106 protein-coding genes, 7 tRNA genes and 3 pseudogenes (2 of these 116 cut by a window edge) are annotated in these 112714 nt (G+C 74.1%); 78 read left to right on the top strand and 38 right to left on the bottom strand.

Features of this window, described 5'->3' with window-relative positions; all coding sequences use genetic code 11:
• The 3 genes in view from tatC to V1L54_RS06940 are tightly spaced (at most 45 nt apart) and all read left to right on the top strand, a layout consistent with a single transcriptional unit that may run on beyond the window.
• Positions 1–44: the final stretch of a twin-arginine translocase subunit TatC gene (gene tatC, locus V1L54_RS06950; RefSeq protein ID WP_330116977.1), read on the top strand. It extends 865 nt beyond the left edge of the window; only the last 44 of its 909 coding nucleotides appear in the window; its start codon lies off the left edge, out of view; the stop codon is at positions 42–44.
• A gap of 17 nt (positions 45–61) precedes the next feature.
• Complete coding sequence (locus tag V1L54_RS06945; protein ID WP_330116976.1) at positions 62–964, top strand: diacylglycerol kinase; 903 nt, start codon at positions 62–64, stop codon at positions 962–964.
• A 45-nt stretch (positions 965–1009) separates the two neighbouring features.
• Positions 1010–3835: a DEAD/DEAH box helicase gene (locus V1L54_RS06940; RefSeq protein WP_330116975.1), complete on the top strand. Its 2826-nt coding sequence runs from the start codon at positions 1010–1012 to the stop codon at positions 3833–3835.
• Between the two features lie 643 nt (positions 3836–4478).
• Here V1L54_RS06940 and V1L54_RS06935 read toward each other — a convergent pair.
• Positions 4479–5408, bottom strand: a complete 930-nt coding sequence (locus tag V1L54_RS06935) for a 5'-3' exonuclease (protein WP_330116974.1) — start codon at positions 5406–5408, stop codon at positions 4479–4481.
• A gap of 158 nt (positions 5409–5566) precedes the next feature.
• On the opposite strand from V1L54_RS06935, the gene V1L54_RS06930 reads away from it, so the two are divergent.
• Positions 5567–6370: a helical backbone metal receptor gene (locus V1L54_RS06930; RefSeq protein ID WP_443076519.1), complete on the top strand. Its 804-nt coding sequence runs from the start codon at positions 5567–5569 to the stop codon at positions 6368–6370.
• Here V1L54_RS06930 and V1L54_RS06925 read toward each other — a convergent pair.
• On the bottom strand, positions 6324–7094 hold the full coding sequence (locus V1L54_RS06925) for a gamma-glutamyl-gamma-aminobutyrate hydrolase family protein (protein ID WP_330116972.1): 771 nt from the start codon (positions 7092–7094) through the stop codon (positions 6324–6326). The two genes, V1L54_RS06930 and V1L54_RS06925, sit on opposite strands and share 47 nt — an antisense overlap.
• A gap of 233 nt (positions 7095–7327) precedes the next feature.
• On the opposite strand from V1L54_RS06925, the gene V1L54_RS06920 reads away from it, so the two are divergent.
• The 5 genes from V1L54_RS06920 (at position 7328) to V1L54_RS06900 (ending at position 12744) form a co-directional block, all read left to right on the top strand.
• The gene (locus V1L54_RS06920; protein WP_330116971.1) at positions 7328–8695 is read left to right on the top strand and encodes a glutamine synthetase family protein; all 1368 of its coding nucleotides are present in this window, start codon (positions 7328–7330) and stop codon (positions 8693–8695) included.
• A gap of 13 nt (positions 8696–8708) precedes the next feature.
• Entirely contained in the window at positions 8709–10103 is a 1395-nt protein-coding gene (locus V1L54_RS06915) for an aldehyde dehydrogenase family protein (protein ID WP_330116970.1), read from the top strand.
• 75 nt (positions 10104–10178) lie between these two features.
• Positions 10179–10985 (top strand): 3-oxoacyl-ACP reductase, encoded by an 807-nt coding sequence (locus V1L54_RS06910; RefSeq protein WP_330117013.1) that lies wholly within the window; start codon positions 10179–10181, stop codon positions 10983–10985.
• Between the two features lie 50 nt (positions 10986–11035).
• A complete protein-coding gene (locus V1L54_RS06905; RefSeq protein ID WP_330117012.1) occupies positions 11036–11929 on the top strand; it encodes a DUF2510 domain-containing protein in 894 nt (297 codons plus the stop codon).
• Between the two features lie 134 nt (positions 11930–12063).
• A complete protein-coding gene (locus tag V1L54_RS06900) occupies positions 12064–12744 on the top strand; it encodes a DUF4142 domain-containing protein (RefSeq protein ID WP_330116969.1) in 681 nt (226 codons plus the stop codon).
• A gap of 67 nt (positions 12745–12811) precedes the next feature.
• Here V1L54_RS06900 and V1L54_RS06895 read toward each other — a convergent pair whose 3' ends face one another.
• Entirely contained in the window at positions 12812–14026 is a 1215-nt protein-coding gene (locus V1L54_RS06895; RefSeq protein WP_443076515.1) for an amino acid deaminase/aldolase, read from the bottom strand.
• 437 nt (positions 14027–14463) lie between these two features.
• Here V1L54_RS06895 and V1L54_RS06890 point away from each other — a divergent pair, with 437 nt between their 5' ends.
• Positions 14464–15243: a hypothetical protein gene (locus V1L54_RS06890; protein ID WP_330116968.1), complete on the top strand. Its 780-nt coding sequence runs from the start codon at positions 14464–14466 to the stop codon at positions 15241–15243.
• A complete protein-coding gene (mycP, locus tag V1L54_RS06885; protein WP_330116967.1) occupies positions 15240–16511 on the top strand; it encodes a type VII secretion-associated serine protease mycosin in 1272 nt (423 codons plus the stop codon). Before V1L54_RS06890 ends, mycP begins: the two co-directional genes overlap by 4 nt.
• A gap of 21 nt (positions 16512–16532) precedes the next feature.
• On the opposite strand, the gene V1L54_RS06880 is transcribed toward mycP, so the two are convergent.
• The 3 genes from V1L54_RS06880 to V1L54_RS06870 form a co-directional block, all read right to left on the bottom strand.
• Positions 16533–17285: an SseB family protein gene (locus tag V1L54_RS06880; RefSeq protein WP_330116966.1), complete on the bottom strand. Its 753-nt coding sequence runs from the start codon at positions 17283–17285 to the stop codon at positions 16533–16535.
• Between the two features lie 20 nt (positions 17286–17305).
• Positions 17306–17587 carry a hypothetical protein gene (locus V1L54_RS06875; RefSeq protein WP_330116965.1) on the bottom strand — a complete coding sequence of 94 codons (282 nt, stop codon included), beginning with the start codon at positions 17585–17587 and terminating at the stop codon, positions 17306–17308.
• A gap of 149 nt (positions 17588–17736) precedes the next feature.
• On the bottom strand, positions 17737–18126 hold the full coding sequence (locus V1L54_RS06870) for a DUF1844 domain-containing protein (protein WP_330116964.1): 390 nt from the start codon (positions 18124–18126) through the stop codon (positions 17737–17739).
• Between the two features lie 407 nt (positions 18127–18533).
• On the opposite strand from V1L54_RS06870, the gene infC reads away from it, so the two are divergent.
• The 7 genes from infC to pheT all read left to right on the top strand — a co-directional run bounded on the left by infC (position 18534) and on the right by pheT (position 26096).
• A complete protein-coding gene (infC, locus tag V1L54_RS06865) occupies positions 18534–19166 on the top strand; it encodes a translation initiation factor IF-3 (protein ID WP_330117010.1) in 633 nt (210 codons plus the stop codon).
• Between the two features lie 156 nt (positions 19167–19322).
• Positions 19323–19517, top strand: a complete 195-nt coding sequence (gene rpmI, locus V1L54_RS06860; RefSeq protein ID WP_031507617.1) for a 50S ribosomal protein L35 — start codon at positions 19323–19325, stop codon at positions 19515–19517.
• Between the two features lie 146 nt (positions 19518–19663).
• Positions 19664–20047, top strand: a complete 384-nt coding sequence (rplT, locus tag V1L54_RS06855; RefSeq protein ID WP_093662401.1) for a 50S ribosomal protein L20 — start codon at positions 19664–19666, stop codon at positions 20045–20047.
• Between the two features lie 53 nt (positions 20048–20100).
• Positions 20101–20958: a TrmH family RNA methyltransferase gene (locus V1L54_RS06850; RefSeq protein WP_330116963.1), complete on the top strand. Its 858-nt coding sequence runs from the start codon at positions 20101–20103 to the stop codon at positions 20956–20958.
• A 246-nt stretch (positions 20959–21204) separates the two neighbouring features.
• A complete protein-coding gene (locus V1L54_RS06845) occupies positions 21205–22248 on the top strand; it encodes a sensor histidine kinase (RefSeq protein WP_330117009.1) in 1044 nt (347 codons plus the stop codon).
• A 198-nt stretch (positions 22249–22446) separates the two neighbouring features.
• Positions 22447–23577 carry a phenylalanine--tRNA ligase subunit alpha gene (gene pheS, locus V1L54_RS06840; protein WP_330116962.1) on the top strand — a complete coding sequence of 377 codons (1131 nt, stop codon included), beginning with the start codon at positions 22447–22449 and terminating at the stop codon, positions 23575–23577.
• Positions 23577–26096: a phenylalanine--tRNA ligase subunit beta gene (gene pheT, locus V1L54_RS06835; RefSeq protein ID WP_330116961.1), complete on the top strand. Its 2520-nt coding sequence runs from the start codon at positions 23577–23579 to the stop codon at positions 26094–26096. The genes pheS and pheT overlap by 1 nt, the downstream gene beginning before the upstream one ends.
• A 571-nt stretch (positions 26097–26667) precedes the next feature.
• Here the strand turns inward: pheT and V1L54_RS06830 are convergent.
• The gene (locus V1L54_RS06830) at positions 26668–27528 is read right to left on the bottom strand and encodes a 3-hydroxybutyryl-CoA dehydrogenase (RefSeq protein WP_330116960.1); all 861 of its coding nucleotides are present in this window, start codon (positions 27526–27528) and stop codon (positions 26668–26670) included.
• Positions 27529–28107: 579 nt separating this feature from the next.
• Here V1L54_RS06830 and V1L54_RS06825 point away from each other — a divergent pair.
• Positions 28108–29361, top strand: coding sequence for a glycoside hydrolase family 10-like protein (locus V1L54_RS06825; protein ID WP_330116959.1), 1254 nt, complete (start codon positions 28108–28110; stop codon positions 29359–29361).
• A gap of 16 nt (positions 29362–29377) precedes the next feature.
• On the opposite strand, the gene V1L54_RS06820 is transcribed toward V1L54_RS06825, so the two are convergent.
• On the bottom strand, positions 29378–29578 hold the full coding sequence (locus tag V1L54_RS06820; protein ID WP_330117008.1) for a DUF1918 domain-containing protein: 201 nt from the start codon (positions 29576–29578) through the stop codon (positions 29378–29380).
• Between the two features lie 141 nt (positions 29579–29719).
• A pseudogene (locus V1L54_RS06815) lies at positions 29720–30679 on the bottom strand (DMT family transporter); the annotation flags it as partial.
• Between V1L54_RS06815 and V1L54_RS06810 the strand changes: the two are divergent.
• The 3 genes from V1L54_RS06810 to V1L54_RS06800 all read left to right on the top strand — a co-directional run bounded on the left by V1L54_RS06810 (position 30678) and on the right by V1L54_RS06800 (position 33342).
• Positions 30678–32126 (top strand): aminotransferase-like domain-containing protein, encoded by a 1449-nt coding sequence (locus V1L54_RS06810; protein WP_330116958.1) that lies wholly within the window; start codon positions 30678–30680, stop codon positions 32124–32126. The pseudogene V1L54_RS06815 and the gene V1L54_RS06810 sit on opposite strands and share 2 nt — an antisense overlap.
• Before the next feature lie 96 nt (positions 32127–32222).
• Complete coding sequence (locus V1L54_RS06805; protein WP_330116957.1) at positions 32223–32642, top strand: GNAT family N-acetyltransferase; 420 nt, start codon at positions 32223–32225, stop codon at positions 32640–32642.
• 118 nt (positions 32643–32760) lie between these two features.
• Positions 32761–33342, top strand: coding sequence for a histidine phosphatase family protein (locus V1L54_RS06800; RefSeq protein WP_330116956.1), 582 nt, complete (start codon positions 32761–32763; stop codon positions 33340–33342).
• A gap of 51 nt (positions 33343–33393) precedes the next feature.
• Here V1L54_RS06800 and V1L54_RS06795 read toward each other — a convergent pair whose 3' ends face one another.
• The gene (locus V1L54_RS06795; RefSeq protein WP_330116955.1) at positions 33394–34149 is read right to left on the bottom strand and encodes a MerR family transcriptional regulator; all 756 of its coding nucleotides are present in this window, start codon (positions 34147–34149) and stop codon (positions 33394–33396) included.
• A gap of 287 nt (positions 34150–34436) precedes the next feature.
• Here V1L54_RS06795 and V1L54_RS06790 point away from each other — a divergent pair, with 287 nt between their 5' ends.
• From V1L54_RS06790 to V1L54_RS06765, 6 genes are all read left to right on the top strand, one after another.
• On the top strand, positions 34437–34697 hold the full coding sequence (locus tag V1L54_RS06790; RefSeq protein ID WP_330116954.1) for a hypothetical protein: 261 nt from the start codon (positions 34437–34439) through the stop codon (positions 34695–34697).
• Positions 34698–34980: 283 nt separating this feature from the next.
• Positions 34981–36009 carry an N-acetyl-gamma-glutamyl-phosphate reductase gene (gene argC / locus V1L54_RS06785; protein WP_330116953.1) on the top strand — a complete coding sequence of 343 codons (1029 nt, stop codon included), beginning with the start codon at positions 34981–34983 and terminating at the stop codon, positions 36007–36009.
• Between the two features lie 70 nt (positions 36010–36079).
• Positions 36080–37231, top strand: a complete 1152-nt coding sequence (gene argJ, locus V1L54_RS06780; RefSeq protein WP_330116952.1) for a bifunctional glutamate N-acetyltransferase/amino-acid acetyltransferase ArgJ — start codon at positions 36080–36082, stop codon at positions 37229–37231.
• Complete coding sequence (gene argB, locus V1L54_RS06775; RefSeq protein ID WP_330116951.1) at positions 37228–38160, top strand: acetylglutamate kinase; 933 nt, start codon at positions 37228–37230, stop codon at positions 38158–38160. Before argJ ends, argB begins: the two co-directional genes overlap by 4 nt.
• The gene (locus V1L54_RS06770; RefSeq protein ID WP_330116950.1) at positions 38157–39383 is read left to right on the top strand and encodes an acetylornithine transaminase; all 1227 of its coding nucleotides are present in this window, start codon (positions 38157–38159) and stop codon (positions 39381–39383) included. Before argB ends, V1L54_RS06770 begins: the two co-directional genes overlap by 4 nt.
• Before the next feature lie 8 nt (positions 39384–39391).
• Positions 39392–39949, top strand: a complete 558-nt coding sequence (locus tag V1L54_RS06765) for an arginine repressor (protein ID WP_330116949.1) — start codon at positions 39392–39394, stop codon at positions 39947–39949.
• Positions 39950–39989: 40 nt separating this feature from the next.
• On the opposite strand, the gene V1L54_RS06760 is transcribed toward V1L54_RS06765, so the two are convergent.
• The 3 genes from V1L54_RS06760 to V1L54_RS06750 form a co-directional block, all read right to left on the bottom strand.
• Positions 39990–40565: a GNAT family N-acetyltransferase gene (locus tag V1L54_RS06760; RefSeq protein WP_330116948.1), complete on the bottom strand. Its 576-nt coding sequence runs from the start codon at positions 40563–40565 to the stop codon at positions 39990–39992.
• Positions 40566–40679: 114 nt separating this feature from the next.
• Positions 40680–41195, bottom strand: coding sequence for a GNAT family N-acetyltransferase (locus tag V1L54_RS06755; protein ID WP_443076517.1), 516 nt, complete (start codon positions 41193–41195; stop codon positions 40680–40682).
• A gap of 87 nt (positions 41196–41282) precedes the next feature.
• The gene (locus V1L54_RS06750) at positions 41283–41882 is read right to left on the bottom strand and encodes a pyridoxamine 5'-phosphate oxidase family protein (protein ID WP_330116947.1); all 600 of its coding nucleotides are present in this window, start codon (positions 41880–41882) and stop codon (positions 41283–41285) included.
• A 466-nt stretch (positions 41883–42348) separates the two neighbouring features.
• Between V1L54_RS06750 and argH the strand changes: the two genes are divergently transcribed.
• The gene (gene argH / locus V1L54_RS06745; protein ID WP_330117006.1) at positions 42349–43842 is read left to right on the top strand and encodes an argininosuccinate lyase; all 1494 of its coding nucleotides are present in this window, start codon (positions 42349–42351) and stop codon (positions 43840–43842) included.
• Between the two features lie 188 nt (positions 43843–44030).
• Here argH and V1L54_RS06740 read toward each other — a convergent pair.
• Positions 44031–44198 (bottom strand): annotated as a pseudogene (locus V1L54_RS06740) (SDR family oxidoreductase); the annotation flags it as partial.
• 7 nt (positions 44199–44205) lie between these two features.
• Positions 44206–44817 (bottom strand): annotated as a pseudogene (locus tag V1L54_RS06735) (SDR family NAD(P)-dependent oxidoreductase); the annotation flags it as partial.
• Between the two features lie 177 nt (positions 44818–44994).
• On the opposite strand from V1L54_RS06735, the gene V1L54_RS06730 reads away from it, so the two are divergent.
• Entirely contained in the window at positions 44995–45159 is a 165-nt protein-coding gene (locus tag V1L54_RS06730; RefSeq protein ID WP_330116946.1) for a SapB/AmfS family lanthipeptide, read from the top strand.
• Positions 45160–45248: 89 nt separating this feature from the next.
• Here the strand turns inward: V1L54_RS06730 and V1L54_RS06725 are convergent, their stop codons facing one another.
• The 3 genes from V1L54_RS06725 to V1L54_RS06715 all read right to left on the bottom strand — a co-directional run bounded on the left by V1L54_RS06725 (position 45249) and on the right by V1L54_RS06715 (position 47700).
• Positions 45249–46001 carry a bleomycin resistance protein gene (locus tag V1L54_RS06725; protein ID WP_330116945.1) on the bottom strand — a complete coding sequence of 251 codons (753 nt, stop codon included), beginning with the start codon at positions 45999–46001 and terminating at the stop codon, positions 45249–45251.
• 78 nt (positions 46002–46079) lie between these two features.
• Positions 46080–46760 (bottom strand): lysophospholipid acyltransferase family protein, encoded by a 681-nt coding sequence (locus V1L54_RS06720; RefSeq protein WP_100204238.1) that lies wholly within the window; start codon positions 46758–46760, stop codon positions 46080–46082.
• Between the two features lie 238 nt (positions 46761–46998).
• Positions 46999–47700: an HAD family hydrolase gene (locus V1L54_RS06715; RefSeq protein WP_330116944.1), complete on the bottom strand. Its 702-nt coding sequence runs from the start codon at positions 47698–47700 to the stop codon at positions 46999–47001.
• A gap of 173 nt (positions 47701–47873) precedes the next feature.
• Between V1L54_RS06715 and V1L54_RS06710 the strand changes: the two genes are divergently transcribed.
• Positions 47874–48044, top strand: coding sequence for a hypothetical protein (locus tag V1L54_RS06710; protein WP_330116943.1), 171 nt, complete (start codon positions 47874–47876; stop codon positions 48042–48044).
• 422 nt (positions 48045–48466) lie between these two features.
• Here the strand turns inward: V1L54_RS06710 and V1L54_RS06705 are convergent, their stop codons facing one another.
• Positions 48467–48982: a nitroreductase family deazaflavin-dependent oxidoreductase gene (locus V1L54_RS06705; protein WP_330116942.1), complete on the bottom strand. Its 516-nt coding sequence runs from the start codon at positions 48980–48982 to the stop codon at positions 48467–48469.
• A 42-nt stretch (positions 48983–49024) separates the two neighbouring features.
• On the bottom strand, positions 49025–50608 hold the full coding sequence (locus V1L54_RS06700; RefSeq protein ID WP_330116941.1) for a GMC family oxidoreductase: 1584 nt from the start codon (positions 50606–50608) through the stop codon (positions 49025–49027).
• A gap of 480 nt (positions 50609–51088) precedes the next feature.
• Here V1L54_RS06700 and V1L54_RS06695 point away from each other — a divergent pair, with 480 nt between their 5' ends.
• The 4 genes from V1L54_RS06695 (at position 51089) to V1L54_RS06680 (ending at position 55287) form a co-directional block, all read left to right on the top strand.
• Complete coding sequence (locus V1L54_RS06695) at positions 51089–52354, top strand: acyl-CoA dehydrogenase family protein (protein WP_330116940.1); 1266 nt, start codon at positions 51089–51091, stop codon at positions 52352–52354.
• 451 nt (positions 52355–52805) lie between these two features.
• Positions 52806–53945 carry a glycerophosphodiester phosphodiesterase gene (locus tag V1L54_RS06690; protein WP_330116939.1) on the top strand — a complete coding sequence of 380 codons (1140 nt, stop codon included), beginning with the start codon at positions 52806–52808 and terminating at the stop codon, positions 53943–53945.
• A 298-nt stretch (positions 53946–54243) separates the two neighbouring features.
• Entirely contained in the window at positions 54244–54690 is a 447-nt protein-coding gene (locus V1L54_RS06685; protein WP_330116938.1) for a sigma-70 family RNA polymerase sigma factor, read from the top strand.
• A gap of 93 nt (positions 54691–54783) precedes the next feature.
• Positions 54784–55287 (top strand): GNAT family N-acetyltransferase, encoded by a 504-nt coding sequence (locus V1L54_RS06680; protein WP_330116937.1) that lies wholly within the window; start codon positions 54784–54786, stop codon positions 55285–55287.
• 87 nt (positions 55288–55374) lie between these two features.
• On the opposite strand, the gene V1L54_RS06675 is transcribed toward V1L54_RS06680, so the two are convergent.
• From V1L54_RS06675 to V1L54_RS06665, 3 genes are all read right to left on the bottom strand, one after another.
• Entirely contained in the window at positions 55375–56871 is a 1497-nt protein-coding gene (locus V1L54_RS06675; RefSeq protein ID WP_330116936.1) for a vanadium-dependent haloperoxidase, read from the bottom strand.
• A gap of 133 nt (positions 56872–57004) precedes the next feature.
• Positions 57005–57466, bottom strand: a complete 462-nt coding sequence (locus V1L54_RS06670) for a hypothetical protein (protein ID WP_443076514.1) — start codon at positions 57464–57466, stop codon at positions 57005–57007.
• Entirely contained in the window at positions 57459–57827 is a 369-nt protein-coding gene (locus V1L54_RS06665; protein ID WP_330116935.1) for a hypothetical protein, read from the bottom strand. The genes V1L54_RS06670 and V1L54_RS06665 overlap by 8 nt, the downstream gene beginning before the upstream one ends.
• An 82-nt stretch (positions 57828–57909) precedes the next feature.
• Between V1L54_RS06665 and V1L54_RS06660 the strand changes: the two genes are divergently transcribed.
• From V1L54_RS06660 to V1L54_RS06630, 7 genes are all read left to right on the top strand, one after another.
• Entirely contained in the window at positions 57910–58569 is a 660-nt protein-coding gene (locus tag V1L54_RS06660) for an HAD-IA family hydrolase (protein WP_330116934.1), read from the top strand.
• A gap of 137 nt (positions 58570–58706) precedes the next feature.
• The gene (locus tag V1L54_RS06655) at positions 58707–59342 is read left to right on the top strand and encodes a GNAT family N-acetyltransferase (protein ID WP_330116933.1); all 636 of its coding nucleotides are present in this window, start codon (positions 58707–58709) and stop codon (positions 59340–59342) included.
• A 193-nt stretch (positions 59343–59535) separates the two neighbouring features.
• A complete protein-coding gene (cbiE, locus tag V1L54_RS06650) occupies positions 59536–60777 on the top strand; it encodes a precorrin-6y C5,15-methyltransferase (decarboxylating) subunit CbiE (RefSeq protein ID WP_330116932.1) in 1242 nt (413 codons plus the stop codon).
• 257 nt (positions 60778–61034) lie between these two features.
• On the top strand, positions 61035–64307 hold the full coding sequence (gene cobT, locus V1L54_RS06645) for a nicotinate-nucleotide--dimethylbenzimidazole phosphoribosyltransferase (RefSeq protein WP_330116931.1): 3273 nt from the start codon (positions 61035–61037) through the stop codon (positions 64305–64307).
• A 252-nt stretch (positions 64308–64559) separates the two neighbouring features.
• Positions 64560–65795, top strand: a complete 1236-nt coding sequence (gene cobA, locus V1L54_RS06640) for a uroporphyrinogen-III C-methyltransferase (protein WP_330116930.1) — start codon at positions 64560–64562, stop codon at positions 65793–65795.
• Between the two features lie 16 nt (positions 65796–65811).
• Complete coding sequence (locus V1L54_RS06635; protein ID WP_330116929.1) at positions 65812–66666, top strand: TrmH family RNA methyltransferase; 855 nt, start codon at positions 65812–65814, stop codon at positions 66664–66666.
• A 218-nt stretch (positions 66667–66884) separates the two neighbouring features.
• A complete protein-coding gene (locus V1L54_RS06630) occupies positions 66885–67097 on the top strand; it encodes a hypothetical protein (RefSeq protein WP_330116928.1) in 213 nt (70 codons plus the stop codon).
• Between the two features lie 21 nt (positions 67098–67118).
• Here the strand turns inward: V1L54_RS06630 and V1L54_RS06625 are convergent, their stop codons facing one another.
• Positions 67119–68495 carry a serine/threonine-protein kinase gene (locus V1L54_RS06625; protein WP_330116927.1) on the bottom strand — a complete coding sequence of 459 codons (1377 nt, stop codon included), beginning with the start codon at positions 68493–68495 and terminating at the stop codon, positions 67119–67121.
• 264 nt (positions 68496–68759) lie between these two features.
• On the opposite strand from V1L54_RS06625, the gene V1L54_RS06620 reads away from it, so the two are divergent.
• The 4 genes from V1L54_RS06620 (at position 68760) to V1L54_RS06605 (ending at position 71144) form a co-directional block, all read left to right on the top strand.
• Positions 68760–69002, top strand: a complete 243-nt coding sequence (locus tag V1L54_RS06620; protein WP_100204249.1) for a DUF8836 family protein — start codon at positions 68760–68762, stop codon at positions 69000–69002.
• 233 nt (positions 69003–69235) lie between these two features.
• Complete coding sequence (locus tag V1L54_RS06615; protein ID WP_330116926.1) at positions 69236–69454, top strand: hypothetical protein; 219 nt, start codon at positions 69236–69238, stop codon at positions 69452–69454.
• A gap of 225 nt (positions 69455–69679) precedes the next feature.
• Positions 69680–70744, top strand: a complete 1065-nt coding sequence (locus V1L54_RS06610; protein WP_330116925.1) for a phosphotransferase family protein — start codon at positions 69680–69682, stop codon at positions 70742–70744.
• Positions 70745–70868: 124 nt separating this feature from the next.
• A complete protein-coding gene (locus tag V1L54_RS06605) occupies positions 70869–71144 on the top strand; it encodes a TFIIB-type zinc ribbon-containing protein (protein ID WP_330116924.1) in 276 nt (91 codons plus the stop codon).
• Between the two features lie 79 nt (positions 71145–71223).
• Here the strand turns inward: V1L54_RS06605 and V1L54_RS06600 are convergent.
• The 5 genes from V1L54_RS06600 to V1L54_RS06580 form a co-directional block, all read right to left on the bottom strand.
• A tRNA-Val gene (locus V1L54_RS06600) sits at positions 71224–71295 on the bottom strand.
• A gap of 18 nt (positions 71296–71313) precedes the next feature.
• Positions 71314–71385, bottom strand: a tRNA-Val gene (locus tag V1L54_RS06595).
• 28 nt (positions 71386–71413) lie between these two features.
• Positions 71414–71485: transfer RNA gene (locus V1L54_RS06590), tRNA-Val, on the bottom strand.
• Between the two features lies 1 nt (position 71486).
• Positions 71487–71557 (bottom strand) — tRNA-Cys (locus V1L54_RS06585).
• 27 nt (positions 71558–71584) lie between these two features.
• Positions 71585–71657 (bottom strand) — tRNA-Gly (locus V1L54_RS06580).
• Positions 71658–71846: 189 nt separating this feature from the next.
• Between V1L54_RS06580 and V1L54_RS06575 the strand changes: the two genes are divergently transcribed.
• The 3 genes from V1L54_RS06575 (at position 71847) to V1L54_RS06565 (ending at position 74669) form a co-directional block, all read left to right on the top strand.
• Positions 71847–72938, top strand: coding sequence for a chorismate-binding protein (locus tag V1L54_RS06575; RefSeq protein ID WP_330116923.1), 1092 nt, complete (start codon positions 71847–71849; stop codon positions 72936–72938).
• 14 nt (positions 72939–72952) lie between these two features.
• Positions 72953–73777 carry an aminotransferase class IV gene (locus V1L54_RS06570; RefSeq protein ID WP_330116922.1) on the top strand — a complete coding sequence of 275 codons (825 nt, stop codon included), beginning with the start codon at positions 72953–72955 and terminating at the stop codon, positions 73775–73777.
• A gap of 64 nt (positions 73778–73841) precedes the next feature.
• Positions 73842–74669 carry a GNAT family N-acetyltransferase gene (locus tag V1L54_RS06565; RefSeq protein ID WP_330116921.1) on the top strand — a complete coding sequence of 276 codons (828 nt, stop codon included), beginning with the start codon at positions 73842–73844 and terminating at the stop codon, positions 74667–74669.
• 71 nt (positions 74670–74740) lie between these two features.
• Here the strand turns inward: V1L54_RS06565 and V1L54_RS06560 are convergent, their stop codons facing one another.
• Positions 74741–75268: a DsbA family protein gene (locus tag V1L54_RS06560; RefSeq protein ID WP_330116920.1), complete on the bottom strand. Its 528-nt coding sequence runs from the start codon at positions 75266–75268 to the stop codon at positions 74741–74743.
• A 171-nt stretch (positions 75269–75439) separates the two neighbouring features.
• On the opposite strand from V1L54_RS06560, the gene V1L54_RS06555 reads away from it, so the two are divergent.
• Positions 75440–75901, top strand: a complete 462-nt coding sequence (locus V1L54_RS06555; RefSeq protein ID WP_330116919.1) for a hypothetical protein — start codon at positions 75440–75442, stop codon at positions 75899–75901.
• A gap of 74 nt (positions 75902–75975) precedes the next feature.
• Positions 75976–76176 (top strand): hypothetical protein, encoded by a 201-nt coding sequence (locus V1L54_RS06550; protein WP_330116918.1) that lies wholly within the window; start codon positions 75976–75978, stop codon positions 76174–76176.
• Positions 76177–76235: 59 nt separating this feature from the next.
• Here V1L54_RS06550 and V1L54_RS06545 read toward each other — a convergent pair whose 3' ends face one another.
• Positions 76236–76817 (bottom strand): CGNR zinc finger domain-containing protein, encoded by a 582-nt coding sequence (locus V1L54_RS06545; RefSeq protein WP_330116917.1) that lies wholly within the window; start codon positions 76815–76817, stop codon positions 76236–76238.
• 192 nt (positions 76818–77009) lie between these two features.
• On the bottom strand, positions 77010–77423 hold the full coding sequence (locus V1L54_RS06540) for an SsgA family sporulation/cell division regulator (protein WP_003959770.1): 414 nt from the start codon (positions 77421–77423) through the stop codon (positions 77010–77012).
• A gap of 121 nt (positions 77424–77544) precedes the next feature.
• On the opposite strand from V1L54_RS06540, the gene V1L54_RS06535 reads away from it, so the two are divergent.
• From V1L54_RS06535 to V1L54_RS06515, 5 genes are all read left to right on the top strand, one after another.
• Positions 77545–78009: a TIGR02611 family protein gene (locus V1L54_RS06535; RefSeq protein WP_443076511.1), complete on the top strand. Its 465-nt coding sequence runs from the start codon at positions 77545–77547 to the stop codon at positions 78007–78009.
• A gap of 103 nt (positions 78010–78112) precedes the next feature.
• Positions 78113–78184: transfer RNA gene (locus V1L54_RS06530), tRNA-Val, on the top strand.
• Between the two features lie 424 nt (positions 78185–78608).
• Positions 78609–78680 (top strand) — tRNA-Val (locus V1L54_RS06525).
• A 309-nt stretch (positions 78681–78989) separates the two neighbouring features.
• Positions 78990–80969 (top strand): threonine--tRNA ligase, encoded by a 1980-nt coding sequence (gene thrS / locus V1L54_RS06520; protein WP_330116915.1) that lies wholly within the window; start codon positions 78990–78992, stop codon positions 80967–80969.
• Positions 80970–81057: 88 nt separating this feature from the next.
• Positions 81058–81618: an HIT family protein gene (locus V1L54_RS06515; protein WP_330116914.1), complete on the top strand. Its 561-nt coding sequence runs from the start codon at positions 81058–81060 to the stop codon at positions 81616–81618.
• 113 nt (positions 81619–81731) lie between these two features.
• Here the strand turns inward: V1L54_RS06515 and V1L54_RS06510 are convergent, their stop codons facing one another.
• On the bottom strand, positions 81732–83393 hold the full coding sequence (locus V1L54_RS06510) for an AbeC-like domain-containing protein (RefSeq protein ID WP_330116913.1): 1662 nt from the start codon (positions 83391–83393) through the stop codon (positions 81732–81734).
• Positions 83394–83524: 131 nt separating this feature from the next.
• Positions 83525–85726, bottom strand: coding sequence for an elongation factor G-like protein EF-G2 (locus V1L54_RS06505; RefSeq protein WP_330116912.1), 2202 nt, complete (start codon positions 85724–85726; stop codon positions 83525–83527).
• 285 nt (positions 85727–86011) lie between these two features.
• Between V1L54_RS06505 and pgsA the strand changes: the two genes are divergently transcribed.
• The 15 genes from pgsA (at position 86012) to V1L54_RS06430 (ending at position 101949) form a co-directional block, all read left to right on the top strand.
• A complete protein-coding gene (gene pgsA / locus V1L54_RS06500; protein WP_330116911.1) occupies positions 86012–86761 on the top strand; it encodes a phosphatidylinositol phosphate synthase in 750 nt (249 codons plus the stop codon).
• Positions 86758–87702: a phosphatidylinositol mannoside acyltransferase gene (locus V1L54_RS06495; protein ID WP_330116910.1), complete on the top strand. Its 945-nt coding sequence runs from the start codon at positions 86758–86760 to the stop codon at positions 87700–87702. The genes pgsA and V1L54_RS06495 overlap by 4 nt, the downstream gene beginning before the upstream one ends.
• Positions 87699–88871 carry a glycosyltransferase family 4 protein gene (locus tag V1L54_RS06490; RefSeq protein WP_330116909.1) on the top strand — a complete coding sequence of 391 codons (1173 nt, stop codon included), beginning with the start codon at positions 87699–87701 and terminating at the stop codon, positions 88869–88871. The genes V1L54_RS06495 and V1L54_RS06490 overlap by 4 nt, the downstream gene beginning before the upstream one ends.
• A 30-nt stretch (positions 88872–88901) precedes the next feature.
• Complete coding sequence (locus V1L54_RS06485; RefSeq protein WP_330116908.1) at positions 88902–89462, top strand: LemA family protein; 561 nt, start codon at positions 88902–88904, stop codon at positions 89460–89462.
• 235 nt (positions 89463–89697) lie between these two features.
• Positions 89698–90615: a pyridoxal 5'-phosphate synthase lyase subunit PdxS gene (gene pdxS / locus V1L54_RS06480; RefSeq protein WP_330116907.1), complete on the top strand. Its 918-nt coding sequence runs from the start codon at positions 89698–89700 to the stop codon at positions 90613–90615.
• Positions 90616–90712: 97 nt separating this feature from the next.
• Entirely contained in the window at positions 90713–91345 is a 633-nt protein-coding gene (gene pdxT / locus V1L54_RS06475) for a pyridoxal 5'-phosphate synthase glutaminase subunit PdxT (RefSeq protein WP_330116906.1), read from the top strand.
• Between the two features lie 57 nt (positions 91346–91402).
• On the top strand, positions 91403–92155 hold the full coding sequence (locus V1L54_RS06470) for a YebC/PmpR family DNA-binding transcriptional regulator (protein ID WP_330116905.1): 753 nt from the start codon (positions 91403–91405) through the stop codon (positions 92153–92155).
• Between the two features lie 154 nt (positions 92156–92309).
• Positions 92310–92861 carry a crossover junction endodeoxyribonuclease RuvC gene (gene ruvC / locus V1L54_RS06465; protein WP_330116904.1) on the top strand — a complete coding sequence of 184 codons (552 nt, stop codon included), beginning with the start codon at positions 92310–92312 and terminating at the stop codon, positions 92859–92861.
• Positions 92858–93490, top strand: coding sequence for a Holliday junction branch migration protein RuvA (gene ruvA / locus V1L54_RS06460; RefSeq protein WP_330116903.1), 633 nt, complete (start codon positions 92858–92860; stop codon positions 93488–93490). The genes ruvC and ruvA overlap by 4 nt, the downstream gene beginning before the upstream one ends.
• 166 nt (positions 93491–93656) lie before the next feature.
• A complete protein-coding gene (gene ruvB, locus V1L54_RS06455) occupies positions 93657–94772 on the top strand; it encodes a Holliday junction branch migration DNA helicase RuvB (RefSeq protein ID WP_443076510.1) in 1116 nt (371 codons plus the stop codon).
• A 164-nt stretch (positions 94773–94936) separates the two neighbouring features.
• A complete protein-coding gene (gene yajC, locus V1L54_RS06450; protein ID WP_330116902.1) occupies positions 94937–95416 on the top strand; it encodes a preprotein translocase subunit YajC in 480 nt (159 codons plus the stop codon).
• 114 nt (positions 95417–95530) lie between these two features.
• Entirely contained in the window at positions 95531–97342 is a 1812-nt protein-coding gene (gene secD / locus V1L54_RS06445; protein ID WP_330116901.1) for a protein translocase subunit SecD, read from the top strand.
• Position 97343: 1 nt separating this feature from the next.
• Entirely contained in the window at positions 97344–98534 is a 1191-nt protein-coding gene (gene secF / locus V1L54_RS06440; RefSeq protein WP_330116900.1) for a protein translocase subunit SecF, read from the top strand.
• Positions 98535–98539: 5 nt separating this feature from the next.
• Positions 98540–99100 (top strand): adenine phosphoribosyltransferase, encoded by a 561-nt coding sequence (locus V1L54_RS06435; RefSeq protein WP_330116899.1) that lies wholly within the window; start codon positions 98540–98542, stop codon positions 99098–99100.
• A gap of 257 nt (positions 99101–99357) precedes the next feature.
• A complete protein-coding gene (locus tag V1L54_RS06430) occupies positions 99358–101949 on the top strand; it encodes a RelA/SpoT family protein (protein ID WP_330116898.1) in 2592 nt (863 codons plus the stop codon).
• Between the two features lie 153 nt (positions 101950–102102).
• Here V1L54_RS06430 and V1L54_RS06425 read toward each other — a convergent pair whose 3' ends face one another.
• Positions 102103–102720 (bottom strand): TetR/AcrR family transcriptional regulator, encoded by a 618-nt coding sequence (locus tag V1L54_RS06425; RefSeq protein WP_330116897.1) that lies wholly within the window; start codon positions 102718–102720, stop codon positions 102103–102105.
• 93 nt (positions 102721–102813) lie between these two features.
• Here V1L54_RS06425 and V1L54_RS06420 point away from each other — a divergent pair, with 93 nt between their 5' ends.
• A complete protein-coding gene (locus V1L54_RS06420; RefSeq protein WP_330116896.1) occupies positions 102814–103563 on the top strand; it encodes an SDR family oxidoreductase in 750 nt (249 codons plus the stop codon).
• Between the two features lie 114 nt (positions 103564–103677).
• On the opposite strand, the gene V1L54_RS06415 is transcribed toward V1L54_RS06420, so the two are convergent.
• Both V1L54_RS06415 and V1L54_RS06410 read right to left on the bottom strand, forming a co-directional pair.
• Positions 103678–104907, bottom strand: coding sequence for a DUF349 domain-containing protein (locus V1L54_RS06415; protein WP_330116895.1), 1230 nt, complete (start codon positions 104905–104907; stop codon positions 103678–103680).
• Positions 104908–105167: 260 nt separating this feature from the next.
• Positions 105168–106004, bottom strand: coding sequence for a peptidylprolyl isomerase (locus tag V1L54_RS06410; RefSeq protein ID WP_330116894.1), 837 nt, complete (start codon positions 106002–106004; stop codon positions 105168–105170).
• A 190-nt stretch (positions 106005–106194) separates the two neighbouring features.
• Between V1L54_RS06410 and V1L54_RS06405 the strand changes: the two genes are divergently transcribed.
• The 4 genes from V1L54_RS06405 (at position 106195) to V1L54_RS06390 (ending at position 110431) form a co-directional block, all read left to right on the top strand.
• On the top strand, positions 106195–106926 hold the full coding sequence (locus V1L54_RS06405) for an MBL fold metallo-hydrolase (protein ID WP_330116893.1): 732 nt from the start codon (positions 106195–106197) through the stop codon (positions 106924–106926).
• Positions 106927–106936: 10 nt separating this feature from the next.
• Positions 106937–108196, top strand: a complete 1260-nt coding sequence (hisS, locus tag V1L54_RS06400) for a histidine--tRNA ligase (RefSeq protein ID WP_330116892.1) — start codon at positions 106937–106939, stop codon at positions 108194–108196.
• A 59-nt stretch (positions 108197–108255) separates the two neighbouring features.
• Positions 108256–108915 (top strand): vitamin K epoxide reductase family protein, encoded by a 660-nt coding sequence (locus V1L54_RS06395; protein ID WP_330116891.1) that lies wholly within the window; start codon positions 108256–108258, stop codon positions 108913–108915.
• 112 nt (positions 108916–109027) lie between these two features.
• Positions 109028–110431 carry a replication-associated recombination protein A gene (locus tag V1L54_RS06390; RefSeq protein WP_330116890.1) on the top strand — a complete coding sequence of 468 codons (1404 nt, stop codon included), beginning with the start codon at positions 109028–109030 and terminating at the stop codon, positions 110429–110431.
• A gap of 344 nt (positions 110432–110775) precedes the next feature.
• On the opposite strand, the gene V1L54_RS06385 is transcribed toward V1L54_RS06390, so the two are convergent.
• Positions 110776–111705 carry a DUF2470 domain-containing protein gene (locus V1L54_RS06385; protein ID WP_443076508.1) on the bottom strand — a complete coding sequence of 310 codons (930 nt, stop codon included), beginning with the start codon at positions 111703–111705 and terminating at the stop codon, positions 110776–110778.
• Positions 111706–111760: 55 nt separating this feature from the next.
• Here V1L54_RS06385 and rpsD point away from each other — a divergent pair, with 55 nt between their 5' ends.
• Positions 111761–112372, top strand: coding sequence for a 30S ribosomal protein S4 (gene rpsD, locus V1L54_RS06380; RefSeq protein ID WP_330116889.1), 612 nt, complete (start codon positions 111761–111763; stop codon positions 112370–112372).
• A 251-nt stretch (positions 112373–112623) separates the two neighbouring features.
• Positions 112624–112714: the beginning of a DUF948 domain-containing protein gene (locus V1L54_RS06375; RefSeq protein WP_100204288.1), read on the top strand. 353 nt of this gene lie beyond the right edge of the window; the window shows 91 of its 444 coding nt (coding positions 1–91); its start codon is at positions 112624–112626; the stop codon falls past the right edge of the window.

Below are 112714 nucleotides of genomic sequence, written 5' to 3'. Positions count from 1 at the left end.
ATTCCGGCCCGGCCCGGCGGAACGGTTACGACGACGCCACCTGAGCGGCTATCGTCCGCGCGTGACCAGCGAGATCACCCTGTTCGTCAATCCCGCCGCGGGCCGCGGCCGGGGCGGGAACGCCGCCCGGCCCGCCGCCCGCGTACTGCGGGAGGCGGGCTTCGCCGTCCGCACGGTCGTCGGCACCGACGCCGCCGACGCGCTGGACCGGGCCCGCGCGGCGGTCCGCGACGGCACCGGCGCGCTGATCGCCGTCGGCGGGGACGGCATGGTCTCGCTGGCCCTCCAGGCGGTGGCGGGCACGGACACCCCGCTGGGCGTCGTCGCGGTGGGCACCGGCAACGACATCGCCCGCGCCCTGGACCTGCCGGTCCGCGACCCGGCCGGGGCGGGACGGGTGATCGCCGGGGCGCTCAAGGCGGGGGAGAGCCGGGCCGTCGACCTCGGACGCGTCGGCGGACGCTGGTTCGGCAGCGTGCTGGCCTCGGGCTTCGACTCCCGCGTCAACGACCGGGGCAACCGCATGCGGTGGCCCGCCGGCCGGCTCCGCTACGACCTGGCGATGCTGGCCGAGCTGGCCGCGCTGCGCACCGTCCCGTACCGCATCACCTTCGGGGACGGGCCCGGGAGCGAGACCCGCGAGCTGGAGGCCGTCCTGGTCGCGGTCGGCAACGGGCCCTCCTACGGCGGCGGCATGCGGATCTGCTCCGGCGCCCGGCTGGACGACGGGCTGCTGGACGTCACCGTGGTGGGTCCGTGCAGCCGCACCACGCTGCTGCGGGTCTTCCCCCGCGTCTACGCGGGAACCCATCTCGGCCACCCCGCGGTGACCGTGCGCCGCGTGGCGAAGGTCACCCTGAGGGCCGCCGGGGTGACCGGCTACGCCGACGGAGAGCCGCTGGGGCCCCTGCCGCTGACGGCGCGGGCGGTGCCGGGTGCGGTGCGGGTGCTCACCCCGCGCTGAAAGACCGATCTTCTGTCGGCGGCGGCCGGTAGGCTCGTAGGCACGATGACCGAGGACATGTCCCCTGCCGAGCGTTACGCCGCCGCCCGGAGGCGGTCCGCCGAGCAGGCCACCGCGCTGGCCCCCTTCCGCGAGCTGTACGACTTCGAGCTGGACCCGTTCCAGCTGGAGGCGTGCCGGGCCCTGGAGGCCGGCAAGGGCGTGCTGGTGGCGGCGCCCACCGGCTCCGGCAAGACGATCGTGGGCGAGTTCGCCGTCCACCTGGCTCTGAGCCGGGGCCGCAAGTGCTTCTACACCACCCCCATCAAGGCGCTGTCCAACCAGAAGTACAACGACCTGGTCAGGCGCTACGGAACCGACCGGGTCGGCCTGCTGACGGGGGACAACAGCATCAACTCCGACGCCCCGGTGATCGTGATGACCACCGAGGTCCTGCGGAACATGCTCTACGCCGGCTCCCAGGCGCTGACCGGTCTGGGATACGTGGTGATGGACGAGGTCCACTACCTCTCCGACCGCTTCCGCGGCGCGGTCTGGGAGGAGGTCATCATCCACCTCCCCGACTCGGTGACGCTGGTGTCGCTGTCGGCGACCGTCTCCAACGCCGAGGAGTTCGGCGACTGGCTGGACACCGTCCGCGGCGACACCGAGGTGATCGTCTCCGAGCACCGGCCGGTACCGCTGTGGCAGCACGTGCTGGCCGGGCGGCGGATGTACGACCTGTTCGAGGAGAAGGGCGGCCGCCGCGAGGTCAACCCCGACCTGGTGCGCATGGCCCAGCTGGAGAACAGCCGGCTGCCCGCCTTCCGCGACCGGCGGCGCGGGAAACCGGTGCGTGAGGCCGACCGGGAGCGGGAGCGGCGCCAGCGCAGCCGGATCTTCACGCCGAGCCGCCCGGAGGTGATCGAGCGGCTGGACGCGGCGGGGCTGCTGCCCGCCATCACCTTCATCTTCAGCCGGGCGGGCTGCGAGGCGGCCGTACAGCAGTGCCTGGTCGCCGGGCTGCGGCTGAACGACGCGGGGCAGCGGGCCCGGGTGCGCGAGATCGTCGAGGAGCGCACCGCCGCCATCCCCGACGAGGACCTGCACGTGCTGGGCTACTTCGAGTGGCTGGAGGGTCTGGAGCGGGGCATCGCCGCGCACCACGCGGGCATGCTGCCCACCTTCAAGGAGGTCGTCGAGGAGCTGTTCGTCCGCGGTCTGGTCAAGGCCGTCTTCGCCACCGAGACGCTGGCGCTGGGCATCAACATGCCGGCCCGGTCGGTGGTGCTGGAGAAGCTGGTCAAGTGGAACGGCGAACAGCACGTCGACATCACCCCCGGGGAGTACACCCAGCTCACCGGACGCGCCGGACGGCGCGGCATCGACGTCGAGGGCCACGCGGTGGTGCTCTGGCAGCGCGGCATGGACCCGGGCGCGCTGGCCGGGCTGGCCGGCACCCGCACCTATCCGCTGCGCTCCTCCTTCCGTCCCTCGTACAACATGGCGGTCAACCTGGTGTCGCAGTTCGGGCGGCACCGCTCACGCGAACTGCTGGAGACCTCCTTCGCGCAGTTCCAGGCCGACCGCGCGGTCGTCGGGATCTCCCGGAAGGTGCAGCGCAACGAGGAGGGCCTGGCGGGCTACCGCGAGGCGATGACCTGCCACCTGGGCGACTTCGAGGAGTACGCGCGGCTGCGGCGGGAGCTGAAGGACCGCGAGACCGAGCTGGCCCGGCAGGGCGCCCTCCAGCGGCGCGCGGCGGCGGTCGACTCGCTGGAGAGGCTCCGGCCGGGCGATGTGATCCAGGTGCCCACCGGCAAGTTCGCCGGGCTGGCGCTCGTGCTGGACCCGGGCGTCCCGGCCGGGCGGAGCACCGGCGGCCACCGCGGCTGGGACCACCACGAGGGCCCGCGTCCGCTGGTGCTCACCGCCGAACGGCAGGTGAAGCGGCTGGCCCCGGTCGACTTCCCGGTCCCCGTGGAGCCGCTGGAGCGGATGCGGATCCCCAGGTCCTTCAACCCGCGCAGCCCGCAGTCCCGCCGCGACCTGGCCTCCGCGCTGCGGACGAAGGCGGGGAACGCCCGGGGGGCGGACCCGGCGCCGGGGCGCGGCCGCCGCAGGCAGCGCTCGGAGGCGGCCGACGACACCGAGCTCGCCCGGCTGCGCAAGGCCATCCGGGCCCACCCCTGCCACGGCTGCGACCAGCGCGAGGACCACGCCCGCTGGGCCGAGCGCTATCTGCGCCTCAAGCGCGACACCCGGCAGCTGGAGCGCCGCATCGAGGGCCGGACGAACACCATCGCCCGCACCTTCGACCGGGTCTACGCCCTCCTGAGCGACCTGGGCTATCTGCGCGGTGACGAGGTGACCGAGGACGGCAGGCGGCTGGCCCGGCTCTACGGCGAGCTGGACCTGCTGGCGAGCGAGTGTCTGCGGGAGGGCGTCTGGGAGGGGCTGTCCCCGGCCGAGCTGGCGGCCTGCGCCTCCGCCCTGGTCTACGAGGCCCGCTCCGCCGACGACGCCCTGCCGCCCACCCTGCCCGGCGGGAAGGCCAGGGACGCGCTCGGCGAGATGGTCCGCATCTGGGGCCGGCTGGACGCCCTGGAGGAGCAGCACCGGATCAACCAGTCCGAGGGCGTCGGCCAGCGCGAACCCGACCTGGGCTTCGCCTGGGCCGCCTACCGCTGGGCGGAGGGCGACGGCCTGGACGCGGTGCTGCGGCAGGCCGAGATGCCCGCCGGTGACTTCGTCCGCTGGTGCAAGCAGCTCGTCGACGTCCTCGGGCAGATCGCCGCGGCGGCCCCGGAGGGCGGCACGGTCGCCCGCAGCGCCCGTCGGGCCGCCGAGAAGCTGCTGCGCGGGGTGGTGGCGTACAGCTCGGTCGGCTGACACCTCGCCGCGCACCGGGCCGGGAGGCCCGGTACGCGGCGTCCGTGGTGCGCCGGCCGGGAGGCCGCTGTCCACGACGGCCGCCGCGAGGTCCCCTTCGCCCGGCGGACCACGCGGACGGCTTCGCCGGACGGCTCCGGTGCGCGGACCGCGGCCCGCGCGGTGCGGTGGTCCGCCGTGGCCTGCCCGGACCGTCTCCGCCGCTCGACCGGACCACGGGGCGGATCCGTGGTGGGCCTGAAGCGGCGGAGGTCCCGGCTCCGGTGGCCGGCCACGCGGCACGCCCGGTGCCGTGCCGGTCTGCTCCTCCCGCACTGCGAGCCCGTCCTGCTGCCGTGTTCCTCTCCGGGCAGGGGCGGGATCTCCCCGCCGGTGGGCAGGGGTGGGGTCTTCCTGCCGGTGGGCAGGGGTGGGGTCTTCCTGCCGGTGGGCAGGGGTGGGGTCTTCCTGCTGGTGGGCAGGGGTGGGGTCTCCCCGTCGGAGGCAGGGGACATGACCGCAGCACCCGGAAGCCGTATGCGGTGGCCCCGGCCGGGGCTCTCGCCCGGCGCGGCGAGTACGGGGCCCTGCCGGGAAGGCGGAGCGGGACGAGCCCAGGCCGGCGCGGCACCGCCCGGCCGGATGCCGCGCCGCCCCGGCGGGTTCACCCCGCCAGGGCGTCCAGCAGCCGCCGCAGCGAGCCGCCCAGCCCCCACCGTTCGGCCAGCTCCTGGAGTTCCTGGGCGTGCAGGGGCTCCGCCGGGAGCGCCGGGTCGATGTCCGGCAGCGGCACGTCGTCCGCCACCCGCACCACCTTGGGCGCCACGGCCAGGTACTCCCGAGCCGCGTCCAGCTTCCGGCGCTGGGCGGGGGTCAGCCCGGAGGTGGGATCGCCGGCGGCGGCCAGGATGCCGTCCAGGTCCCCGTACGCCTCCAGCAGCCGGGCCGCGGTCTTCTCGCCGACCCCGGGGACGCCCGGCAGGCCGTCGCTGGGATCACCGCGGAGCAGCGCCAGGTCCGCGTACGCCGACCCGCCGGCCACGCCGTACTTCTCGCGCAGGACCGCCTCGTCGACGACCAGGGGGTCGCCCATGCCCTTGACGGGGTAGAGGACCCGCACCCCCCGCGCGTCGTCCACCAGCTGGAACAGGTCGCGGTCACCGGTGACGACGTCCACCGGCCCGCCGGCCCGGCGCACCAGGGTGCCGATGACGTCGTCGGCCTCGTAGCCGTCCGCGCCGACCCGGGCGATGCCGACCGCGTCCAGCACCGCCTCGATCACCGGGATCTGCGGCGCCAGGGTGTCCGGCGTCTGCTCGGCGTCCGGGCCGTCGGCGGACTCCTCCGCCACCCGGTGCGTCTTGTAGGAGGGCACCAGCGCCACTCGCCACGCGGGCCGCCAGTCGTTGTCCAAGCAGGCGACCAGCTCGTCCGGGCGGTGGTCGCGCACCAGGCGGGCGACGAAGTCCAGCAGCCCGCGCACCGCGTTGACCGGGGTGCCGTCGGGGGCCCGCACCGACTCCGGGACCCCGAAGTAGGCGCGGTAGTACAGGGATGCGGTGTCGAGCAGCAGACACTTTCGCGGCGTGGTCATGAGGGCCATCATGGCCGACACCACCGACACCACCGACACCACCGACACCACCGACACCGCCGGGCACGGCCCGGCCGGGGCGAACGCTCGCTCCCCGGGGCAGCGTGACCGAGAGGTCGTAGAGGGAGCCCACCGGCCAGGACGTCGTGTCGAGGCCGATGAAGCTGGAGGTCGTCTCCGTGCCCGGGGTGCGGAGTCCCCGGTACGGTGGCGCGGTGGGAACCGTCCGCCGGGTCGTCTCGCTCGTCCCCTCGCTTACCGAGGCCGTCGCCGCCACCGCGCCGGAACTGCTGGCCGGCGTCACCGACTGGTGCGTCCATCCGCCCAGTCTGGACGCCGTACGGGTGCGGGGCACCAAGAACCCGGACGTGGCCGGGATCGCCGCCCTCGCCCCCGATCTCGTCCTCGCCAACGAGGAGGAGAACCGCCCGGCCGACCTCGCCGCCCTGCGGGCGGCCGGGCTGGCGGTACTGGTCACCGAGGTCCGCACAGTCCCACAGGCGTTCACCGAGCTGGACCGGGTGCTGACCGCCGGCTGCGGACTGCCCCGGCCCGCCTGGCTGGACGAGGCCGAGGACGTCTGGCGGTCCGTCCGGCCGGCCTTCGGCACCACCGCCGTCGTGCCCGTCTGGCGGCGGCCGTGGATGGTGCTCGGCCGGGACACCTTCGCCGGTGACGTACTGGCCCGCCTCGGGGTGCGCAACGCGTACGCGGACCACGCCGAGCGCTATCCGCGCGTGTCCCTGGCGGAGCTGAACGAGCCGGGGAGAGCCGGGCTGGCAGTCCTGCCCGACGAGCCGTACCGCTTCACCGCCGCCGACGGCCCCGAGGCATTCCCCCGGCTGCCCGCCGCGCTCGTCAGCGGACGGCATCTGACCTGGTACGGGCCCACGCTGGCCGAGGCGCCCGCGGTGCTCAGCGCGGCGCTGGCCGCCGCCGTGCCCGCCGCTCCGCCGCGCTGACCAGCGCGCGCATCACCCGCACGTCCGCACCGGTGTCCGCCTCCGGATGCCACTGGACCCCCAGTGTCCAGCCCGCCGCCCCCGGCAGTTCGACCGCCTCGACGGTGCCGTCCGCGGCGCGGGCGCAGACCGCCAGTCCGTCCCCGAGCCGGTCCACGGCCTGGTGGTGGTAGGTGGGCACCGTCACGTCCCGGGCGCCCCCCGCGGCGCCGTCCCCGCCACCCTCCCCGCAATGCTCTCCGCCCAGCACCCGGGCCAGCTCCGTGCCCGGCACCGGGGTGACGGTGTGGGTGCCGAAGACGCCGTCCGGCCCCCGGTGGCCCGTCAGATGCTGGACGAGGGTGCCGCCCAGGGCGACGTTGAGCAGCTGCATCCCGCGGCAGATCCCCAGCAGCGGCAGTCCGGCCTCCAGCGCGGCCCCGATCAGGGCGAGCTCCCAGGCGTCCCGCTCCCGCGCGGGCGGCCCGGTCTCCGGGCGCGGCGCGGCCCCGTAGCGGGCGGGCTCCACGTCCGGACCGCCCGCGATCACCAGACCGTCCAGCCGCGCCACCACGTCGGCAGCGGCGCCGGGCGCGGCGTCCGGCGGCAGCAGCGCGGCCAGGGCGCCCGCCCGCTGGACCAGCCGGTGGTACCCGGCGGGCAGCAGCGCGGCGGGCTGGTCCCACACCCCCCACCGCGCCGAGGACTCCAGATAGGTGCTGACACCGATGAGCGGGGCGGGCACGCGAACCTCCGGTCGGCCGTCCGTGTCCCGGCGCGGCGGGGCGCCGCGGCGGGCTGCCCCGATCCTGTTCCGGGGCGGGGGCCGGGGCAAGCCGGGCGGTCCGGGGGCGTCCCGCCGTCCCCTCCCTCGGACGCGCGACCCCGCCGGGAGGCGTGAGAAGGGCACCCAGGGGGCAGGGGTGGGCTTGTCCGGCGGTGCCGCCGGGGCACCCGCCCACCCGACAGGAGATTCCGTTGGCAGACCCCAGATCCCCGCTCACCGCCGAGGAACTGAGGCGGCGGGTGGCGGCCGGGGACATCGACACCGTCGTCCTGGCCTTCACCGACATGCAGGGCAGGCTCCAGGGCAAGCGGTTCGCCGCCCCCTTCTTCCTCGACGAGGTGCTCGAGCACGGCACCGAGGGCTGCAACTACCTGCTCGCCGTGGACGCCGACATGAACACCGTCGACGGCTACGCCATGTCCTCCTGGGAGCAGGGCTACGGGGACTTCGCCCTGCACGGCGACCCGGCCACCCTGCGCCTCACCCCCTGGAACCCGGGCACCGCCCTGATCACCGCCGACCTCGCCTGGCACGACGGGACGCCCGTGGCCGCCTCGCCACGCCAGGTGCTGCGCCGCCAGCTCGACCGGCTGGCCGGGCACGGCTGGAGCGCGTACGCGGGCACCGAGCTGGAGTTCCTCGTCTTCCGCGACACCTACGAGTCGGCCTGGGAGCGCGGCTACCGCGGACTCACCCCGGCCAACCAGTACAACGTGGACTACTCCGTGCTGGGCACCGGCCGGATCGAACCCCTGCTGCGCCGCATCCGCAACGAGATGGCCGCCGCCGGAATGGCGGTGGAGTCCGCCAAGGGCGAGTGCAACCTCGGCCAGCACGAGATCGTCTTCCGCTACGCCGACGCGCTGACCACCTGCGACCAGCACTCCGTCTACAAGACCGGCGCCAAGGAGATCGCCGCCCAGGAGGGCGTGGCACTCACCTTCATGGCCAAGTACGACGAGCGCGAGGGCAACTCCTGCCACATCCACCTCTCGCTGCGCGACACCGACGGCCGGCCCGTCCTCGCCGACGACGGCGCCCCGTACGGCATGTCCGGGCCGATGCGGCACTTCCTGGCCGGACAGCTCGCCGCGCTGCGCGAGTTCACCCTGCTGTACGCGCCCAACGTCAATTCCTACAAGCGCTTCCGGCCCGGCTCCTTCGCCCCCACCGCCGTCGCCTGGGGACCGGACAACCGCACCTGCGCCCTGCGGGTCGTCGGCCACGGCGCCTCGCTGCGGCTGGAGAACCGCCTCCCCGGCGGCGACGTCAACCCGTACCTGGCCGTCGCGGGCATGATCGCGGCCGGGCTGTACGGCGTCGAGCGCGGGCTCGAACTCCCCGAGCCGTGCACCGGCAACGCCTACACCGGCGGTGCCGAGCGGGTCCCGGCCACCCTGCGCGAGGCCGCCGCACTGTGGCGGGACAGCCGGCTCGCCCGGGAGGCCTTCGGCGCGGAGGTGGTCGAGCACTACGCGAACATGGCCCGCGTCGAGCAGGAGGCGTACGACACGGCCGTCACGGACTGGGAGCGCTACCGCTCCTTCGAACGGATGTGAGAGGAGGGCAGCCGTGTCCGAGACGGTTCCCGGAGCCGGTACCGAACACGAGCACCGGGTGCGCAACCCGGCCACCGGGGAGGTGATCGCGACCGTCCCCGCCACCTCGCCCGCCGGGGTCGGCGCCGCCGTCCGGCGGGCCGCCGCCGCGCAGGAGCGCTGGGCGGCCCTCGCCCCCGGCGACCGGGCCCGGCTGCTGCGCCGCTTCGCCGCCGCCGTCGACGACCACCTGGACGAACTGGCCGCCCTGGAGGTGCGCGAGGCCGGACACCCGGTCGGCAACGCGCGCTGGGAGGCGGGCAACGTCCGCGACCTGCTGGAGTACGCGGCCGGGGGAGTGGAGCGGCTGACCGGCCGCCAGATCCCCGTCGCGGGCGGCGTCGACCTCACCTTCGCCGAGCCGCTCGGCGTCGTCGCCGTCATCGCCCCCTGGAACTTCCCCATGCCCGTCGCCGCCTGGGGCACCGCCCCCGCGCTGGCCGCGGGCAACGCCGTCCTCCTCAAGCCCGCCGAGACCACCCCGCTCACCGCGCTGCGGCTGGCCGAACTCGCCCTGGTGGCGGGCCTTCCCGAGCACCTGTTCCAGGTGCTGCCCGGCGCCGGACCGGTCACGGGCACCGCACTGGTGGAGCACCCGGGGGTCGCCAAGGTCGTCTTCACCGGCTCCACGGCCGTCGGGAAGGAGATCATGGCCCGCTGCGCGGCCCGGGTGAAACGCGTGACGCTGGAACTGGGCGGCAAGAGCCCCAACATCGTCTTCGCCGACGCCGACCTCGAGCGCGCCGCGGCCACCGCTCCCGCCTCCTTCCTGGACAACTCCGGACAGGACTGCTGCGCCCGCAGCCGCGTCCTCGTCCAGCGGTCCGTGTACGACCGCTTCCTGGCCCTGCTGGAACCGGCCGTCCACGCGTTCACCGCCGGCGACCCGGCCGACCCCGCCACCGACATGGGCCCGCTGATCTCCGCCGCCCACCGCGAGCGGGTCCGCTCCCACGTCCCCGAGGACGCCCCAGCCGCCATCCGCGGCGCGGTGCCCTCCGGACCCGGTTACTGGTATCCGGCGACCGTCCTCACCGACGCCCGGCCGGACGACCCCGTCGCGGTGGAGGAGGTGTTCGGTCCCGTCGCCGTCGTCCTCCCCTTCGACGACGAGGCCGAGGCCGTCCGGCTGGCCAACGCCGGCGACTACGGCCTGTCCGGCTCGGTGTGGACCCGTGACCTCTCCCGGGCCCTGCGCATGGCGCGCGCCGTCGCCGCGGGCAACCTCTCCGTCAACTCCCACAGCAGCGTGCGCTACTGGACCCCCTTCGGCGGCTACAAGCAGTCCGGCCTCGGCCGTGAACTCGGCCCGGACGCGCTGGCCGCCTTCACCGAGACCAAGAACGTCTTCATCGGCACGGAGGAGTGAGCATTGACCGCAGCGGCAGGGGAACCGGCGGACGGGGCGGCCCGCGGGGCGGCGGACGGCCCGGTGGGGGAGGCGGTGGGCGCCGAGACGGCCGTGGCCGGTACGGCGGCCACCGTGTGCCGCCGGCTGGTGGGCCGTACCGCCGTCGTCACCGGGGCGGGCAGCGGCATCGGACTGGCCAGTGCCCGCCGGCTGGCCGCCGAGGGCGCCCACGTGGTCTGCGCCGACATCGACCCCGAGCGGGGCCGGGCGGCGGCCGAGGAGACCGGCGGGCTGTACGTTCCCGCCGACGTCACCGACCCCGGGCAGGTCGAGGCGCTCTTCGAGACCGCGTACGGCACCTACGGCTCCGTCGACGTCGCCTTCAACAACGCGGGCATCTCCCCGCCCGACGACGACTCCATCCTCACCACCGGCCTGGACGCCTGGCGGCGGGTGCAGGAGACCAACCTCACCTCGGTCTACCTGTGCTGCAAGCACGTCCTGCCGTACATGCGCCGCCAGGGCCGCGGCTCGATCATCAACACCGCCTCCTTCGTCGCCGTCCTGGGCGCCGCCACCTCGCAGATCTCCTACACCGCCTCCAAGGGCGGGGTGCTGGCGATGTCCCGGGAGCTGGGCGTGCAGTTCGCCCGGGAGGGCATCCGGGTCAACGCCCTGTGCCCCGGCCCGGTCGACACCCCCCTGCTGCGGGAGCTGTTCGCGAAGGACCCCGAGCGGGCACAGCGGCGGCTGGTCCACGTCCCCATGGGCCGCTTCGCCCGGCCCGAGGAGATCGCGGCCGCCGTCGCCTTCCTCGCCAGCGACGACTCCTCGTTCGTCAACGCCGCCGAGTTCCTGGTGGACGGCGGGATCTCGGGCGCCTACGTGACTCCGCTCTAGCCCGGCCCGTGCTGCGGAGCGCGCCCAGCCACTACTGTTCACGCGTGAGCATGACGACGCCGCCCGGCTGGCATCCGGACCCCGGGCACACCGGCCCCGGACCGGCACCGGAACGCTGGTGGGACGGTTCCGCCTGGACCGCCCACACCCGCTTCCCGGCCGGTCTCCCCCCGCAGGTCACCCCGCCGCCGGAGCGGCCGTCGCGCGGCCCGCTGGTGGCCGCCGTCATCGCCGCCGCGGTCGTGGTGACCGCGCTCGTCGCCGGGACGCTGCTCCTGCTGGGCGAGCCCGGTGGCGCCGGCGACCGGGCGCGTCCCGGCAGCGGCACCGGCGCCGACAAGAACCCCGGCGGCGACCCGACGGACGACGGCACTCCGGACGGGACCCCGGAGGACTCCGAGGACGCGCCGCCGGACGGCGGCGGCCCCGGCACCGCGGTCGACCGGGCCAACGGCATCAGCGTGCCCGTGCCCGAGGGCTGGAGCCAGGCGCGGACCGACACGGGGATCTGGCTGTCGAGCGGCTCCTACCCGTGCCCGGGGGACCCGTCCCTCGGCTGCGTCCGCGGCGGGGTCTCCGTACGGCCCGCCGACCCCGGGGCGGGGACCGACCCCGGGGCGGTGGCCGAGGCGGACATCGCCCGCAACGCCGAGGAGTCCTACGACGCCAAGGCGTACGGCGGGGTCACCGGCCACGAGGTCGTCTCCTCCGGCGAGGTCACCGTCGCCGGGCAGCGGGGCCACCGGATCCGCTGGCGGATTGACAACCGGCTCGAACCCGACGCGTACGTGGAGTCGGTCGTCTTCCCCGCGCCGGACGGCGGTGGCCGGCTGCTGGTGATGCGGCTGGGCTTCGACATCCACGCCGACGCCCCCGTCCCCGCCGAGATGGACCGCGTCGTGGCGGGCGTCCGGGCCGCAGACGGTCCCGGCATGGAGGTCTGAGCACCGGCTCAGCGGCTCAGCGGCTCGGTGGACCGCGTTTTGCTCATCCTCGTGCGTGTTTTCGGACAGCGGTGAACGCCCCGTCCGCCTCCCGCGTACCGCCGGGGAACGAGGCAGTGCAACGAGGAGGATCCATGCGCCCGAACCGTTCCAGCCGCAGAGTCAGCAAGCGAGGTCTGCCGCCGCGCGTGGTCGCCACCGCCGTGGCGGCGCTGCTCGTGCTCGCGGCGATCCCCGTGCTGATCTCCCTGCAGTCCGGCAGCAGCCAGGCCGACGAGGGCGGCTCCGCCACGGTCAACTCGCGGGACAGCGGGAGCGGAACCGGGAATGTGGGCCCGGTCGCCGAGGTGGACGAGGAGTTCCTCGTCAAGGTCCGGCAGGCCGGACTGTGGGAGATACCGGCCGGCAGACTCGCCCAGACCAACGCCTCCAGCGAGGCCGTCAAGCGCGCGGGGCTGCACCTGCTCGAGGGCCACGTCAAGCTCGACCAGCTCGTGCGCGAGGACGCCAAGATCCTCGGGGTCAAGATCCCCAACGAGGCCACCGAGGAGCAGCAGGAGTGGGTCAGGCAGCTGGAGCAGGCCCACGGCAAGGAGTTCGACCGCCTCTTCGCCAACCTGCTGCGCTCCTCGCACGGCAAGATCTTCGCCACCATCGGCGAGGTGCGCGCCGCCACCCAGAACGACCTGATCCGCCGGCACGCCCGGCAGGCCAACCAGACGGTCCTGGACCACATGGAGGTGCTGGAGGACACCGGGCTGGTGGAGCCCGAGACCTTCGAGGAGGTGGAGGAGGCCGTCGCCCCGTCCGAGTGAGACGGGCTCCGGTGGTGAGATCCCCCGGCCCGTCCCCGCGGCAGGCGGGGCGGGCCGGGGACCCGGCTCACAGGAAGGTGCGGCCCTCACCGCGGTACGTCGGCACCGTCGCCACCACCCGGTCGCCCTCGACCAGGTGCAGCGCGGCGAAGCGCTCGCACAACTCGCCGGCCTTGGCGTGCCGGAACCACACCCTGTCCCCGAGCAGCAGGTCGTCCGCGGCCGGCCCGAGCAGCGGGGTCTGCACCTCGCCCGGCCCCTCGGCCGGGTCGTAGCGCAGCCCGGCGGGCAGGTACGGCACCGGCAGCCGGTCCCGGCCCGCCGGGCCCGAGGCCGGGTAGCCGCCGCCGAGCACCGTCACCACGCCCACCCCGGGACGCCGCACCACCGGCTGCGCGAACAGTGCCGCCGGACGGCCGGAGAACGCGGTGTAGTTGTCGAACAGCCGCGGCAGCAGCAGCCCCGAGCCCGCGGCGACCTCGGTGACCGCCTCCTCGGCGGCGGTGTGCTGCACGCTCCCGGTGCCGCCGCCGTTGACGAACTCCAGGTCCGGCGCGACCGCCCGTACCGCCCGCACCGCGGCGGCCCGCCGCCCGGCCAGCTCGCGGCGCGCGGCGGACTGCATCAGCCGCACCGCCCGCGACCGCAGCGGACGGCCGGGCACCGCGTCGCCCACTCCCGCGACGTGCCCCTCGTAGGCCATCAGCCCCACCAGCCGGAAGCCGGGGCGGCGCACCACCGAGCGGGCCAGCGCGGCCAGTTCGGCGGAGGAGTGCAGCGGCGAGCGCCGGGCGCCGATCCGCACCCGGCCGCCCAGCAGCCGCAGGGAGGTGTCCAGTTCCAGACAGACCCGGATCTCCTCCCGCCCGCCGTCGCGCGCGGCGTCGATCAGCGCCAGCTGGGCCGGGTCGTCGACCAGCACCGTCACGGCCGCGGCCAGTTCGGGGTCGCCGGCCAGCTCGGCGTACCCGGCCCGGTCCGCCGACGGGTAGGCGAGCAGTACGTCGCCGTGTCCCGAGCGGGCCAGCCACAGCGACTCGGCGAGGGTGAAGCTCATGACACCGGCGAACCCGCCCCGTGCCAGCACCCGCTCCAGCAGGGCCCGGCAGCGCACGGACTTGCTCGCCACCCGGACCGGCTTGCCGCCGGCCCGGCGCACCAGATCGGCGGCGTTGGCGTCGAACGCGGCCAGGTCGACGACCGCGAGCGGCGCCTCCAGATGGGCGGTGGCCCGGTCGTAGCGGGCCCGGTCGGCGGCGGGATCAGCGGTCATCTCGAACATTCCGGCAGCTTGCCAGAGGCGGCCGGGCCCGGGACAGCCCCGGACGGGCGGCTCCCCGCCCCGGGACCCCGGGGCGGGGAGCGGGTTGCCCCGACCGCGGCCGTTCCCCGTAGAGTGACGCGAACACCACGCCCGGACTCCGGCCAGAGGTGTGATGTCCGAATACCAACCGGCCTGCCCCGAAGGGGAGTCGACGGGGCGGCACAGAGCGCGAGGGGGTGCCGGTGAGCACTGAGGCCGACCCGGTCCGGGCCCCGGAACCGATGAGGTCCCGGCCCGTCGTGCCACCGCGACCCGCCGCCGAGCCGCGCCCGCCGCGGGCCGCGGGCACCGTACCGCCCATACCCACCGGACCGCCGCCACCGCCCTCCCCGGGGTCGTGGGCCCTCCCGGACGGGCCGCCGCCGGTGCCGCCGTCCGTCCCACCGGCCGTCCCGGTGCCGGAGCGCGCCGCGCGGCGGCCGGTCCGTACGGCGGCCGCGGCCCTGTGCCTCGTCCTCGGCTTCGGACTGCTGGGCGGGGCCGCCGCCGGGACCTGGCTCACCGGGGACTCCGGCGGGAGCGCCGCGGTCGGCTACGCCGAGGCGCGCTCGCTGTGGCGGGAGACTCCCGTCGACACCCTCTTCCCCCCGGTCCTGGACGGCTCCGGCGCCGGGCCCGGGCAGGCCGACCGGCGCTGGGTCAGGATCGGGGTCGCCCCGGACGGCGGCTGCGCCGGAGCCTTCGACCCGCTGCTGGCCCGGGTGCTCTCCCCGGCCGGCTGCGAGCGGTTGCTGCGCGCCACCTACGTCGACGAGACCGGCAGCGGTGTCACCACCGTCGGGCTGCTGTTCACCGATGCGGACCGCGCGGAGATGCGCGCCCTGCGGGAGCGGTTCGACCGGGAGGGGCTGGCCCGCCGCGCAGACCTGATGCCCCGCCCCCACGCCGTGCCCGGCACCGCCGCGGTCGGCTTCGGCGACGCCCAGCGCGCGAGCTGGACGGTCCGGCCGCTCGCCGACGTACCGGTGGTGGTCTACGCCGTCTCCGGCTTCGCCGACGGCCGGGCCGTCGAGGACCCGCGGCCCGCCGACGGGGCCGGCGGGACCGACCGGACCAGCGCCCCCGCCGAGTCGGGCCTCGGGCACGACGCACGGGGCATCGCCGACCGGATCGAGCGCGGGGTGCGCCGTGCCGCCGCCCCGGGGACCACCGAGGGGACCGGAAAGGACCGATGAACGCCACGGACTTCCCCGCCGTCCCCGCCGTCCCCGCCGCGCCGGCCCCCCGGCCCGTACGCCCCCGCCGTGCCACGGCGTTCGGCGCCGCGCTGCTGGCGGTGCTCACAGTGCTCACGGGGGTGTGCGCGCTCGGCGTGGCCGCCGCGCCCGCCGCCCGCGCCGACGTCGTGCGCGACCGGCAGTGGGGCCTGGACGCGGTGCGCGCCCGGGAGGCCTGGCGGACCACCCGGGGAGAGGGCGTCACCGTCGCCGTGCTCGACACCGGCGTCGACGCCGGCCACCCCGATCTGCGGGACCGGGTGCTGCCGGGCCGGGACCTCGTCGGCTTCGGGGCCCGCGAGGGGGACGAGCACTGGGCCCGGCACGGCACCGCGATGGCCGGCATCATCGCCGGACGCGGCCACGGCCCCGGCGACACCGAGGGCGTCCTCGGTGTCGCGCCCGAGGCGCGGATCCTGCCGGTGCGGGTGCTGCTGGAGGACGGCGACCCGCAGCGGAAGAGGGCCCGCGAGGAGCGGGGCGAGGCCCTGGCCGAGGGCATCCGCTGGGCCGTCGACCACGGCGCCGACGTCATCAACCTCTCCCTCGGCGACGACAGCGCCGCCGCCAACCCCGACCCGGCCGAGGACGCCGCCGTGCGCTACGCCCTGGCCCGGGGCGCGGTGGTGGTCGCCTCCGCGGGCAACGGCGGGGAGGACGGCGACCGGGCCTCCTATCCGGCGGCCTACCCCGGCGTGATCGCGGTGACCGCCGTGGACCGCACCGGGGCCCGGGCCCCCTTCTCCACCCGCCGCTGGTACGCCACCGTCGCCGCCCCCGGCGAGGACGTCGTCATCACCTACCCCGACGGCGAGTACTACGAGGGCTGGGGGACCAGCGCCGCCGCCGCCTTCGTCTCCGGCTGCGCGGCCCTGGTCCGGGCCGCCCATCCGGAACTCAGCCCGGCCCAGATCAGGGAACTGCTCACCGCCACCGCCCGGGGTACGCCGCCCGGCGGGCGCAGTGACGCGCTGGGCGCGGGCATCGTCGACCCGGCCGCCGCCATCGAGCGGGGCGCCCGGGTCGAGCCGCGCCCGCAGGTGCCCGCGGCGGTGGCCCACCCGAAGCGGTACTTCGGTCCCGGTCCCGCCCCCGAGCGGGAGGACGATGCCTGGCCGGCGCCCGCCGCCGCGGCGGCGGGCATCGCGCTGGTGGTGTGCGCCGTGCTGCTGTACCGGGGGGCCCGGCCGCCCGAGCGGGCCGGGGGGCGGCCCACCACCGGATGACGACGGGACCAGGCGCGGTCGTCAGGCGCGGTCGTACAGTGCCCGGCCCGGCAACGGGCCGTCCGGCGGCAGCAGGGCGAGGTCCAGACCGCGCACCAGGCGGGTGCGGAGCACCTCGTCCGCCGCGAGACGGGCCGCCACCCGTCCGGCCACCTCGCGGGCCTCGGCACCGGGGTCCAGCCGCAGCGCCAGCACCCCGTCGGTGCCGCCTCCCTCCCGGGCCACGGCCAGCCGGGCGGCGCGGACGGCCGGCTCGGCGGCCAGCGCCGCCCGCAGCGCGCCGGTGACGGCCGGGTCCTCCAGCGGCGCTCCGGCGGTCTCGGTGCGGCCCTCGGCCAGGGCGCGCAGCGCCGGTCCGGTGAGCTGGTAGGCCACCGGTCCGGCGAGGTCCAGCACGAGCGTGTCGGCGCCCTCCTGGGCCGCGGCCCGCAGGGCCTGGTGCAGGGGGACGGCCACCGGACGGGCGTCCGGACGCCAGCGGGCCAGACTGCCGGTGGAGGTGAAGGCGGGCAGGGCCCGCCGGCCACCGGGGGCGTCGAGGACGGGCACCGCCATGTCGCTGGTCTTCTCGCGGCGCAGACCGTCCTCCCCCGTCTCCGCCTCGCCGAGTACGGCGACCACCGGCACCAGCAGCCTGGCCGCGGCGAGCGCGGCCAGCACCTCCGGTTCGGCCGAGCGGTCCCGCTCCCAGGCCGCCAGCGCCCGGGCGAGGGCGGGATCGGCGGAGCCGTCGTCGCCGGCGAAGCCCGGGTCGGGGATGTTCTTGAGCGCCACGCGACGAGGGTAGCCCGTCGTCATCCGGTGGTGGGCCGCCCCCCGGCCCGCTCGGGCGGCCGGGCCCCCCGGTACAGCAGCACGGCGCACACCACCAGCGCGATGCCCGCCGCCGCGGCGGCGGGCGCCGGCCAGGCATCGTCCTCCCGCTCGGGGGCGGGACCGGGACCGAAGTACCGCTTCGGGTGGGCCACCGCCGCGGGCACCTGCGGGCGCGGCTCGACCCGGGCGCCCCGCTCGATGGCGGCGGCCGGGTCGACGATGCCCGCGCCCAGCGCGTCACTGCGCCCGCCGGGCGGCATGCCCCCGGTGACCCGGCCGCGGTCCGGACCCCCGCCTGTCCCGCCCGCGGCGGAACGCGCCGGGCCTGACCGGCGGTGGCTGCTTCCGTACGTGCCGCCCCCCGGGTCCGCGCTCGCGGCCCGGCCGGGCCGGGCCACTCCGGCGGGGATCAGCCCAGGACCGGTCCGGTGAACTTCTCGCCCGGGCCCTGGCCGGGCTCGTCCGGCACCAGCGAGGCCTCGCGGAAGGCGAGCTGGAGGGACTTCAGCCCGTCGCGCAGCGGTGCGGCGTGGTGGCTGCCGAGGTCGGGGGCGGCGGCGGTGACCAGCCCGGCCAGCGCGTTGATCAGCTTGCGCGCCTCGTCCAGGTCCTTGTGCGTCTCGCCGCCCTCCGCCAGACCGAGGTTGACCGCGGCCGAGCTCAGCAGGTGCACCGCGACCGTGGTGATCACCTCGACCGCGGGAACGTCCGCGATGTCCCGGGTCATCGCCTCGAAGTCGACCGGTCCGTCGTTCCCGGCGGGGCCGGGGGAGGACGGGGTGCCGCTGGTGTCGCTCATGGTTCTTCGCTCCCTGCTGGACGGTGCGGTCCAGCCTAGAGCCCGTTCCCGCGCACATCCGCGCGGTATCGGCGGGGGGAACCGCCCTCCGGCCCTGGTATGCTGGGACATCGACCGGTCGGACCGTACGCCCCGCCGAGCCCCTCCCGCGAGCGGGCGGCGAGCGGACGTGTGATCCGGCCCGCAAGTGGAGGCTCCACAGCTCCCACCCGACCGACCTCCGGGTCGGCGGGTCAACGGTCAGGCTGCGCCCCGCGGTGTACCGCGGCGGTGCTCCCGGTCAATGAGGAGCCCCGCCTGCGTCCCGTCCGGGGCGTTTTCCGCGTCCTGGTGCCGGTGGTCACCGAAACACACGTCCGTACGCGGCTGTCCGCCAGACAACCGCGTGGCGCAACCTAGGAGGCCCCATCAGCGCCGAGCCCCGCATCAACGACCGGATTCGCGTCCCCGAGGTGCGACTCGTCGGTCCCAGTGGCGAGCAGGTCGGCATCGTGCCGCTTGCCAAGGCCCTGGAGCTTGCCCAGGAGTACGACCTCGACCTGGTCGAGGTCGCGGCGAACGCCCGTCCGCCGGTGTGCAAGCTCATGGACTACGGAAAGTTCAAGTACGAGTCGGCCATGAAGGCCCGTGAGGCGCGCAAGAACCAGGCGCACACGGTCATCAAGGAGATGAAGCTCCGGCCGAAGATCGACCCGCACGACTACGACACCAAGAAGGGTCATGTCGTCCGGTTCCTCAAGCAGGGGGACAAGGTCAAGATCACGATCATGTTCCGCGGTCGTGAGCAGTCCCGTCCCGAGCTGGGCTTCCGGCTGCTCCAGCGGCTCGCCGAGGACGTCCAGGACCTGGGCTACGTGGAGTCCAACCCCAAGCAGGACGGCCGGAACATGATCATGGTTCTCGGTCCGCACAAGAAGAAGACCGAGGCGATGGCCGAGGCCCGTGAGGCACAGGCGGCCCGCAAGGCCGCCGGCCAGCAGGGCGGCCATGGGCACCGGGCCCAGGCCGAGGCCCCCGCGGAGGAGCGCGCCGAGGCATGACCCGGCGGCCCGCCGGCCGCCGGGGACCGGGACCCGCGGGTCCCCGACCGCAACCGAACAGCTGACGCTTCCGCACGCCGGCCCACGGCCGGCCGTGTCCGGGAGCACCCCGGGCCGACAGGTCCGGGGAGGCACCGACGAGGAGAGAACGGCGACATGCCGAAGAACAAGACGCACAGTGGTGCACGCAAGCGCTTCAAGATCACCGGCTCCGGCAAGGTGATGCGCCAGCGCGCCGGCCGCCGCCACCTTCTCGAGCACAAGCCGTCCACGCTGACGCGCCGTCTCGCCGGCAAGGTGGAGATGGCTCCGGCCGACGCCAAGAAGGTCAAGAAGCTTCTCGGCAAGTGAGCCTGCCGCCCGCCGGACCGCACCGGCCGGGCGCGGAACCTCGAAGACCGGAACCTCATCGAATTCCCGGGCCGGTGACGGCGCCGTGACCACCATGGCCACGGCGACCGGCACGCCACACCGGCCCCGCGACAAGGAGTAATCACGTGGCACGCGTCAAGCGGGCGGTCAACGCCCACAAGAAGCGCCGGGCGATCCTGGAGCAGGCCAGCGGCTACCGCGGCCAGCGGTCCCGTCTGTACCGCAAGGCGAAGGAGCAGGTCACCCACTCCCTCGTCTACAACTACAACGACCGCAAGCGCCGCAAGGGCGACTTCCGGCAGCTGTGGATCCAGCGGATCAACGCCGGCGCCCGGGCCAACGGCATGACCTACAACCGCTTCATCCAGGGTCTGAAGGCCGCCGAGGTCGAGGTGGACCGCAAGATCCTGGCCGACCTGGCGGTCAACGACCCGAACGCGTTCGCCGCGCTGGTCGAGGTGGCCCAGAAGGCGCTGCCGAGCGACGTCAACGCCCCCAAGGCGGCCTGACGACGTACCGGCTCCGGCCCGGGGACGCCCCCCGGGAACGGAGCCCGGGTGCCGTGGACGCCGCCCCGGAACTGACCTCCCCGCGCTCTCCGCGTGTCACCGCCGCCCGGCGGCTGACCCGCCGCGCCACCCGGGCCAAGGAGCGCCGCTTCCTCGCCGAGGGGCCCCAGGCCGTACGCGAGGCGGCCGGCCACCGCGGCGGCGGTGAGCCCACCCTCGTCGAACTGTTCACCACCCCGGAGGCCGCCGAGCGGCACGCCGACGTCGTCGCGGCCGCCCGGGCCGCCGGGGCCCGGATCCGCACCACCACCGACGAGGTGGTCGCGGAACTCTCCCAGACCGTCACCCCCCAGGGACTGGTCGGCGTGTGCCGCTTCCTCGACCGGCCCTTCGAGGCGGTGCTGGCCGCCCGCCCGGAACTGGTCGCCGTCCTCGCCCGGGTCCGGGACCCGGGGAACGCCGGGACGGTGCTGCGCTGCGCGGACGCCGCCGGCGCCGACGCGGTGGTGTTCACCGACGCCTCGGTGGACCCGTACAACCCCAAGGCCGTACGGGCCTCCGCCGGCAGTCTCTTCCATCTGCCCGTCGCCGTCGGAGTCACCGCCGAGCAGGCCGTGGCCGGGCTGCGGGCGGCCGGGGCACGGGTGCTGGCGGCAGACGGCGCCGGTGAGCGCGACCTGGACACCGAGCTGGACACCGGGCGCATGGGCGGCCCCACCGCCTGGGTCTTCGGCAACGAGGCCTGGGGGCTGCCGGAGGAGACCCGCGCACTCGCCGACGAGGTGGTGCGCGTGCCCATCCACGGCCGCGCCGAGAGCCTGAACCTCGCGACCGCCGCGGCCGTATGTCTCTACGCGTCCGCCCGTGCGCAGCGTGCTGCGGGAGGGTGCCGCTCGGTCACTCCGAGCTAGTAGGGTGGCGTGCCCGGAAGCCCGGAAGCCCGGAAGAGGGGGTGAGCGGGAGTGGACGTGAGGATTTCCGGCGGGCGGGACAGCGATGTGTCCGAAGCCGTTCCCGGCGGTGCCGGAGCGGGCGGCACGGCCTTCGAAGCCCGCCCGTCCCGCGAGCCGGAGCCGCCGCCCGTCCCGCCCCGCGGCGGCCGGGAGACGCGCCCCGGCGACCCCCGCTCCGACGCCGGGGCAGGTGCCGGGCCCGGCATCCACCCCGACGACCTCCCCGACGGGCTGGTCGTCGCGGACGCCGCCGGCCGGGTCGTCTGCTTCAACGCCGCCGCCGCCCGCGTCACCGGGCGGCCCGCGGCCGAGGCGCTGGGCCGTCCCGTCGAGCAGGTCCTGCCGCTGGAGGACCTCAAGGGGCGCCGCTGGTGGCAGGTCACCGACCCGTACGGCGGCCTCGCCATCCGCACCGGCCAGCCCGAGCGCCACCTCTTACTGCCGGGCGGCCGGGAGGTGCTGGTCTCCGCGCGGTACGTCCGGCCCCACCGCACCGGCCCGGTCGACCGGCTGGTGATCACCCTGCGCGGCACCGAGGCCCGGCGGCGCAGCGAGCGGAGCAACGCCGAGCTGATCGCCACCGTCGCGCACGAACTGCGCTCGCCGCTCACCTCCGTCAAGGGCTTCACCGCGACCCTGCTCGCCAAGTGGGAGCGGTTCACCGACGACCAGAAGCGGCTGATGCTGGAGACGGTGGACGCCGACGCCGACCGCGTCGCCCGGCTCATCACCGAGCTGCTGGACATCTCGCGCATCGACTCCGGCCGGCTGGAGATACGCCGCCAGCCCGTCGACCTGCCCGCCGCCGTCGACCGCCATCTGCGGGCGTACGTCGCCGCCGGCCAGGACCCGGCCCGGTTCGTCCGCCGGATCGGCGGCCCGCTGCCCGCCCTGTGGGCGGACCCGGACAAGATCGACCAGGTCCTCGGCAACCTGCTGGAAAACGCGGTGCGCCACGGCTCGGGAACCATCACCATAGAGGTGGCAGCGGCACGGACGAAGAGCGGCGGCGACGGAACGGCGGTCACGGTGAGCGACGAGGGCCCCGGCATCCCCGAGGAGTCGATGAGCCGCGTCTTCACCCGCTTCTGGCGCGGCAGCAAGCGTGGCGGCACCGGGCTGGGCCTGTACATCGTCAAGGGCATCGTCGAGGCCCACGGCGGGACGATCACGGTCGGCCGCTCCGCCGCGGGCGGCGCCGAGTTCCGATTTATCCTGCCCGTGGGGGCTCCGGCGTTCCTGGCCTGAGCCGCACCCGGCGCCGGAAGCCGGGCGGGCCCACGGGCTCCTCCGCGTGTCACGCGGCACCGCACGCCCCGTAGACTCGGCATTCGGCACCCTCCGGCGGTCCGGGCCCCGGCTCCGCCGCGGCGAGACGCCGAAGCGCCGAAGCGGAGCGAAGCAGCCAGTCCGAAAGCACGGGCCAACCGAAGAGCACGGGAAGAGATGTCCGCACCCAACAAGTCGTACGACCCCGTCGAGGTCGAGGCACTGAAACCGGAAGAGATCGACCGGGCACGGGACGCGGCGCTCGCCGCGATCGCCGCCGCGGAAGATCTGGAGGCGCTGCGCGAGGTGAAGGCCGCCCACGCCGGCGACCGCTCCCCGCTCGCCCTGGCCAACCGCGAGATCGGTGCCCTGCCGCCGCACGCCAAGGCGGACGCCGGCCGCCGGGTGGGCCAGGCCCGCGGAGCGGTCAACCAGGCCCTGCGGAAGCGCCAGGAGGAGCTGGAGGCCGAGCGCGACGAGCGGGTGCTGGTCGAGGAGGCGGTGGACGTCACACTGCCCTACGACCGCCTGCCCGCCGGTGCCCGCCATCCGCTGACCACGCTGTCGGAGCGCATCGAGGACGTCTTCGTGGCCATGGGCTACGAGGTGGCCGAGGGCCCCGAGGCCGAGGCCGAGTGGTACAACTTCGACGCCCTCAACATCGCCCCCGACCACCCGGCCCGCACCATGCAGGACACCTTCTTCGTCCAGGGGGCCAAGGGGGAGAGCGGCCCGGACGGGTCCGGCGTGGTGCTGCGCACCCACACCTCGCCGGTGCAGATCCGCTCCCTGCTGACGCGCGACCTGCCGGTGTACACGGTCTGCCCCGGCCGGGTCTACCGCACCGACGAGCTGGACGCGACCCACACCCCGGTCTTCTCGCAGGTCGAGCTGATCGCCGTGGACGAGGGTCTGACCATGGCGGATCTCAAGGGCACCCTCGACCACATGGTCCGGGCGCTGTTCGGCGAGGGACTGGGCACCCGGCTGCGGCCGTCGTACTTCCCCTTCACCGAGCCGTCCGCCGAGATGGACATGGTGTGCTTCGCCTGCCGCGGCGAGTCCGTGGGCGACCCCGGGCGGCCCTGCCGCACCTGCTCCTCCGAGGGCTGGATCGAGCTGGGCGGCTGCGGCATGGTCAACCCGCGGGTGCTGACCGCCTGCGGGGTGGACCCGGAGCGCTACAGCGGCTTCGCCTTCGGGTTCGGCATCGAGCGGATGCTGATGTTCCGCCACAACGTCGAGGACATGCGAGACATGGTCGAAGGTGACGTCCGGTTCACCCGGCCGTTCGGGATGGAGATCTGATGCGGGCCCCGCTTTCGTGGCTGCGGGAGTACGTCGACCTGCCGGCCGACCAGACCGGCCGCGACGTCGCGGCGAGGCTGATCGCCGCCGGTCTGGAGGTCGAGACCGTCGAGCGGCTCGGCGCCGACATCACCGGGCCGCTGGTCGTCGGCCGGGTGCTGGCGATCGAGGAGCTGACCGGCTTCAAGAAGCCGATCCGGTACTGCCAGGTGGACGTCGGGGACGCCAACGGCACCGGCGAGCCGCAGAACATCGTCTGCGGCGCCACCAACTTCGCCGTCGGCGACAAGGTCGTGGTGATCCTGCCCGGCGGCGTGCTGCCCGGGGACTTCCGGATCGGCGCCCGCAATACCTACGGCCGGCTGTCCGAGGGCATGATCTGCTCGGCTGCCGAGCTGGGCATGGGCGACGACCACTCGGGCATCATCGTGCTCCCGCCCGAGCACGAGGTGGGCACCGACGCGATCGAGCTGCTGGAACTGGTCGACGAGGTGCTCGACATCGCCGTCACCCCCGACCGCGGCTACTGCCTGTCCATGCGCGGCATCGCCCGGGAGACGGCCATCGCGTACGGCCTGCCGCTGCGCGACCCGGCGCTGCTGGACGTCCCCGTGCCCAACGAGCACGGCCACCCGGTGCGGATCGACGACCGGCGCGGCTGCGACCGCTTCACCGCCCGCACCGTCACCGGGGTCCGCCCCGACGCGCGCTCCCCGATCTGGCTCCAGCGGCGGCTGCAGAAGGCAGGGATGCGCCCGATCTCGCTGCCGGTGGACATCACCAACTACGTGATGCTCGAACTCGGCCAGCCGCTGCACGCCTACGACCGCTCCCGCGTCAGCGGGGCGATCGGCGTGCGCCGCGCCCGGCCGGGCGAGAAGCTCACCACCCTCGACGGGACCAAGCGCGAGCTGGACCCGGAGGACCTGGTCATCACCGACGACAGCGGACCGATCGGCCTGGCCGGGGTGATGGGCGGCGCCGACACCGAGATCGCCGACGGGCGGGACACGGCGGGCACCACCGAGATCGTGATCGAGGCCGCGCACTTCGACCCGGTCGCCATCGCCCGCACCGCGCGCCGGCACAAGCTGTCCTCCGAGGCGTCGCGCCGCTTCGAGCGCGGTGTGGACCCGCTGGCCACCTCCGCCGCCGCCCAGCGCACCGTCGACCTGCTGGTGCTGCTGGCCGGGGGCACCGCCGAGGCGGGCGTCACCGAGATCGTCTCGCCCAGCGGCCCGCACACCGTCAAGATGCGCGCCGACCACCCGGACAGGGTCGCGGGCGTGGTCTACGGACGGGAGACCGTCGTGCACCGCCTGCAGGAGGTGGGCTGCGACGTCTACGGCGCCGACGAGCTGACCGTGACCGTGCCCTCGTGGCGGCCGGACCTCACCGACCCCAACGACCTGGCCGAGGAGGTCATGCGGCTGGAGGGCTACGAGTCCCTGCCCGCCACCCTGCCGCGGCTGCCCTCGGGCCGCGGCCTGACCGAGCGGCAGCGGCTGCACCGCCGGATCGGCCGCGCGCTGGCCGGGGCGGGCTACGTCGAGACGCCGAACTACCCGTTCCTCGGCGACACCGCCTTCGACCGGCTCGGCCTGGCGCCGGACGACAACCGCCGCCGCATCGTACGGCTGGCCAACCCGCTCTCCGACGAGGAGCCGGCGCTGCGCACCACGCTGCTGCCGGGACTGCTCACCGCGCTGCGCCGCAACGAGGGACGGGGTTCGGCGGGCGGTCACGGCGGGCTCGCGCTGTTCGAGACCGGTCTGGTCTTCCTGCCCACCGGCGAGGAGGTCCCGGCCGTACGGCTGCCGGTCGACCGGCGCCCGACCGACGAGGAGATCGCCGGGCTGGAGGCCGCGCTGCCGGTGCAGCCGCGCCGGGCCGCGGTCGTCCTGGCCGGGGCCCGTGAGCCGGACGGCTGGTGGGGTGCCGGCCGCCCGGCGACCTGGGCGGACGCCGTGGAGGCGGCCCGTACCGTCGCCGCCCAGGCCGGTGTGGAGCTGACCGTGACGGCCGACCGGCACGCCCCGTGGCACCCGGGCCGCTGTGCCGCGCTGCACGCCGGGACCGACGGCGGGCAGGTCCTCGTCGGCCACGCCGGCGAACTGCACCCGCGCGTCATCAAGGTGATGCACCTGCCCGCCCGCACCTGCGCGATGGAGATCGACCTCGATCTGCTGGAGCGGGCCTCCTCCGGCGCGGTGCAGGCGCCCGAGGTGTCCACCTTCCCGGTGGCCACCCAGGACGTCGCGCTGGTGGTGGACGACTCCGTCCCGGCGGCCGAGGTCGAGGCGGCCCTGCGGAAGGGCGCGGGGGAGCTGCTGGAGTCGCTGCGGCTGTTCGACGTCTTCACCGGCGAGCAGCTCGGCGAGGGGAAGAAGTCGCTGGCGTACACGCTGCGCTTCCGGGCGCCCGACCGCACGCTGACCGCCGAGGACGCCTCCGCCGCTCGGGAGGCCGCCGTGGCCGCCGCGGCCGAGCGCACGGGCGCGGTGCTGCGCGGCGCGTAGCGCGCACGGTGCGCGGCGGGCGGTACGGTACCGGCCGCCGGAGAACGCGGCAGCGGGGCGCCCCGGGATTCCGGGGCGCCCCGCTGCCGCGTGCTGTGCCTGTGGTGCCCCCCCGGGGACACGGCCCCTGCGCTCCCCGGGATGCCGGGGTGCGGGCGCCGAACCCGGCAGCGGTCCGCCCCGGGGGCGCGGGGGAACCCTCACCGCAGTGCTCCCCCGGACCGGGGGAGCCGGGGAAGAAGGCCGCCGGCCCCCGGGCCCGGCATGACCGGTCCCTCCGCCGAACCCACGCCCGGGGCGGCGCCGGAGCGGGGACGCCGCCGCGGACACCGACGAGTCACAGGTCCGGCGCCGCCCCGGGCGTCGGTCTGTCCGGTCCGGGCGGTGGCCCGGTGCCGTCGCCGGGGAGACCGGTCACGGTCCCGCGCCGGCCAGGGCCCGGGGCAGGGCCGTGTTCCGCCGTGACCCGGAACGGTGACCGGGCCGGGGCGCCGCTCCGGGGCACGGCGCCGGTCTCCGGAATCCCGCCGGACGGGGTGGCGGCAGGGCACACCGGCCGCCACCCCGGCTCTCAGCCGTAGGCGTAGAACCCGGCGCCCGTCTTGCGGCCCAGCCGTCCGGCGTCGACCATCCGCTGGAGCAGCGGCGGGGCGGCGTACAGCGGCTCCTTGTACTCCTCGTACATCGAGTACGCGACCGAGGCGACGGTGTCCAGGCCGATCAGATCGGCCAGCTTGAGCGGGCCCATGGGGTGGGCGCAGCCCAGTTCCATGCCGTTGTCGATGTCCTCGCGGCCGGCGATGCCCGTCTCGTACATCCGGATCGCGGAGAGCAGGTACGGGATCAGCAGCGCGTTGACCACGAAGCCGGAACGGTCCTGGGCGCGGATGGCGTGCTTGCCGAGCACCTCGCCCACCAGGGCCTCCGTCCGGGCGACGGTGTCGTCGGAGGTGGTCAGCGCGGGGATCAGCTCCACCAGCTTCTGCACCGGCGCCGGATTGAAGAAGTGGATGCCGATCACCCGGTCCGGGCGGGCGGTGGCCACGGCCAGCTTCACCAGCGGGATGGAGGAGGTGTTGGAGGCCAGGATCGCGTCCGGGCGGGTCACCACCTGGTCGAGGATCTGGAAGATCTCGGTCTTGACCTGCTCGTTCTCCACGACCGCCTCGATCACCAGATCGCGGTCGGCGAACTCGCCCAGATCGGTGGTGAAGGCCAGCCGCTCCAGGGTGGCGTCACGCTCCGCCTCGTCGAGCTTGCCGCGTCCGACGGCCCGGTCCAGGGAGTTCACCAGCCGGGTACGGCCTATCTCCAGGGCGTCGCCGGTGGTCTCGGCGACCAGGACCTGCAGTCCGGCCCGTGCGCAGACCTCGGCGATCCCCGAGCCCATCTGGCCGCAGCCCACCACTCCGACGCGTTCGATGTCGGTCACCTCGTGCCTTTCGCCGATCCAAGGGTCCGTGACGCCGCCCGTACGGTTCCGGCCGCGGCGCCTCGCGGCACGACGTTACCCGTCCCCCGCGGGCAGCGGGCCGGTCGGGGTCCGCGCGGTCCCGCCCGGCGCGGGCGGCCGCCGTGCGTCACCGGTCGGCCGGTGGTACGGGCGGCGCCGCGTTCCGGTCCGTGCAAGCGGTGCGAGCCGTGCAAGGGGCGGTCCGCCTTCCGCCCGGGCGTCCTCCCGGCCGTGACGGTCGGCCGGCACCCGGTGGGCCGGGCGCGCGTGCGGCCGGTCCGCGCACTCCGCCGCGGCACCGGCCGGTCCCTTCCCGTGCACGGACGCCTCCTCTCCGGGCAGGTTCCCCCGAACGGGCGGTGAGAGCGGTGAATCAGCGAGTAAGAGCGCTCCCGGGCGGGTGCGGCGGGGATGCTGGTGGGTGAACGGTGTTCGCGCAGGAGGCCCGCCCGCGGGCCGTGGCCCGGGGACGGGAGTGCCTGCCCGCCCGGTGCGGGCCGGTTGTCCGCCCGCCGGCCGGGCCCCGTGATCGGGTGAGGCACGTCGGCAGGAGGCGACATGGGGCGGTTCTCCCGGAGGACCTTCGGAGTGGCGGCGGCCGGTGTCCTCGCGGGCGCGCTGCCCGCGGGAGACGGGGCCGCGGCGGCCCGGGAGGCGGCGGCCGTGCACGACGACGGCGCGCCGCGGCCCGAGTTGCGCGGGATGTGGGTGGCGACCGTCGCCAACCTCGACTGGCCCGCCCGTCCGGGGCTGCCCGCCGCCGAGCAGCGCGCCCAACTGCTGGCCCATCTCGACGAGGCGGTCGAGCGCCGTCTCAACACGGTGATCCTCCAGGTGCGGCCCACGGCGGACGCGCTGTGGCCCTCGCCCCACGAGCCGTGGTCGGAGTACCTCACCGGCGTCCAGGGCAGGGACCCGGGCTGGGATCCGCTGGGCACCGCCGTGCACGAGGCGCACCGGCGCGGGCTGGAACTGCACGCCTGGTTCAACCCGTACCGGGTGGCCAACCACACCGACCCGGGCCGGCTGGCCGCGGGCCATCCGGCCCGGCGGCACCCGGACTGGGTGGTGGCCCACGGCGGGAAGCTCTACTACAACCCGGGGCTGCCCGAGGTCCGGAGCTTCGTGCAGGCCGCGATGTTCCACGCGGTCGAGCGCTACGACGTCGACGGCATGCACTTCGACGACTACTTCTACCCGTACCCGGCGGCGGGCGAGTCCTTCGACGACGACGCCGCGTACGAGCGGTACGGCGGCGGCTTCCCGGACCGGGCCGCCTGGCGGCGGCACAACATCGACCTGCTGGTGCGCGAGACGGGACAGCGGCTGAGGCGGACCAGACCGGGAGTGCGCTTCGGGGTCAGCCCCTTCGCCGTGTGGCGCAACAAGGACACCGACCCGGCCGGCTCCGACACCCGGGCGGGGGTGCAGACGTACGACGACCTGTACGCCGACACCCGCGGCTGGGTGCGGAAGCGGTGGATCGACTACATCGCGCCGCAGATCTACTGGAACATCGGCTTCGCCGCCGCCGACTACGCCAGGCTGGTGCCCTGGTGGGCCGACGTGGTGCGGGGCACCGGGGTGGACCTGTTCGTCGGGGAGGCGCTGTACAAGGTGGCCGACCCGGCCCAGGGAGCGGCCTGGCACGATCCGGCCGAGCTCTCCCGCCATGTGGCGCTGTGCCGGAGGCATCCCGAGGCGGGCGGCAACATCTACTTCTCGGCCAAGCACGTCGCCGCGGACCCGATCGGGGCGATGACCCGGGTGGTGGAGGACCACTACCGCCACCGGGTCGAACCGCCCCGCTGAGGGCCGGGCCCGGTTCTCAGCCGGTCCGGGGTCGGTCGTGGTGCCGCACCACGGAGTCGGGGCCCGGCGACATCACCGTCTCGTGGCCGTCCTCGAAGCGCACCCGGTACGGCGGCTCACCGTCCGTCCCGAGCACCTCGACGATCTCCGCGATCCTGTCGTGCTGCCCCACGGTCCTGCCGTGCACCAGCAGCAGGTCTCCCTCGTTCGCCCGCATCAGGGACCACTCCCATCCGTTTCCGTTGTCGGTGGTACCGGCGTTGCCCGCGTTACCGGAATCACCGGTTTCGGGGGCTTGTGTCCGCATGTCCGATTCTAGGGCCGTCCGGCCGGCCCGGCGCCCGGCGGACGGCCCGACCCGGGCGCGCTGGGTGACCGCGATGCACACCAGTACGGCGACGGCCGCGGCCGGAGCCGCGGGGGAGAGCTGTTCGCCGAGCAGGAACACCGCCCACCCGAGCGTCAGCAGCGGCTGCGCGAGCTGGAGCTGGCCGGCCCGTGCGACGCCGGCCCGGGCCAGCCCGCGGTACCAGACCATCAGCCCGAGGAACTGCGAGCCGACCGCCAGCCAGAGCAGCCCGGCCACCGTGTGCGCGGTGAGCCGGACGGGTTCGGCGAGCACGGCGGCCACCGTGCCGAGGGCGGCGAGCGGCAGACAGAGCACCAGGGCCCAGGAGATCACCTGCCAGCCCGGCAGTTCCCCGGCGAGCCGGCCGCCCTCCCCGTACCCGGCCGCGCACAGCAGCAGCGCGGTGAAGAGGAAGAGGTCCCCCGTGGTGAGGGAGCCGCCGCTCTCCCGCAGGGTGAAGGCCACCACCGTCCCGGCTCCGGCCAGGGCCGCGAGCCAGAAGGCACGGGGCGGACGGCTGCCGGTCCGCAGGGCCGCGTAGCAGGCGGTGGTGAGCGGCAGCAGGCCGACGACCACGGCCGCGTGCGCGGTGGACGAGGTGACCAGGGCCAGGGTGGTCAGCAGCGGGAAGCCGACCACGCAGCCCAGGGCGACGACGGCCAGTCCGGGCCAGTGGCGCCGCGCCGGCGGCGGCACCCGGGCCGCCGCCAGCGTGCCGGCGGCGAGCAGCGCGCCCAGGGTGACGCGGGCGGCGGCCGCCGTCCACGGCCCCAGGCCCTCCAGGGCCCAGACGGTGGCGGGGAAGGTGAGGGAGAAGGCGAGGACACCGAGGGCGGCGAGCGCCGTCCCCCGGCCGGCCCGGGAGTCCGCGGCCGGCCCGGCGGGAGCACCCTCGCCGGTGGTCCTCCTGTCGGGGAGGGAGTCGACCGCTATCGGTGCGGTGGTGATAGCGCTACTGTGGTCTTTCATGAGCCAGCGTAGCAGTGTCGATGATCTGGTGAATCACCTGCGGAGAGAACTCGACCGCTACTGTGTTGGTGAGAAGCTCCCGCCGAGCAGGGAACTCGTCGAGCGGCACCGCGTCAGCCCTGTGACGGTCTCCCGCGCCCTGGCCGCACTCGCCGCGGAGGGTCTGGTGGTCACCCGGCCGGGCGCCGGCGCCTTCCGCGCGCGGCCGCACACCGCGCCGTCCCGTCCCGGGGACACCTCCTGGCAGGAGATCGCCCTCAGTGCCGAGACCTCCCCCGACCAGGTGTCCCGTTCCGTGGACGCCGGCGGGGTCCTCGCCACGCTCGCCGCCCCGCCGCCGGGCGTCATCGAGCTGAGCGGCGGGTACCCGCCACCCGCCCTGCGGCCCGAGCGGGCACTGGCCGGCGCCCTCGCCCGGGCCGGCCGGCGGCCCGGCGCCTGGGGCCGTCCGCCCATGGAGGGCCTCGACGAACTGCGCGCCTGGTTCGCCCGGAGCATCGGCGGTCCCGCCGGCACCGTGGCGGCCTCCGAGGTGCTGGTCACCGCGGGCGGGCAGAGCGCCCTGACCACCGCCCTGCGAGCGCTGGCCCCGCCCGGTGCCCCGGTGCTCGTGGAGTCCCCGACGTACCCGGGCATCCTCGCCGCCGCCCGCGCCTCCGGGCTGCGGCCGGTACCGGTCCCGGTGGACACCGACGGTGTGCGGCCGCGGCTGCTGGCCGAGGCGTTCCGGGCGAGCGGCGCCCGCGTCCTCGTCTGCCAGCCGCTGTTCCAGAACCCGACCGGCGCGGTGCTCTCCGCGGACCGCCGCCGGGAGGTCGTCGAGGTGGCCCGTGCGGCGGGGGCCTTCGTGGTCGAGGACGACTTCGCCCGGTTCCTCGCCCACGCGGACGCGGGACCGCTGCCGCCGCCGCTGCGCGCCGACGACCCCGACGGCACGGTCGTCCACGTCTGCTCCCTCACCAAGATCACCTCGCCCAGCCTGCGGGTCGGCGCCCTCGCCGCGCGCGGACCGGTCATGGAGAGGCTGCGGGCCGTCCAGGTCGTCGACAGCTTCTTCGTGCCGCGCCCCCTGCAGGAGGCGGCACTGGAACTCGTCGGTGCCCCAGCCTGGCACCGCCATCTGCGCACCACGACGGAGGAGCTGCGGCGGCGGCGCGAGGCCCTGCTCGCCGCGCTGGCCCGGGACCTGCCCGCCCTCGTCCCGGCGTACGTGCCGCGCGGCGGCTACCACCTCTGGCTGCGGCTGCCCGCCGGCACCGACGAGTCAGCCCTGGTCGCCGCGGCTCTGCGGGCCGGCGTGGCGGTCACCCCCGGCCGTCCGTACTTCGCCGCCGAGTCGGCCGCCCCGCATCTGCGGCTGAGCTTCGCCCCGGCGGCGGGCGAGGCGGAGCTGGCCGAGGGCGTGCGCCGGCTGCGGACAGCCTGCGAGGAGGTGGTGCCGGCCTGAGGCGGAGGCGGCCACGGCGGTCACGGCACCCGGGCGGTGGAGCCGCAGGCCCGGAAACCGCTCGCCCTCCGCCGCCGCGGGTGCCAGGCTCCCGTCATGCCCATCCCTTACGAGATCTCCACCGACCCCGCCCGCCTCGACGCCGCCCGCGTCCACCACTGGCTGTCCACCGACGCCTACTGGGCGCTCGGCCGCAGCCGTGAGACGCAGGACCGGGCCATCGCCGGATCGCTCAACTTCGGGGCGTACGATCCGGGCACCGGCGAACAGGTGGGCTACGCACGGGTGATCACCGACCGCGCCACCTTCGCCTGGCTCTGCGACGTCTACGTGGCCCCCGCCGCCCGCGGCCGGGGCCTGGGCAGGGCGCTGATCGAGGCCGTGTGCGGCCATCTGGAGCCGTACGGGCTGCGCCGGACGCTGCTGGCCACCCACGACGCGCACGGGCTGTACGAGAAGGCCGGCTTCCGCCCGCTGGAGAGCCCCGGACACTGGATGGCCCGCGAGACGCGGTGAGTTCGCGGCGGCTCCGCGGGTACACCACGGCGGATACATGATGAACGCACCCGAACGGCTGAAAACGGCCGCGGGCCGAGTATCGAACAACCGCCTCCGGCGGACCTACGATCCAGTGATGCACCTCCGGATCACGCTGGTCGCCGCCGCCCGCAGCTCCTCCCTGCTGGACGAGCGATTCGACGAGGACCGGCCCCTGGCCGCCGCCGGCTGGCAGGAGGCCGAGCGGGCCATCCCGGCGTACGCGCATCTGGCGGGCGCGGAACTGCGCTACTGCTCGCCCACCATGCGGTGCCGGGAGACCGGGGACGTCCTCGGACTGCGCCCCATCGCCCAGCCCGCGCTGCGCGACTGCGACATGGGCCGCTGGCGCGGCCGCACCTTCCAGGAGGTCGCCGCGAGCGAGCCGCGGGCCGTGGACGCCTGGCTCGCCGACCCCCATGCCGGCCCGCACGGCGGCGAGTCGCTGTTCTCCTTCATCCTGCGGATCGGCGAGTGGCTGGACACCCGGCCGGCCGACGGCGGCGATCAGGGCGGTGCCCTGATCGCCGCCGTGGTGGAGCCCACGGTGCTGCGCGCGGCCGTGGTGTACGCGCTGAAGGCGCCGCCGCACACCTACTGGCGCGTCGACGCCCATCCGCTGTCGTCGGTCACCCTGACCGGGCGGGCGGGCGACTGGATGCTGAGCATGGACCGCTGAGCACGGACAGCCGGGCGCGGATGCCCGGCGCGGGCCGCCGCACCCCCGGGATCAGAGCTCCCGCTCGGCGTAGGCCGCCATCGCGTCCCGGACGAAGGCCGCCGTGCCCTCGCCGTGCCGGTCGTAGTGCGCGGCGAAGCGCGGGTCGTCGGTGTACATCCGGCCCAGGCCGGTGAACGCCTCGGAGGTCGGACGCCCGCCCTGCCAGCCGACGGACACCCACTCGCAGTGCCGCCGGGTGATCTCCAGCACCTCGTCGCTGTCCGGCGCGAGGCCGTCCCGGTGGGCCCGGGCGAAGTCGCGGGCGATGTCGAGCTGCCGCCGCTGGAACCCCTCCCGCTCCTCCCGGGACAGCGAGCGCCACCAGCGGTCGCCCCGCTCGTAGGCCTCGCGCCCCCAGCGCTCGGTCACCTCGTCCCTGTGGCGGGTGTGGTCGAACCCGCCGAGAACCTCGTCAGGCATCAGAGGCTCCCCTCCTTCCAGTCTGGTCAGGGTCTTCCGCACCGACTCGATCTGCCGCCCCAGCCGTTCCCGCTCCTGCTCCAGCAGCCTCAGATGGGTCCGCAGCGCGGCGGTCTCGTCCCGCTGCCCGTCGAGGGCGTCGGAGACGGCGGCCAGTCCCAGACCGAGCTCGCGCAGCAGCAGGATCCGCTGGAGCCGCAGCAGGGCGTGCTCGTCGTAGTGGCGGCGTCCGCCGGGTCCGACGCGGCTGGGGCGCAGCAGGCCGATGGCGTCGTAGTGACGCAGCGTGCGGCTGGTGGTCCCGGCCGCACGGGCGATCTCCTGGATGGACCACTCCGTCGTCATCGTCTGGGGCCTTTCGATCCGCCGGTGGGGACGACGCTAGGGGTTTCCGCCGCGTCAACTTCAACCCGCCGCGGAACGGCTAGGAACGGCTAGGAACGGCTTCCCGCCGTTCTCGATTCAGTGTCCCCGGAATGCCCGCCTGGGAGGTTCCTCCGGCGGGAACGCGTGCGGGCCGACCAGGCCCGGGGCGTAGGATGGGCGTCTGCCGGGGATACGGGGCCTCTCCCGCCGCGGGTGTCCTCCGCGCACACCGGGATGGTGCCGGCCGACCGAGAGAAGGGCCCGCCATGACCGCCGAGACCACGGACAGCCCGGCCTCCCTCCACGGGGTCGTCTCACTCGTTCTCGGAGCCGTCGCCCTGGTCACCGCGGTGTTCGTGGGCTACGCCGGTGTCGCGATCCCGCTGCTGTGCGGCAGCCTCGCCGTCACCTTCGCGAGCCTCGGCCTGGCCAGGCGGGTCAACCGCGGTCAGTGCGCCATCGGCCTGGCCACCGGCGGTCTCGCCGTGCTCTGCCTGGTCCTTTTCGTGGCCGCTCTCGGCGGCTGACGCCCTGCCGCGGCCCCGGGCCGTCCGCACCCGTGGGGCGAGGGGACGCGAGCGCCTCCCAGCCCGCAGCACGGCGCCGCCCGGCATCGGCGGCAGCCGTCCGGGGCGGCGGGCACCGCCGCGTGCGGTGGCCGGGCCGCCGCTCGACGGACACCGTGTCCCACCGGCACGCCGCGGAACCAGGGGCCGCCGGCCCTGCACGGCACCATGAGCCCGGCCATGCGAGCTGTTGCATAAATCTTCCCTCATTTGTATAGTCATGCCATCCATGAGGAGGAGAACGATGGCGGTGCGAGCGGCGGTGGCGGGGGCGAGCGGCTATGCGGGAGGTGAGCTCCTGCGCCTGCTGGCCGGGCATCCCGAGGTCGAGATCGGTGCGCTGACGGGCAACTCGAACGCGGGCCGCCGCCTGGGCGAGCTCCAGCCGCATCTGGCGCCGCTGGCCGACCGGGTCCTGGAGCCCACCACTGCCGAGGTGCTGGGCGGCCACGACGTGGTGTTCCTGGCGCTGCCGCACGGCCAGTCCGCGGCGGTCGCCGAGCAGCTCGGCGACGAGGCCCTGGTCGTCGACTGCGGTGCCGACTTCCGGCTGCGGGACGCGGGTGACTGGGAGCGTTTCTACGGCAGCCCGCACGCCGGCACCTGGCCGTACGGCCTCCCCGAGCTGCCGGGGGCCCGCGACGCGCTGACGGGGTCCCGGCGCGTCGCGGTCCCCGGCTGCTATCCGACGACCGTGTCGCTGGCGCTGTTCCCGGCCTTCGCGGCCGGCCTGGTCGAGCCGGACGTGGTGGTGGTCGCGGCCACCGGCACCTCCGGGGCGGGCAAGGCGCTCAAGCCACACCTGCTGGGCAGCGAGGTGATGGGCTCGATGAGCCCGTACGGCGTCGGCGGCGGCCACCGGCACACCCCGGAGATGGTCCAGAACCTCTCGGCCGTGGCGGGCGAGCGGGTGACCGTCTCCTTCACCCCCACCCTCGCCCCGATGTCACGCGGCATCCTCGCCACCTGCACCGCGAAGGCGAAGCCGGGGCTGGACGCCGGCCGGCTGCGCGAGGCGTACGCCAAGGCGCTGGCCGCCGAGCCGTTCGTGCGCCTGCTGCCGGAGGGGCAGTGGCCCTCCACGGCGGCCGTGTACGGCTCCAACACGGTGCTTCTCCAGGTCGCCCTCGACGAGGCGGCCGGCCGTGTCATCGCCATCGGCGCCCTGGACAACCTCACCAAGGGCACCGCGGGCGGTGCGGTGCAGAGCATGAACATCGCCCTCGGCATCCCCGAGGAGACCGGACTGCCGGTGACCGGGGTCGCTCCGTGAGCGGGCCCCGCACGGCGGACGGCGGCGGGACGGACGGGACGGACGGGGACGGGACGAACGGAGAGACGCAGTGAGCGTGACCGCGGCGAAGGGATTCACGGCGGCGGGCATCGCCGCCGGGATCAAGGAGAACGGCAACCCCGACCTGGCCCTGGTCGTCAACAACGGGCCGCGCCTGGCCGCCGCCGGCGTGTTCACCGCCAACCGGGTGAAGGCCGCCCCGGTCCTGTGGTCCGAGCAGGTCCTCAAGGGGGGTGTGGTCTCGGCGGTCGTCCTCAACTCCGGCGGCGCCAACGCCTGCACCGGCCCGCTCGGCTTCCAGGACACCCACGCCACCGCCGAGAAGGCCGCCGAGGTGCTCGGCCACAACGCCGGCGAGGTGGCCGTGGCCTCCACCGGCCTGATCGGCATCCGGCTGCCGATGGACAGGCTGCTGCCGGGCGTCGAACGGGCCGCCGGTGAACTCTCCGAACACGGCGGGGAGAAGGCCGCCCTCGCCATCAAGACCACCGACACCGTGCACAAGACCGCCGTCGCCGGGGGCGAGGGCTGGACCGTGGGCGGCATGGCCAAGGGCGCGGGGATGCTCGCCCCCTCGCTGGCCACCATGCTGGTGGTCCTGACCACCGACGCCGACGTCGACTCCCCGGGTCTGGACGCGGCGCTGCGCGAGGCCACCCGCACCACCTTCGACCGGATCGACTCCGACGGCTGCCTGTCCACCAACGACACCGTGCTGCTGCTCGCCTCCGGGGCCTCCGGGATCACCCCGGACGAGGCGGAGTTCGCCGAGGCGGTACGGGCCGTCTGCGCCGATCTGGCCCGGCAGCTCATCGGCGACGCCGAGGGCGCGTCCAAGGACATCCGCATCGAGGTCGTGAACGCGGCCAGCGAGGACGACGCCGTGGAGGTCGGCCGCTCCATCGCCCGCAACAACCTCCTCAAGTGCGCCGTCCACGGCGAGGACCCCAACTGGGGGCGGGTGCTCTCCGCCATCGGCACCACCTCCGCCGTCTTCGAGCCCGACCGGCTGAACGTCGCCATCAACGGTGTGTGGGTGTGCAAGGGCGGCTCGGTCGGAGAGGACCGCGAGCTGGTCGACATGCGCTACCGCGAGGTGGTCATCACCGCAGACCTGGCCGCGGGCGACGCCTCCGCCGTCGTCTGGACCAACGACCTCACCGCCGACTACGTCCACGAGAACAGCGCCTACTCATCATGAGCACACGCAGGCACAAGGCCCTGCCCAAGGCACAGATCCTCATCGAGGCACTGCCCTGGCTGACCCGCCACCACGGCAAGACCGTCGTCATCAAGTTCGGCGGCAACGCCATGGTCGACGAGGACCTGAAGGCGGCCTTCGCCCAGGACGTGGTCTTCCTGCGGCACGCCGGCCTCAAACCGGTGGTCGTCCACGGCGGCGGACCGCAGATCAGCGCCCATCTCGACAAGCTGGGCCTGGTCAGCGAGTTCAAGGCCGGACTGCGGGTCACCACCGACGAGGCCATGGACGTGGTCCGGATGGTGCTGGCCGGCCAGGTGCAGCGCGAGCTGGTCGGCCTGCTCAACCGGCACGGGCCGCTGGCCGTCGGCATGACCGGCGAGGACGCGCACACCATGACCGCCACCAAGCGCTACGCGCGCATCGACGGCGAACGGGTGGACATCGGCCGGGTCGGCGAGATCACCGAGGTCGACGCGGGCGCCGTCCAGGCGCTGCTGGACGACGGCCGCATCCCGGTGATCTCCTCCATCGCCCGCAGCGCCGACGACGGACACGTCTACAACATCAACGCCGACACCGCCGCCGCCGCGCTCGCCGCCGCGCTGGGCGCGGAGACGCTGATGGTCCTCACCGACGTCGAGGGCCTCTACGAGGACTGGCCCAACAGCGACGACGTGATCAGCCGGCTCACCGCGAGCGAGCTGGAGAGGCTGCTGCCGGACCTGGCCAGCGGCATGGTCCCCAAGATGGAGGGCTGCCTGTACGCCGTGCGCAACGGCGTGCGGACCGCCCGCGTCATCGACGGACGCGTCCAGCACTCCATCCTGCTGGAGATCTTCACCGACGAGGGCATCGGGACCATGGTCGTGCCCGACGAGGACCGGGACAGCGGCCAGGACGGCGACGAGGGGAAGGACAGGACATGACCGCCCACGGCAGCGGCAGCGCCGCGGACTCCGGCAACACCGCGCTCACCCGGCGCTGGCAGCGGGTGCTGATGGACAACTACGGCACCCCGCGCGTCCCCCTCACCCACGGCGAGGGCGCCCGGCTGTGGGACGCCGACGGCAGGGAGTACCTGGACTTCGTCGGCGGCATCGCCGTCAACTCGCTCGGCACCGGGCACCCGGCGGTCGTCCGCGCCGTCTCCGACCAGATCGCCCTGCTGGGCCACGTCTCCAACCTCTTCGTCGCCGAACCGCCGGTCGCCCTGGCCGAACGGCTGCTCCGGCTCTTCGGGCGGCCCGGGCGCGTCTACTTCTCCAACTCCGGCGCGGAGGCGGTGGAGGCCGCCTTCAAGATCGGCCGCCGGACCGGCCGCGCGCACATGGTCGCCACCCACGGCGGTTTCCACGGCCGCACCATGGGGGCGCTGGCGCTGACCGGACAGCCCGGCAAACGGGATCCCTTCCTGCCGCTGCCCGGCGAGGTCACCCATGTCCCCTACGGCGACGCCGACGCGCTGCGGGCGGCCGTCACCGGGGAGACCGCCCTGGTGATCCTGGAGCCGGTCCAGGGCGAGAGCGGTGTGATCGTGCCGCCCGAGGGCTATCTGGCCGCGGCCCGGGAGATCACCGCCGCCACCGGCGCCCTGCTGGTGCTCGACGAGGTCCAGACGGGCATCGGGCGCACCGGCCACTGGTTCGCCGGCCAAGCCGAGGGCGTCGAGCCCGATGTGGTCACCCTCGCCAAGGGGCTGGGCGCCGGGCTGCCCATCGGCGCCACGGTCGCCTTCGGGGACGCCGCCGAGCTGCTGACGCCCGGTCAGCACGGCTCCACCTTCGGCGGCAACCCGGTGGCCTGCGCGGCGGCGCTGGCGGTACTGGACACCATCGAGTCCGAAGGCCTTCTCGACCACGTCAAGCGGGTCGGGAACCGGCTGCGCGACGCCGTCTGGGCGCTCGGCCACCCGCTGGTGGACCAGGTCCGCGGCGCCGGGCTGCTGCTGGGTATCGTACTGACCGAACCCGTCGCGCCCCAGGTGCAGCAGGCCGCCCAGGACGCGGGCCTCCTGGTGAACGCGTGCGCCCCGGACGTCATCCGGCTCGCCCCGCCGCTGATCATCAGCGAGGACGAGGCGGACACCCTGGTCCGCGCACTTCCCGCCGTCCTCGACACCGTCGACGGGACCCGACGAGCCGGAGACTGAACGAGACGATGAGCGAGGCGCAGGCAGGAAACAACGGCGGCCCGGCCGTACCCCACACGCGGACGGCCCGGCACCGCCGGATCGTGGAGATCCTGGGCCGCGAGCCGGTCCGTTCCCAGAGCCAGCTCGCCAAGCTCCTGGCCGACGACGGGCTGAGCGTCACCCAGGCGACGCTCAGCCGGGACCTCGACGAACTGGGCGCGGTGAAGATCCGCAACACCGGCGGCGAGCTGATCTACGCCGTCCCCGGCGAGGGCGGCGACCGCACGCCCCGGGCGCCGCTGGGGGAGTCCGCCAGCGAGGCGCGGATGGCGCGGCTGGCCGGCGAACTCCTCATCTCCGCCGAGGCCTCGGCGAACCTGGTGGTGCTGCGCACCCCGCCCGGCGCCGCCCAGTTCCTGGCCTCGGCCATCGACCAGGCGGAGGTCCACGACATCATCGGCACCATCGCGGGCGACGACACCCTGCTGCTGATCAGCCGTCACCCCACGGGCGGCCAGGCGCTGGCCGACCATCTGCTGCGGCTGGCCCAGAACTCTCCGGGACCGCGGCACCCGCACCGCTGAGCCGGGAGGACCTGCGCGATCCGCACGGTCCGGGGGAGGGCTAGGAGCCGGCGCCGCCCCGCTCCCGTCCGGCCGCGGCCCGCCACTCCTCGGCCAGCAGCGCCCAGACCTGCAGGTCGTGCCGCTGCCCGCCCATGGCGAACACACTGCGCAGGGTGCCCTCGTACGTCATGCCCAGCCGCTCCGCCACCGCGATGCTGGGGCCGTTGGCGGGGGACACCAGCCACTCCACCCGCGCGATGCCGCGCTCACCGACCGCCCAGTCGATCATGCGGCGGGCGGCGGTGGTGACCAGCCCGCGCCCCTGGGCCTCGGGCGCCAGCCAGGCGCCCAGCTCGCAGGAGCCCTCCCGGACGTCGAAGAGCCGGAACATCATGCCGCCGACGAGCGCGCCGTCGAGCCGGATGCCGTAGAGCCGGCCCCGGTCGGCGGCCTGCTCGTCCGCGTAGCGCTGGAGGAAGGACCGGGCCGAGGCGGTGTCGGTGACGGAGTGCGCCCACGGCAGCCAGGGCGTCAGATGGCCGCGCACCCGGTCGGTGTAGGCGGCCAGTTCCGCCGCCTGCCACGGTTCCAGGGGGCACAGTTCGGCGCCGTCGCCGAGCGGAGCGCTGAGCATGGGGCCTCCGGAGGTCCTCCGGGCGCACCGGCGCCGCGGAGATCGGACGGGCTGTCACCGTAACCGGCCCCGCCGCCCCGGACCACCGGGTTCCGGCGGGTGCCGGGCCGTGTGTCAGCCGGGCCGCTTGTGGAAGAGGGTGGTGGGCCGCAGCACGCCCTCGGTGTCGGCGGCGTAGTCGGGGATGGTGCCCGCCTCGGTCCAGCCGGCCGAGCGGTAGAGGCGCTCGGCCGGGCTGCCGGTCTGGGTGTCCAGGACCAGCAGGGTGATCCCCGAGGCGCCCGCCGCCCGCTCGGCCGTCGTCAGCAGCCGCCGCCCCAGCCCCCGGCCGCGCGCCCGCCGGTGCACGACCAGCTTGGCGAGCTCGGCGCGGTGGCGGCCGTTGGGCATGCCGCCCGTCCGCAGCTGCACGGTGCCGGTGATCCGCCCGTCGCCGTCCCGGGCGGCCCACACCGTCGTCCGCCCGTCGGCCACCTCGGGGGCCAGGCTCTCCCACCAGGCCGCGACGCCCGCCCGGTCGGCGGGGGCGAGGAAGCCGATCGAGGAGCCGCCGGCGACGGCGTCGCACACCAGCTCGGTGAGCCCGTCGCGGGCGGCGGGGAACTCGGCGGCCGACAGCCGGGTGATCACCGGTGTGGCGCTGTTCACGTGTTCGGTTCGCACCGCCTGATGAAACCGCCCCCGCCCGACCCGCCGCAAGGCCGTTCCGCCCGCCGGTCACACGGGATCGGCGGCGGGGGCCGGCGGCAGGGGCAGCGGCAGGCCGGGAAGGCCGTCGATGCTGGTGGCGACGTGCTCCTTGGCCCGGAAGTACGCGTCGAGGCTCTCGTCGTCCTCCCGGGCGAAGCGCGAGCCGTGCAGCGGGCGTTCCCCCTCGTACGTCATCAGGGGGACGGCGAACCCGCAGGTGTCGCGGATCAGTTCGGCGGTGACCACGATGATCGCGCGCAGCCCGTGCCGGGTGTGGTCGATGTCGGGGAAGCGGACGATCAGCTCCTTCCAGCGCGGGTCGTCGCGGAAGACGGGCTCGCCGCGGCCGTGGACGCGCACGATGTTCGGCGGGCCGGAGAAGGCGCACCACATCAGGGTGATCCGGCCGTTCTCCCGCAGATGGGCGACGGTCTCGGCGTTGGAGCCGGCGAAGTCCAGATAGGCGACGGTGCGTTCGTCGAGGACGGCGAAGGAACCCCTCAGCCCCTTGGGGGAGAGGTTCACGGTGCCGTCGGCGGACAGCGGGGCGGTGGCGGTGAAGAAGACCGGCTGTTCCTCGATGAAGTCCCGCAGCCGGCCGTCGATGCGTCCGTACGTCTTTCCCATGACCGGCATGATCCCCCAGCCGCCGTGTGCACGACAGGGAATTCCGGTGCGGGCCGGAACCATGGCGGACGGCAGGACGCACCGCGTGGACGTACGGCCGGGCCGGGGGCACGCCGGGGGGCGAGGAGGCCGGCCCCGGCGACGGCGGCGGGTGCCGGCTGACCGACCCGGCCGCCACCGCGGTGAACCGCTCCGTGCCGTGCCGGACTGTGCGTTGACGAATCATGCGGCTAGGCGCATAATTATGCGAGCCGCGCATGGGTCGTGCGCATGGATCGTGCGGGGCCCGTGGCGGAGCGTGCCGTACTCACCTGCTCCGGTGGCCCGGACACCTCCGTCCGCATCGGCCGGACCGCCCGAGGGGACGAGCGCCGAGGACGCCGGCCGGCGCTCCCGGGCGCCGCTCCACGGCCCCGGCCCGGCCGCCCGCGCGCAGCACACCCACCACCCGCACGAGGAGTACCCGATGACCAACGGCCCGCAGACCTCCACCCCCGCCGCGGGCGGCGACGTACGGCTGTGGGGCGGCCGGTTCGCCGACGGACCGGCCGAGGCGCTGGAGAGGCTCTCCGCCTCCGTCCACTTCGACTGGCGGCTGGCCCCCTACGACATCGCCGGGTCGCGGGCGCACGCGAAGGTGCTGCACACCGCCGGGCTGCTCACCGCCGAGGAACTGGAGAAGATGCTCGCCGGGCTCGACCGGCTGGCGGCCGACGTCGCCGACGGCTCCTTCACCGGCACCGTCGCCGACGAGGACGTGCACACCGCCCTGGAGCGCGGGCTGCTGGAGCGCCTCGGCCCGGAGCTGGGCGGCAAGCTGCGCGCCGGACGCTCCCGCAACGACCAGGTGGCCACGCTGTTCCGGATGTACCTGCGCGACCACGCCCGGATCATCGGCGGTCTGCTCGCCGACCTGAACGAGGCGCTGGTCGCCCTGGCCGAGGCCCACCCGGACGTGGCGATGCCCGGCCGCACCCACCTCCAGCACGCCCAGCCGGTCCTCTTCGCACACCATGTCCTCGCCCACGTCCAGGCGCTGTCCCGGGACGCCGAGCGGCTGCGGCAGTGGGACGCCCGTACCGCCGTCTCGCCCTACGGCTCCGGTGCGCTGGCCGGCTCCTCGCTCGGCCTGGATCCGCAGGCCGTCGCCGCCGACCTGGGCTTCGAGCACGGCTCGGCGGCCAACTCCATCGACGGCACCGCCTCGCGCGACTTCGTCGCCGAGTTCGCCTTCATCACCGCGATGATCGGGGTCGACCTGTCCCGGATCGCCGAGGAGGTCATCATCTGGAACACGAAGGAGTTCTCCTTTGTGACCCTCCACGACGCCTTCTCCACCGGTTCCTCGATCATGCCGCAGAAGAAGAACCCGGACATCGCCGAGCTGGCGCGCGGCAAGTCCGGGCGGCTCATCGGCAACCTCACCGGCCTGCTGGCCACCCTCAAGGCGCTGCCGCTGGCCTACAACCGCGACCTGCAGGAGGACAAGGAGCCCGTCTTCGACTCCTGCGACCAGCTGGAGGTGCTGCTCCCGGCGTTCACCGGGATGATGGCCACCCTCACCGTCAACCGGGAGCGGATGGCCGAACTGGCCCCGGCCGGCTTCTCGCTGGCCACCGACATCGCCGAGTGGCTGGTCAAGCGGGGCGTGCCGTTCCGCGAGGCGCACGAGGTCGCGGGCGAGTGCGTCAAGGTCTGCGAGGTGGCCGGGATCGAACTGGACCAGCTCACCGACGAGCAGTTCGCGAAGATCTCCCCGCACCTGACGCCCGAGGTCCGCACCGTGCTGAGCGTCCCCGGGGCGCTGGCCGCCCGCGACGGGCGCGGCGGCACCGCGCCGTCGGCGGTCGCCGTCCAGCTCGCCGAGGTGAGGGACGACCTGGCCCGGCAGCGGGCCTGGGCGGACGCGGCCCCGGGCGGCACTCCGGGCGGTGGGGCGCGGGCGGCCGGAGGCCGGTGAGGAACATCCCGCCGGCCGGTGGCGGGTCGGCCGGATGGGGCCCGCACCGCTCACTCCGGACGTGACACGGCGGCGCGGCGAACCGTGGGACGGCCACCTCCGGCCCGGGGGTGGCCGTCGCGTTCCGGGGCCCTCCGCCGTGGTCGCCCCCGGCGGGGGCCGGGCGGTCGCATGCCGTGCCACCCGGCTCAGTGGGCCGTCCAGCCACCGTCCACGGGGAGGACCGCGCCGGTCAGGTACGACGCGGCCGGACCGGCGAGCAGCAGGACGGCGCCGGAGGGCTCGGCCGGATCCGCCCAGCGTCCGGCCGGGACCCGGTGCGCGAGGAACTCCCGCACCCGCGGGTCGTCGTCGGCACCGCTCGTTGAGCGGGGTGCGGAACGGGCCGGGCGCCAGGGCGTTGACGCAGATCCCGGAGCCCGCGAGTTCCACGGCCAGGCTCCTGGTCAGCTGGACCACCGCTCCCTTGGACGCGGCGTAGCCGGCGCGGCCGGCGGCGCCGACGAGACCGAGCGCACTGGCCAGGGTGACGATGCGTCCGTGGCCGGCGGAGCGCATCACCGGTACGGTCGCCCGGCAGGCCAGGAAGGTGCCGGTGACGTTGGCCTCCAGGCATTACCGGAAGGCAGCGGGATCCAGTTCGGCGATGCCGCCCCGGGCCTGGACGCCGGCGCTGGTCACCAGCACGCCCAGCCGGCCGTACCGGGCGACCGTCTCACCGACGAGCCCGCCGACGGCCTGTTCGTCGGTGACGTCGCAGGCCAGCCCCAGCGCGGGCCGGCCGCCCCCGGCGGTGATCCGCGCCGCGGCGCTCCGGCACCCCGCGAGGCGGCGGCTCGCCACCACGGTGCGGGCGCCGGCCCGGGCCAGCGTTCGCGCGATCCCCGGCCCCAGCCCCGACGAACCACCGGTGACCAGCGCCACCTGCCCGGCGAGCTCGCCGCCGGGCGAACCCGTGGACCCGCTCCCGCCCATGTGTCCTCTCCCTTCCACATCCCCTCCGGGCAGTCCGCCGACCGGCCCCCGGCCCGCCCGGCACGGGGTGTGATCGACACGTTACGGGCACTGCCGTGCGGGGCAGACGGCGGGTGACGCGCCGCCGGCGCGGCCGGGCCGTCGGACCGGCCGGGAACCGACAAGGAGGAACCGGGCATGAGGGAAGAGCTGTGCCTGTACGACCTGCAGGCGCTGGAGTGCTCCGGACCGGCGGACTCGTCGGGCCGGGCGGACACGGCCGCCCAGAGCATGACGAGCCTGATCATGTGCGACCACTGCTCCGAGCTGTCCATCGCGCTGTGCGACCCGAGCTGCCCCTGAGTCATCGGCGTACGCACGGTCGTACGGTCCGTCATGGGCCGCGGCGGACAGGGCGGACGCGGGGCCGGGCTCCCGGGCCCGGCCCCGTCTCACTCCTCCCGCAGTTCCGTCAGCCGGGCCGGGTCGTCGCGCGCCGTCTCCCGCTCGTCGGCGGTGAGGCCGACGGCCGAGGCCCTCTCCGGCAGGGTTGCCGCCCGTTCCGGGTCGTCGGGCCGCCGTGCGAGATCACTCCGCAGCACCAGCAGCCGCAGCAGCTGCACGGGAGTGGGCCGCCACGCGGGGACGGTCCCCCCGCCGGCCGCTCCTTCCGCCGCCCCGGCCTCGTCCGCCACCGCCAGCGCCCGGTCGAGGACCCGCGCGGCGGTCTCGGGGTCCTGCCGGGAGTCGGCGAGCAGTGTCGCCGACTGCAGGACGCGGGCGACCCTCTCCCGGGGCGCGGGCGGGTGGCGGAGGTCGCCACCGGTCCGCTGCCCGACGCGCAGGCAGTTGCCGCCGGGGTCGGACACCAGGAACTGCCGTGTCCCGTAGGGCATGTCCTTCAGCGGGCCGATCCGGGGCAGCCCGCGGGACGGGACCTTCCCGTAGGTCTCCTTCAGCCCGGCGCGGAAGGCGGCGTACAGGGCGTCCACGTCATCGGTGGAGATGTGGCAGGTGCTGTACGACTGGGCGGGGTCGTACCGCTTCATGCCGAAGAAGTGCAGCTCGACGCCGCCGCGCACGACGACGGCGTACGGATTGGGGCTCCGCTGCTCGAAGGTGGTTTCGAAGCCGAGTGCGGCGTAGAAGTCGAGCACCGGCGGAAGGGTGCGGCACGGCAGGATCGGGGTCGTCGTCTCGGTCATGCCGCCATGGTAGTCAAAGTTGACTAGATGGGGGTCGAACAACCGGTGGGGCCCCGCCCCACCGGTCTCCGCGGTGGCTCAGGCCGCCTTGGCCTTGGTGGCGTAGACGTCCACGTACTCCTGGCCGGACAGCCGCATCACATGGCTCATCACCTCGTCGGTCACGGCCCGCAGCACATAGCGGTCGCGGTCCATGCCCTCGTAGCGCGAGAAGTCCAGCGGCTCACCGAAGCGGACCGTGATCCGGCGGCCCGGGCCGACCCGGGGCAGCCCGCTGCCACCCGGCTGGACGCGGTCGGTGCCGATCATCGCGAACGGGACCACCGGCGCGCCGGTCATCAGCGCCAGCCGGGCGATGCCGGTGCGCCCGCGGTACAGCCGGCCGTCGGGGGAGCGGGTGCCCTCCGGGTAGATGCCGAAGATCCTGCCCTCCTCCAGCACCCGACGGCCCGTCATCAGTGCGGCCACGCCGCCGCGCCCGCCGTCGCGGTCCACGGGGATCATGCCGGCGCCGGTGAAGAACCAGGCCATCAGCCGGCCCTTGAGGCTGGTGCCGGTCACGTACTCGTCCTTGCCGATGAAGAAGACCTGCCGGTCGACGACGAGCGGGAGGATCATCGAGTCGATGAAGGTGAGATGGTTTCCGGCCAGGATCACCGGACCGCTCCCCGGAATGCGCCCGGCCCCGTGGACCCGCGGCCGGAACAGCACGCGCAGCAGCGGGCCCAGCAGCGCCTTGATGAGCAGGAAACGGGACAACATGCCCTCCGGTCGTGATGGTCGGTACGCGCACCCGCGCAGGTGGTGACGATACTCGCGTTCCCCGGCGGAGCGCGCGCCGGGCCCTCCCGCACAAGGCCGGGCGCGCGCGTTCACTGCGGTTTCCTGTTCCCGCCGTACTCCGGCCGGTCCCCGCCTGCCGGCTCGTCTTCGTCATCAGCTCTGCGACCAGCCCCGGCAGTCCCAAGGACACCGCCGTTCGACGTCCACAGGGGTGTCAATGCCGTCCGTCGAGCAACCGGGCGCACGTCGGCAGAATCGTGTCTCTGTCGACGACGTGCCAGCCGTGGCGGGCGGAGAGCGCGCGGAGTTCCGCGCCGGGGTCGAAGGCGATGGCCATGTCGACGTGCGCGAAGATCTCCGCGTCCGAGTCCGCGTTCCCGATGGCGATGGCCCTCCGGCGGGCGAACTCGTCGGACGCCGTCAGCTCACGTATGACGGAGTCCTTGCCGCCGGGCAATCCGGGAGCGCAGGTGAGGCGCTCGGTGAAACGGCCGTCCACCACCTCCGTCAGTGCGCCGCGTCCCCAGCTGAGGGCCAGGTCGCCGACCGCTTCCTGGATGGGCATGTCGGCGTTCCCGGAGATCAGGTGGATTCTGTAGTCATGGGCCTTGAGCAGGTCGATCAGGTCGTCGGCGAAGGGGAAGAGCCTGCGGCGGCACGTCTTCCACGTCCTGGCGGCGGTGACCTGCGCCTCGGCGTACGGGATTCCCCGCAGCGCTGCCGCGTAGCAACGGTAGGCCTCGGCCATGACGCTCGCACGCGGTTCCTCCATCGCGGCGTAGCGGTCGATGGCCCGCAGGCAGGCCATTGCCTCGTCGCGATCGCAGGCCCCGTCCTCGATCAGGTCGTTCAGGTACTGGGTGCCCAGTACGCCGGGCAGGAGTGTGCCGTCCAGGTCCAAGATGGCGTGGTTCACGGGTGCTCGTTCCGGGTCGGTGGGCGCGGGCTCCGCGTCATGATTCGCGCTCTGTGCTCGTGCGGCGAGGTGCTCGCCGGAGAACTCGGCCGGCTTCGCCACGGCGGGGGTGGCGTACTCGCCGCGGTCGCGGAGGTCTGTTACGGGGCGCGCCGTCGACCCAGGACAGCTCCTTGGTTTCGGTGGCCTTCTCGATCGACTGGCTGCTGAAGCAGCCGGTGCCGGACTCGCTGCCGCCGGTCATCAGCAACGGGCGGGGCGAGATGAGGTGGATCATCGTGTACGGACCGAACCGCGCGATGTGGCCGATGCCGCGGACCGCGAGCCGGTTCACCGGCCGGTGATGCCCACCGCGCGAGGTGAGGCAGTGCTCCCAGCCCTCCCGGTACGGGTGGCATGCCCGTCAGCTCCTCCGGTGTCTCGGGGACGACGGGTGCCAGGAACACGTCCTCGCCGCGGGCCTCCGCTGTCCGCAGCCGTCCCACCGTGCCGAGCATGCCCCGGACGACGTCCTCGCTGAGCTGGAGGGGGTTCTCCAGGAGACGCGGCTCGCCCTCGCTCTCACCGTGGTGCGCGGCGCCGAAGGCCGGTGCGGCGGAACCCCGCTGGGCCAGGCGCCCGGCGTGGACGGTGGCGGTCCGCTCCTTCGCTCCTCCCCGCGGGCGAGACACCACGGCGGCCGGGAGACGGTCCTTCTGATGGCCGTCGGGCGGATGCGGGTGCCCGGCGAGCGTCAGCCCGCCGCTCCGGAACGTGATGTCCGTCTTCATGCCCCGCTGGTTCCACCGCTCTCGGTCCTGTCGAGGGCGAAGACGCGGAAGACGTTGCGGCCACTGGTGTCGAGGTAGTTCTGGTACGCGGGGCCGAAACTGGTGAAGTACCGCCAGACTTCGTCGTGTTCCTCTCCGGCGAGCAGTCGGGCCGTGACGGGCACGACGCGGTTGCCCACGGTGACCGTCGCGTGTGGAGTGGCGAGCAGGTTGGTGGACCAGGCGGGGTGGTTCCGGCGCCCGAAGTTCGACGCGACGACGGCGAACGTGTCACCGTGTGGCTTGTAGAACAGCGGAGTGGAACGCGGTTGCCCGGTGCGGCGGCCGGTGGTGGTGAGCAGCAGGGTGCCGGCTCCGGTGGTGCCGCCGACACTGAAGCGTCCTTTGGTGCGGGCGAGCAGGAACCTGTCGGCGGGGACCATCGCGGTGCGCATGACGGTGATGAACCACGGCTCGGGAGCCAGCCGGACCATGAGCTTCCATGAAAGAGCGCTGACACGTGTGCGGACCATGGGCCTTTCCGGTGTTCGTGGGCGAGGGGCGAAGGCGCGGGATCACGTGCCGCGGACGAGGTCGGCGGCACGTTCGGCGATCATGACGGTCGGGGCGTGGGTGTGCCCTCGGGTGATGCGCGGCATGACGGAGGCGTCGACGACCCGGAGGCCGGACACGCCGTGGACGCGGAGTTCCGCGTCGACCACCGCGCCGTCGTCCGCGCCCATCCGACAGGTGCCCACCGGGTGGTAGACGGTGTCCGTGCGGCGGCGGATGTGGTGCTCGACGCTGTCCGAGTCGTCGAGGTCGAGGTCCGGGTACCACGGTTCGCCGGTGTAGGGGGCGAGCGCGGCGGTGCCGAACATGCTCCGGGCGATCCCCAGACCGTGGGTCAGCCGTCGGATGTCGTCGCCCGCCGGGTCGGACAGGTAGCCGGGATCGAGCTCGGGCGCGTCGGCGGGAGAGGCGGAGCGCAGGCGGACGTACCCGGTGCTGTGCGGCTGCAACAGGACGACGGCGATGGTCAGCGCGTGGTCGGACGGTGGTTCGAGGCCATGGTTGACGAAGGCGACCGGGAGGAAGCTGAGCTCCAGGTCGGGAGCGGACTGACCGGCGTCGCTGGGGAGGAAGCAGGCCGCCTCCGCCACATTGGAGGTCATCGGACCCCGGCGGTGCAGCTTGTAGGCCTCGACCGCGGCCTGATCGCCTGCCGACGCCAGCGTGACCGGCTGAGGACAGTGGACGATCAGTGGCGTGAAGAGGTGGTCCTGCAGTCCGCTTCCGACACCGGGCAACGGGCTCACGCACTCGATGCCGTGCTCCGCGAGGTGGTCGGCGGGCCCGATACCGGACAGCATGAGCAGCTGGGGCGAGTTGATGGCGCCTGAACTGACGATGACCTCGCGCCGGGCGGTGAGCGTCACCGGCCGGCCGTCCTGGGCGAGGGCCTCGATGCCTGTGGCACGCCGGTCGGCGATGGTGATCCGCTGCACGTGCAGGTGGGTGAGGACGTCGAGGTCGGGGTGGCTGGTGGAGCGCAGGTAGCCGTCGGCGGAGCTCCAGCGCTCACCGCGGCGCTGGGTGGTCGGTATGCGCGCGGCCCCGGTGTTGTCCGCGGCGTTCACGTCCTTCGCGCTGGGGAGTCCGAGTTCCGCGCAGGCCGCGAGAAAGGCCTCGGTGGCCTCGGACTCACCGCGAACGTCCTCCACGTACAGCGGGCCGCCTGTGCCGTAGACGCCCGAGCCGTTGCCCCCGGTGCGGTGCTCGGCGCGGCGGAAGTACGGCTCGACGTCGTCGTAGGACCAGCCGGAGCCGCCGGAGGCCGCCCATCCGTCGAAGTCGGCCCGGTGGCCGCGCGTCCAGACGCTCGCGTTGATCGACGAGCTGCCGCCGAGGACACGGCCTCGTGGACAGCGGATGACGCGTCCGGCCAGGCCGGGCTGCGGCGTGGTGCGGTAGTCCCAGTCGTGTTCGCTGCCGAAGAGCGTCGGGAACGCGATGGGAATCCTGATCGCCGGGTCCTGGTCCGGCCCTCCCGCTTCGACCAGCGCGACCCGCGCCTGAGGATCGGCGGCGAGGCGAGCGGCGACCGCACAGCCGGCGGAACCCGCGCCGACCACCAGGTAGTCATAGGTTGCGTCCATGAAGGCTGTCCTTGACGTGGAAGATGGGCAGGCGCTGCTCAAGCTCGCGAAATGCGACCTTCGCCGGCAGTTTCCGTACCGCGCGGCCGACACATTCCCGCATCTCTCATAAGAGGGTCAAGGGGTTGAATATAAAACAGAACATATGTGCCGCGTTGTTGCCCGAAAAAACTGAAAAATCTTCCCGAACGACCACTTGACGCCTTGTATGTCGCCGTCTGATTATTGCGATCTCCCGTGTCGACCCCTTTGGAGATGCCCAGACCGGTCTGATTGCCCTTGAAATGGCGAGGTGGCGTGAGGTGATTTCCGTGCGCCGCGAAAGCGGAGTGACTCGATGCCGGAGGAGTTGATATTCCACCTGCAAAAGGCCGTCGGCGACCTCCTGTTCGGCGTCACGGGCGGCAGGCTCGCCTCGGTATGCGGCGCGGAATTTTGACCTCCCCCGGAGTGCACGATGCAATCAGAGGAGCGTGCGGGATGACTCAGAACGAACCGTTCGTCGAACTCGACCTCTCCATCTCCGAGAAGGCCAAGGAGTGGCAGAGTCGGGCCAGGGCGTTCGCGAGCGAGTGCGCCGTTCCGATCGGTCATCAACTCGATCTGATGAGCCCCGAGGAAGCGGTGGCGCCCGGATCGCCCTATTTCGAGTTCATGGCCAGGGCTCGGGATGGGGGCTTCATGAGCCTGACAGCGCCTCCGGAGTACGGCGGTCCCGGGCTCACCCGGCTGGAGGAGTACCTGGTCCTGGAGGAACTCGCCACAGGTGACGCCGGCTTGGCCACCAGTCTGTTCATTGCCCCACTGGTGTTCCAGTACGCCCACAACTCCGGTAGTCCACGGCTCGTCGAGGAACTGAGCCGCCCCTACTTCTCCGGCGAGCGCCCGGAGTGGTCGAGTTGCTTCGCCATCACCGAGCCCAACCACGGCTCGGACATGATGGCGGCCCACACGCCCTCGCTGACCGTCGCCGGCGGCGACGTCACCGCCCGCAAGGACGGAGACGGCTGGGTGATGGACGGGCGGAAAGCCGCCTGGGTCAGCTGCACGCTGACCGCCTCCCACGCGCTCGTGTGCTGCACTCTCGACTCCACGGGTCTGGCCCGCGGCGGCATCGCCATCGTCCCGCTGGACCACGACGGGGTCACCAGGGGCGCGCCACTGGACAAGCTGGGCTTGCGGTCGATGAACCAGGCACAGCTCACCTTCAACGCCGTGCGCATCCCCGAGGACTACATGCTCGTCGGCGAGGACGCCTATGCCACGGCGATGCACGCGACCCACGCCATGGCGAGTGTCTCCATGGCACTGCTGGCGTTCGGCACCGGGCGCGCGGCATACGAGGGCGCGGTGCGCTACACCCGTGAACGGGTGCAGGGCGGCAGGCCGCTGCGCGACCACCAGGCCACTCAGCTCCGCGTCTTCCGGATGTTCACCAAACTCGAAGCCGCCCGCGCGATGACGCGGGCCGTCTACACCTACAACTACGGCATGGCCGACGAGGGTGGGATCGGGTCGCTCGCGCATTCCTGCGCCAGCAAGGTGTTCGCAACGGACACCGCCTTCGAGGTCTGCGACATCGCTGTCCAGCTCTGTGGTGCTCGCGCCACTCAACGCGAAGGCGTGCGACTCGCCGACGGGTACGTCTTCTACCCGGAGAAGCTGCTCCGCGACGCCAAGTCCTTCAAGGTCGCCGATGGCGAGAACGACCTGCTCGCCTTGATCGGCGCCGCCCACCTCGACTGACTCGGGCGGGGAAGTTCTCGACGACGGCCGACGCGGTCAGGTGTTGGAGGCGATCGAGACCCGGTCCCGGTTCGGCTGCACCGCGCCCATCGGTAAGACCGGCGGCCCGCGGCTGCTTCGGCTCACCGTGCGCCTCTCCCGGAGCAGGCCTGTCGGGGCCGGCCGGAGTACGGCGGGAACAGGAAACTGCGGTGGAAGCGGGCACCTCGCCTTGCACGGGAGGGTCCGTTTCGCGCGTGTCTCCTCCGCCCCCCCTTCACGGATACCCGGGAACGGGGGCGTTTCCCCGGCCGTTCGTGCCCCGTTCCGTCCGCGGTCTCCTGGCCGAAAAGGACGCACACCTACCATGCGCGGGTTCCGCCGCCCGCCGGGCACGGAACGGATACGTGCGGGCGGCCGTGTGCGGGGAACCGCGCCCGGCCGCCACAGACGGGTGAGAGGGAGAGTGCCCATGGGACAGGTGCAGCGGCCGGGCCGCAGAACCGTACTGGGAGCGGCGGCGCTGGGCGCGGGGGCGGCGGCGCTGGGCGGTACCGCCGCGGCGGCGGAGCGGGGCGGCGGCCGGGGCCGCGGGAACCGGCTGCCGGCGCCCGCCGTCATCGCCCACCGGGGCGCCAGCGGCTACCGGCCCGAGCACACCATGGGGGCGTACGAACTCGCCCTCGCCATGGGTGCGGACGTCATCGAGCAGGACGTGGTCCCCACCCGGGACGGCCATCTGGTGTGCCGTCACGAGAACGACATCACCGGCACCACGGACGTGGCCGACCACCCGGAGTTCGCCGGCCGGAGGACGACGAAGACGGTGGACGGCACCCGGCTCACCGGCTGGTTCACCGAGGACTTCACCCTCGCCGAGCTGAAGACGCTGCGCGCCACCGAGCGCATCCCCGGCACCCGGCCCCACAACACCCTCTACGACGGCCGCTGGACGGTGCCCTCCCTGACGGAGGTGCTGGCGTGGGCGGACCGCGCGGGCCGCGAGCGCGGCCGGCCGGTGTGGCTGCACATCGAGACCAAGCACCCGAGTTACTTCCGGAAGCTGGGGCTGGGCCTGGAGGAGCCGCTGGCGAGGCTGCTGCGCCGGTACGGGCGGCACCGCGCCGGCTCGCCGACGTTCCTGCAGTCCTTCGAGCCGGGCAGCATGCGGCGGATGAGCGAACTGGTGGACACCCCGCGGGTGGTGCTGCTGTCGTCGGCCTCCTCCCGGCCGTGGGACTTCACCGAGTCCGGTGACCCGCGCACCGTGGCCGATCTGGTCACGCCCGCCGGGCTGCGGTGGATCTCCCGCTTCGCCCAGGGCATCGGCCCCACCCTCGACCTGGTGATCCCCCGGGACGCCGGGGGACGGCTGGGCGAGCCCACCTCCCTGGTGCGCGACGCCCACGCCCGGGGCCTGGTGCTCCACCCGTACACCCTGCGCAACGAGAACCGCTTCCTGCCGGCCGATTTCCGCCGGGGGACCGACCCCGACGCCTACGGGGACGCCTTCGGCGCCCTGCGGACGTACTTCGCCACCGGAATCGATGGCATCTTCACCGACCACCCGGACACGGCGCTGCTGGCCGCCGGGGACTTCCGCCGGGACTGACCCGGCCGGCCGGGACACGGCACGGCCGCGCCGGCCGCCGGTGCGCCACCTTTCCGGGTGATCATCGGCGGCCGGCGCAACCGGCCGGCCACGGACGGCGGTCCGGACAGCCGTGATCCCGCACGACTCACGACCCGGTCCGCCCGGCGGCCCGGGCCGCCTCCCGCGGTCCTCCCCACCACCCCTCCCGGCGTCTCTCCCACCCCCCCTCCCGGCGGATCTCCACCCCCTGCTGGCGGCCGAGTGCGCCGCGGAGGCGGCGGGACTGGGGATCGAACCGGCCGATCTGGAACAGGCCGTGTGGCTGCGCTGGCTGGAACACGGCCGGACGGCCGGGGCGCCGCCCCACCCGGCCCGCTGGCTGCGGACGGCGGTACGGGCCGAGGTCCGCGCCGTCCGCCGCAGGGTCCGGCGCGAGACGGCCTACGACCCGGTGACGGACAGCCCCGCGGACGGCGGGGTGCACGGCGCCGGAAGCACCGGGGCCGGCGGCCCGGAGGACCGGCTCCTGCGCGCGGAGCGGCTGCGGTCCCTCCGCACGGCGATCGGGCGGCTGCCCGGACGGTGCCCCGAACTGCTCACCGCGCTGCTGTCGTACCGCAACCCCACCTACCGGGAAGTGGCCCGTGAGTTGGGAATCTCACAGGGCAGTCTCGGACCGACTCGTTCCCGTTGCGTCGGTTGCCTGCGCACAATGCTCACGACGGAGGTTGCGCTCCCCGAAGTCCGGGGAAAGGTGCGGTAAACCACCGGCGTCATCAGGGCAGACAGTTCGGGTGCGCGACCCTCATCCCACACGTGCGCCCGGACACGACCATCCAGAGGGAGACGTGCGCACATGGGAATGAGCGTGGCCATCTCTGCGGCGAGAGAGAACGACGCCGAGCAGATCCTCAAACTGCAGTACCTGTGCTACCAGTCCGAGGCGGCGCTGTACGGCGACTACGCCATCGAGCCGCTCACCCAGTCCCTCGACGACCTGCGCGCCGAACTGGCCCGCGGCTGCGTACTCGTGGCCCGGCTCGGCGAGGAGGTCGTCGGCTCGGTACGCGGCCGGGTGGAGGACGACGGCACCGCCATGATCGACAAGCTGATCGTGCACCCCCGCATGCAGGGGCACGGCCTCGGCAGGCGGCTGCTGGCGGCGCTCGAGGAGCGGCTGGCGGAGGAACGCTCCGCCAAGCGCTACCGGCTGTTCACCGGCCACCGCAGCGACAACAACCTCCGTCTCTACCGGGGACTGGGCTACATCCCGGTGTCCACCGAGCGGGTCTCCCCCCGGCTGAGCCTGATCACCATGGAGAAGGCGGCCGTCTCCCAGGACTACGCGGCCAGCGCCTGACCCGGAGCGCACGGAGCGGGCCCCGCGGGCGGACGGACGGTGGTGTCGTCCGCCCGCCCGCGGGCTTTCCCCGGCACCCGCGGCCGCTCAGAGGGTGGTCGTGGTGCCGTCGAAGCGGCTCAGCGAGAAGGAGGCGTCCTCCCGGGTGGAGCGCTTCACCTCCCGCAGCACTCCCATGGCGATCTCCTCGCCCAGCCGCACCGACGCGGAGTAGTCCGAACGCCAGTGGACGCCGCCCATGTTGCGGCCGATGGCTATGTTGGCGGCGAGCTTGTTGAGCTCCCCGCCCACGGTGAGCCGGCCGCTGTCGTCCCCGGCGTACGGCTCCAGCCGGAGGCCGTCGGCGGAGGGCACGACCGGGTCGGCGAGGACGTGCGACTCGTCGAACCACGCCTTGAGCACCGTGGTGCACGCCCCGGCGACGGTGGCGTGCCCGGCGCCGTAGGCGGGGTGGACCGGACTGCCCTCGGGGAACGCCTGCGGCAGCAGGTAGCTGCCGGTGACGTCGTGGACCCGCTTGACCGCGGCCGAACCGAGCACCTCCTCGTCGAGGGGGTACTCCCGCCTGCCGCTGAGATGCAGGTGCAGCCGCCCGCCGAACTCCTCCGGCCGCTGCCGCCGGTGCACGTACCACTTCTGGTACCAGACCGCCTTGAGCGCCCGGGTGGCCACCTCGGTGACCAGCGACAGCACATGCGGACCGCCGTAGGTGCCGAAGCCCTCCTGGTTGCCGGAGAAGGCGTACGGGTTGCCCGCGTCCACCGGCGCGCCCGAATCCAGCAGGATCAGACAGGCGTTGAGGTACGCCTGGTACAGCGCGTCGAAGTGCACGTAGTGCGCCAGCTCGCGCGGGGTGCGGATGTAGCGCCGGTCCTCGAAGTTGCGTTTGTCGTCAGCGGGCCGGCAGCCGTTCTGCACGGCCAGCCAGGAGCCGAAGTCGGTGAGGTGGTCCTTCGGGTGCTCGAGGGTGTCCAGCCGCTGCGGGATCAGCAGTGTGCCGTAGCGGATGTCGCGCAGCAGGAACTGGGAGAGGTACGGCCCCGCGAGATCCCCCCGGGTGTCACCGCGGAAGAGGGTGGCCCAGGTCACCGTGCCGCCCTGCCGGGGGCCGCGGAAGTCCGACAGCCGGCTCAGTTCGGCGGCGGCCTCCTCCGCCAGGTCGCTGCGGCCGAAGTCGGTGAACGGCACGTCCCGCAGGAGCGCCATCCAGTACAGCTCGACCGCCTCGGCGGAGTGCCACGCGCTGTCGACGCGCGGCGCGGGCGGCACCGTCACCGCCTGCGGGTCGGGCCCCTGGAGGTCGAAGCCGAGCCCGGACTGCGGGTTGACCAGCTTGCGGTCGCCGCCCAGCGGGACGCGTTCGAAGTCCTCGGGGCGCCCGGTGTGCAGCGCCCTGAGCAGCAGCCGGTAGGCGGCCGGGTCGACCTCGCCGTTCCCGTCGTGCGGAAGGCCCTTGGAGAAGTTGGCGATGTACGGGTGGTCGGATTCCTCCCCGTTGTTGAGCTGCTGCGGTACGGGCCGTGCGAACTCGGCCTCGGCCGCCTGCACCCGCAGGTCGCGGGCATGGAAACGACGCTCACTCATGTGTTCCCCCGTGGATGTGAAGCGAGTGGTGCGCTCTACGGGGAGAAACGTGGAAAGTGCGCCGGAAGGTTGCCTTCCGTTCCAGGATGACCGAAACAGCGCGGTTTCCCGCGGCGGCCGTCCGGTCGCGCGGCTACGCCGGCCGGCGCGAGCGCCGCAGCCACACCAGGCCGACGACCGGCAGGACCAGGGGAAGCAGCAGGTAGCCCAGGCCGTACTGGGACCAGACCGTCTGGTCCGGGAAGGTCGCCGGGTCGAGCACGGTCCAGGTCCCCACCGTCAGCACTCCGGCCAGTTCCGCGCCACAGCAGACCAGCGCCACCCGGCGGGCGCCCTCGCCGCCGCGCGCCAGGGCGACGGTGATGACCACGTACACCACCGCGGCCGCCGCCGAGAGCAGATAGGCGAGCGGCGCCTCCTGGAAGCGCGTCGAGAGCTGGTAGACCGAGCGGGAGGTCGCGCCGACGGCGAAGACCCCGTACAGCGTGAGCAGCAGCCGGCCCGGGCCGTGCCCCAGGCCCGCCGGGGCGCTCCGCGCGGCGGGCGCCGGGGACGGGGATCCGGACCCGGGGCCGGCCGGGGGCCGCTCAGCCACTGCCGCCTCCCCACACGTCGTACAGCCGCACCTGGAGCACCGCCATCACCACCGCGCCCGCGGCCACCGTCGCCGAACCCCAGCGGGTGCGCTCGGCCAGCGACAGGAAGCCGACCGCGGGCAGGCAGGCCACGACACCCAGCAGATAGCCGACGAAGACCGCCGTGCCGCCCGTCGGCTCCGCGCCGCCCGCCAGCCGTACGATCCCGACGACCAACTGGACCAGTGCGAGCAGGGTCACCAGGGCCATGCCGGCGAAGTGCCAGTCCTTGGTCGGCTGGTCCCGGTAGGCCGCGAAGCCGCACCAGGCGGCCAGGGCGAGCGCGGCCACGGCGACCGCGACCGTCAGCGGGATGAGCATGTCGGCACTGTATTACGGGCGGAACCCGGCCGGGACGGCCCCCCGGCGAGCGCCCTCCGCGCGGCCCCGTACCCTGGCCCGCGTGAGGATCTCCGCCGACGCCCTGCTCTTCGACAACGACGGCACCCTGCTGTCCTCCCTGGACGCCACGGTCCGCTGCTGGACCCGCTGGGCGGGGGAGTACGGGGTGTCCGCCGCGGACTTCGACCGTGTCGGGCTCCACGGCCGCCCCGCCGCGGAGATCATCGCCGATCTGCTGCCCGCCGCCCGGGTGCCCGGCGCGCTGCGCCGCATCGAGGAACTGGAGCTGCAGGACGCGCTGGGCCCGGACGGGGGCGGGGTGGCGCCGCTGCCCGGCGCCGTGGAGCTGACCGGCGCCCTGCCCGCCGGACGCTGGGCCGTCGTCACCTCCGCGACCCGTCCGCTCGCCGACGCCCGGCTGGCGCGGGCGGGCATCGACGCGCCGCTGGTCGTCACCGCCGACGACATCACCAGGGGCAAGCCCGACCCCGAGCCCTACCTGCTGGCCGCCGCGAAGCTGGGAGTGGACCCGGCCCGCTGCGTGGTCTTCGAGGACGCCCCGGCCGGACTGGCGGCCGGGCGCGCGGCGGGCATGCGGACGGTGGCGCTGACCACGACCCACCGGCGCGCCGAACTCGTCGCGGACCTCGTGGTGGGCGATCTGTCGGCGGTGTCCGTACGGATCGCGGACGGCGGGCTGGAGCTCACCGCGGGGCGGTGAACGGCCCCGTCCGGCAGCCGTCCGCGGCCCGCGCGGCCCGCCCGGCGGTGTACGGCGACCGGCCCGGGTCCGGCGCTGCGCGCCACCGGGACGATGCTGCATGCTGTGCACTCGACCCCTTCAGTCTGGAGCGGCGCATGACATCCATCCTCCCGGAGATCTCGATCACGACGGAGCGGCTCGTGCTGCGTCCCCTCGACGAGACGGACGTCCCCGAGTTCACGGAGATGATGAACGACGAACTGGTCACCGCCTGGACCTCCGTCCCCGTCCCCTACACCGAGGACGACGCCCGGGACTGGATCACCCGGCAGGCGCCCGGGGAACGGTCCGCGGGGCGCGGCATCGTCTTCGCGGTGACCGAGTTCCTCACCCAGCGGCTGGTCGGCACCGTCCACCTGCGCAAGGTGGACTGGCGGGTGCGCTCCGCCGAGGCGGCGTACGTGATCGCGCCCTGGGCGCGCGGCGAGGGATACGCGGCCGAGTCGGTGCTGGCCGCGACCCAGTGGCTGTTCCTGGACCGGAAGTTCGAGCGGCTGGAGATCCGCACCGCCGCCGACAACACCGCCTCCCAGCAGGTGGCCCAGAAGATCGGCTGCGTCAGCGAGGGAGTGCTGCGCAACGCCTGGATAGCCCGGACCCGCACCGAGGACGGGAGCTGGACCGACATACGCACCGATCTGATCGTGTGGAGCCTGCTCCCCGAGGACCTGGACGGACCGCCCGGGGAGATGGCCGGGGCCGGCTACTCCTCCCACCCGGAGTGGCGCTGACCGCGCGGCGCTGACCGTCCGGCCGCCCGACGCCGCCGTCCCGGGCACAACGGCCCGCACCGGCCGGGGTAGTCTCACCGCGGCGGTTCCCACGCCCGTCCGCACCACCCCGCGCACCGCCGCTCCACGTACCGCCGCGCACACCACAGCGCGCCCCGCCCCGTACCGCGACCCGCCCAGGAGAAAGCCGCCGATGGCCGACCGTGTCACCGTGATCGGGTGGGACGGCTCGCCGCTGACCGAGGCCGCCCGGGCCGCCCTCGGCGCGGCCACTCTCGTCGCCGGTACCGCCCATCATCTGGCCCTGCCCGAGGTCCCGGCCGGCGCCGAGCGCATCCGGCTGGGCGGTGTGGCGGCGGCCGCCCGGCGCATCGCCGGGCACCGCGGCACCGCGGTGGTCCTCGCCGACGGGGACCCGGGCTTCTTCGGCGTCGTCCGCGCCCTGCGCGCACCCGAACACGGTCTGGAGGTGGAGGTCGTCCCCGCGGTCTCCTCCGTCGCCGCCGCCTTCGCCCGCGCCGGGATGCCCTGGGACGACGCGCGGATCGTCGTCGCCCACGGCCGTACGCTGCGCCGCGCCGTCAACGTCTGCCGGGCGCACCCCAAGGTCGCCGTCCTCACCTCGCCCGGCGCCGGGCCCGCCGAACTGGCCCTGCTGCTGGAGGGAGTGCACCGCACCTTCGTCATCTGCGAGGAACTGGGCACCGATCGCGAGCGGGTCACCGTCCTGACCTCGGACAAGGCCGCCGACCATGTCTGGCGCGATCCCAACGTGGTGATCGTGGTGGGCGGCACTCCCGGCGCCGAGCCGGTCCCTGAGCGGGGCGGCGGCTGGCTGGCCGGACACGGGGCCGGTTATCCGCCGCCCGTGCGCGGCTGGGCCCTGCCGGCCGCCGAGTACGCCGGGGCCGGCCGCGTACGGGGGACGGCCTCCGCCACCGACGGGACCCCGGCCCAGCTGCGGGCCCTGCAACTGGCCCGGCTCGGTCCCCGGCCCGGCGACCTGCTGTGGGACGTCGGGGCGGGCGACGGGGCACTCGCCGTGGAGGCCGCCCGCTTCGGCTCGGCCGTCCTGGCCGTCGAACGCGACGCGGCCGCCTGCGCCCGGATGTCCGCCGCCGCGCGGCGCTTCGGCGTACAGCTCCAGATCGTGCCCGGCGTCGCGCCCCTGGCCCTGGAGGGGCTTCCCGAACCCGATGTGGTGCGGGTCGGCGGCGGGGGAGCGCGCACGGTCGCCGCGTGCGCCGACCGCAGACCCGGGCGGATCGTCACGCACGCCGCCACCCGGGACGAGGCCGAGGCCCTCGGCCGGGTGCTGGCGGACGGCGGCTACGCGGTGGAGTGCGTGCTGCTCCAGGCCGTGGAACTGGACACCCGGGAGTGGGCCGAACGGGACCGCTCGGTCGTCTTCCTGCTGTCCGGAAGCCGGATGTGAATCCGCCGGTACGGCTCGCGCCCGGCCGGATCCGGGCCCTCCTTCCGGCCCACCCCCGGCACCCCGGGCGTCCGGTGCCGGGTAGGCTGATGGATCGTTGTGCCGCCAGCCGGGATTGATGCTTCGTCCGTCAATGTCCGGATGGTTCAGGCGGGATACGCACCACACCGGGCCCGGTCCGCCGCCGCCGCCGTCGTCGGCCGGGCGCGCCACCCGCTGGGGTTGGAAGGAGCACTACCGATGGGCGAGGGGTACGCATGACTGACACCGGCCAGGTCCCCGGCGAGGGGCAGCCGGAGAGCGCGGGCGGGCAGCTGGAGCAGCCGGTCGCACCGGCGCCCGGCACGTACACCTTCGAGAACCCCGCCGACGGCGTTCCGGCGGGCGACGAGGACGACCTGCTGCTGCCCAGCGCCCAGGGGGCGTGGGGTGAGACGGCGGCAGTGCCGTCCGCCCCCGCGCACGGACCGCACGAGACGCCCGGCCCGGGCCAGGCCCCGGCCGGCCCGGCGCCGTCCGTACCGCCCGCGCGCCACGAGCACGGGGCTCCGCGGTCCGCCACCCCGACCCCGCCCCGTCCGCTGCATCTGGGACCGCCCGTGCCGGAGCAGTCCGGTATGGTCCGCTCGCTCGCCGACCGCGGCCCGACCCCGCCGCCCGCTCCGCCCGGTTTCCCGGAGACCGCGCCGGTGGGGCGGCCGGGGCCGTACACGACGGAGCCCGAGCCCTTCGAGGTGGCCCACGAGGGGCCCGCGGTGACCGGCGACCGGGCCGTCGTGCCGGAAGCGGCGGAACCGCCCGGCCCGCAGCCCGGCGTACTCCCGCAGGAGCCCGCGCCGGCGGACGCCTGGGCTCCCCAGCCCTCCGCCCCGGTCCCGGCTCCGGAGCAGCAGGGCCCGGCCACCGGGGAGTTCGCCGAGCCGCTGCCCGGCCCCGACCTCGCCGCGATCCCGGCCCCGGACGGTGGGGCGGCCGGCTGGCCGCAGACCCCGGTCCCGGCCCCGGAGCCCGAGCAGAGCCCGTCCCCGGCGCCGGAGCAGGCACCGGCGCCGGCCGGACCGGAGGCGTTCCCCGAGGCCGCGTTCCCCGAGGCCGCGGGCCCCGCGACCGGGACCGGGACCGGGACCGCAGAGCCCGTCACGTCCGCCGAACCGGCCGGAACAGACGGAACGGCCGAGGCCACCGTGCCCGGGCCGCACTCCGCTCCCGAACCGTCGGCCGCGACCCCGGAACAGCAGGCCCAGGACTTCGCGGAGCCTCAGGACCTCGCGGAGCCCCAGCACACCGCGACGCCCGCGGGCCCGGCGGACGTACCGGATGCGGAGGACGCCGGGGAACCGGCCGGACCGCCGGAAGCCCCGCAGCCGGAGGTCCAGGCCGGGCCGCGGGCCGAGGACCCGGCCGAGGCGCCCGCCGGGCCGCCCGCCCCGGAACCCGCCGGTGCGCCGGTCACCGGGCCGGTCCCGGCCCCCGAACAGCAGCTCGCCATGGCGTCCGTGCCCGGTGCCGGCCCCCAGGTGATGGAGGCCGTACCGGTCGCCCCCTCCGGGGAGAGCGCTGCCGGGGCCGCGGCGGAGGTCCCCGCGGCGGGCCGGGAGAGCGCGCCGCCGTCCGCCGACGGCGGTTCGGCGGCCGCGGACGGGGAGAGCCGCCAGACGGCGGAGGACACGGCGCCCGCCGCGGCTCCCGTGCCGGAGCCGGCCGTGCGGGAGTCCGCCGTACCGGAGGAGGAGCAGCCCGCTCCGCAGGTCCCGGAAGGGCGCGAGGACACCGCCGCGGAGGGCACCGGCCGTGGCCCCGCACCCGGCTACGGCGAGGCCGAGCGGGAGGCGCTGCACCGGGTGATGCGCGAGCGCCGCGACGTGCGCAACGGCTTCCGCCCGGACCCGATCCCGGACGAGGTGCTGCTGCGGGTCCTGGAGGCGGCCCACACCGCCCCCAGCGTCGGCCACTCCCAGCCGTGGGACTTCGTCCTCATCCGGTCCGAGGAGACCCGCCGGACGATGCACGAGCTGGCCATGCGCCAGCGGGACGCGTACGCCATGTCGCTGCCCAAGGGCCGTGCCAAGCAGTTCCGGGAGATGAAGGTCGAGGCGATACTCGACACCCCGGTCAACATCGTCGTCACCGCCGACCCCACCCGCGGCGGCCGTCACACGCTCGGCCGCCACACCCAGCCGCAGATGGCGCCGTACTCCTCGGCACTGGCGGTCGAGAACCTCTGGCTCGCCGCCCGTGCCGAGGGCCTGGGAGTGGGCTGGGTCAGCTTCTTCGACGAGCGCGAGATGGTGCGGGTGCTCGGCCTGCCCGAGCACCTGGAGGTGGTCGCCTACCTGTGCGTCGGGTACGTGGACGCCTTCCCCGACGAGCCCGAGCTGGTGCAGGCGGGCTGGTCCAAGCGCCGTCCGCTGTCCTGGGTCGTCCACGAGGAGTCCTACGGCCGCCGGGTGCTCCCGGGCGCCGAGCAGCCGCACGACCTGCTCACCGAGACCCTGCAGGGCATCCGTCCGCTGGACGCCAAGGCGCTCGGCGAGGCGTGGGAGCGCCAGAAGCGGATGACCAAGCCGTCCGGCGCGCTGGGCATGCTGGAGATCATCTCCGCCCAGCTCAGCGGGCTGGCCCGGCGGTGTCCCCCACCGGTGCCCGAACCGGCGGCCGTCGCCGTCTTCGCCGGGGACCACGGGGTGCACGCCCAGGGCGTCACCGCCTGGCCGCAGGAGGTCACGGCGCAGATGGTCGCCAACTTCCTGGCCGGCGGTGCGGTCTGCAACGCCTTCGCGGGGCAGGTCGGTGCCGAGATCTGTGTGGTCGACGTGGGCGTGGCGGGCGAGCTGCCGAACATGCCCGGGCTGCTGCCGCGCAAGGTGCGGTCCGGCACGGCGGACTTCACGACCGGTCCCGCGCTCACCCGCGAGGAGGTGATGCGTGCGCTGGAGGTGGGCATCGAGACCGCCCGCGACCTGGTCGCGGCGGGCAACAAGGCGCTCCTCACCGGTGAGATGGGCATCGCCAACACCACCGTCTCCGCCGCGCTGGTCGCCGTCTTCACCGGCGCCGACCCGGCCGAGGTCACCGGCCGGGGCACCGGCGTCAGCGACGAGATGCACGCCCACAAGATCGACGTCGTGCGCCGTGCCCTGGAACTGCACCGGCCCGACGCGGCCGATCCCCTCGGCGTCCTCGCCGCCGTCGGCGGGCTGGAGCACGCCGCGCTCGCCGGGCTGATCCTCGGCGGCGCCTCGCTGCGCACCCCGGTCATCCTGGACGGGGTGAGCGCGGGGGCGGCGGCCCTGGTCGCCCGGGCCATCGCCCCCGAGGCCCTGGCGGCCTGCATCGCCGGCCACCGCAGTGCGGAGCCCGGCCATGTCGCCGCGCTGGCCAAGCTGGGCCTGCGCCCGCTGATCGACCTCGATCTGAGGCTCGGCGAGGGCACGGGCGCGCTGCTGGCCCTGCCGGTGGTGCAGAGCGCGGCCCGTGCCATGCACGAGGTCGCCACCTTCGACTCGGCGGGCGTCACCGAGAAGAACTGACCGGGACCGGTGCGCCCGCGGACGAGGTCCGGGGGCGCACCGGCGCGCGTACGTGCCCGCTGCGCCGGTGACCCGCGGCACAGCGGGCGCGGGCGGAGCGTCGTAGGCTGCCCGTGGCCCGCCGTCCGTTCCGCCACCCTCCGGCCGCCGTACGGACGGCCCCGTCCCCGCCGCTCCACCGCCGCAGCGGCCGAAGGCCCCCTCCGGTCCGCGGGCCGGACGAGGGGAAGACCTCCAAGGAGCCGCACAGCCATGTCCGACCGTCCCCCGCACCCCGCCTATCCCGTGGGACTGCGCCTGACTGGGCGCCGTGTGGTCGTCCTCGGCGGCGGCACCGTCGCCCAGCGGCGGCTGCCCGCGCTGCTGGCCGCGGGCGCCGACGTCCTGCTGATCGCCCCCTCGGTGACCCCCTCCGTGGAGGCCATGGCCGAGGCGGGCGAGTTGCGCTGGGAGCGCCGGGCCTACCGGCCGGGCGATCTGGACGGCGCCTGGTACGCGGTCGTCGCCACCGACGACACCGAGGCCAACGCCGCCGCCTCCGCCGAGGCCGAGCGGCTGCGGGTGTGGTGCGTCCGCAGCGACGACGCGGAGGCCGCCACCGCCTGGACCCCGGCCACCGGCCGCAGCGAGGGCGTCACCGTCGCGGTGCTCACCGGACGGGACCCGCGCCGCTCGGCCGCCGTGCGCGACGCCGTGGTGGAGGGCCTGCGCGACGGCACCCTGACCGCTCCGCGGCACCGGGCCCGCCGCCGGGGCGTCGCCCTGGTCGGCGGCGGCCCCGGCGACCCGGACCTGATCACCGTGCGCGGTCGCCGGCTGCTGGCCGAGGCGGACGTGGTGATCGCCGACCGGCTCGGCCCGCGCGACCTGCTGGACGAGCTGCCGCCGCATGTCGAGGTGATCGACGCGGCCAAGATCCCCTACGGCCGGGCGATGGCCCAGGAGGCCATCAACGAGGCCCTGCTGACGCACGCGAAGGCGGGGAGGTTCGTCGTACGGCTCAAGGGCGGCGATCCTTTCGTCTTCGGCCGGGGCATGGAGGAGGCGCAGGCGCTGGCCGAGGCCGGTGTCCCGGTCACCGTGGTGCCCGGGATCTCCAGTGCCGTCAGCGTGCCCGGCGCCGCCGGGATCCCGGTCACCCACCGCGGGGTGGCCCATGAGTTCACGGTGGTCAGCGGCCATGTCGCCCCCGACGACCCGCGCTCGCTGGTGGACTGGGCGGCCCTGGCGAAGCTGCGCGGCACGCTGGTGCTGCTGATGGCGGTGGAGCGGATCGGGGCCATCGCCCGCGCCCTCACCGAGCACGGCCGGGACCCGGAGACACCCGTCGCGGTGGTGCAGGAGGGCACGATGGCCGGCCAGCGCCGGGTGGACGCCACCCTGGCGACCGTGGCGGAGACGGTCGCGGCGGAGGACGTACGGCCGCCGGCGGTGATCGTCGTGGGCGAGGTGGTCGGTGTGGGGCCGGCCGTCCCCGGTCCGCGGTGACGGAGGACGGCGGGCCATGACGGAGGAGAAGAGCGCGGCCGGGAAGAGCGGACCGGTCACCATCGGTGATCCCGGTGACCCGCGGCTGGCCGACTACACGGATCTGACCGACGTACAGCTGCGGCGCAGGCGCGAGCCGGCCGAGGGACTGTTCATCGCCGAGGGCGAGAAGGTCATCCGGCGCGCTCTCGCGGCCGGGTACCGGATGCGGTCGATGCTGCTGACACCCCGCTGGGCCGAGGCGATGCGCGACGTGACCGAACGGGTCCCGGCGCCGGTCTACACCGTCAGCCCCGAGCTCGCCGAGAAGGTGACGGGCTACCACGTCCACCGCGGCGCGCTGGCCTCGATGCACCGCCGGCCGCTGCCCTCGCCGGCCGGCCTGCTGGCGGACGGGTGCGGCACCGTGGCCGTCCTGGAGGGGCTCGTCGACCACACGAACGTCGGGGCCGTGTACCGGTCGGCCGCGGCTCTCGGGGTCGGCGCGGTCCTCCTCTCCCCGGACTGCGCGGACCCTCTCTACCGCCGCTCGGTCAAGGTGTCCATGGGGGCGGTCTTCTCCGTCCCGCACGCGCGCGTCGAGGACTGGCCCGGCGGCCTGCGGACCGTCCGGGAGGCCGGTTACCGGCTGCTGGCCCTGACCCCCGATCCGGGCGCCGTGCCGCTGGGCGAGGTGCCCCGCGAGACGCTGCGGCGGTGCGCGGTCATGCTCGGCTCCGAGGGGCAGGGGCTGTCCGCCGGGGCCCTGCGCGCCGCGGACCTGCGGGTACGGATCCCGATGGCGCACGGGATCGACTCGCTGAACATCGCGGCAGCGGCGGCGGTCGGCTTCTACGCCCTGGCCGAGGCACGGAAGGACACCATGTGCTGAAATACGGCAGACAGTGACTATCGGTGATAAATTAGGTCGGACCGGTACTCGGACGGCGGGTCGGCCGGCGGAGAGCCAGCCGCCACGACCCGCACACGTCGACAACCAAAGGCCTGTACTGGGGGCGCAGGCCTCGACTTTGCCCATCCAGGGGATGGCCGGGCCGAGGTTTCCGGGCTCCGCTCCGTCCGTCCTCCCGAAGGGAAGGAAGGCGACCGGTGAGCACCCAGCACATCTCGCACCCCCGGACGGTCAGGGCCCTGTGGGTCCTGGTGGCCGCCCTGTTCTCCGCCCTCGTCGCCCTGGTGGCGGGCATCCTCGCCGGTGCGACGGGCAGATCCTTTCCGGAGGCCGTGCTCCACGCGGGCGCCGCCTTCGCCGCCACCCTCCCGCTGTGCCTGACCGTCCTCGCCACGCTCGGCGCGCTGTGACCGCCGCCCGCTGACGTACGGTCAGCGGCGCGGTACGGCGCCGGGCCCCGGCCCCACCGGGGCGGCGGTCCGTACGGCCTGTGCGGTGGACGGGACACCGGGAGCGGCGGCGCCCGGGTTGTCCGGCGCCCCCGGGACACCCGGGGCACGCCCCAGCCCCCGGGCCGGTCCCTGACAGCCCTGCGCCGCCGCGATGCCCAGGGCGACCAGCAGCGTCACCGTCACGAACACGACCAGACGCTGCCGCAGCAGTCGCGGGTCCGGCGCCGGGCGCCGCGTCCCCGTCCGGCCGCCGCCGGTGCGGGCCGGGCCGCGGGAGGCGGGCCGTGCCGGAGTCCGTCCCCCGCCCTTCCGCCCGGCATCGTCGGCCGGGCGGGCGGCGCCGCGGGGAGGCGTGCGCGGGGCGGAGGAACGGGAGGCGTCCCGGCACTCCTGACCCCGCGCCCCCCGGCTTCCCGACGGGTGGTCGTCCTCGCGCGCGGCGCGCGGCCCCGGCCCCGGGTGCCGCTCCGTCCGCCGGGCCGCCGGCCGGGCCGGCCGTACGGCCGCCCCCGTGGCCGCGCCCTCCGGCAGTCCGCGCGCCTCCCGGGCGGCGATCTCCCGCAGCCGCAGGGACAGCTGCAGCGTGCTCGGCCGGTCCTCCGGATTCTTCGCCAGACAGGCCCGCACCAGCGGCGCCAACGCCGCGTGCACACCGTGCAGCTGCGGTTCCTCGTGCACCACCCGGTACAGCATCACCTCCGAACTGCCCTGTCCGAACGGGGAGTCCGCGGTCGCCGCGTACGCCAGCGTGGCGCCCAGCGCGAAGACGTCCGTCGCCGGGGTCACCGCCGCCCCCCGCACCTGCTCCGGGGCCAGGAATCCGGGTGAGCCCACCGCGGTGCCGACACGGGTGAGCGTGCTGGCTCCCGTGGCCCAGGCGATGCCGAAGTCGATGATGCGCGGACCCTTGGGGGACAGCAGGATGTTCGACGGCTTCAGATCCCGGTGCACCACTCCGGCCTCGTGCACCGCCAGCAGCCCCTCGGCCAGCGCCGCACCGATGGAGGCGACCTGCGCGACGCACAGCGGACCCTCCGCGTTCACCTTGTCGTGCAGCGAGGGACCGGGCACGTACTGGGTGGCGAACCACGGCCGGTCCGCCTCCAGATCGGCCGCCACCAGCCGGGCGGTGCAGCCGCCCCGGATCCGCCGAGCGGCCGACACCTCACGCGCGAAGCGCGAGCGGAACTCCGGATCCTCCGCGAGATCCGGCCGGATCACCTTCAGGGCCACCCGCTGCCCGCGCCGGTCGGAGCCGAGGTACACCACGCCCATGCCGCCCGCGCCCAGCCGCCGGTGGAGCCTGAACGAGCCGACGACTCGCGGGTCCTCTCTCCGGAGCCGCATCAGCGCCATTCCTTCCCTGCCTCCGGCCGGCGGGCCCGCCCCGTATCCCGGCGGGCCCGCCCCGCCCTGCCCGGTCCTGTGACGTGCCACAGCTTACGGACTGCACCCCCGGGGCGCCGACAGGCCGGCGCCCGCGGCCGGGAGGCCTGTCAGTGCCGGGTGGGACACTGAAAAGGTGGGCGAGCGGGGGCCCACTGGGATACCACAGGCGAAGAAGTCCTGTTCAGAGGCGTCGGAGGCGTCGGGCGGACCTCCGGGAAGGGGGAGCTCGGTATGAAGGGCGACTGGGTGGAGATAGTGGTGGACGCCGGGGACACCACCCGTACCTACGAGATGGCGGCCACGCGTGCGGGCAGGCGGGTCGAGACACAGGTGCGCAGGGGAGTGGTGGAGGTGAGCGAGGTGACGCGCAACGGCTCGGCCGTGCGCACCGCGCGCTTCATGGCCAACCGGGTGCTGGCCCTGGTGGAGCACCCGATACCGCGGGAGGACAGCGCCGCGGAGACACCGCGCTGACCGGCGGCGGGCCGCGCCCCCTCCGGGAAGTCCCGGGGAGGGGAGGAGCGGATGTCCACCCTGGGGAGTACCGGAAGCCGGGCGGAGTCATCCTGCGGGAGGCCCCGGATCGGTACGCGGGCATGACGCCCCGACCAGGGCCCCGCGCCTAGTGTTGAGGGCAAGCGGCGGGCGACAGCACTCGTCCCCCGAGGTCAGAAGCCCGCCGCCCCAGACCATGACAGGAGCGGACCATGACGCACACGGCAGGCGGCCCGCCGGTCCGGGCGCGGGGGCGACTGGCGGGAATCCCCGGGATCCCCGTCTTCGGCGCCCGGCCCGGCACCCGGCGTCACCCACTGGTGGCCGTCGCCATGGTCCTCCCGCTGGCCGCCCTGCTGGCCGTCGTCTTCGGCGGTGTGGAGGCGGTCATCGTACAGGCGTCGTCCGTGGCCGGGCTCCTGGGGCTCTGAACACGGGCCCCGGGGTTCGGGAGAGCGGCCCGAACCGGGGAATCCGGCCACTCAACCCCGTGGGGACGGGGGTACGGCGGACGGCGTGAAGCCCGGGCAGTCCCAGACTGCCCGGGCTCCGCGTTGTCCGGGCCGGACCGTACGGCGGGTCCGGGCCGTACGATCCGCTGGGCGGCCCGTCTTCGCGGGCGGGCCCGGCGGACCGTACGGCCCCGGAAGGACCTCATGAGCACATCCACGGGTGCGTCGCTCACCGCGCAACTGGCGCACCGGGCGCGGCAGGCGCACGGGGCGGCGGTCGGCGCCCCGGACGGTGCTGATCCGGTGGTGCTCGCCCGGCGGGCCGACACCACCGTCGTCCGAAGCGGCGCCGTCGTGGCGAAGGCCCACGATCCCGGTGGCGATCCGGCCCTGCTCGCGGCCCGGCTGCGGGTGGCGGCCCACCCCCTGCTGCGCGGCGTCCTGCTCGCGCCCCTGCCGCACCCGTGCTCCGTGCCGCCTCCGCGCACCGGCCCGGACCGCGGCGGCGACAGGGAGCCGGACGGCCCGCTGCTCGGCACCCTGCCCGGCGGCCACCGGATCAGCCTGTGGCCCTACGGAGTTCCCGTCGATCCCGGCGCGCCCGGGGCGGCGCCCTGGGAGGCGGCCGGCGCGCTGCTGGCCCGGCTGCACCGCGTACCCCTGGCCGCGCTGCCCGGCCCGCTTCCGCCGATGCGCGGCCCCGCCCGGGTGGCCCGAGCCCTGGAACTCCTGCGCCGCGAGGTTCCCCGCACGGCCGCGGCCCGGACCGTGGCCGCGGCCGGAAGGACACTGCCCGCCTGGGCGCTGGGCGCGGCCCCGCCGCCGCGTGCCGACGCCCTGTGCCACGGGGACCTGCACCTGGGTCAGCTCGTGCGGCATCCGGCACCCGGCGGGCCCTGGCAGCTGATCGACGTCGACGACCTGGGCCCGGGCGACCCGGCCTGGGATCTGGCCCGGCCCGCCGCCTGGTTCGCCGCCGGGCTGCTCCCGCCCGCCGACTTCGGCCGTTTCCTGACCGCCTACCGGGCCGCGGGCGGTCCCGCCGTCCCCGGCGGCGGTCCCGACCCCTGGCCGTGGCTGGACGTCCCGGCGCGGGCGCTGACCGTCCAGACCGCCGCCCGTTCCCTGGCCCGGGCCGCCGCCGAGGGGCGTGCGCCGGACGAGATCGACCGGGCGCTGGTCGACGCCTGTTCCCGCATCGCCCGGTCACCGGCCGGTCCGGGCCCCTGCGCAGGCCGCGGCCGGAGGGCGCCGGGGCACGGCGGCTGACCGGCACCGGATCCGACCGGAACGTGTCCGGGTGCATCCGCGGCACCCCGCCGGAGCGTCTGAGCGGACGTACGGCCGACCGGCCGCACGGAACGAGTACGGAACGAGCGAGGAGAAGCGGCAGATGCAGTGTCCCAAGTGTCGAGCGCCCATGCAGACCTACAACCGCAACGGGGTCCAGATCGAGCAGTGCGGCGGCTGCCGGGGGATCTTCCTGGACTACGGTGAGCTGGAGGCGCTCACCCGTCTCGAGGCGCAGTGGTCGCAGCCCGCACCGCCGCCCCCGGGCCCGGCCGCCCAGCCCTACCCGGCCGCACCGGCCTGGGGTGCCCCGCACCACGGCCACCACGGGCACCACGGTCGTCACAAGAGCTTCGGCCGGATGCTGTTCTCCTCCTGACGCGTCCCGTGCCGTGTCCCGGCGCGTGCGCCGGGACACGGCGAAGGGCCGGAGCGCTGTGCTCCGGCCCTTCGGCGCGTGGACGATACTGGGATTGAACCAGTGACCTCTTCCGTGTCAGGGAAGCGCTCTCCCGCTGAGCTAATCGTCCGCGGTGCGGTGTGCCGCGTGCGCGATACTGGGATTGAACCAGTGACCTCTTCCGTGTCAGGGAAGCGCTCTCCCGCTGAGCTAATCGCGCGTCACGAGACCCGGTACGGGCCTCTCAGTGGACGATACTGGGATTGAACCAGTGACCTCTTCCGTGTCAGGGAAGCGCTCTCCCGCTGAGCTAATCGTCCGAGGTGGAGACGGGATTTGAACCCGTGTAGACGGCTTTGCAGGCCGTTGCCTCGCCTCTCGGCCACTCCACCAGCACAGGGGCCGCAGGGCCCCCGTCGAGCGGACGACGAGACTCGAACTCGCGACATCCACCTTGGCAAGGTGGTGCTCTACCAACTGAGCTACGTCCGCAGTGCCTCCCCCGGACCGTGCCCGGGAGGTGCGGTCACCGTACGCTCACGCGGCCGGTGACGTCATGAACTTTAGCGGATTCCCCGGCCAGCTCAAATTCCGTTTCCCCGGTGCGCCCGCCCCGGGGCCGTCCGGGCGGCTCCCCGGGAGCCCGCCGGGAGCCGCCCGGACAGCCCTTAGACTCGCCGCGTGCGTGATCCGGCCCCCCTCGCCCGCTTCGGCGGCCCCTCCGGTGGTGTGGTCGCCTCCGACCTGCGGGACGTCACCGACGACCCGGCCGCCCTGGACTCCACGGGTTGGTGGGCGGTGGTCGCCGGCTTCGAGGGCGGTCTGCTGTGCGCCCGCTTCGGCGACGTACGGCCCGTCCCCGTGCCCCGCCCCCGTCCCGGGGCCTGGCGGGGGCCGGCGGCCGGGACGTGGACCTCCTCGCTGGACCGGGCCGCCTACACCGCCGGGGTGCGCCGCGTACGCGAGCACATAGCGGCGGGCGAGGTCTACCAGGCCAATCTCTGCCGGGTGCTCAGCGCGCCGCTGCCGGATCCGGCCGCCGCCGACCCCGACGCGCTGACCGCGCTCCTGGCGCGCGGCAATCCCGCTCCCCACGCGGGCACCGTGCGCCTCCCCGCCCACGGTGTCGAGATCGCCACGGCCTCGCCCGAGCTGTACCTGCGCCGCCGGGGCCGCACCGTGGAGTCGCGTCCGATCAAGGGCACCGGCCGGACCGCGGCGGACCTGCTGGAGAAGGACCGCGCCGAGAACGTGATGATCGTCGACCTGGTCCGCAACGACCTCGGCCGGGTCTGCGCCACCGGCTCGGTCACCGTCCCCGCACTGTGTTCCGTCGAGCCCCATCCCGGACTGGTCCACCTCGTCTCCACCGTCCGCGGCGAGCTGGCGCCCGGTGCTGGCTGGGCCGAGCTGCTGGCGCACACCTTCCCGCCCGGCTCGGTCACCGGCGCCCCCAAGTCCAGCGCGCTGCGCCTCGTCCGTGCCCTGGAGACCACCCCCCGCGGCCCGTACTGCGGCGGCATCGGATGGGTGGACGCCGACCGCGGCACCGGTGAGCTGGCCGTGGGCATCCGCACCTTCTGGATCGACCGCACGGCACCGGGCGGCCCGGTGCTGTGCTTCGGCACGGGCGCCGGGATCACCTGGGGGTCGGACCCGGAACGGGAATGGGCGGAGACCGAACTCAAGGCGGCCCGGCTGCTGGGGGTAGCGTCGGGAACACCCGGGGCCGGAGCCCCGGCCACCGGCGCGGCCGGCACGGGCAGGATCTGAGGAGAGCGAGCACCATGACGCCGATCTGGATGGACGGGAAGCTGTGTGACGCCGACGAGGCCCGGGTGTCCGTGTTCGACCACGGGCTGACCGTCGGCGACGGCGTCTTCGAGACGGTCAAGACCGTCCACGGGCGGCCCTTCGCCCTCACCCGCCATCTGGACCGGCTGGCCCGCTCCGCGCGGGGCCTGGGCCTGCCCGAACCCGACCCGGACGAGGTACGCCGGGCCTGCGCCGCCGTCGTCGAGGCCAGCCCCGTGCCCCTGGGACGGCTGCGGATCACCTACACCGGCGGTGTGTCCCCGCTCGGCTCCGACCGCGGCACGGCAGGACCCACCCTGGTCGCCGCCCTCGGCGAGGCGGCCCGGCGCCCCGACAGCACCGCGGTGATCACCGTGCCGTGGACCCGCAACGAGCGCGGCGCGCTGACCGGCCTGAAGACCACCTCCTACGCCGAGAACGTCGTCGCGCTCGCCCGCGCCCACGACCGGGGCGCCTCCGAGGCCCTGTTCGGCAACACGGCCGGGCGGCTCTGCGAGGGCACCGGCTCCAACGTCTTCGTCGTCCTCGACGGCGAGGTGCACACCCCGCCGCTGTCCTCCGGCTGCCTCGCGGGCGTCACCCGGGCCCTGGTGGCCGAGTGGACCGGCGCGAAGGAGACCGACCTGCCGCTGGACGTCCTGACCCGGGCCGAGGAGATCTTCCTCACCTCCACTCTGCGGGACGTCCAGGCGGTCCACCGGGTGGACGACCGTGTCCTGTCCGGCACGCCCGGCCCGGTCACCACCAAGGCGATGCGGGTCTTCGCCGAGCGCTCGGCGGCCGACATCGACCCCTGACGGACGGCGTCACGGGACGGGGCGCCCCGTGACAGCGGTGCGGCGTGCGGGTAGAAAGCAGACGATGACCACCACCCTGCGCCCCACCGCGCCCGAGCGGCGCACCGCGGACGGTGCCCGCCGCCGCCCGTACGACATCTGCGTCAACGGCCGTCCCGTCGGGGAGGTGCTGCTGGCCACGGACGAGCGGTCCGGCCCGGCCACCGGCCGCCTGGAGAACCTCACCGTGCACGAGCCCGACCGCCGCCGGGGCCGGGCCACCGTCGCCGCCCTCGCCGCGGAGGAGGTGCTGCGCGGCTGGGGCTGCAGCCGGGTGGAGGCGGGAGTCCCGGCGTCGGCGGGGCCGGCGCTGCGGCTCGCCGCCGCCCTGGGCTACACCGAGCGCAGCCGGGGCATGGTCAAGGACCTCCCGCCGTCGCCGCCCGCCGCCGACGGCGTACTGCGCCCGATGACCGCGGCGGAGTACCCGGCATGGCTGGAGACCTGCCGGACCGAGTACGTCCGGCTGTGGATCGCGGAGGGGGTACCGCCGGAGCGGGCCGAACGGGGGGTGGGGCGGCAGTACGCCGCGCTGCTGCCCGACGGGCCGGAGACGGCCGGGGTCGCCCTGCGCGTCCTGGTCCACGGCGGGGCGGACGTCGGCACCCTCTGGCTGGGACCGTCCCCCGTCCCGGAGTGCGAGGGCTGGGTCTACCGGGTCGAGGTGGCCGCCGGGCACCGCGGCCGGGGCCACGGCCGGACCCTGATGCGGGGTGCCGAGCGCGAGTGCGCGGCGGCCGGGTGGCGCACCCTCGGCCTGAACGTCTTCACGGACAACGTCCCGGCCCTGCGGCTGTACGAGTCGCTCGGCTACCGGCCGGCCGTCCACCATCTCCGCAAGCCGCTGCTGTGACGGTTCGCGACGGCCTGTGAAACCCGGTGGCGGCCGTCCCGCGCGGCGGCCGGCACCGGGGGCCGGGCAGGTCAGTCCCCGTCCCGGGCCAGCAGCCGGTCGGCGATCTCCGCGATCCTCCCGCGCAGCCCCGTCTGGTCCTTCCCGCCGTCCAGCAGTTCGCCGCCGATCACATAGGTGGGGGTGCCGGTGACCCCGATCGCCCGGCCCTCGGCCTGGTCGGCGTCGACGATCAGCAGATGCCGCCCGTCGATCAGCGCGGTGTCCACCTCCTCGGCGTCCAGGCCCAGCTCCCGGGCCACCTCGAGCAGCAGTTCCTCGCCGCGCGTGCCCAGCAGCTCCGCCCGGGCCAGGACCGCCTCGACGTACTCCTCGCCGCGCCCCTGCGCGTACGCCTCCTCGGCGGCCTGCGCGGCGGCGTAGGCGTGGCGGTGCCTCTCCAGGGGGAAGTGGCGCAGCCGCACCTCCAGGGCGTCGCCGTAGCGCTCGCGCAGCGCGCGTACGTCGGCCAGGGCCCGGTGGCAGTCGGGACACTGCAGCTCGCACCAGAAGTCGAGGACGACCGGGCGGGCCGGTTGGGAGGGGCTGGTGTCATGCATGGGGACAGTCTTCCAGCTTCCCGCACGGCGTTCCGGTGCCGGGGAGGGAACTGCCGGGGAGGAACGCGAGTGGCACGGACATCGGCCCGGAGGAGGAGGGAGCCCGGAGTTCTCCCCGGAACCCGGGTGGAGGCATGGCCCGTACGGGGGCGAACGCGGCACCATGGAGACATGCTGACCACGACCGTCTGTGCGGCGCTCTCCGCGGCGGGCCTTGCCGTCGCCTTCCTGACGGCCTGGCGCCGGCGCTTCGTCGCCGCCACCCGTATCGCCGCCCTCGCCCTGGTGCCCGTCGGACTGGCGATGTCCGGCCTGGTGGAACTGTTCGGTGAGGTGGGGGGCGCGGTGGCGTCCTGGGCTTCCGACCTGGTGCTCAAGCCCACGGTCTGGGCGGGATTCGGAGTGCTCGCCCTCGCGGTGGTGCTCTACGTGGTGGCCCGGGTCGCGGGCGGGCGGTCGCGGAGCCGCGCGGCGGCGGACCGGCCCGCCGCCGGGCGTGCCGACCGGCCCGCGGCGGGCCCCGGCCCCTCCCGCCCGGCGGTCGGCGGCGGACGCGGCGGGGGAGCCGCGGCGGCCCGGGACGACGACGACTTCTCGGACATCGAGGCGATCCTGAAGAAGCACGGTATCTGAATCCGGTGAACTCCGGTGATCCAAGGGAGTGTTGAACCGAGCGGCGGCTCGTCGTGCGTCATCATCTCGGCGAGATGCAGCGCACCACCGAGGATCGCCTCCCCCGCCCCCAGTCAGAGCGCCGGCCCGACTACCGGACCGGCCGTCCGCCCGACGGCCGCCCGGAACCCCGAGGCTGTCTGTTCGCCCTCTCCCAGCCCCCGCTGATGCTCTTCCTGGCCGTCGTCGGCACGCTGGTCTTCCTGGCCGCGGCGCACGACCTGTTCCTGCTCTGAGATCCCGGCGGCGGTTCCGGGTGCCGCCCGTGGTGCCCGGTGCGGTCCGCGCGGCGGTGTCAGCCCCTCGCCGCCTCGGCGGCGGACTCGGCGGACTCGCGCTGTCGCGCCCGGTAGGCGGCCACATGCAGCCGGTTGCCGCAGGTGCGGCTGTCGCAGTAGCGGCGCGAGCGGTTGCGGGACAGGTCGATGAAGGCGCGGCGGCAGTCCGGTGCCGCGCAGCGGCGCAGCCGCTCGAGCTCCCCGGCGACCAGCAGGAAGGCCAGGGCCATGCCTCCGTCGGCGGCGATGTGGTCGGCCACGGAGGCGCCGGGCGCGAAGTAGTGGATGTGCCAGTCGTAGCCGTCGTGGTCGGTGAGCTGGGGGGTGGTGCCGGCCGCGGCGACCAGCGCGTTGACCAGTTCGGCGGCGCCACGCGCGTCGGGCGCGGCGAAGACCCCGCCGAACCGCTCGCGCACCTCCCGCACGGCGGCGAGATCCGCCTCGCCCAGCTCCGCGACGCCGCTGACGGCGTTGCGTTCGACGAAGGCGCACAGTGCCCCGACGTCGGTGAGGGTGTCGGGGGAGTGCTCGTCGGGAGCGGTGTTCAGCAGGTCGACGACGCAGTCGAGCGCACACCGGGTGTCGTGGTTGATCAGCACGGTCGTCGCTCCCTGGCCGGATGTCTTCCGTCGGCGGCCCCGTGGGCCTCGCTGCCGGGAGACTCTAGTCGTTCCGTGCCGTGACGGCGCCGCCACCACGGTGCTCCGCGGCGGCGGCGCCTTCGCCGGTGGGAGGTGGGCCGGTCCCCGAGCCGTCGCCCCGAGTCGGACGGCAGGGGGATCCGGCGTCTGTCAGCTCTCCGCGAGGATGTGCGAGAGCTCGGTGTCGAGGTCGAAGTGCCGGTGTTCGGTGCCGGGAGGCACCGCGGCGTCGGTCCGTTTGAGGAAGGACTCCAGGGCCCGCGCGGGGGCCTCCAGCAGTGCCTCGCCCTCCGGGGAGCTGAGAGCGATGCAGACGACGCCCTGGCCGTGGCTGCGGGACGGCCACACGCGGACGTCGCCCGTACCCGTCGGGCGGTGCAGACCCTCCGCGAGGAGATCGCGGGCGAACACCCACTCGACTGTCTCCTCGGCGCCGGTGTGGAAGGTGGCGTGGACGGCATAGGGGTCGGCCGTGTCATACCGCAGGCCCGCGGGCACGGGCAGGGAGGACTCGCTCGATACAACGAGGCGCAGGTGCAGCTCGCAGCTGACCGTGGTGTTCATAAGCGCCAGGGCCTTTCGCTCAGTGTGCGCTCGGGGATTCGCACGTCGGCCAAATCGACATGCCACCTACGGGACGGTTGTAAACCCCTCTGCCCTTTTTGTTTTCCTTGGCATCATTCGGATGGGGGAATGGTGTTTTGGGATGGCCGCCATCCCGGCGAATCCCGGTGCGGGCTCGGGTAGCCTTGGGCAGGTGGAAACCGAGAGTAAGGAACGGGCCCTCGGTTCACGGGCTCCGCAGTTCGTCAGATCCTCCCGGGCGCTCCATCTGAGCTGGCAGGTGGGGATCTTCCTGGCCGGGCTCGCCGTGGTGGTCGCCGGAGTGCTGATGCTCGTTCTCCCCGGCCCGGGCTGGTTCGTGATCTTCGCTGGGCTGGCGATCTGGGCGACCGAGTTCGTCTGGGCGCAGATCGTCCTGCGCTGGACGCGGCGCAAGGTGTCCGAGGCGGCCAGGCGTGCGCTGGACCCGAAGGTGCGGCGGCGCAACATGCTCCTCACGGGGGTCGGCGTGACCGTCGCGGCGGTTCTGGTGGGCGTCTACCTGTACCGGTACGGGCTGGCGATGCCGTGGGAGGTCTCCTACTGAGGGCCGCCCGGAGCGGGACGGCGGCCCTCCGGCCCCCGGGGACGCCGGGGACATCCGGGGGCATGAGCAGTCGCTGACATACGGTAATGTTGGTGGCGCGCCCGGGCGATTAGCTCAGCGGGAGAGCGCTTCGTTCACACCGAAGAGGTCACTGGTTCGATCCCAGTATCGCCCACCGACGACCGGGGCCCCGGAAGGCCGCAGAGCCTTCCGGGGCCCCGGTCGCTGTCGTACCGCCGCCGGTGCACGACACCGGCGGCACCTGCCGCTCCCGGCGGGAAACCCGGCGGTCCGCCCGGCGTCGTTTTCTCCCGGCGGGCCGGTGCGGTGAATTCCATATGGAGGGCAACTCCCGCGCGGCGAAAGGCACTCCACCGGACGCCCACCGGAACTCCCCGCATTTCGCGCGCATACGGGCAAGGGAATCCGCCGGCCCTGTCCTGCCGTCCGCTGCCGGGGACCGGCCACGCCCTGACGGCGCGCGCCCTGGGGCGCGGGCCGCGGCGCCGGCGGGCGGACGGCGGAGTGGGACGCCGGAAGCGGTTTGGATGAACGCCCGGCCGCCCTGTATGGTTCTCGTCGTGCCGAGGGCACCACGAGGGCGATTAGCTCAGCGGGAGAGCGCTTCGTTCACACCGAAGAGGTCACTGGTTCGATCCCAGTATCGCCCACAGCGCCGGGGAGCCGGCCCCTCACGGAGGGGCCGGCTCCCCGTCTTCGTCCACGTCGCTCCCGGCTCTACCCGTCCCGTCCCCATCACCCCCGTCCCGGGGGGTTGCGTGCCCGGGCCGGGACGGGCACTCTCGGGGCCGCCATCCGGCACGCCGGTCCCGTCTCCGGACGGGACCGGTTCCGCCCGCCGTGCCCCGCCCGTCGCGGGGCCCCAATCGTTTCGCGGGCGGGGCGCCCGGCTCGGTACGATTCACGGAGCGCAGCGATCGCTGACGCACACCGAGGCAGCAGGCAGTCAGGAGAGACCGGTGACGGACGTCCGTGTGATCATCCAACGCGATTCCGAGCGGGAAGAACGCGTGGTGACCACGGGCACCACGGCTGCCGCGCTCTTCGAGGGCGACCGCTCCGTCGTCGCCGCCCGCGTCGCCGGGCAGCTGAAGGACCTGGCGTACGAGGTCGCCGACGGCGACGAGGTCGAGCCGGTGGAGATCTCCAGCCCCGACGGCCTGGACATCCTGCGGCACTCCACCGCGCATGTCATGGCCCAGGCCGTGCAGGACCTCTTCCCCGAGGCCAAACTCGGCATCGGCCCTCCCGTCAAGGACGGTTTCTACTACGACTTCGACGTCCCCGAGCCGTTCACCCCGGACGACCTCAAGCGCATCGAGAAGCGGATGCAGGAGATCGTCAAGCGCGGCCAGCGCTTCTCCCGCCGGGTGACCAGCGACGAGGAGGCCCGCGAGGAACTGGCCGCGGAGCCGTACAAGCTGGAGCTGATCGGGCTCAAGGGCAACGCCGCCGAGGCCGCCGAGGGAGCGTCGGCCGAGGTCGGCGCGGGCGAGCTGACCATCTACGACAACCTCGACGCCAAGACGGGCGAGCTGTGCTGGAAGGACCTGTGCCGCGGCCCGCACCTGCCGACCACCCGCACCATCCCGGCGTTCAGGCTGATGCGCTCGGCCGCCGCGTACTGGCGGGGCAGTGAGAAGAACCCGCAGCTCCAGCGGATCTACGGCACCGCCTGGCCGTCGAAGGACGAGCTGAAGGCGTATCTGGAGTTCCTGGCGGAGGCCGAGAAGCGCGACCACCGCAAGCTCGGAGCCGAGCTGGACCTGTTCTCCATCCCGGAGGAGATCGGCTCGGGCCTGGCGGTCTTCCATCCCAGGGGCGGCATCGTCCGCCGCACCATGGAGGACTACTCCCGCAGGCGCCACGAGGAGGCGGGCTACGAGTTCGTCTACACCCCGCACGCCACCAAGGGGAAGCTCTTCGAGAAGTCGGGCCACCTGGACTGGTACGCCGACGGCATGTACCCGCCCATGAAGCTCGACGAGGGAGTGGACTACTACCTCAAGCCCATGAACTGCCCCATGCACAACCTGATCTTCGACGCGCGGGGGCGTTCGTACCGCGAGCTGCCCCTGCGGCTGTTCGAGTTCGGCACCGTGTACCGCTACGAGAAGTCGGGTGTCGTGCACGGTCTGACCCGTGCGCGGGGCTTCACCCAGGACGACGCGCACATCTACTGCACCAGGGAGCAGATGGCGGACGAGCTCGACTCGCTGCTGACCTTCGTGCTGGACCTGCTGCGCGACTACGGCCTGGCGGACTTCTACCTGGAGCTGTCCACCAAGGACCCGGAGAAGTTCGTGGGCACGGACGAGAACTGGGAGGAGGCCACCGAGATCCTGCGCCGGGCCGCCGGGAAGCAGGGTCTGGAACTGGTCATGGACCCGGGCGGCGCCGCCTTCTACGGGCCGAAGATCTCGGTGCAGGCGCGGGACGCCATCGGCCGGACCTGGCAGATGTCCACCATCCAGGTCGACTTCAACCTTCCCGAGCTCTTCGACCTGGAGTACACCGCCCCCGACGGCTCCCGGCAGCGGCCGGTGATGATCCACCGGGCGCTGTTCGGCAGCATCGAGCGGTTCTTCGCCGTGCTGCTGGAGCACTACGCGGGCGCCTTCCCGGCCTGGCTGGCCCCGGTGCAGGCGGTCGGCATCCCCATCGGCGACACGCACGTCCCGTATCTGGAGGAGTTCGCCGCGCGGGCGAAGGCCGCCGGGCTGCGGGTGGAGGTGGACTCCTCCGCGGACCGGATGCAGAAGAAGATCAGGAACGCGCAGAAGGGCAAGGTGCCGTTCATGGTCATCGCCGGGGACGAGGACATGGCGGCCGGGGCGGTCAGCTTCCGCTACCGGGACGGCTCGCAGAAGAACGGCGTTCCGCGCGACGAGGCGATCGCCGAGATCGCCGACGCGGTGGAGCGCCGGATCCAGGTGTGACCCGGTCCCCGCGGCAGCGGGGAATCCCGCGGGGACGGCCTCCGGTGGAGCCGTCCCCGCGGGGCGTACGGCCACCGGTGGGCGCTTTATGCTGGCCGACATGAGCAGCGAGCCGGAGCAGCAGATCGGAGTGGGGTCGCCGGACGCCTTCCAGCGCCTGTGGACGCCCCACCGGATGGCCTACATCCAGGGGGAGAACAAGCCGAGCGGCCCGGGAGCCGGCGACGGCTGCCCGTTCTGCTCCATCCCGGCCAAGTCCGACGAGGACGGGCTGGTGCTCGCCCGCGGCGAGCACGTCTACGCGGTGCTCAACCTCTACCCGTACACCGGCGGCCATCTGATGGTGGTCCCCTTCCGGCACGTCGCCGACTACACCGACCTCACGGACGAGGAGACGGCGGAACTGGCCGACCACACCAAGCAGGCGATGCGGGCGCTGCGCGCGGCCTCCGGGGCGCAGGGGTTCAACATCGGGATGAACCAGGGCGCGGTGGCGGGCGCCGGGATCGCCGCCCATCTGCACCAGCACATCGTGCCGCGCTGGGGAGGGGACACCAACTTCATGCCGGTGGTGGGGCACACCAGGGTGCTGCCCCAGCTCCTGGCCGACACCCGCCGGATGCTCGCCGAGGTCTGGCCCGCCGGCTGAGGCCCGGCGGTGCCTCCGCGGCGCCTCCACGGCGGCGAACCGCCCCGCCCCCTGCCGGGGACGGGGCGGTTCGCGTCGTCCGGCGCGCGCCGGGAAGCGGAAGCGGGGCCGGATCAGAGGTTGTAGACGTCCGGCTGCCCCGGTTCGGCGGCCTGCACCTGGCCGCTGAGCGCCAGCGAGCGGGCACCGAACTTCTCGGTGTCCACGCCGTTCTCCTTCAGCACCTTCAGGACCGCCGCGTGCACCGCCCGCAGTACCGGGGTGGCCGTCCGCAGGGCGTCGTCGGCCATGAAGCGGTGCCGCCACGGCTTGTCGGCCCACACGTGCCGCAGCCCGAAGGGCTCGGGCAGGGACAGCTTGCCGCCCAGGAAGTCCAGCACCGGCGGGAACCAGGTCAGCGGGGCGCGGGCCGCCAGCCGCACCACTTCCTTGGCCTCGATCAGAGGAAGCTCGATGTCCTTCGTCTCCCAGAACCTGACCGGCTTGGAGACCGTCTTCTTCCTCGGCGAGGGCTTGCCGAAGAAGGCCGGGTGCACCGGCCCCAGGGCGTGGCCGGTGACCTCGATGCGCAGGGTGTGGTGCAGGAGGGTCACGTTGACCAGCATGGTCAGCACCAGCTGACCGTCCCACAGGATGAACTGGACACCGAGGTAGTGCCGGTTGCCGCTGCCGAACTGCTGCTCGTTGCAGATCCGCTGGACCTCGAAGTCCTTGAAGCTGTACGCCTCGACCTCCTGGCCGTCCGGGCGGGACACCTCGCCGGCGCCCTCCCCGATCGGCGCGACGACCCAGTGCCGGACGACGGGGGCGGGGAAGCCCCCGGTGTGCACCGGGGTGCGCTCCAGCAGGCGCAGCCGGTCGTGGATCGCGCGGGCCACGTCCCAGCTGCGGAAGGGGTTGATCTCGCTGCCGGGCTCGGCGGGCACCAGCTCCTCGGCGAGCTGCCAGCTTCCCCAGCGGGTGCCCATGCCGAGGATGCCCTTGGGACCGGCGTAGAAGACGAGATTGCTGCGCTGCTCGGCCGCCAGCTTGGCGAGGTTCAGCCGGATGGTCTCGGCGCCCGCGTCACCGGGGGCGTGCGGCACGGCCTCGGGGATCTTGGCGCCGATGCCGCCGCCGTCGAGCAGCCCCGACCAGCGGGACCGCAGATCCTTGGCGTAACGCTCGCAGATCCGTTTGGCCAGCAGCCAGCCGACGACCGGGGCGACCAGCATGACGCGCAGGTAGATCGCCCAGAACCCGGTGAACGGCAGTTGCACGACGAAGACCACCGCGAGTACGCCCAGCGCGGCGATCGCGACGACGCCCAGCAGCCCGGAGCTCTTGTCCTGCGCTCCGGCCAGGGTCCGGCGCAGCTGGAACCCGCCGAGCCACAGCAGGACCCCGGGCAGGAAGAGCAGCCCGAAGACCACCATCACGGCGGTGAGCCGGATGTCCCGCTCCCGGCGGATGCGGCTGGCCGCCAGACAGTGCTCGACCACGGTCTGCGGCTCGCAGCCGAAGGACTGGATCAGCGGTTTGCGGCCGGCGCCCAGCATCCGCGCCTGGACGGCCCGGGCGAAGGCCTCGCCCAGGTTCGGCTCGAAAAGCGAGAACTTGGGTGCCGAGACCTTGGCGTTCTCGTTCGCCGCGGTCAGGTCCGTCACCGGGCCGTCGCGGTAGGCGGCCGAGGCGAGCGCCTGGGTGGGCGCGGTCTGCCCGCCGCTCCCGGTCAGCGGGATCTGCGCACCGGGACTGAAGTCGTACGCGCCCTCGCCGTCATCGAAGCCCGCCAATGGTGCCCCCACTCCGCTCTGCCGTCCGGCGACAGGACCGTCTCCACCGTTCCCAACCCGGGCCCGCCGTACACCTGTTGCGCACCGACGCGTCCGGGCGCGTGCCGTTTCAGCGTAGCCTCAATCCACCGTCACGCCACGCTGCTTTCGGCCTGCTCGCGGATCCTGCCGGCCAGTTGCCGCGGCACCGGCTCGTGGCGCGCGTAGGCCCGGGCGAACCGGCCCGTGCCGTGGGTGAGGGAGCGCAGGTCCACCGCGTAGCGGCCGAGCTCGGTCTCCGGGACCTCCGCGCGGACCAGGGTGGTGCCGCCGGGGATCTGCTCGGTGCCGACGACCCTGCCGCGCCGGCCCGACAGATCGCTCATCACCGTGCCCACGTACTCGTCGGGCACCGACACCCGCACTTCGGCGACCGGTTCCAGCAGATGGATCCGCGCTCCGGCGGCGGCCTCGCGCAGGGCCAGGGCGCCGGCCGTCTGGAAGGCGGCGTCGGAGGAGTCCACCGAGTGCGCCTTGCCGTCGGTGAGCGTGACCCGGACGTCCACCAGCGGGTGTCCGGTGGTCACCCCGCGCGCGGCCTGGGCCCGTACGCCCTTCTCCACCGAGGGGATGAACTGGCGCGGGACGGCACCGCCCACCACCCGGTCGACGAACTCGATGCCGGAGCCGGCCGGCAGCGGCTCCACGGTGATCTCGCAGACGGCGTACTGGCCGTGGCCGCCGGACTGCTTGACGTGCCGGCCGCGCCCGGTGGCCGGCACGGCGAAGGTCTCGCGCAGGGCCACCTTGTGGGGCACGGCGTCCACCCGCACCCCGCAGCGGGTGCGCAGCCGTTCCAGCACCACGTCCCGGTGCGCCTCGCCCATGCACCACAGCACCACCTGGCGGGTGTCGGGGTTCTGCTCCAGGCGCAGGGTGGGGTCCTCGGCGGCCAGCCGGGCCAGCCCATGGGAGAGCCGGTCCTCGTCGGCCCGGCCGTGGGCCTGGACGGCGACCGGCAGCAGCGGGTCGGGCATCACCCAGGGCTCCATCAGCAGCGGGTCGTCCCTGTCCGACAGGGTGTCGCCGGTCTCGGCCCGGGAGAGTTTGGCGACGCAGGCCAGATCGCCCGCGACGGCCCTGGACAGCTGCCGCTGCTGCCTGCCGAAAGGGGCGGACAGGGCGCCGACGCGCTCGTCCTCGTCGTGGTCCTCATGACCGCGGTCGGCCATGCCGTGGCCGGACACGTGCACGGTGGCGTCCGGGCGCAGGGTGCCGGAGAAGACCCGGACCAGCGACATCCGGCCGACGTAGGGGTCGGAGGAGGTCTTGACGACCTCGGCCGCCAGCGGACCGTCCGGGTCGCAGGACAGGGGGGCACGGGGCCGGCCGTCGGGGGTGGTGACCAGGGGGACCTCCCGCTCCTCGGGGGTCGGGAAACCGCCGGTGATCAGTTCCAGCAGCTCCACGGTGCCCAGGCCCTGCCGGGCGCCTCCCGCCGCGGGGGCGGCGGCCAGGACAGGGTGGAAGGAACCGCGGGCGACGGCCTTCTCCAGGTCCCCGACCAGCGTCTGGACGTCGATCTCCGCGCCGCCGAGATAGCGGTCCATGAGGGTCTCGTCCTCGCTCTCGGCGATGATGCCCTCGATGAGCCGGTTGCGGGCCTCCTCGATCAGGGGCAGGTGCCCGGGGTCCGGGGCGCGCTCGATCCGCTCGCCGGAGGAGTAGTCGAAGATCCGCCGGGACAGCAGCCCGATCAGCCCGGCGACCGGGGCGTGCCCGTCGCGGCCCGGCTCCCCGTGCAGGGGCAGGTACAGCGGGAGCACGGCGTCGGGGTCGTCGGCGCCGAAGACCCGCCGGCAGATCTCGGTCATCTCGCCGAAGTCCGCGCGTGATGCCTCCAGATGGGTGATGACCAGGGCGCGCGGCATGCCGACCGCCGCGCACTCCTCCCACAGCAGCCGGGTGGAGCCGTTCACCCCGTCCGCGGCGGAGACGACGAAGAGGGCCGCGTCCGCCGCCCGCAGACCGGCCCTCAGCTCTCCGACGAAGTCGGCGTAGCCCGGGGTGTCCAGGAGGTTGACCTTGATGCCGCGCCACTGGACGGGCACCAGCGAGAGCTGCACCGAGCGCTGCTGCCGGTGCTCGATCTCGTCGTGGTCGGAGAGGCTGTCGCCGTTCTCGACCCGGCCCGCGCGGCTCACCGCGCCCGATGCCAGGGCCAGTGCCTCCACCAGCGTCGTCTTCCCCGAGCCGCGGTGGCCGACCAGTGCCACGTTCCGGACGGAACCGGGCCGGTCGGCCACCGGTGCCCTGCCGGCGGCCCCGGGGTGTGTGCTCGTCCTGTCGCCCATGGCTTCCGCCTCCCGGTCGGCCCCGCGGGGCCGGATGCTCGGATCGGATGGGTCGCGCACCTCGCACGGGATGTGCTGCTTCCGAGCGTCCCACCGGGGCCGGACTCCGTCCATACGTGCCGCATGCCGGTACTCGGCGCACACGGAGCGGGATGTCCCGTAACGGTCGTATCCGGACATGATCGGCTCCGGGTGCCCGGCCCGTGGCGGACCGGCGGGGGCTGACTACGATGGGCCCGCCGGCGGCTCCCTGGCCACCGGACCGCATCAACCCCCGGGAAGGCCATGCTGAACAAGTACGCGCGTGCGTTCTTCACGCGTGTCCTCACGCCGTTCGCCGCTCTGCTCCTCAGGCTGGGCGTCAGCCCGGACACGGTGACCCTCATCGGCACCGGCGGGGTCATGACGGGAGCCCTGGTCTTCTTCCCGCGCGGCGAGTTCTTCTGGGGCACCGTCGTCATCACCCTGTTCGTCTTCTCCGACCTGGTCGACGGCACGATGGCGCGGCAGTCGGGGCGCTCCAGCCGCTGGGGCGCCTTCCTCGACTCCACCCTGGACCGGGTCGCGGACGCGGCTGTCTTCGGCGGGATCGCGCTGTGGTACGCGGGCCGGGGCGAGGACCCGGTGCTGTGCGCGGTGGCGGTCTTCTGCCTGGCGAGCGGCCAGGTGGTGTCGTACACCAAGGCGCGCGGCGAGAGCATCGGCCTGCCGGTGAACGTCAACGGTCTGGTCGAGCGGGCCGAGCGGCTGGTGATCAGCCTGGTGTGCGCCGGGCTCGCCGGGTTCGAGACGACCTTCGGCGTCCCGCACATCGGGATCCTGCTCCCCGTGGCCCTGTGGGTGGTCGCCGCCGGCAGTCTGGTGACGGTCCTGCAGCGGATGGTGACCGTCCGGCGGGAGGCCGCCGAGGCGGACGCCGCGGAGCCGGCCGGCGGGGAACGGGCGGAGCCGGCGGGCGGCGGGGCGGCGGACGGTGCGTCCGGGAACGGCGCGTCCGCGTCCGGCCGGAGCGGACACAGGAGCGAGAACGCGTGAAGGACCGGTTGACCGACGGCCTGTACCGGCTCGGCTGGAGCACGGTCAGGCGGCTCCCCGAACCCGCCGCCGCGGCCCTGGGCCGCACCGTCGCGGACATCGCCTGGCGCCGCCGGGGCCAGGGGGTGCGGCGGCTGGAGGCCAACTACGCCCGGGTCGTGCCCGGCGCGGGGCCGCAGCGGCTGGCCGAGCTGTCCCGCGCCGGGATGCGCTCGTACCTGCGCTACTGGATGGAGTCCTTCCGGCTGCCGGTGTGGAGCGAGCGGCGCATCCGGGAGAGCGTCCACGTCGAGGACCTGGACCGGCTCACCGGCACGCTCGACTCCGGCCGCGGCGTGGTCCTGGCCCTGCCGCACATGGGCAACTGGGACCTGGCCGGCGCCTATCTCACCGCCGGCCTGGGCATTCCCTTCACCACCGTCGTCGAGCGGCTGGAACCGGAGTCCCTGTTCGACCGCTTCGTCGCCTACCGCGAGAGCCTGGGCATGGAGGTGCTGCCGCACACCGGTGGCGCCGCCTTCGGCACCCTGGCCCGGCGGCTGCGCGCCGGCGGGCTGGTGGCCCTGGTGGCCGACCGCGACCTGTCCGCCTCCGGGATCGAGGTGGAGTTCTTCGGCGAGCCGGCCCGGATGCCCGCCGGACCCGCCATGCTGGCCCTGCAGACCGGCGCGGCACTGCTGCCGGCCCACCTGTGGTTCGGTGAACCGCCCGTGATGAAGGGCCGTGTCCTGCCGCCCGTCGAGGTGCCGGCCGAGGGCACCCGGCGGGAGAAGGCCGCCGCCATGACCCAGGCGATGGCCGACGGCTTCGCCGCCGGCATCGCCGAGCACCCCGAGGACTGGCACATGCTGCAGCGGCTGTGGTCGGCGGACCTGGCGCCGCGGTCCGGGGCGGCCGCCGGAGCAGCCGCCGAGACAGGCACGGAAACGGAGAAGCGTTGAGGATCGGCATCGTCTGCCCGTACTCCTGGGACGTCCCCGGCGGTGTCCAGTTCCACGTCCGGGACCTGGCGCAGCATCTCGTCGACCTCGGACACGGGGTGTCCGTCCTCGCCCCGGCCGACGACGAGACACCCCTGCCGCCGTACGTCGTCTCCGCGGGGCGGGCCGTGCCCGTCCCGTACAACGGCTCGGTGGCCCGGCTGAACTTCGGCTTCCTGTCCGCCGCGCGCGTCCGCCGCTGGGTGCACGAGGGCGACTTCGACGTCCTGCACATCCACGAGCCCGCCACGCCCTCGCTGGCCCTGCTCACCTGCTGGGCGGCGCAGGGGCCGATCGTGGCCACCTTCCACACCTCCAACCCGCGCTCCCGGGCGATGATCGCCGCCTACCCGATCCTCCAGCCCGCGCTGGAGAAGATCAGCGCGCGGATCGCGGTCAGCGAGTACGCCCGCCGCACCCTGGTGGAGCACCTGGGCGGGGACGCGGTCGTCATCCCCAACGGAGTGGACGTCGGCTTCTTCGCCGCCGCCGAGCCCAGAGCCGAGTGGCGGGGCCGGGAGGGGGCGGACACGATCGGCTTCATAGGGCGTATCGACGAGCCCCGCAAGGGCCTGCCCGTCCTGATGCGGGCCCTGCCGCGGATCCTCGCCGAGCGCCCCGGCACCCGGCTGCTGGTGGCCGGGCGCGGCGACGAGGAGGAGGCCGTCGACTCCCTGCCGCGCGAGCTCCGCCGGCAGGTGGAGTTCCTGGGCATGGTCAGCGACGAGGACAAGGCGCGGCTGCTGCGCAGCGTCGACCTGTACGTCGCGCCCAACACCGGCGGCGAGTCCTTCGGCATCATCCTCGTCGAGGCGATGTCCGCCGGGGCCCCGGTGCTGGCCAGCGACCTCGACGCCTTCGTCCAGGTGCTGGACGGGGGAGAGGCCGGCGAGCTGTACGCCAACGAGGACGCGGACGCGCTGGCCGCCGCCGCGGTGCGGCTGCTGGCCGATCCGGCCCGCCGCGCCGCGCTGCGCGAACGGGGCGGCCGCCATGTCCGCCGTTTCGACTGGTCCACCGTCGGCGCCGACATCCTCGCCGTCTACGAGACCGTCGCCGACGGAGCGGCCTCGGTGGCGCCGGACGAGCGGATCGGGCTGCGCGCCCGGCTGGGCCTGGTCAGGGACTGAGCCACTCATGAGCGACGGGGGACCGAAACCGTGACCACCACGATCGTCTGGATCGCGGCGGCGCTGCTGCTCGTCGCCTTCTACCTGAGCTGGACCGCCGGACGGCTGGACCGGCTGCACGCCCGGATCGACGCGGCCCGGGCCGCGCTCGACGCGCAGCTGCTGCGGCGTGCCTCGGTGGCCCAGGAGCTGGCCACCGCCGGAGTGCTCGACCCGGCCGCGTCGATCCTGCTGTACCAGGCCGCCCACGACGCCCGGCAGGCCGAGGAGGAGCAGCGGGAGGTCGCCGAGAGCGAGCTCAGCCAGGCGCTGCGGGCGGTGTTCGCCGAGAGCGCCCAGCTGGAGGCGGTCCGGGCGGCACCGGGTGGCGAGCAGGCCGTCGAGGAGCTGACCGCCGCGGTGCGCCGGGTGCCGATGGCGCGCCGCTTCCACAACGACGCGGTACGGGCCGCCCGCGCGCTGCGCCGCCACCGCAAGGTGCGCTGGTTCCGGCTGGCCGGACACGCTCCCTTCCCGCTGGCGTTCGAGATGGACGACGAGCCACCCGCCGTACTGGCGGACCGGACGGGCGCCGGCCGCGAGGGCCACTGACTTCTGATTGGCCCTTGCGGTCCGGGCCAGTGGCCCGTTTCATCGGGTCTGTAGTGCGGATCACCGGGAACTGGACCGGGTGACGGCCCCGCAGGGGAATCGAACGGACCTACGATGGGTTCACCGTACGGCCGGGTGTCCGGTCCCGTCCCCCGTTCCCGTCCCGCGGTCCGGCGCCGTCCGCCGCGGGCATGTCCCCGGCCGTCGTCCCAACGTCGTCGAGTGAGGTCACACCTTGTCCAGCACCGCTTCCAGCACGTCCGAAACCGTCCCCGCGACCGGCACCGCACGCGTCAAGCGCGGCATGGCCGAGCAGCTCAAGGGCGGCGTGATCATGGATGTCGTCACACCGGAGCAGGCGAGGATCGCCGAGGACGCCGGTGCCGTCGCGGTCATGGCCCTGGAGCGGGTGCCCGCCGACATCCGCAAGGACGGCGGGGTCGCCCGCATGTCCGACCCCGACATGATCGAGGGCATCATCGAGGCCGTCTCCATCCCCGTGATGGCCAAGTCCCGTATCGGGCACTTCGTCGAGGCCCAGGTGCTCCAGGCGCTCGGCGTGGACTACATCGACGAGTCCGAGGTCCTCACCCCGGCCGACGAGGTCAACCACAGTGACAAGTGGGCCTTCACCACGCCCTTCGTCTGCGGTGCCACCAACCTGGGCGAGGCCCTGCGCCGGATCGCCGAGGGCGCGGCCATGATCCGCTCCAAGGGCGAGGCCGGCACCGGAAACGTCGTCGAGGCCGTCCGTCACCTGCGCCAGATCAAGAACGAGATCGGCCGGCTGCGCGCACTGGACAACAACGAGCTGTACGCCGCGGCCAAGGAGCTGCGCGCCCCGTACGAGCTGGTCAGCGAGGTCGCCGAGCTCGGCAGGCTGCCGGTCGTGCTGTTCTCCGCGGGCGGTGTGGCCACCCCGGCCGACGCCGCGTTGATGCGCCAGCTCGGCGCCGAGGGCGTCTTCGTCGGCTCGGGCATCTTCAAGTCCGGTGACCCGGCCAAGCGCGCCGCCGCCATCGTGAAGGCCACCACCTTCTACGACGACCCCAAGGTCATCGCGGACGTGTCCCGCGGACTCGGCGAGGCCATGGTCGGCATCAACTGCGACACCCTCACCGAGGCCGAGCGCTTCGCCGGCCGGGGCTGGTGAGCGCGTCCCGCGCGATTCCGGCACGGCCCGGCACACCGGGCGGCCCGCGCGCCGCGGGCCGCCCGGTCCACCCGTGAGCATCCAGGGAGGCACCTTCGTGACCGCAGGCACCACCGCGGACACCGTCACCGACGTCACCGCCGATGTCACCATCGGAGTCCTCGCCCTCCAGGGCGACGTACGGGAGCATCTGACCGCGCTCACCGCGGCCGGGGCCACGGCCCGGCCCGTCCGGCGCCCCGAGGAGCTGGCCGCGGTCGACGGGCTGGTGATCCCCGGCGGGGAGTCCACCACGATCTCCAAGCTGGCCGCGGCCTTCGGGCTGCTGGAGCCGCTGCGCGAGCGGGTCCGCTCGGGACTGCCCGTCTACGGGTCCTGCGCGGGCATGATCATGCTCGCGGACAAGATCCTCGACCCCCGCGCCGGGCAGGAGACCGTCGGCGGCATCGACATGATCGTGCGCCGCAACGCCTTCGGCCGGCAGAACGAGTCGTTCGAGGCGGCCGTCGAGGTCGCGGGCGTGCCGGGCGGGCCGGTCGAGGGCGTCTTCATCCGCGCGCCCTGGGTGGAGTCCACCGGAGCGGAGGTGGCGGAGCTGGCGCATGTCGACGGCCACGCCGTCGCGGTGCGCCAGGGCCGGCTGCTGGCCACCGCCTTCCACCCCGAACTCACCGGGGACCACCGGGTGCACCGGCTCTTCGCGGACATGGTGCGCGCGGCGGCACGGTGATCCGGCGGTAGGATCGGCGCGTTGATTCCTCCGTCGGCGACATGAAGGAGCGAGGCTGTGTCCGGCCACTCCAAGTGGGCAACCACCAAGCACAAGAAGGCCGTGATCGATGCCAAGCGGGGCAAGCTCTTCGCCAAGCTGATCAAGAACATCGAGGTCGCGGCCCGGCTGGGCGGCCCCGATCCCGACGGCAACCCCACCTTGTACGACGCCATCCAGAAGGCGAAGAAGAGCTCGGTCCCCAACACCAACATCGACCGCGCGGTCAAGCGCGGCGCGGGCCTGGAGGCCGGTGGCGCCGAGTACCAGACGATCATGTACGAGGGCTACGGCCCCAACGGGGTGGCGGTCCTGATCGAGTGCCTCACCGACAACCGCAACCGCGCCGCCTCCGACGTGCGTGTCGCCATGACCCGCAACGGCGGCTCCATGGCCGACCCCGGCTCGGTGTCGTACCTGTTCAACCGCAAGGGCGTCGTCATCGTCCCCAAGGGGGAGCTGACCGAGGACGACGTGCTGGCCGCCGTGCTGGACGCGGGCGCCGAGGAGGTCAACGACCTCGGCGAGAGCTTCGAGGTCGTCAGCGAGCCCGGCGACCTGGTCGCGGTGCGCACCGCCCTGCAGGAGGCGGGCATCGACTACGACTCGGCGGACGCCAACTTCGTGCCCACCATGCAGGTGGAGCTGGACGAGGAGGGCGCACGCAAGATCTTCAAGCTCATCGACGCCCTGGAGGACAGCGACGACGTGCAGAACGTCTTCGCCAACTTCGACGTGCCCGACGAGGTCATGGCGAAGGTCGACGCCTGACCCGGGTCAGGCCCGGGCCGGCGCCCGCTCCCCGCCGGGTCCCCGTCCGTTCTCCCGCCCGTCCTGCCGGCCGCCTCCGCCGGTGCTGTCGGTGGCAGCCGGTAGCCTGCGGGAACAGCTGACCGAACGACCAGGTGGACGAGAGGGGGCCGCGGTGCGTGTGCTCGGCGTGGACCCGGGGCTGACCCGCTGCGGCATCGGCGTGGTGGAGGGGGCCCCGGGCCGTCCGCTGCGGATGGCCGGGGTAGGAGTCGTGCGGACCCCCGCCGACGCCGAGACCGCCGAGCGGCTGGTGGTCGTCGAGCGCGGCGTCGAGGAGTGGCTGGAGGAGTACCGGCCCGACGTCGTCGCCGTGGAACGGGTCTTCAGCCAGCACAACGTCCGCACCGTGATGGGCACCGCGCAGGCCAGCGCGGTCGCCATGCTCTGCGCGGCCCGGCGCGGGCTGCCCGTCGCCCTGCACACCCCCAGCGAGGTCAAGGCCGCCGTCACCGGCAGCGGCCGGGCGGGCAAGGAGCAGGTCGGCGCGATGGTGACCAGACTGCTGCGGCTGGACGCCCCGCCGAAGCCGGCCGACGCCGCCGACGCCCTGGCCCTGGCCATCTGCCACATCTGGCGCGCTCCCGCGCAGCACCGGCTCCAGCAGGCACGCCTGCGGGCCCGCGCCGTCGCACCGGCCGTACGCACCCCGAAGGACACCCGATGATCGCCTTCGTCTCCGGACCGGTCGCCGCCCTCACCCCGGACACCGCGGTGATCGAGGTGGGCGGGATCGGCATGGCCGTCCACTGCACCCCCGGCACCCTCGCCGGCCTGCGGCCCGGCCGGCCCGCCCGGCTGGCCACCTCACTGGTCGTCCGGGAGGACTCGCTCACGCTGTACGGCTTCGCCGACGACGACGAGCGCCAGGTCTTCGAACTGCTCCAGACCGCCAGCGGAGTGGGGCCGAGGCTGGCCCAGGCGATGCTCGCCGTGCACAGTCCCGACGCGCTGCGGCTGGCGGTCTCCACCGGTGACGAGAAGGCCCTCACCGCCGTGCCCGGCATCGGGAAGAAGGGGGCGCAGAAGCTGCTGCTGGAGCTGAAGGACCGGCTCGGCGAACCGGTGGGCACCGGCACGGCGGCGGCCTCCCGCGGCGCGGGCGCCGCCGCTCCGCCCGGCTGGCGCGAGCAGTTGCACGCCGCCCTGGTCGGGCTCGGCTACGCGCCCCGGGAGGCGGAGGACGCGGTCGCCGCCGTGACCCCGCAGGCCGAGGCGGCGCTGGCCGGGGGAGACAGCCCCCAGGTGCCCCGGCTGCTGCGGGCCGCCCTGCAGACCCTGAACCGCGCACGCTGAGCCGCCCCGCAGACCGGCGGACGAGAAGACCGGCAGACGAGAAGACCGACGAAAGACCGACGATGACGCCGCACTCCCCGCCCTCCGCCCCTCCCCCCGGCCAGGCGCCACACCTGGTGCCGCCCGCGCTCCACGGCCCGGCGGCCGGCCCCGGGAGGCGGTCGGCGTGACCCGGGACGAGTACGGCGCACACGACGAGCAGGCGCACGGGCCGTCCGGTGCCGCCGACGGCGCCGAGCGCCTGGTGGGCGCCGCTGCGGACGCCGAGGACACCGCCGTCGAGGCGGCTCTGCGCCCCAAGGACCTGGCGGAGTTCATCGGCCAGCCCAAGGTGCGCGAGCAGCTGGACCTGGTGCTGCGCGCCGCCCGGGCCCGCGGCGGCACCGCCGACCACGTACTGCTCTCCGGCGCCCCCGGGCTCGGCAAGACCACCCTGTCCATGATCATCGCCGCGGAGATGGGCGCGCCCATCCGGATCACCTCCGGACCGGCCATCCAGCACGCCGGAGACCTGGCCGCGATCCTGTCCTCCCTCGCCGAGGGCGAGGTGCTCTTCCTCGACGAGATCCACCGGATGTCCCGGCCCGCCGAGGAGATGCTCTACATGGCGATGGAGGACTTCCGGGTCGACGTCATCGTCGGCAAGGGGCCCGGTGCCACCGCCATCCCCCTGGAGCTGCCGCCCTTCACCCTGGTCGGCGCCACCACCCGGGCCGGGCTGCTGCCGCCGCCGCTGCGCGACCGCTTCGGCTTCACCGCCCACATGGAGTTCTACGAGCCGGCCGAGCTGGAACGGGTGATCCACCGTTCCGCCCTGCTGCTGGACGTGGAGGTGGACGCCGAGGGCGCCGCCGAGATCGCCGGGCGTTCCCGCGGCACCCCCCGTATCGCCAACCGGCTGCTGCGCCGGGTGCGGGACTTCGCCCAGGTCAAGGCGGACGGTGTGATCACCAGGGAGATCGCCGCGCGGGCGCTGGCGGTCTACGAGGTGGACGGCAGAGGGCTGGACCGGCTGGACCGGGCGGTGCTCGACGCCCTGCTCAGGCTGTTCGGCGGCGGACCGGTGGGACTGTCCACCCTGGCCGTCGCGGTGGGGGAGGAGCGCGAGACCGTCGAGGAGGTCGCCGAGCCGTTCCTCGTCCGCGAAGGACTGCTGGCCCGCACCCCCCGCGGCCGGGTCGCCACCCCCGCCGCCTGGGCCCACATGGGTCTCACCCCGCCCCAGCAGTCACCGCCGCCGGCACCGGGCGGACCGGGGCAGCGGGGGCTGTTCGGGGGGTGAGGGCACAGCGGGTCGCCCGCACCGGAACCCCGGTGCCATGCTTGACGTTGTTCCCCAGGTGCGGGCTCGCTTAGACTCCGCCGATGCCTTCCGTCCCGGACGGCACGACCACCCCCGAAGACCAGGCCGCCGAGCAGGCGGTCGTGTGAAGGAAACCTTCCGCCGTGGATATTGGACTTCTCTTCCCCTTCATCATCCTCATCGGGGCCATGTTCCTGATGACGCGCTCGGCCAAGAAGAAGCAGCAGCAGGCCGCGCAGATGCGAGACCAGGTGCAGCCGGGCACCGGTGTACGGACCATCGGCGGCATGTACGCGTTGGTGAAGGAGGTCCACGCCGACACGGTTCTCCTGGAGGTCGCGCCGGGCGTGCACGCCGTCTACGCCAAGAACGCCGTCGGCGCCGTGCTGGAGGCCGACGAGTACGACCGCATCGTCAACGGCGACCCGGAGCCGGAGGACGACGCTCCGGCGGTCCCGGACGACGCCTCGTCGCTGACCGCCGACGGTGCGGACGGGCCGAACCTGAGCAAGACGGGCGGCACCCCCGCCGGTGACCCCGTCGTCGCCCCCGTCGACGACGCGGAGCCCGAGGACGCACAGGCCAAGGACGCCAGGCGGGACGGAGACGCCGACTCCAGGTAGCCGCTCCGCCGCCGGTGCCCACCGGGTCCGGCGGTGCCGCATGTCCTCACGACCACTTCGCACGCCGCGCGGCGACCAGCGAGCGCGGGCGGCTGGACAGGGAGATTAGAGAAGGTGGCAGCACCGAAGAAAGGCCGCAGAGCCCCGAGCTCCCAGGGGCGGCCGTGGCGCGCCCTGACGGTCCTTCTGGTGGGCGTGGTGGCGCTCACCGGAGGGATGTTCCTCTCCGGGCACACCACGCCCCGCCTGGGCATCGACCTCGCCGGCGGCACCAGCATCACGCTCACCGCCAGGAGCGAGCCCGGCAAGGAAAACGCGATCAACGAGACCAACATGAACACCGCCGTCTCCATCATGGAGCGGCGGGTCAACGGTCTGGGCGTCGCCGAGGCCGAGGTACGGACCCAGGGTGACGAGAACATCGTCATCAACATCCCGCGGGGCACCGACGAGAAGCAGGCCCGTGAGCAGGTCGGCACCACGGCCCAGCTCGCGTTCCGCCCGGTGCTCTCCCTCGCCCCCGCGGCCCCGCCCCAGGCCGAGCCCACGGCGAGCCCGTCGGGCAGCCCGACGGGCAGCGCGGAGGCGGACGAGGAGGCGCGGGACGGCGAGCAGGACGAGAAGGCCGGCGAACCCTCCGCCACCTCCTCGTCCGGCGCCCCCGACCAGGGTCGCGCCGTCACCGACGACCTGAAGGCCGACGCCTCCGAGACCCCCGAGGCGTCCGCCCCCGCGGACGACCCCTCGGCCTCCCCCGGGGCCACCGGGCCGGCCGAGGGCGCCGAGGACCCGGCGGCGCCGGACGCCGGCATCCCCGCCGACCTGCAGAAGAAGCTCGACGCGCTGGACTGCTCCACGCAGGAGAAGCAGATCGAGGCCAGCCGGGAGGCCGCCCTGGCGAAGGACTCCGAGTCGGTCGTGACCTGTGACGAGAGCGGCCAGTTCAAGTACGCGCTCGGCCCGGTGGCCGTCCCCGGCACCGATGTCACGGACGCCGCGTCCGTCTTCGACGACCAGCGGGGCCAGGGCTGGATCGTCACCATGGAGTTCGACAAGGACGGCGCCAAGAAGTTCGCCGACATCACCGAGCAGCTCTCCACCCAGACCGAGCCGCGCAACCAGTTCGCGATCGTGCTCGACGGCGAGGTCGTCTCCGCGCCCCGGGTCTCCGAGCGCCTCGGCGGCGGCAGCGCCGAGATCTCCGGCAGCTTCACCCAGCAGTCCTCCGAGGAACTGGCCAACATCCTCTCCTACGGCGCCCTGCCGCTGAGCTTCGAGGAGAGCAACGTCACCACGATCTCGCCCACGCTCGGCTCCGAGCAGCTCAAGGCGGGCCTGATCGCCGGTGCCATCGGGCTGGCGCTGGTCATCGCCTACCTGATCTTCTACTACCGGGTGCTGGGGCTGGTGGCGATCGCCAGCCTGGTGGCCGCGGCCATCCTCACCTACGCGGTCATGACCCTGCTGGGGCCGGCCATCGGCTTCGCACTGAGCCTGCCGGCGGTCTGCGGTGCCATCGTGGCCATCGGGATCACCGCGGACTCCTTCATCGTCTACTTCGAGAGGATCCGGGACGAGATCCGCGAGGGGCGCAGCATCCGGGCCGCCTTCCAGCGGGCCTGGCCGAGCGCCCGCCGGACCATCCTGGTCTCCGACCTGGTCTCGATCATCGCCGCGACCGTGCTGTTCATCGTCTCGGTCGGCTCGGTGCAGGGCTTCGCCTTCGTCCTCGGTCTGACCACCGCCCTGGACCTGGCCATCGTCTTCCTGCTGACCAAGCCGCTGATGACGATCCTGGCCGGCCGGAAGTTCTTCGTCAGCGGTCACCCGTGGTCCGGGCTCGACCCGAAACGGCTCGGCGTCACACCGCCGCTGCGCCGGGGCCGCCGTACGGCCGCCGTCCCCGCCGAACCGAAGGAGGCCTGAGATGTCGCGATTCGGCGATCTCGGTGGCAAGCTGTACCGCGGAGAGGCCAGCTACGACTTCGTCGGCAGGCGCAGGCTCTGGTACGGCGTCACCCTTCTCCTGGTGGTGGTCTCGCTGGCCGGCCTCGGAATCCGCGGCCTCTTCATGGGCATCGAGTTCCAGGGCGGCGCCGTCTTCACCACCCCGCCCGCCGTCGAGATGTCCGCGGAGGAGGCGCGGGAGACGGCCCTGGAGACCTCCGGGAACGAGGCCCGTGTCCAGGAACTGGGCAACGGGGCGCTGCGTATCCAGGTGACGGGGCTGGACACCGAGCAGTCCGAGCGGACGCGGACGGCCCTGGCCGACGAGCTCGGCCTGGAGACCCAGAAACTGGACACCGAGCTGGTCGGGCCGAGCTGGGGCGACCAGATGAGCAGCAAGGCCATCCAGGGCCTGGCCGTCTTCATCGTGCTGGTGAGCATCTATCTGGCCGTCGCCTTCGAGTGGCGGATGGCGGTGGGCGCCATGGTCGCCCTGATGCACGACCTGATCGTCACCATCGGCGTCTACGCCATCGTCGGCTTCGAGGTGACCCCGGGCACGGTGGTCGGCATCCTGACCATCCTCAGTTACTCGCTGTACGACACGGTGGTGGTTTTCGACAAGGTCAAGGAGAAGACCCAGGGCGTGCTCAAGCAGAACCGCCACACCTACGGCGAGCTGGCCAACCTCGGCATCAACGCCACGGTGGTCCGCTCCGTCAACACCTCGGTGGTGGCACTGCTCCCGGTGGCCGCCCTGCTGTTCATCGGCACCGGCCTGCTCGGCGGCGGCATGCTCAAGGACATCTCGCTGTCGCTGTTCATCGGTCTGACCGCCGGTACGTTCTCCTCGATCTTCATCGCGACCCCGGTCTTGGTGGACCTCAGGCTCCGGGAACCGGAGATCAAGGCGCACGACCGGCGGGTGCTGGCCAAGCGGGCCAAGGGCGGCACGGACGGGACGGACGGCGAGAGCGCCGAGGAGACCGACGACACGCGGGAGACCGTGCCGGACGCCCGCTCCGGCGGGGACGGTGCCGGCGGTGTCCCGGCTCCCGCGGCCTCGGCGGCGGGTGCCCCGGCCTCGGGCGGTCCCGCCCCCCAGCGTCCCCGTCCGCCGGCCTCCCGCGGCGGCCGCGGCCGGGGCCGTCCCTCCGGACGGCGGCGGTGAGGCCGGTGGCCACCACCGCCCCCGGAGCCGGGGAACTGCGCGAGCTGCTGGCCGGCCGGATCCGTGACGTGCCCGACTACCCCGAGCCGGGGATCCTTTTCAAGGACATCACCCCGCTGCTGGCGGACCCGGAGGCGTTCGGCGCCCTCACCGCGGCCCTGGCCGGTCTGTGCCGGGAGCGCGGGGCCACCAAGGTGGTGGGGCTGGAAGCACGCGGCTTCATCCTGGCCGCCCCGGCGGCGGTACGGGCCGGCCTCGGTTTCGTCCCCGTCCGCAAGGCGGGCAAGCTGCCCGGCGCCACCCTGTCGCAGGCGTACGAGCTGGAGTACGGGAGCGCGGAGATCGAGATCCACGCCGAGGACCTCGTGCCCGACGACCGGGTGCTGGTGATCGACGACGTGCTGGCCACCGGCGGCACCGCCGAGGCCTCGCTGCGTCTCATCCGCCGGACGGGAGCGCGGGTCGCCGGGGTGGCCGTGCTGATGGAGCTGGGCTTCCTGCCCGGCCGGGCCCGGCTGGAGGCCGCGCTGGAGGGCGCCCCGCTGGACGTGGTGCTCACCGTCTGAGTCACCGTCCGAGGCCGAGGGCCGTACGGCGCACACCGGTGCGCCCGGCTCCGGGAGGGGGCCGTCCGGGGAACACCCGGACGGCCCCCTCCCTGTTTCCCCGGTGTGTCCGGTTCCCGCCCCCGGCGGGCGTCCGGTCCGCCCGCGGACCGGGGTCGATACCATGGCAGTCCGGCCACCCGTTCCCGGCCGGAACCTCCCCCCTCGTCCCGTCACCCTGTCACCGGACGAAGGAGGGCCCACCGAGGAGTTGCCCCTTGCCAGACGAGGCCCAGCCGCTCACCGCAGCGCAGCAGCAGGACGCCAGGCCGGCGAAGCCCTCCGGGGCGAACGGCGCGGCCGCCGGGCCGGGCGGTGCCGCCTCCCGCCCGCAGGCCCCCGCCGCGGCACCGGGCCGCGCGGGCGCGTCCGCACAGCCGGGCGGGAAGCGCGGGAGCCGTGGCGACCGCGACGACCGCGGGGAGCGCAGGGACAGCGGGGACCGCGGGAGCACCCCCCCGAAGGATGCCGGGCGGGAGAAGAATCCGGCCACCCGCGCCGTCTCCGGCGTCTCCGGCCGCTCAGGTTCCTCCAACCGGGTCCGTGCCCGGCTGGCCCGGCTCGGCGTCCAGCGCTCCAGCCCCTACAACCCGGTCCTGGAGCCGCTGCTGCGGATCGTCCGGGGCAACGATCCCAAGGCCGACACCGCCACCCTGCGCCGGATCGAGCACGCCTACCAGGTCGCCGAGCGCTGGCACCGCGGGCAGAAGCGCAAGAGCGGCGACCCGTACATCACCCATCCGCTGGCCGTCACCACCATCCTCGCCGAGCTGGGCATGGACCCGGCCACCCTGATGGCGGGACTGCTGCACGACACGGTCGAGGACACCGAGTACGGCCTGGAGTCGCTGCGCGCCGACTTCGGCGACCAGGTGGCCCTGCTCGTGGACGGCGTCACCAAGCTCGACAAGGTCAGGTTCGGCGAGGCGGCCCAGGCGGAGACGGTCCGCAAGATGGTCGTCGCGATGGCCAGGGACCCGCGGGTGCTGGTCATCAAGCTCGCGGACCGCCTGCACAACATGCGCACCATGCGCTACCTCAAGCGGGAGAAGCAGGAGCAGAAGGCCCGCGAGACCCTGGAGATCTACGCGCCGCTCGCCCATCGCCTGGGCATGAACACCATCAAGTGGGAACTGGAGGACCTCGCCTTCGCGATCCTCTACCCCAAGATGTACGACGAGATCGTCCGGCTGGTGGCCGAGCGCGCGCCCAAGCGCGACGAGTACCTGGCGACCGTCATCGACGAGGTGCAGGCCGATCTGCGCGGCGCCCGCATCAAGGCGACCGTCACCGGCCGCCCCAAGCACTACTACAGCGTCTACCAGAAGATGATCGTGCGGGGCCGCGACTTCGCCGAGATCTACGACCTGGTGGGCATCCGCGTCCTGGTCGACACCGTCCGCGACTGCTACGCGGCGCTGGGGACCGTCCACGCCCGGTGGAACCCGGTGCCGGGGCGGTTCAAGGACTACATCGCGATGCCCAAGTTCAACATGTACCAGTCGCTGCACACGACGGTCATCGGTCCGGGCGGCAAACCGGTCGAGCTGCAGATCCGCACCTACGACATGCACCGCCGCGCCGAGTACGGCATCGCCGCGCACTGGAAGTACAAGCAGGAGGCGGTGGCCGGGGCCTCCAAGGTCCGCACCGACGCGCCCGCGAAGAAGGGCGACGCCGTCAACGACATGGCGTGGCTGCGGCAGCTGCTGGACTGGCAGAAGGAGACCGAGGACCCGGGCGAGTTCCTGGAGTCGCTGCGCTTCGACCTCTCCCGCAACGAGGTCTTCGTCTTCACCCCCAAGGGCGATGTGATCGCCCTCCCGGCGGGCGCCACCCCGGTGGACTTCGCCTACGCCGTCCACACCGAGGTCGGCCACCGCACCATCGGCGCGCGGGTCAACGGACGGCTCGTCCCGCTGGAGTCCACGCTCGACAACGGCGACCTGGTGGAGGTATTCACCTCCAAGTCGCCCGGTGCCGGCCCGTCCCGCGACTGGCTGGGCTTCGTCAAGTCGCCCCGGGCCCGCAACAAGATCCGCGCCTGGTTCTCCAAGGAGCGCCGCGAGGAGGCCATCGAGCAGGGCAAGGAAGCCATCGTGCGGGCCATGCGCAAGCAGAACCTGCCGATCCAGCGCATCCTCACCGGCGACTCCCTGGTGACCCTGGCGCACGAGATGCGCTACCCCGACATCTCGGCGCTGTACGCCGCGATCGGCGAGAACCACGTCTCCGCGCAGAGCGTCGTCCAGAAGCTCATCCAGGCCATCGGCGGGGAGGAGGCGGCCAACGAGGACATCGCCGAGACCGCGCCGCCGCTGCGCAGGCGCGCCAAGCGCCGCTCCAGCGCCGACCCGGGCGTGGTCGTCAAGGGCGTGGACGACGTGTGGGTCAAGCTGGCCCGGTGCTGCACGCCCGTGCCCGGCGACCCGATCATCGGCTTCGTCACCCGCGGCAACGGGGTGTCCGTCCACCGCGCCGACTGCGTCAACGTCGACTCGCTCTCCCGCGAGCCGGAGCGCATCCTGGACGTGGAGTGGGCGCCCACCCAGTCCTCGGTCTTCCTGGTCGCCATCCAGGTCGAGGCCCTGGACCGCTCCCGGCTGCTGTCGGACGTCACCCGGGTGCTGTCCGACCAGCACGTCAACATCCTCTCGGCGGCCGTCCAGACCTCCCGGGACCGGGTGGCGACCTCCCGCTTCACCTTCGAGATGGGCGATCCCAAGCACCTGGGCCACGTACTGAAGGCGGTACGCGGGGTGGAGGGCGTCTACGACGTGTACCGCGTCACCTCGGCCCGCAGGTCCTAGTCCTGCCGCCCCGAGAGGCCGGGGGCGGGGCACCGTCGTGAACCGGCCCGTGCGGTACGCGCCGGTGACGGCCGGCGCCGCCGCGTGGTCGGCGGGCGGTCCGGGCCGGACGCCGCGGCGCGGTCGCCCGCGAGGCCGGACGCCGGGCGGTTCTCAGGGTTCCCGGGGGACCGGCCAGTTGCGCAGGGCGGCGTCGGCCATCTCCTGGAGTTCGTCGCGGCCGACACCGCTCGCGGCCTGCACGGCGATGCCGAACGCCAGGGTGGTGACGTAGCGGGCCAGCAGTCCCGGATCGGTCCCGGGAGGCAGGTCGCCCTCGTCGACGGCTCGCCGGAACCGCTCCCGGACGCGGGAGCAGCCGTTGTTGCGCCAGGCGGCGAGAAGGTCACGGACGCCGCGCCCGGAGTCGCCGGTGGCCAGGGCGCCCTGGACGCCCAGGCACCCGTGGGGACAGGCCGGGCGGGTGGTGGTGCGGACGGTGCCGGCCAGGATCGCGCCGGCGACACCGAGGGCGGTCGGCTCCTCCAGAGCCCGGGCCAGGTAGGCGCTCGGGCCCTCGGTGTAGCGCTCCAGGGCCTTGCGGAACAGCTCCTCCTTGTTGCCGAAGGCCGCGTACATGCTGGTGGTGGAGATGCCCATCGCGTCGGTCAGGGCGGCCAGGCTGGCCCCCTCGTAGCCGTGCTCCCAGAAGACCAGCATGGCGCGCTCGAGAGCTTCGTCGGTGTCGAATCCCCGCGGTCGGCCGATGGGGCCGCTCTGTCCGGTCTTCACCCCCGCAGTCTACCACTTCTGCATCGATCGCTGCGGAAGTGCTAACGTCGACTTCTGCAGCGATCGATGCAGAAATCGGAGGAGGGTTCTCACATGGGACTGCTCGAAGGCAAGACCGCACTGGTCACCGGCGGCGGCAGCGGAATCGGCCTGGCCAGTGCCGTACGGCTGGCGGCCGAGGGCGCACACGTGTTCATCACCGGCCGGCGCAAGACCGAACTCGACGCGGCCGTCGAAGTGATCGGCACGGCGGCCACCGCGGTGACCGGCGACATCTCGGACCCGGCCGACCTGGACCGGCTCTACGGGACGATCCGCAGCCGGGGGCGGGGCCTGGACGTCCTGTTCGCGAACGCCTCGGTCGCCGAGTTCGCGACACTTGAGCAGATCACCGAGGAGCACTTCGACACCCTCTTCGGCATCAACGTCCGGGGCACGCTGCTCACCGTCCAGAAGGCGCTGCCCCTGCTCAACGACGGCGCCTCGGTGATCCTGAACGGCTCCACCAACGTGGACGCCGGAGCGGAGGCGTTCGGCGTGTACGCGGCGACCAAGGCCGCCACCCGGTCGTTCGCCCGGACCTGGGCAAACGAGCTCAGGGGACGCGGCATCCGGGTCAACACCATCACGCCCGGTCCGACCGACACCCCCGGCCTGTCGGGGCTCGCCCCCGGCCCGGAGCGGGCCGCCGGCCTCAGACGGGATCTGGCCGCGCAGGTGCCGCTGGGCCGGCTCGGGCGCCCGGAGGAGATCGCCGCCGCCGTGGCCTTCCTCGCCTCCGGGGAGAGCAGCTTCATCACCGGTTCGAGCCTGTACGCCGACGGCGGCCTGAACCAGATCTGAGTTCCACGGCCGCGCGTCCGGCGAGGACGGCGGCCGGAGAGGGCTGAGGGCCCCGGCACCCCACGGGGTGCCGGGGCCCTCAGCCCTCTCCGGCCGGAACGGCCGGCGGGGCGCTCAGCCGTCGAGCTCCCGCAGGCCCTTGAGCGCCTGGTCCAGCAGCGCCTGGCGGCCCTGGAGCTCCTTCTCCAGCTTCTCCGCCTTGGCGGTGTTGCCCGCCTCGCGCGCCTTCTCGATCTGCGCGCGGAGCTTGTCCACCGCGTCCTGCAGCTGGCCGGTCAGCCCCTCGGCCCGCGCCCGGACCTCGGGGTTGCTGCGGCGCCACTCGGCCTCCTCGGCCTCCTGGATCGCCCGCTCCACCGCGTGCATCCGGCCCTCGATCCGCGCCCGGGCGTCCCGCGGCACATGGCCGACGGAGTCCCAGCGCTCGTTGATCGCGCGGAAGGCCGCCCGGGCCGCCTTCAGATCGGTGACCGGAAGCAGCTTCTCCGCCTCGGCGGCCAGCTCCTCCTTGCGGGTCAGGTTCTCCCGCTGCTCGGCGTCCCGCTCGGCGAAGACCTCACTGCGGGCGGCGAAGAACACGTCCTGGGCGGCGCGGAAGCGCTGCCACAGGTCCTCCTCGTGCTCGCGCTGGGCGCGTCCCGCGGCCTTCCACTCCTGCATCAGATCGCGGTACCGCGCGGCGGTCGGCCCCCAGTCGGTGGAGCCCGACAGCTCCTGGGCCTCGGTGACCAGCTTCTCCTTGCGCCGCCGGGCCTCCTCGCGCTGCGCGTCCAGCGCCGCGAAGTGCGCCTTGCGCCGCTTGGAGAAGGCCGACCGGGCGTGCGAGAAGCGGTGCCACAGCTCGTCGTCGGACTTGCGGTCGAGCCTGGGCAGGCCCTTCCAGGTGTCCACCAGGGCGCGCAGCCGCTCCCCGGCCGCCCGCCACTGGTCGCTGGCGGCCAGTTCCTCGGCCTCGGCCACCAGGGCCTCCTTGGCCTTCCGGGCCTCCTCGGACTGCCTGGCCCGGGCGTTCCGGCGCTCCTCCCGGCGGGTCTCGATCAGCTCGGTGAGCTGGTCCAGCCGCCTGCTCAGGGCGGCCAGGTCGCCCACCGCGTGCGCCTCGTCGACCTGCTGCCGCAGATGCTCGACGGCCGCCGTCGCGTCCTTGGCCGACAGGTCGGTGGTCCTCACCCGGCGCTCCAGGAGGTCGATCTCCACGACGAGGCCCTCGTACTTGCGCTCGAAGTAGGCGAGGGCCTCCTCGGGGGAGCCCGCCTGCCACGATCCGACGACCCTCTCACCGTCGGCGGTGCGCACGTACACGGTCCCCGTCTCGTCGACGCGGCCCCACGGGTCGCTGCTCACAGCGCCTCCTCCACATGATGCCGGCGGAAGGCGCATGCCTCCGGGCATCGTCCACAGTTGTCATCCGGCCGACAGTCGGGTTTGACCGGCCGGACCGGGTTTGACCGGTCGGACCAGGGGTTTCGCCGGGCCGTCGGCGCAGGAACCCTATCCAACGCCCAACATAGGCGACCGGTGCCCGCCCTGTCCGCATTCCGCGCGGCCCGAATCGCGGTTCGGGAGCGGGGCCCGCGGGGCCTCCGCACCGGTCGCCTCGGGCGTCACTGCTTCCGCACCTCCGCCTTGTCGATCACCACGGTGGCGTTCGGCGGGGTGTTCCCGGTCTGCGGGTCGGGGGTCGAGCCCGCCTTCGCGATCTTCTGCAGGACGTCCATGCCCTCGGTGATCTTTCCGAAGGGCGTGTAGTCCGGGGGCAGCTTGCTGTCCTTGTAGACCAGGAAGAACTGGCTGCCGCCGCTGTCGCGGTTCTCGCCGGTCTGTGCGTTGTACCGGTTGGCCATGGCGACCGTGCCGGCCGGGTAGACGTCGCCCTTGAGCTCGGGGGCCTTGAGGTTCTCGTCCGGGATCGTGTACCCGGGGCCGCCCTGGCCGGTGCCGGTCGGGTCGCCGCACTGCAGGACGTGGATGCCCTCGGTCACCAGGCGGTGGCAGGGGGAGTGGTCGAGGAAGCCCTGGTCGGCCAGGAACTTGAACGAGTTCACCGTGTGCGGGGCCTTGGCGGCGTTCAGCTCGATGCCGATGTCGCCGCAGGTCGTCTCCAGCGTCATCGTGTAGTCCGCCGAGGTGTCGATCGACATCTTCGGCTCCTTGTCCCACTGCTTCTTGCTCGGCTCGCCCTTCTGGGGCTTCTCGCAGGGGTCCGGCGCCTTGCTGGGGGTGGCGGAGGGCTCCGAGGCGGCGTCGTCCTTCTTCTTGTCGTCCGCCGCCAGTCCGCCGGCGGCCGCGTAGGCGCCCCCGGCCGCCAGCACCAGTACCAGGCCGCCCGCGACGGCCGCGGTGCGGATGCGCGCCTTGCGCCGTGCCTCGGCCCGCCGCTTCTGCTGCCGCAGGTACTTCTCGCGGGCGAGCTGCTTGCGCCGCTGCTCACTGCTGACCACGGGTCGTCTCCTTCGAGTGCATCGGGGGGCGTGCGTACGCACATGTGTGCCACAGCTTGTGGCCGTACGGTATACGGGATACGGGTTCGCGGGCCCGGCCCCGGCGCCGGTAGGCTCTGAGCCGCCGTTGCCACCAGCGACAACGGCCGCCGTTCCCGTAGTTCCCCTGACGGACGACTGAAGGACGATCGTGCTCATTGCCGGGTTCCCCGCCGGGGCCTGGGGGACCAACTGCTATCTGGTCGCCCCCGCCGCCGGTGAGGAGTGCGTGATCATCGACCCCGGCCACCAGGCCGCCGAGGGCGTCGCCGAGACCGTGGCCAGGCACCGGCTCAAGCCGGTCGCCGTCGTCCTCACCCACGGCCACCTCGACCATGTGGCCTCCGTGGTCCCGGTGTGCGGCGCGCACGAGGTGCCCGCCTGGATCCATCCCGAGGACCGGGAGATGATGAGCGAGCCCGAGAAGTGGCTGGGCCGCGCCATCGGGCAGCCGCTGCTGGGCGGGCCCGGCGGGATCACCGTGGGGGAGCCCGACGACGTACGGGAGCTGGCCGACGGCGCCGTGCTGTCCCTGGCCGGGCTGGAGCTGACCGTCGCGCACGCGCCGGGCCATACCAGGGGGTCGGTGACCTTCCGGCTGCCCGAGCGGACCGACGTACCGCCGGTGCTGTTCTCGGGCGACCTGCTGTTCGCCGGCTCCGTGGGACGCACCGACCTGCCCGGCGGCGACCACGCCGAGCTGCTGAGGTCGCTGGCACGGGTGTGCCTGCCCCTGGACGACTCGACCGTGGTCCTGTCCGGCCACGGTCCCCAGACCACCATCGGACGCGAGCGCGCCGCCAACCCCTTCCTCCGGGAGGTGGCCTCCGGCGCCCCGTCCCGGACGGGCGGCGGCACCGCCGCCCCGCGACGAGGAATGTGACGACACGGACGTGAGCACCTTCTCCGCCCCGAAGGGCACCTACGACCTGCTCCCCCCGCGGTCCGCCGACTACCTGGCGGTGCGGGAGGCGATCGCCGCGCCGCTGCGGCGGGCCGGCTACGGCTACATCGAGACCCCCGGCTTCGAGCACGTCGAGCTGTTCGCCCGCGGTGTCGGCGAGTCCACCGACATCGTGACCAAGGAGATGTACACCCTCACCACCCGGGGCGGCAGCCGGCTGGCGCTGCGCCCGGAGGGCACCGCGCCGGTCGTCCGCGCGGTCCTGGAGCACAACCTGCACCGCGGCGCCCTGCCGGTCAAGGTCTGGTACTCCGGTTCGCAGTACCGCTACGAGCGTCCCCAGGCGGGCCGCTTCCGGCACTTCTCGCAGGTCGGCGCCGAGGCGCTGGGCACCGAGGACCCGGCCCTGGACGCCGAGCTGATCATCCTGGCCGTGGACGCGTACCGCTCACTGGGCCTGCGGGACTTCCGGCTGCTGCTGAACTCCCTGGGCGACCGCGAGTGCCGCCCGGCCTACCGCGAGCGGCTCCAGGAGTTCCTGCGCGGTCTCGACCTGGACGAGGACACCCGGGCCCGCGTCGAGATCAACCCGCTGCGGGTGCTGGACGACAAGCGCGAGGACGTGCGCAAGCAGCTCACCGGCGCCCCGATGATGCGCGACCACCTGTGCGAGGCGTGCCGCGAGTACCACGGGCGGGTGCGCGAGCTGCTGACGGCGGCCGGCGTCGCCTTCGAGGACGACGAGAAGCTGGTGCGCGGCCTGGACTACTACACCCGCACCACCTTCGAGTTCGTCCACGACGGGCTGGGCGCGCAGTCCGCCGTCGGCGGCGGCGGCCGGTACGACGGCCTGTCGGAGATGCTCGGCGGGCCGCCGCTGCCCTCGGTGGGCTGGGCGCTGGGCGTGGACCGCACGGTGCTGGCCCTGCGGGCCGAGGGCGTGGAGCTGCCCGGGCCCCCGGCCGCGGAGGTGTTCGCCGTGCCGCTGGGCGAACAGGCGCGGAACGTGCTGTTCGGCGTCGTCACCGAGCTGCGCCGGCAGGGTGTCGCGGCGGACTTCGCCTACGGCGGCCGGGGCCTGAAGAACGCCATGAAGTCGGCCAACCGCTCCGGTGCCGCCTACGCCCTGGTGGCCGGGGAGCGCGATCTCGCCGAGGGCGCCGTCCAGCTCAAGGACCTCGGCAGCGGGGAGCAGGTCCCGGTGCCGCTGGAGAGTGTGGTGGAAGAGGTGCGACGGAAGCTCGCCTGACTCGTTGTGCGTTGTGCAGAATGAAGGTCCCCCACCTCACACGACAGGATGACTCCGCCATGACGACGACCGCGGCACCACGAGCACAGGATCCGGCCCGCGACGACGGGGACGGACCCGCCAGGAGCGCCGTCGTGGGCGCGGGCCGGGTCTACGCGTGGCTGCTGGTGATCACCGGCGCGGCGGGGCTGCTGGCCTCGTGGGTCATCACGCTCGACAAGTACCGGATGCTGGAGGCCGAGCTCGCCGGCGAGACGTTCGACACGGCCTGCAACCTGAACCCGGTCGTCTCCTGCGCCGACGTGATGGAGAGCGCGCAGGCCGAGGTGTTCGGTTTTCCCAACCCGATGCTCGGCATGGCCACCTACGCGATCGTCATCGGTGTCGGCATGAGCCTGCTGGCCGGGGCGCGCTTCCCCCGCTGGTACTGGCTGACCATGAACGCCGGCATGCTCTTCGGCGTCGGTTTCTGCACCTGGCTGATGTACCAGTCGCTGTACGAGATCGGCGCGCTGTGCCTGTGGTGCAACCTGGCCTGGGTCGCCACGCTGCTGATGTTCTGGTACACGACGTTCCACAACATCCGCCACGGCTTCCTGCCCGCCCCCGCCTGGCTGCGCAACGGGGTGGCGGAGTTCCACTGGGTGGTTCCGCTGGCCCACGTCGGGATCATCGGCATGCTGATCCTGACCCGCTGGTGGGACTTCTGGACCAGCTGACCGTACGGACCGCGCCGTGGGCCGTCCGCCTCCCCGGGACCTCCGGGGGAGGCGGGCGGCCCGTCGGCCGTTCCCGGCGCGCTGTCGGCGCGGTGGCCTAAGGTTGCGTGACGTGGAAGCCGATCTGTTCACCGCCGCCGCGGAGGAGCGCCAGGAGAAGGACCCGACCGCCGCGCCGCTGGCGGTCCGGATGCGCCCGCGCACCCTGGACGAGGTCGTCGGCCAGCGGCACCTGCTGCGTCCCGGCTCCCCGCTGCGCCGCCTGGTCGGCGAGGGCGGCAAGGGGCCGGCCGGGCCGTCCTCGGTGATCCTGTGGGGGCCGCCGGGCACCGGCAAGACGACTCTGGCGCATGTCGTCAGCCGGGCCGCCGAGAAGCGCTTCACGGAGCTGTCGGCGATCACCGCCGGGGTCAAGGAGGTCCGGGCCGTCATCGACGCCGCCCGCCGCGCCGCGGGCGGCTACGGCAGGGACACCGTGCTGTTCCTGGACGAGATCCACCGCTTCAGCAAGGCCCAGCAGGACTCCCTGCTGCCCGCCGTGGAGAACCGCTGGGTCACCCTCGTCGCGGCGACCACGGAGAATCCGTACTTCTCGGTGATCTCCCCGCTGCTGTCCCGCTCGCTGCTGCTGACCCTGGAGCCGCTGACCGAGGAGGACCTGCGCGGCCTGCTGCGCCGCGCGCTCGCCGACGAGCGCGGGCTGCGCGGCGCGGTGACCCTGCCCGAGGACGCCGAGGCGCATCTGCTGCGGATCGCCGGGGGCGACGCGCGCCGGGCGCTCACCGCGCTGGAGGCGGGCGCGGGGGCGGCGCTGGACAAGGGCGAGCGGGAGATCACCCTGACGACGCTGGAGGAGACCGTCGACCGGGCCGCGGTGAAGTACGACCGCGACGGCGACCAGCACTACGACGTGGCCAGTGCGCTCATCAAGTCGATCCGCGGCTCGGACGTGGACGCGGCGCTGCACTACCTGGCCCGGATGATCGAGGCGGGGGAGGACCCGAGGTTCATCGCCCGGCGGCTGATGATCTCCGCCAGCGAGGACATCGGCCTGGCCGATCCCACCGCCCTGCAGACTGCCGTGGCCGCCGCGCAGGCGGTGGCGATGATCGGCTTCCCGGAGGCGCGGATCACCCTCTCCCAGGCGACCATAGCCCTCGCCCTCGCGCCGAAGTCCAACGCCGCCTACCTGGCGGTCGACGCGGCGCTGGCCGACGTACGGGCGGGGCTGGCCGGGCCGGTGCCCCCGCATCTGCGCGACACCCACTACGGGGGCGCGAAGAAGATGGGCCACGGCGAGGGCTACCGGTACCCGCACGACATGCCGGGCGGCATCGCCGCGCAGCAGTACGCCCCGGACGCCGTCCACGGCAGGCGCTACTACGAGCCCACGCGGTACGGCGCGGAGGCCCGGTACGCCGAGGTGGCGGAGCGGGTGCGGGCCAGGCTGCACGGGAATCCGCGCGGGGAGCCACGCGGGGAGGGGACACCGCCGCAGGAGCGGCAGGGGGGCTGAGCGGCGGGCCCGCCGCTCAGCCCCCCTGCCGCCCCGCCGCCCGGCGGGAGCCGGCCCGTCCCGGGGTGCGCGGGAGCCACCGCGAGCCGGGGAAGTGACGTCCCCCGGCTCACCACCGGCCGCCACGGCGGTGCCCTGCCGGAGGGGGGACGGCCTCGCTCCCGTCCGGGCAGCTGTCCGTGCAGGGGTCCCCGTCCCCCGCCGCAGGCCGGTACGGCGGTCGACCCGGCGAGGGCGGGCGGACCGGTGGCGCCCCGGGCCGTGGCACGCCGTCCGCCGGAAGCCGCCGCGGCCGGTCAGGGCCCGCCACGGGGCCGGACGGATCCGCCGTCCGCGCACCGGTATCAGCCCGCGGCGGCCGCGTCGAACAGGGCGTGCACGGCCCGGCGCAGCTCCGCCATGTCCCGCACCGGCCGGGGGAAGTCGAAGCGCGCGTCGAGCACCTTCCCGGCCGCGCAGAACCGCACCCGCAGCCCGAACCGGTCCAGCGCCAGCGGCACCGTCCGCTCCCAGGGGCCGCAGGCCCGCCCGTGTCCGTCCAGCAGGGCGCACAGGGAACGCATCCGGTCGTCGTGGGCGGCGGCGAGGTGCTGGAGGAGCTCGGTCTCGCGGGCGGCGACCGGGTCGGGCACCGCCGCCGCGAACTCCTCGGGCTCGACGTGTCCCCCGCCCCACAGGTCCTCGAGCCGGCCCTCGCCGACCTCCAGCCGCAGCGGTGTCCACGCGGTGCCCGGGAACGGGCCCGCCGGGTGCCGTTCGGCCAGCAGCCCGGCGCAGCGGATCCGTTCGGTGCCGGTGACCGGGGTGAGCCAGCCCGCTATCCGGGCCCGGCCGCGAATGCGGTGGGGGACCGCGACGGGGGCCACATCGGTGATCTCCATCACGGCGGCGAGATCGCCGTCCCGGGCGTGGGCGGTGGCCCGGGCGGCCGGGGAATCGGCCGGGACCAGCAGCAACACGTCCCCGTCGGGGGTGACGGCACGGGCCTCGGGAGCGCCCTGCCCCAGCCCGGGAGCGGAGTCGGGCAGCTCCGTCCCGGGAATGACGAGGACGGCCGGGGCGTTCGACTCGACGAGAGTGCGCATCCGCTCGGCGGCGTCCGGCCGCCGTGCCTCCGTTTCCGCCCCGGGACGCGGCTGACCCCTTCCCGCGCGCTGTCCCGCGCGCTGTTCCACCCGCTGTGCGCTGCTTCCGGCACCGGCCGTACGGTCGTCCGTGCCGTCGGTGCCGCCCGCCGGTCCGGCGCCGGGCAGGGGGACCCCAGGTCGAAACATGCGTTCTCCTCCGCTAAGGTAAGCCTCACCTAAGTTACACGGAGGTCCGTTCAACGTGAACCAGTCGCGTCCCAAGGTCAAGAAGTCGCGGGCGCTCGGCATAGCGCTGACCCCGAAGGCCGTGAAGTACTTCGAGCAGCGTCCCTACCCGCCCGGCGAGCACGGCCGGGGCCGCAAGCAGAACAGCGACTACAAGGTCCGGCTGCTGGAGAAGCAGCGGCTGCGCGCCCAGTACGACATCAGCGAGCGACAGATGGCGCGCGCCTACGAGCGCGCCCGGAAGGTCGAGGGCAAGACCGGCGAGGCGCTCATCGTCGAGCTGGAGCGCAGGCTGGACGCCCTCGTCCTGCGGTCGGGGCTGGCCCGCACCATCTACCAGGCCCGCCAGATGGTCGTGCACGGCCACATCGAGGTCAACGGCCGCAAGGTCGACAAGCCCTCCTTCCGGGTCCGCCCGGAGGACGTGGTGGCGGTCCGCGAGCGCAGCCGTGCCAAGCACCCCTTCCAGGTGGCCCGGGAGGGCGGTTACGCGACCGACGGCGAGACCCCGCGCTACCTGCAGGTCAACCTCAAGGCGCTGGCGTTCCGCCTCGACCGGGACCCGAACCGCAAGGAGATCCCGGTGATCTGCGACGAGCAGCTCGTCGTGGAGTACTACGCCCGCTGAGCCGCCGGAGGACCCCGGACCTCCCGGCCCCCCTGCCGCCCGCCGCGGCAGGGGGGCCGCAGCGCGTCCGGACGCCCGGGCCCCGCGCACCGGCCCCACGGGTGCGCCGGCGGGGAAACCGGTACGGGCCGGGGCCCATGGCGCGATAAGGTCGGTAACCGCCGCCGCACCCGTGAGACCGCCTGTCCGGGCCCTCGCGGGCCACACGGCGCGGCGGCCGACCCCATACGACCCGAGGGAAGCGGTGCAGCGTGTCCGGTGGAGAGGTGGCCGGCCTCCTGGTGGCGGTCTTCTGGGCGATCCTGGTGTCGTTCCTCGCCGTGGTGCTGGTGAGGCTCGCGC

Origin of the sequence: Streptomyces rubellus, from assembly GCF_036323805.1 — a bacterium.
Lineage (GTDB): Bacteria > Actinomycetota > Actinomycetes > Streptomycetales > Streptomycetaceae > Streptomyces.
This window is presented reverse-complemented; position numbering and strand designations above follow the sequence as displayed.

Bases quoted from the DNA above. Each gene is read 5' to 3' on its own strand.
- V1L54_RS06940 (WP_330116975.1), top strand. From the start codon at position 1,010: ATGACCGAGGACATGTCCCCTGCCGAGCGTTACGCCGCCGCCCGGAGG.
- V1L54_RS06935 (WP_330116974.1), bottom strand. From the start codon at position 5,408: ATGACCACGCCGCGAAAGTGTCTGCTGCTCGACACCGCATCCCTGTAC.
- V1L54_RS06930 (WP_443076519.1), top strand. From the start codon at position 5,567: ATGAAGCTGGAGGTCGTCTCCGTGCCCGGGGTGCGGAGTCCCCGGTAC.
- V1L54_RS06905 (WP_330117012.1), top strand. From the start codon at position 11,036: ATGACGACGCCGCCCGGCTGGCATCCGGACCCCGGGCACACCGGCCCC.
- V1L54_RS06900 (WP_330116969.1), top strand. From the start codon at position 12,064: ATGCGCCCGAACCGTTCCAGCCGCAGAGTCAGCAAGCGAGGTCTGCCG.
- V1L54_RS06895 (WP_443076515.1), bottom strand. From the start codon at position 14,026: ATGTTCGAGATGACCGCTGATCCCGCCGCCGACCGGGCCCGCTACGAC.
- mycP (WP_330116967.1), top strand. From the start codon at position 15,240: ATGAACGCCACGGACTTCCCCGCCGTCCCCGCCGTCCCCGCCGCGCCG.
- V1L54_RS06875 (WP_330116965.1), bottom strand. From the start codon at position 17,587: ATGCCGCCCGGCGGGCGCAGTGACGCGCTGGGCGCGGGCATCGTCGAC.
- V1L54_RS06870 (WP_330116964.1), bottom strand. From the start codon at position 18,126: ATGAGCGACACCAGCGGCACCCCGTCCTCCCCCGGCCCCGCCGGGAAC.
- rpmI (WP_031507617.1), top strand. From the start codon at position 19,323: ATGCCGAAGAACAAGACGCACAGTGGTGCACGCAAGCGCTTCAAGATC.
- pheS (WP_330116962.1), top strand. From the start codon at position 22,447: ATGTCCGCACCCAACAAGTCGTACGACCCCGTCGAGGTCGAGGCACTG.
- pheT (WP_330116961.1), top strand. From the start codon at position 23,577: ATGCGGGCCCCGCTTTCGTGGCTGCGGGAGTACGTCGACCTGCCGGCC.
- V1L54_RS06825 (WP_330116959.1), top strand. From the start codon at position 28,108: ATGGGGCGGTTCTCCCGGAGGACCTTCGGAGTGGCGGCGGCCGGTGTC.
- V1L54_RS06820 (WP_330117008.1), bottom strand. From the start codon at position 29,578: ATGCGGGCGAACGAGGGAGACCTGCTGCTGGTGCACGGCAGGACCGTG.
- V1L54_RS06810 (WP_330116958.1), top strand. From the start codon at position 30,678: ATGAGCCAGCGTAGCAGTGTCGATGATCTGGTGAATCACCTGCGGAGA.
- V1L54_RS06805 (WP_330116957.1), top strand. From the start codon at position 32,223: ATGCCCATCCCTTACGAGATCTCCACCGACCCCGCCCGCCTCGACGCC.
- V1L54_RS06800 (WP_330116956.1), top strand. From the start codon at position 32,761: ATGCACCTCCGGATCACGCTGGTCGCCGCCGCCCGCAGCTCCTCCCTG.
- V1L54_RS06795 (WP_330116955.1), bottom strand. From the start codon at position 34,149: ATGACGACGGAGTGGTCCATCCAGGAGATCGCCCGTGCGGCCGGGACC.
- V1L54_RS06790 (WP_330116954.1), top strand. From the start codon at position 34,437: ATGACCGCCGAGACCACGGACAGCCCGGCCTCCCTCCACGGGGTCGTC.
- argC (WP_330116953.1), top strand. From the start codon at position 34,981: ATGGCGGTGCGAGCGGCGGTGGCGGGGGCGAGCGGCTATGCGGGAGGT.
- argB (WP_330116951.1), top strand. From the start codon at position 37,228: ATGAGCACACGCAGGCACAAGGCCCTGCCCAAGGCACAGATCCTCATC.
- V1L54_RS06770 (WP_330116950.1), top strand. From the start codon at position 38,157: ATGACCGCCCACGGCAGCGGCAGCGCCGCGGACTCCGGCAACACCGCG.
- V1L54_RS06765 (WP_330116949.1), top strand. From the start codon at position 39,392: ATGAGCGAGGCGCAGGCAGGAAACAACGGCGGCCCGGCCGTACCCCAC.
- V1L54_RS06760 (WP_330116948.1), bottom strand. From the start codon at position 40,565: ATGCTCAGCGCTCCGCTCGGCGACGGCGCCGAACTGTGCCCCCTGGAA.
- V1L54_RS06750 (WP_330116947.1), bottom strand. From the start codon at position 41,882: ATGGGAAAGACGTACGGACGCATCGACGGCCGGCTGCGGGACTTCATC.
- argH (WP_330117006.1), top strand. From the start codon at position 42,349: ATGACCAACGGCCCGCAGACCTCCACCCCCGCCGCGGGCGGCGACGTA.
- V1L54_RS06730 (WP_330116946.1), top strand. From the start codon at position 44,995: ATGAGGGAAGAGCTGTGCCTGTACGACCTGCAGGCGCTGGAGTGCTCC.
- V1L54_RS06725 (WP_330116945.1), bottom strand. From the start codon at position 46,001: ATGACCGAGACGACGACCCCGATCCTGCCGTGCCGCACCCTTCCGCCG.
- V1L54_RS06705 (WP_330116942.1), bottom strand. From the start codon at position 48,982: ATGGTCCGCACACGTGTCAGCGCTCTTTCATGGAAGCTCATGGTCCGG.
- V1L54_RS06700 (WP_330116941.1), bottom strand. From the start codon at position 50,608: ATGGACGCAACCTATGACTACCTGGTGGTCGGCGCGGGTTCCGCCGGC.
- V1L54_RS06695 (WP_330116940.1), top strand. From the start codon at position 51,089: ATGACTCAGAACGAACCGTTCGTCGAACTCGACCTCTCCATCTCCGAG.
- V1L54_RS06690 (WP_330116939.1), top strand. From the start codon at position 52,806: ATGGGACAGGTGCAGCGGCCGGGCCGCAGAACCGTACTGGGAGCGGCG.
- V1L54_RS06680 (WP_330116937.1), top strand. From the start codon at position 54,784: ATGGGAATGAGCGTGGCCATCTCTGCGGCGAGAGAGAACGACGCCGAG.
- V1L54_RS06675 (WP_330116936.1), bottom strand. From the start codon at position 56,871: ATGAGTGAGCGTCGTTTCCATGCCCGCGACCTGCGGGTGCAGGCGGCC.
- V1L54_RS06665 (WP_330116935.1), bottom strand. From the start codon at position 57,827: ATGCTCATCCCGCTGACGGTCGCGGTCGCCGTGGCCGCGCTCGCCCTG.
- V1L54_RS06655 (WP_330116933.1), top strand. From the start codon at position 58,707: ATGACATCCATCCTCCCGGAGATCTCGATCACGACGGAGCGGCTCGTG.
- cbiE (WP_330116932.1), top strand. From the start codon at position 59,536: ATGGCCGACCGTGTCACCGTGATCGGGTGGGACGGCTCGCCGCTGACC.
- cobT (WP_330116931.1), top strand. From the start codon at position 61,035: ATGACTGACACCGGCCAGGTCCCCGGCGAGGGGCAGCCGGAGAGCGCG.
- cobA (WP_330116930.1), top strand. From the start codon at position 64,560: ATGTCCGACCGTCCCCCGCACCCCGCCTATCCCGTGGGACTGCGCCTG.
- V1L54_RS06635 (WP_330116929.1), top strand. From the start codon at position 65,812: ATGACGGAGGAGAAGAGCGCGGCCGGGAAGAGCGGACCGGTCACCATC.
- V1L54_RS06625 (WP_330116927.1), bottom strand. From the start codon at position 68,495: ATGGCGCTGATGCGGCTCCGGAGAGAGGACCCGCGAGTCGTCGGCTCG.
- V1L54_RS06620 (WP_100204249.1), top strand. From the start codon at position 68,760: ATGAAGGGCGACTGGGTGGAGATAGTGGTGGACGCCGGGGACACCACC.
- V1L54_RS06615 (WP_330116926.1), top strand. From the start codon at position 69,236: ATGACGCACACGGCAGGCGGCCCGCCGGTCCGGGCGCGGGGGCGACTG.
- V1L54_RS06610 (WP_330116925.1), top strand. From the start codon at position 69,680: ATGAGCACATCCACGGGTGCGTCGCTCACCGCGCAACTGGCGCACCGG.
- V1L54_RS06605 (WP_330116924.1), top strand. From the start codon at position 70,869: ATGCAGTGTCCCAAGTGTCGAGCGCCCATGCAGACCTACAACCGCAAC.
- V1L54_RS06570 (WP_330116922.1), top strand. From the start codon at position 72,953: ATGACGCCGATCTGGATGGACGGGAAGCTGTGTGACGCCGACGAGGCC.
- V1L54_RS06565 (WP_330116921.1), top strand. From the start codon at position 73,842: ATGACCACCACCCTGCGCCCCACCGCGCCCGAGCGGCGCACCGCGGAC.
- V1L54_RS06560 (WP_330116920.1), bottom strand. From the start codon at position 75,268: ATGCATGACACCAGCCCCTCCCAACCGGCCCGCCCGGTCGTCCTCGAC.
- V1L54_RS06555 (WP_330116919.1), top strand. From the start codon at position 75,440: ATGCTGACCACGACCGTCTGTGCGGCGCTCTCCGCGGCGGGCCTTGCC.
- V1L54_RS06550 (WP_330116918.1), top strand. From the start codon at position 75,976: ATGCAGCGCACCACCGAGGATCGCCTCCCCCGCCCCCAGTCAGAGCGC.
- V1L54_RS06540 (WP_003959770.1), bottom strand. From the start codon at position 77,423: ATGAACACCACGGTCAGCTGCGAGCTGCACCTGCGCCTCGTTGTATCG.
- V1L54_RS06535 (WP_443076511.1), top strand. From the start codon at position 77,545: ATGGGGGAATGGTGTTTTGGGATGGCCGCCATCCCGGCGAATCCCGGT.
- V1L54_RS06515 (WP_330116914.1), top strand. From the start codon at position 81,058: ATGCTGGCCGACATGAGCAGCGAGCCGGAGCAGCAGATCGGAGTGGGG.
- V1L54_RS06505 (WP_330116912.1), bottom strand. From the start codon at position 85,726: ATGGGCGACAGGACGAGCACACACCCCGGGGCCGCCGGCAGGGCACCG.
- pgsA (WP_330116911.1), top strand. From the start codon at position 86,012: ATGCTGAACAAGTACGCGCGTGCGTTCTTCACGCGTGTCCTCACGCCG.
- ruvA (WP_330116903.1), top strand. From the start codon at position 92,858: ATGATCGCCTTCGTCTCCGGACCGGTCGCCGCCCTCACCCCGGACACC.
- secF (WP_330116900.1), top strand. From the start codon at position 97,344: ATGTCGCGATTCGGCGATCTCGGTGGCAAGCTGTACCGCGGAGAGGCC.
- V1L54_RS06420 (WP_330116896.1), top strand. From the start codon at position 102,814: ATGGGACTGCTCGAAGGCAAGACCGCACTGGTCACCGGCGGCGGCAGC.
- V1L54_RS06395 (WP_330116891.1), top strand. From the start codon at position 108,256: ATGACGACGACCGCGGCACCACGAGCACAGGATCCGGCCCGCGACGAC.
- V1L54_RS06385 (WP_443076508.1), bottom strand. From the start codon at position 111,705: ATGTTTCGACCTGGGGTCCCCCTGCCCGGCGCCGGACCGGCGGGCGGC.